This is a genomic window from Sphaerochaeta associata, assembly GCF_022869165.1.
In the GTDB taxonomy this organism is placed as follows: Bacteria; Spirochaetota; Spirochaetia; order Sphaerochaetales; family Sphaerochaetaceae; genus Sphaerochaeta; species Sphaerochaeta associata.
In genome coordinates, this window is sequence record NZ_CP094929.1 from 2,189,519 (window position 1) to 2,304,861 (window position 115,343).

Consider the following 115,343-nt stretch of genomic DNA (forward strand, 5'->3'; position numbering starts at 1 on the left):
GTAGGCCGTAACCTCCTCCTCATCCAATGCATCGGGCCGGCCCACCAGCATCTCCACAGCAAGCGTACCATCATCGACTGCTTCCTTGTCGACGAGCGTATAGAGCACAACGCTTGGATAGGTCGGCTCCTGATTCTCTGCCCAGATGCGTTGTTTCTTTGTTGTTTCACTGTGGGGTAACAATTTCCCATAAAGATTCCAGACCGTACCGCTGTAGATGATCTGTTCGGCTGTGTGTACTGTTTTGTCATCGAGCAACACGCCACTGGGCTTGCCATGGTCGAAAAGGATCGAGACCACCTCCCTTTCTGCAATCATCGTCGAGCCATGTTCCTCGATGACTTTTTCAAGAGCTCCTGTCAATTGCAGGGTTGAACCGGCGGGATAGTAACTACCCCCTGCATGATTGTCCACAAACATCACCGAGGCAAGAATCGCCGGACTCTCCTCTACCGTTGCATAGCAATAGGTCGAGGTGAGCTTGTCAAAGAAGTTGAAGATTGCCTCGTCGGTGAAGTACTTGGACAGCAGTGCCTTTGCACTCACATTCATGTAGGAGAGAAACCGAATATAGGAGAAGGGATGACGCAACAGAGACTTCAGGGCCACCTTCTTGTCCACTTCATCAGGGGTGGTGTACGAAGGATTTTCCACCATGACATGTTCATACATGCTCTGCATGTCCGCATAGAAACGCACCAGATTGTCCCGCTGGCCGGGAAACAGAGTGGCAACTTCATCTATGAACTGTGCAATAGAGGGATAGAAATTCACTTTTTTCCCATCATAATGAACACAATAGAGCAGATCATGCTGAATAATGGTGATGGGCTCCTCCAGACAATTGAAGAGGAACCGATGGGCATTGAACCCCTTCTCTCCCCAGCCGAAGAGCATGGAAGAGCCCTGATCAAAAATTGCGTCCCCACGCTTGAAAGCACCGCAGCTTCCACCCGGACAATAGGATTTATCGATGGTGGCAATAGTTAAACCACGTTTAGCCAATAAAGAGGCAGCACTCAACCCGCTCAAACCAGAACCAATGACAATGACATCGAAATGCATTCCACACCCCTTACTGGAAAGACTTATTCAACAAAACAGCATCACAGAAGGCTTTCAACCGTGCAGAATCGCTGCCGAACGTCGCCTCGTTCGGGTTGATGAACGAAATCTCACCACGTACATGGCCGTCATGCTTCATATTCTTGATGATGGAGAAGCACTTGGAAACATCGCCACCGCTGCAGTTGGCAATAAGGTACAGGTCCTTGTGCGCAAACTCGGCTTGCTTAAGATACGAATACATTGGAGCGCACACCCGGCCCGCCCAAATCGGCGTGGCCAATATCACCACCTCATACCTGCTCAAGTCGGGCAGAGGTTGCTTGAACGTATGAGGAAACCGTAAGACAGTGTTCCTGCCGGCTGTATAGTATTTTGCAAAACCCTTGGAAGGGTAATCCTTGGCAAGCTGCAACCTATATACATCGCAACCAAGCAGCTTTTGAGCCTGTTCTGCCAAAAAATGCGTATGACCATCGAGTGAATAGTAAATCAGAACGCGTTCCATAGAAGGCCTCCCGTCCTAGAGCAGAGTGTATCATGCAAATCTTGCTCCATCCATGAAAGAATGCCGGCCTTGCAACAAAAAAGTGAAGCGGGTATAAAGAGTGCATGCATACCCTTGTTCCCAATCTCATAGATTCCCATTTCCATCTTCGTTCCATGCAGCGAAAAGGCGTACAAATCGAAGCATTGCTTGAGGCGATGCAGCAGGCCTGCATGCAAGGTATCGAAATTGGATTGGATTGTGATGACTTGGCCGAACGAACGGCTTTGCTTGCACCCTACCCGTTCATCCACCTCAGTGCAGGCATCGGGCCCTGGGGGGCAAAAGAATCTCTGGATGAACAGCTAGCCGTATTGGAAGATCAACTTGCACAGAACCGGGTTGCAGCCATCGGGGAAATCGGACTGGACAACTACCACAAGTATGGAACGGTCGAGAACCAGGAGTACCTTCTGCAGAGGCAGATCGAGCTCGCCAAAACGATGGGAAAACCTGTAATTTTCCACAATCGGGAAGCGGATGACCAATTCATAGCACTGCTAAGGCGTACCGTCTTTGCAAGGCGGGGAATCTTTCACTGCTATCAAGGCGGTGAAGAGCTTGCCCGTCTTGCAATCGAGCAAGGATTTTTCCTCTCCTTTGCAGGCCCGTTGACATACAAGGCAAACAAGGCCATGCAGGACTTGTTCGTCTCGCTTCCGATCGAGCACCTTCTATTGGAGACCGACAGTCCCTACCTCAGCCCCAACCCTGTACGGGGGACTGTCAATACACCCCTTGCAATGCAACACATATACTCATTTGCAGCTCAGCTGAGAAACATCCCGCTCGAAGCCTTGATCGAGCAGATTAGAGCCAACTTCCATGCATTTCTCGAGCAGTGAGCAAGCGTTTATCAGCAAGGATATTCGTAGCCGCCGTCTCAGTCACCTGCTTGAAAGTCCGGACCAAGTCCTCGACTACTACTCCATACAGATGCGAAGGCGGAATTACGTGCTTGTACGAACCCTCCACCGTCCAAAGCAGCGAAGCTTGGCCAAGCAGGGGCAAAGCCCACTCCCCCATGCTTGGAACATAAAGGTGAATGACAGGATTGACCAAAAGGGCTTTGCGTATTCTCTGTGTGAATTGCCCATCGCTCTCCGATTCCCCTTTGGTCAGTACTAGGTCTGGAGGTACACCTCTGGGGCGGTACTGACTCTCATTGTCTCGAATATACAGAATCTCTGATTTTCTCTTGTCAACAATCTTCTGCCAAATGCCTTCATCGGCATGGGTTGCAATCATTCGGCCGAAAACAGGCGATGCAGATTTTCCCATACCCACCCAAACACCTTCATAGTCAACTGAGTCAAAGCCCTGCAAGGCTTGGGTGATCACAGGCGAGCATATCACATACCCGTTCTCCTCTCCCAAGATTGCTTGCAGCGTTTGTTCATCCACATCCGCTTTTACGCCAATGGTGCGAAGCCGGTACCCGTTTGCAAGCATCGACACAGATAGCCTGAGTCTTTGAGGCTCGTATACATTCTCCATGTACGTTGCATCGGTGAGAAACAAGAGCGAAGGAAGCAGCAGAACATATGCAAGAGGTGTTGCAGTGAGCAACAAGGCAAACAGATATGGCAACAGAACATGTGTTTTCATCGTCTAGAATGTAGCAGGCAGGTCTTGCACGGTCAATAAACCGCTGTATACAGGTTGACCAGTTTCCACAGATTGGATACATTTGTACCGAATCGTATTGAACAAGGAGCAACCTATGACATCCTATAAGGAACTCGGTCTGGTGAATACCAGAGACATGTTTGCTAAAGCAGTCAAGGGCGGTTATGCCATTCCTGCCTATAATTTCAACAATATGGAACAGCTTCAGGCTATCATCCAGGCTTGTGTCGCCACCAAGAGCCCCGTTATTCTTCAGGTCTCCAAGGGTGCCCGCGACTATGCCAACATCAATCTGCTGAGAAATATGGCTCGTGGAGCCGGTGAGTACGCCAAGGAACTCGGCTGTGAAATTCCCATCGTCCTGCACCTCGACCACGGCGACAGCTTTGAAACGTGCAAAGAGTGCATCGACAATGGATTCAGCTCCGTCATGATCGACGGCTCCCACTTCCCCTATGAAGAGAACGTTGCCCTGACCAAAAAGGTCGTTGAATACGCACACGCCCACGACGTAACGGTTGAAGGCGAACTTGGTGTCCTTGCCGGCATCGAGGATGAGGTCAGCAGCGCAGTAAGCCACTACACCAAGCCTGAGGAAGTCGTGGACTTCGTCTCCCGCACCGGTGTAGACTCCCTGGCCATTTCCATCGGGACCAGCCATGGAGCGAACAAGTTCGTCCCATCCCAGTGCACCCGCAACGTCGATGGCGTTCTCATTCCACCTCCGCTGCGCTTCGACATCCTCGAGGATATCGAAAAGCAGTTGCCCGGCTTCCCCATTGTCCTGCATGGATCCTCCTCTGTTCCCGTCGAGTATGTGAACATGATTCTTCAGTTCGGTGGCAAGCTCAAGGACAGCGTAGGCATTCCTGAGGAGCAGCTTCGCAAGGCTGCCAAGAGCGCGGTATGCAAAATCAACATCGACAGCGACGGCAGACTTGCCATGACGGCGGTCATCCGCAAGGTGCTTGCAGAGAAACCCGGCGAGTTCGACCCCCGCAAGTACCTCGGTCCAGCCCGCGAGGAGCTGAAAAAGATGTACATGCACAAGAACATCAACGTCCTGGGTTCCGCAAATCAAGCGTAACTGAGAGAAACTTGGCAAAGGCCGTCGGCAATGTCCCGCGGCCTTTTTTCATGAGCACGAGGGAAGATACTTTGACACGAGCCTTGTGCCTGTGATATATTGAGTTCCGTCGGCCATGTAGGCCGGGAAAAGCTCACACATAGTGGTTTTCACCGAAAACACAAGGAGATCGATTGGCTACGAAGGATTTGAGGATCAATAGACAGATCCGCGCAAGAGAAGTGTTCGTCATTGATGCAGATGGTAATCAGAAAGGCATCATGAGCGTGTATGACGCCGTCATGCTTGCAGAGAGTGCAGGATTGGATTTGGTGGAAGTTTCCCCCAATGCAAACCCTCCCGTTTGTAAGATTCTCGACTTCGGAAAATACCGGTATGAGCAGGAAAAAAGGCTCAGGGATGCCAAGAAGAACCAGAGTGTCATCAAAATGAAGGAAATCCGGATGCAGCCCAAGATCGAAAGACACGATCTTGAGACAAAGTCCAAATTCATCGGTGAATTCCTCGCTGAGGGGAACAAGGTCAAGGTAAGCATACGCTTCCGCGGCCGAGAGCTTGCCCACACCGAACTCGGTAAAGTGGTTTTGGACAAGATACTTGCCCAGCTTACTGAAAATGGGGTAGGCTTCAATCTTGATCGAGATGCCCTGATGGAAGGCAAGATGATGAGCATGATCGTCAGCCCTGCCAAAACCAGTCCTGTCTCAGCCAAGAAAGACAATTTGCAACAGTAGCCCGCATGGGATATTGAATATGCTGCTCCAAGGGGATCTTGTTCCTTGCGAGCGCAAGATGGAAGGTGCACAACAATGCCCAAGATGAAAACAAGAAGGTCCGCTGCAAAGCGGTTCCGCGTCACTGGAACTGGTAAGGTCCGCTATAAGAAGCAGGGTCTGCGCCACATTCTCACCAAGAAGAGCAGTAAGCGCAAGGGTAACCTTCGTGCTACTGGAATCCTCGAATATATGGAAGCAAAGAGAGCCAAATCCATGCTTCCGTACGCGTAAGGGGGTGGGCGATGCCAAGAGCAGTTGACGGAACGAAACGTAAGGACAGAAGAAAGAAGATTCTTGAACTGGCGAAAGGTTATTATGGCCGCAGAAGCACGAACAACCGCGTTGCAAAAGATGCAGTTGCCAAGGCCGGCCAGTACGCTTATCGCGGACGCAAAGAGCGCAAGCGGGATTTCCGCAAGCTCTGGATCGCAAGAATCAGCGCAGCTGTGCAGGCAGAGGGTCTCAACTACTCTCAGTTTATGCATGGCATGAAGCTCGCCAACATTGAGATCAACAGAAAGGCCCTCTCCAATATGGCTATTGAAGACCAGGCTACTTTCTCTGCTCTCGTTGCACAGGTAAAGGATACCTTGAGCAAATAAGTCAAGGTAACTCGTCTAGTCGTTTGAAGGAGGAACCATGTCAGTTGTTGATACCGTAAAAATGCTCGAACTGCGGACAAAGAAGGCTGCAGGATTGATCGCGATGCTCCGCAAGGAGAAAGCCGAACTTCAAGAAAAGTTTGATTTGGTACATGCACACAACGCTGAACTCGAAGAGTATGTTGAGAGTTTTACTTCCAGCAACAAGCTTATCGAGGAAAGCATTGCCAATGCCATGGAAAATCTTTCCGCCATCGAAGGGCTGGATGATGTCCCGCTTTTTGATGACGCAGCACTTGATTTGGAGGCCGCCGATGGATTCACCAGTGGAGACGCCTTTGCTAATGAGGAAGTCGACCTGGATGCTCTTTTGGAGGATTCTCCCTCTCTATAAGCTGAAACAATCAGTCTGGACACTGTCCGTAAACGGGGCCGCTTGGTCCCGTTTTCTTTTTCCGAACCCCCTTTCCCAAAGCTCCTTCTTATTGTACCATGTAGGTAGAGCAGTCACCTGCCTAGATATTTGACAAGTTTTCCTGCGGTGTGCGCCTGGAGCCATAGTCTCTTGGCTCAACATACACAAACGGGTAGCGGTATAGCTGATTTGCATTGATCCGACTCCTTCGGGGTTTAATGGAACAGAATTTTCAGCGTAACTAGTTTCCCCCTTGAACCAATGGTTCAAGAGCATTCTCCGGGTACGGCACCGCAGGTTTTATCTTGCATACAGGAATACTCATCCATGTCAGAAACACACGATGCCTTGAAGAACATTCTCTTCATCAAACTTCCCGCTTCCATGGAGCGGGATATCAACAATTTCCATCTCGACAGCACCATTGAAATCCCCGTGCAAAAGCCTGAAGGAAGCAACAAATTCGATCCCGCTAAGGACATCTCCATCGAATTGATCGTTGCAGGTATGCTCAAGGTGCTTGCATACCACAACGAACATGAACATGCCGCTTATTACCGTGATTTCGTACTTGCACTGCAGCCCGATGCTATTCAAGAGCTCACTATTGCCGCCATAGCCCAGGAACAGAAACACAACTTCCCCTTTGCAGAAGAGTTGTTTCTTACTGTATGCCATCTTGCCGAGCAAAGCGCGACGTACATCAACTTGGCAACCCTGTACAGCCGGAAGGCCGCCGAGGACACTGCAAAGGGTGCCCAGTACGACATGTATCAGCAAAAAGCCCTTGAAACGCTCAAAGAAGGGCTTTCTGTGGTTGGAGAGGATGCAGCACTCTTAAGTGAAATCGGCTTTTTCCATCTCTATCAAGGAAATGTTGAGATTGCAAAAGAGTATCTTGACCGATACCTCTCTCTTGCCGCCGAGGATGAGAAAAAGGCGCATGTGCAGAAAATTGTGGACGACATCGATTCCAAGCTCAATGACGACCAGACCTTGATGCGTTCCTATGATGCCATTCAAATGAACAAGGAAGACGAGGCCGTCGCCTTGCTGGACTCTTTCCTTGCAGATAATCCCAAGGTATGGAATGCATGGTTCCTCAAAGGCTGGGCGCTGAGGAGGATGGGCAACTACCGGGAGGCCGAGCAGGCTCTGCTGGCTGCACTTGCAAACAGCAAGGGGACAAGCGACATCTACAATGAGCTGGCCATCTGCAGTTTGGAGACCGGCAAGAGCGAATTAGCGAAGAATTACCTCAATACTGCGGTTGACCTGGATAATCAGAATATCACGCTCATTTCCAATCTTGCGTATCTTTACCTGAAGGACCGGATGTGGGACGAGGCTCGTGAATATCTGGAGACAGCCCGTTCCATCGATCCCAACGATCCGCTGATCATCCAGCTGATGAAGGACTATGAAAAGGCGAGCGGAGATACACTCTCCTCCCCCATTGTCCAAGAATTCGTTGATACCGAGGATGTAGTCAGACAGACCAAGAAAGAGAAACCCTTCTTCATCCAAGGAAAGGAAGAGACCGACGACCTGGAGACCGAGTATGATCTGGAGGATTCACTCTGATGACCATCATCAGTCATAGTGAAGAGGAGACACGTGCATTCGGATATCGCTTGGGCAAAGTGTGCAAACCGGGGACGGTCATCTCGCTCCGTGGTAGTCTAGGAGCGGGAAAAACAGTTCTTGCAAAAGGACTTGCACTCGCCTTGGGCATCAGCGAACCGATTGTGAGTCCGACCTTCACCTTGATTCAAGAGTACGAGGGAACACTACCGCTTCACCATATGGATCTGTATCGGATCGGCTCAACCGAAGAGTTTGAGATGATCGGCGGCGAGGAGCTTCTCTACAGCAATGGAGTCACCCTGATTGAATGGAGTGAAAAAATTGCCGATATGCTTCCCGATTCGACGCTTTATGTCGATATTGGTATTATGCCCAACCAAGAACGAACAATCACCCTGCAAGGGGCCGACGTATGAACATCCTCTCCTGCGACACCTCGACCGAGGTCATGCACCTGTGCCTGGCACGTTTTGAAGAGGGCCGCAAGAACTCGTATGAAGTGCGGGTTCTGACAAGTGCGAACAAGCACTCGGAGTTGTTGGTTCCTGCCATACTCGATTTGTGCAAACACAACGCCATCACATTGAAAGAGCTTGACCTCTTGGTGTGTACCAGCGGTCCGGGCTCCTTCACCGGGTTGAGGATCGCCATGAGCACCCTGAAGGGCATCAGTCTTGCTACAGGCATTCCCATGGTTACAATTCCTACCTTGGAAGCGTACCAAGGTTGCATCAGCTCATATCCCCATGCCATCCTTGCTGTCATTGATGCCAAGAAAAAGCGATTCTATACGGCTTTGTTCCAAAACGGAAAGCGCCTGACGCCTGATCTTGATCTTGAGATCAACCAGATTGAGGACCTGCTTGCAATGCATCCCGATGCACTCTTGACCGGCAGTGATGCCGCCTGCCTTGCATCCAAGCTCTCAAAACCTTATACGGTTGACGAGAGTGCACAGCTCAATCTTTCGTTCGTACTTTGCACGCTTGGCAAGAAGCGGTTCGAGGACTTTGGGGCGGAGGCTCTGGACTGTGGTCCGGCTTACGTACGAAAGAGCGATGCAGAAATCGCATTACAAGAAACAATCAAATCACTGGAGGAAACACATGATTGAACAAGATGTCCTGATCATCGGATCAGGGGTTGCAGGTATGTCTGCGGCCCAATATGCAGCACGTGCCGGTCGCTCAGTAACAATGCTCGAGTCAATCGCTCCCGGAGGACAGACCATGTACATAGACATGATTGAAAACTACCCGGGCTTTGACCAACCCATAAGTGGATACGAGATCGGGATGAAGTTTCATGCCCAGGCCGAAGCCTTCGGGGCAAAGCTTGTCTATGCAACAGTCACCAAATTGACCAAGGAAGGAGACAATTTCCTTACAGAGACCGCCGATGGGGAAACCTATAAAGCAAAGGCTGTCATATTCGCAACAGGGGCAAAACATCGCCACCTGGGAGTCGAGGGCGAGGAGAAGTACAACGGCAAGGGTGTCAGCTACTGCGGAACCTGTGACGGGCCTTTCTTCAAGGGCAAGAGAATTCTGGTGGTAGGCGGCGGCGATACCGCACTTACCGACGGCATTTTTCTCTCCAAGCTCAGCGAGCACATCACCATCGTCCATCGCAAGGATCGGTTCCGTGCCCAGGACAATCTGGTTGAACAGGTAAATAGAAACAAGAACATCGAGCTGGTCATGCAACACACCATCACAGAAATCAAGGGTGACGGCAACAAGGTCACCTCGGTGATCCTCAAGGACCTTGTAAAGAACGAGGAGTATGAACGGGAGTTTGATGCGGTGTTCATTTTCGTCGGCATGCTTCCCCAAACGGATTTGCTGGACAAAAACATCCTCGATGAAAGTGGATATGTCATCACCAACGAGCGGATGGAAACAAAGACTCCCGGCTTGTATGCAGCCGGTGATGTACGCACCACGGTGTTTCGTCAGTTGGTGACCGCCGCCAGCGATGGAGCCATTGCAGCCCACTGCGCCAACGAATACATTGATGAGCTTGAAGGCAGGGCATACCGCTAAATAGAGGGTTGACACTTATATATCACACAAATCTCCTTGACGATGGCTGGTCGTTAGTGTTCTAATTAGCCATGAATATTTGCATGGTTTCCAGTGAATCTGTACCTTTTTCCAAATCCGGAGGGCTTGCAGACGTTGTTGGTGCACTCTCGACAGCCCTCGCTTCGTTAGGTGAGGATGTGCGGGTTGTGCTTCCGCTGTATGGAAGCGTCGACGCTTCATCCTTTCTTGAGGTACCGGTCACCGGAGAACTTTCATTGCTTGATTCTGAAGAACAGGTTTCATTTTGCCAGACCAATCTCAATGGTGTTACCTATTACTTCTTGCGTCACCCGTTCTTCACCGAGCGCAAGGGCATCTACGGGGACACCTCTTTCACCCCGTATGTAGATAATCTCAGACGGTATACGCTGCTCAATAAAGGAGCCCTCTTCTTGTGCAAGGAGCTCGACTGGAAGGTGGACATCATGCACTGCCACGACTGGACGTGCGGCTTCCTCCCCTATCTGCTCAAGACCGAGAATGACAAGTTCTTCCGCGACACAAAGAGCTTGATGACCATTCATAATCTCGCCTACCAAGGTGAATTCTCACGTCTTGAACTGCTTTGTTGCGACGTGCTTCCTGACGACCGCATGTTCAGCGGCAACGCTTCAAGCAAGCGGACAAACATGCTCAAAACAGGTCTTGTCTTTGCCGACAAGCTCACCACGGTAAGCCCTACCTATGCAAGAGAGATACAAACCAAGGAGTACGGCTGCAACCTGGAAGGATTATTGTCCGAACGTGCCCACGATCTGACCGGTATCATCAACGGCATAGATTACGAGGAGTGGAACCCACAGACAGACCCTTTCATGAATCATCACTTCAGCGCAAATCAGCAGAAGGGAAAGGCGCTTACCAAGGCGGAACTTCAGGCGGAATTCGGTCTTGAGGTTGATGAGAGCATCCCTCTCTTCAGTATGATCAGCCGCCTGGCCGAGCAGAAAGGTTTTGTCGAGTTGCTTGAAGGATCTCCTTGTGCATTGGAAGAGATGCTGCAAACACATGCCATGCAGATGGTCATCGTGGGGACCGGCGATCATGCACTGGAAAAAAAGCTTGTCGAGATCGGCCAACGGCACGACAATCTCTCCGTCAATATTTTATTCAGCAACCGGGCAGCCCACCTGCTCGAAGCCGGCTCTGACTTTTTTCTCATGCCCAGCCGCTATGAGCCCTGCGGACTGAACCAGCTGTACAGCCTGCGCTATGGGACGCTTCCTGTAGCAAGAAGGACCGGCGGTTTGGCCGACAGCATCCTCGACCTGGATGAGAATCCAGAGGGAGGAACTGGAATCCTCTTTGACTCCATGACCGGGCGTGGTATACTTGAAGCGGTAGAGCGGGCACTTCAGTGGTGGAGCAAAGGAAAGAAAACCATGCAAGCAATCAGAACTCGATGTATGCATTGGGACAGTACCTGGGAACGGTCTGCCCGGTCATATCGTTCAATATATGAATCCAGCATAAGGGGGAAATAAGTATGCGCTCGAAAGAAAGGACTATCGCTATTGTATTAGGCGGAGGTAAAGGTACCCGACTGTATCCACTTACCATGGACCGCTCAAAGCCTGCCGTACCCTTCGCTGGTAAGTATCGTTTGGTGGACATTCCCATCTCCAACTGCATCAACAGCGGAATCAAGCAAATCTACATCCTGACCCAGTTCAACTCCGCTTCTTTGCACAATCACATCGCCAATACGTATATTTTCGACACGTTCAGCAACGGCTTCGTTGAAATCCTGGCTGCCGAGCAGACCAACCAAACCGATACCTGGTATCAGGGAACCGCCGATGCCGTTCGTAAGAACCTCAAGCATTTCCATGACCAGAATGCAGATTACTACATCATCCTCAGCGGCGACCAGCTCTATCGAATGGACCTCAAGGATATGCTCGACAGGCATGTCGCCAGTGGAGCCGAGCTTACCATTGCAGCCAAGCCGATAAGCCGTGAACAGGCTACAGGTCTTGGCATCATCGGTTGCGACAACGACGGGATCATCACCAAGTTCTATGAAAAGCCGGCACCCGATCTGGACATCAGTGAGTACAAGGTGTCCGATTCCTTCATGCAGGCTTCGCTTGGGAAGCCGGTCGATGCAAGCAATGAGTACCTTGCAAGCATGGGCATTTACATTTTCAATGCCAAGTCGATGGAAGAGGTGCTGAACAACGATAAAACCGATTTCGGCAAGGAGATCATTCCCGATGTCATCAAGCAACGCAAGGTAGCTTCCTACCTTTTTGACGGTTTCTGGGAGGACATCGGAACGATCAAGGCCTTCTATGAGACAAATCTGGATCTGGCTTCGATCAATCCCCAGTTCAACTTCTACAACGAGATGATGCCGATATATACCCACCGACGCCATCTGCCGGCCACCAAGGTGAACTTCTGCAATATTTCCAGTTCACTGACCAGTGAGGGATCGATCATCACCAATGCATATATCGTCAACTCCATCATCGGTGTTCGTACCATCATTGAGTCCGGAGCTTCGTTGGACGGGGTCTATTGCATGGGAGCATCCTACTATGAGACCGAGGCCGAAAAGGCAGCCAATGCCAAAAAGGGAATACCGAATATTGGCATCGGCCGGGGCACGATCATCCGCAAGGCCATCATCGATCAGAATGCCCGTATCGGGGATGGATGCAGAATCGGCATTGACGATATTCCGCGCCAGGAAGGGGATTTCGCGATGTACTCCATCCATGACGGCATTATTGTCATCAACAAGAATGCAGTCATTAAAAATGGAACCGTAATGTAGACTGCAAAGCATCAAAGACAGCGGAGGAATGTAGTTCTTCCGCTGTTTTTTTTTGTACTTCTACTGGCCATAATCCGCTACACGGGATATAATTATTTAAAAGGAGAAGAGAATGCTTACCAACCAAATCAAAGAAGAAATACTTCATGGACAAACCGTCCTTGGAATCGAGCTTGGATCCACCCGCATCAAGGCCGTTTTGATCAATTCTGAGAATCAACCGATAGCCCAAGGAGGCCATGATTGGGAGAATACCCTGCTTGATGGTGTATGGACTTATTCACTCGATGATGTTTGGAAGGGCATACAATCCTGTTTTGCATCCTTACAGGCCAATATCCAAAAAGACTACGCTGTGAAACTGACCCGAACCAAAGCAATGGGCATCAGCGCGATGATGCATGGGTACCTGCCGTTTGACGCCAAAGGAAACCAACTGACTGCATTCAGGACCTGGAGAAATACCATGACCAGCCAGGCAGCTGAACTGCTCAGCACGTTGTTCGATTACCCGGTCCCTGAGCGTTGGTCCATATCACATCTCTATCAGTCTGTCCTGAACAAGGAAGAGCATGTAAAGGACCTGGGTTTCCTGACTACATTGGCGGGGTATGTGCATTGGAAACTGACCGGACGTAAAGTACTTGGAGTCGGGGATGCCTCGGGTATGTTCCCCATCGACACCAAGACAGGAAACTACGATCAACGCATGGTCGAGGCTTTCGACGACCTGACCAAAGCCCACCACTTTCCTTGGCGGCTGGAAACAATTCTTCCTTCCATTCTTTCAGCCGGTGAGGATGCCGGCAAGCTTACCGATACGGGAGCCCTTCTACTCGACCCCAGTGGAACTTTTGAGGCAGGCATTCCGCTCTGTCCCCCGGAAGGTGATGCAGGAACCGGCATGGTTGCGACCAACAGCATAGCCAAGCGTACCGGCAACGTGTCGGCCGGTACCTCTGTTTTCGCGATGATCGTTTTGGAAAAGGAACTTTCCAAGAGCTACAACAAGTTCATCGATCTGGTTACCACTCCCGATGGTTCGCTTGTTGCGATGAGCCATGGAAACAACTGCACCGGCGAGTATGACAACTGGATGCGCTTGTTCAGTGAAGTCCTAACCACAGCCGGCTTCTCCCTCAGCAAAGGGGAACTGTACGACAGGCTGTTGTTCAAGGCGTTGGAAGGTGACAAGGAGTGTGGCGGACTGTTGCCGTACAACTACCTTTCAGGAGAGACCATGACCGATCTTAATGAAGGACGTCCCCTCTTTGTACGAGAGACAAAGCACACCTTCAACCTTGCCAACTTCATGCGTTCCCAACTTTTCACAGCCCTTGGAGTCCTGCGTATCGGCATGGACATCCTCTTCGAACAGGAGAAGGTGGCCATCGATTCCATCACCGGACACGGCGGTTTCTTCAAAACAGCGGAAGTCGGACAGAAAATGATGGCCAGCGCCCTTCACACCCCCATCTCCGTCCTGAAAACCGCTGGGGAGGGAGGAGCTTGGGGTATCGCCCTGCTGGCATCCTTTATGGTGGGGAAACAGAATAGAAGTCTTGCAGATTTTCTTGCCAGCGAAGCATTTGCGACAGCAGAAAAGTCTACGGTAGAAGCAAGCGAAGAGGATATCGAGGGATTCAATGTCTTCCTGGAACGCTACAAACATGGGCTTGCCGTTGAAAAGGCCGCTGTACAACATCTAAAGTAAGCTTTGACACTGAAAAAAAGGAGGTTCAAATGAACCTCCTTTTTAACGCCCCTTTATCTACCTTGTCACTGGAGCTTCCAGGCGAGATCTGCAAGAAAGAGCTGCTGCTTCATTGACGAGACCGTAGTCTGGTTGTTGATGTGCACGAACTCGATGCCCATGATCTCACACCAGTCCTCAAGCATCTCGGCGGTGGCATCGTAACTGAGAACAGCATGGTGGGCCCCACCGGCAAGCATCCACAAATGGCTTGCCTGATTCAAATCCGGTTGGGGTTTCCACATCACCCGGGCAACCGGGAGATTGGGCATGCGATAGATGGGTTTGACCACCTCGATCTCATTGACGATGAGACGCACACGACCACCCATATCAACCAAGGATGCAAGGATTGCACTACCCTGATGGCCCTCAAATACCAGTCTGGCAGGAGGTTCCTTCCCTCCGATTCCCAGCTCATGCACTTCAATTTTGGCCTTTTCCGTCGTGATGGAAGGACAGATTTCAAGCATGTGAGCACCCAAGCTGAGCTCATTCCCTTTCTCAAGATGATAGGTGTAATCCTCCATGAAAGTGGTGCCGCCGTCCATGCCTTCGGTCATTCGTTTGACCAGGCTGGTCATGGCTGAGACTTTCCAGTCCCCTTCTCCACCGTAGCCGTATCCTTCCGCCATCAGGTCCTGGCTGGCAAGACCGGGAAGCTGGCGCATCTGCTGCAGGTCTTCGAACGTATTGGTGTAGGCATAGGCTCCTTCACGCTGGAGGAACCTGCGCATGGCGACCTGCTCGCGTGCCTGATAGCGCACTGTCTCCAAGTCTTTGGTCGCAAATTCATAGCGGCTTTGATAGCCTTGCATCTGGGCATCCACTTCTGCCTCGGTAACGCTCTCCAGTTCCCTGATCAAATCGCCGACACCCCAGGTATTCACCTGCCAGCCCAGCTGCATCTGCACCCCGACCTTATCCCCTTCGGTGACTGCGACATTGCGCATATTATCCCCGAATCGAACCACCTTGAGTTTGCGGCTTTCAATGGCACCGACCGCAGATCGCATCCAAGAGCCCAGCTTTGCCAATACAGGCTCATCCTCCCAGAATCCGGTAATGATCTTACGCTTGGTATGCATCCTTGCAGCAATGAAAGCATGCTCGCGATCACCATGAGCCGATTGGTTGAGGTTCATGAAATCCATATCGATTTCGGTGTCGGGAATGGTGCGATTGAATTGGGTATGAAGGTGACAGTAGGGTTTCTGCAAAATTTCGAGCCCCCGGATCCACATCTTTGATGGTGAGAACGTATGCATCCAGGTTATCAGGCCGGCACATGCATCATTGTAGTTGGCCTCCTTGACACACTGCTCAATCTCCTCGGGAGTTTTCACGGTTGCCTTATACACGAGTTTGCAAGGAAGCAGACCGCTTGCATTCATGCGCTGAACCATTATCTGGGCATGGGCGGCCACTTGATCGAGTGTTTCCTTCCCATAGAGAAATTGAGAACCAACCACAAACCAAAATTCGTAATCTGCCAACGGCTGTCTTTGCATTATATCCTCCACCTGTATAGTGAACCTGTTGCTAATTGCTTGCGTTTACGTTAACGCAAGCATAATAATATATTCCATCCTGCAGACGTTTCTGTCAAGTATGGAGTTGAGATAATGCAACGCATCACTATAAGGCGGGTTTTAGCCGCATGGACAAAACTTCATTCTGTGGTATAATTGCGTTATCGATAAACAAAATGTATCTGGGCGACTAGAAAGGAAACTGGAAACGGATGACAATATCTGAAATTGCTAAGCTGGCCCATGTTTCGATTGGAACAGTGGATAGAGTCCTGCACAAGCGGGGTCGAGTCGCCCCCGAAACCATTAAAAAAATCATGAGCATCGTTGAGGATTATGGGTACCAGCCCAATACCTATGCACGCAATCTCAAGCTGAGCAAGGATTTTACCATCGGAGTCCTCCTTCCCCTGCTTCATTCCGAATTTGGCTATTGGAACCTTATCTATGAAGGAATCCTGAAAGCTGCAAAGGAGTTGCATCCCTTGGCTGTGCGAATCGATATGATGGAGTTTGACAGAATGACCGCCGGTTCACTGCTGGAGCGTGGAGAGGCCTTGCTGAAGCACAATATCGATGCTCTCCTCCTTGCTCCGGTAGTTCCTGCTGACGCCCAAAAACTCCTCAGTACAAAGAATATCCCGTTTTATGCTTTTATAGACTCCCCGCTTCCCGGTACAAGTCCGGTTTCCTGCGTCGTGCAGAACCCCTATCGGGGAGGATTCCTCGCAGGCAGAATGATGCATCTGCTCACGCAAAAGCGCGGGACCCTGCTGACCATACAGACTCACCGTGCGGCTTACAATTCAATCGAGCGTGCTCGCGGGTTTGCCGAGTACTTCGCCGATAAGCCGGAGTTCTCAGTATTGGAAATGGAAGCTCCCCATAATCAGGCAATGGACAAGGAACTTGACGCTTTTTATCGGAAACACGGTGACGTATGCGGCATTTTCGTTGTCAATGACGCCATCCACAGAATTGCCCAAAGCGTCTTGCTGCTGGGGCGAAAAAGCCAAACGACCATGGTGGGGTATGACTTGGTTGAACACAACCGAAGGGCGATGGTTGCAGGTTCGGTGGACTGTCTGATCAGCCAGAGGCCTGAGTACCAAGGCTATACCGCCATCTACCAGCTGTACCGGAAGGGGCTCCTCAACCAGGCACCCGAAGAGACCATCTGTGTTCCAATCGATATTATTCTGCCCGAGAACCTCATCGACGAAAATCTCTGGTGCCCCACTCTCTAGGTCCTGATGCCGCCGGCAATCAGGACTCCTTCCGTTTTTCCTCCCGCTTTACGATCTCCTCTCCGATTCTGGCAATTTTTTTCTTCAACGACTTTTTTCTGCTTGGCATCCAGCTCTTCCAGACTCTTTGACAAACGTGTTTGCACTTCTTTGAGCTCTTCCAGGAATTGAGCCTCATCTGCCTTATCAAACACAAGCTCCTCAACAGTCGTTGCTTCCTTGCTGGTTTGGTTGTTCTTTCCGACCTTAGGAAAATACTGCACTGCCGTATCGTACTCCCTCCGGTCCATTAAGGCCGGAGAGGCGATCTCGATCCCTTCTTCACAGAATACATCGAGGACACTCTTATGGAGTTCGCTGGTCTTGCTCAATCGCTCACCGCTCTCACTGAGCATGCCGTAGAGACGATAACGGATGGCATTGTCGAGGAATGCCTCGACAAACACAAAACTGTCAGTAAGCTTGCAACGATTAGCTGCTTCCAGCAGAGCCTTCTCCACCTCCTGATGAGAGACCATGTACCCGATCGACAAGGCGAGATTGATGAAGGTGCCATCCCTTCGAGTCACCTTCACCGCTTTTTGGGAGAGCAGCAGGTTGGGCAGGCTTACGACATCACGGCTTACCAATTGCACTTCCGTGTGAAAGATTCCCAAGTCGGTCACCCGACCCACCAAGGTATCGACCTCGATGAAATCACCGCCTCTGAATTCATGGGTTATTCGCAACATGAGACCGGCCATGGCGTTGCTGACCAAGGTTGTAGAGGAGAGAGCAATGACGGCACTCAACAAAATACCCAGCAACGAAAGGATCTGATTCTTCACTTCGTGTTCAAGCGGGAGCAATGCTATAGCTATGAACAAACCTGCGAGAACAACCAACAACACCAAAAACTGTCGTTGGTACGGCCATTGCCTCGAAGATGAATGGGCCTTCCTGAAGACCAAACGAATCAATACCACCAACACCCCGGTTGCAAGAATGACCGATACGGATTTAATAAAGGACATACAACCTCCTTGGGTTCTTTCTTATCATACTACGGATCCATCCAATCACAGAAGGTCTCCATAGCGTTGTGAAGACTTCCTTTAGCTGTATTTTTCAGAGAGATAAGGGATACTTATGACATATATACAAAACCCAATTACTACGCATTTACGTGCTTATTGCCACTGTTATTGAATCTTCTAGCAAAACTATTGACTTTTTATTGTTGATTTCATACTATCTCATGTCATAAGCTCACATTCCACTCTTTGGCATATGTTGGAATCTTGGAGCATCTTGAAACAATCCACACCGATACTCATTCTCCTACTACTTTGTTGTTCGGCGGTGTTCTCAGCCTCGCTCACCTATAACCGTGCCACCGGCAACCTCGATGGGTTTGCTGTAAACATCTCAGACAGCCCCAACATTCCAAGCGGCTACACCAATGCAACCGAAGTATGGGAAAAGACGGGATTCATCGGCAGACTACTCTATCAGGGAGAACCCTGTACCTTCACATTCAGCAATATCGGCCCTGTTGCTTCCTATACAACCAACAACCGTTTTTATTTCACTTTGAATACTAACGGCACACCCAATACCGAGGTATGGAGGGAATTTTTCCTGGTTACCCGCGCAAAAGGGATAACCCATGGGGGATCCCAGCACGATTTCTCTACAGTCAACTCGGTCATTGCCAACAATTCAGGTTCTTTCATCCTGAATGTCGGTGCAGGAACGGAGTTGGCATCGGTAGGAGAAGTGGGATATGACACCAATCGAAACAGCGGAGTCTATACCGGGACGAATGCATTCCGCTACAAATACCCATATTCGGCGATCTGGATCGACGTAACGCTCATCCGCACCACATCTGCAAGAAGCTCCACTACTCGCGGCTATTATGAAAGCCATATCCAGATCACCACAGGTGGAGGGTTGTCCCAAACACTGTATCTTGGGGGGATGTATAATCCACGCTCATCTCACACCGAACCGAATGCTTATGCATTCAGCATAGAGGAGCTCTATACCTCCGCATTCCCCTTTTCTGAGTTGGAAAATAGAAACTCAGTTGCTGCATCCATGGAGGTAGCAACCATCAAGTATGTTTCTCATGTTGATCAAGCAGAGATCAGCATTGCCAGCAATGCCGCCGGCACCGCTGCTGCCTTTTATTTCACTACTTCCGATGGATCATATTTCCCATTCAGAGTTGCCTATGATGCAGTCACCCCGAACCTATCACCAGTGGAGATAACTCCTGCGAGCAATACGTTCACGACCGTGTCGACGACAGTCGCCTCCCCGGTCGGGGGAAGTTATACGGCCAACAGATTGGAAGAGAAGATAAAACTTTTTGTGCCTGTCAATACGAATCCAGCCGAAGGACTGTATTCAAGTACCATTTACATCCTGGTGACGCAAATTGACTGAAGCGTCTTGACGATTTCACTATCACTCGGAGCGAATGAGTAACCATCCATTTCCCCAAGGCTTACCCAGCGGTACTCCGTATGAAATCGGAAAGGAAGCTCATCGAAGTCCTCAGCATAGACACGATACGCCTTCAGATGATACAGCGTCTCCTTGTTGGTGAAGTCGTGGCTGTGCACCAGTCGGCCGACTTTCACAGTAATGCCAAGCTCTTCGGCGAACTCACGCCTCAATGTTTCCTGTTCGGTCTCCCCGTAGCGGTTCTTCCCTCCGGGAAACTCCCAGAGTCCACCGATGGACCCTTTATCTTCTCGCTTGGCTATGAAATACCTATCACCTCTCATCAATATGCCTGCAGTGGTAATTCGCTCCTGCATAGATGCCTCCTACAGTAAAACCAATTGGGGCGCAATGAAGTGAATGATTGCAATACCCATCGTCAAGAAGCCCACATTTCGCTTGTTTCGTTCCATATAGAGCCCTGTTGCATCCAGTACCGTCTGTTGCTCCTCCTGCTTCACTCCAATGCCACGCAGCGCCTGATACAGAAACCAGAGGGTGAGGGAGAATACATTGAGCATGGGGACCAAGTCGCCGAGCAGCCAAGGTCCTGGATCCATCGGGAAAAACGCCAGTGCGAGCGTTATCAAGAGACCGGCGAGGATGAGAATCCTGCGCAGCGATGCATGGGTGCGAAAGGCGTATCGCAAGGAGAGCAACAGAGGAAACGTCAGACCGTAGGTGTCTGACAGCAGGAAAGCTGTGCCCAACAAGAGATACGCTATACAAAGCAGATATACCTGGATCAAACCTCGGCCTCCTGGACTGCCTTGCCAAGGAAGGCAAGCAGGGTTTCACTATCGTAATAGCCATAGGCCTGCTGTGCAAGACGACCAGCCTCCTGATGAATCAACGCTCCCTCCAAAGATGCAAGCCAACGATTCTGATATTTCGCCAGCAACGAGGCTACAATCCCACCGAGCACATCACCGCTTCCGGCAACCCCGAGTGAGGGATTGTTCCCTTCGATGACCACCATCCTTCCCGTTTCGTCTACGATATGAACCAGCGAGCTCTTCACTATAAGCGTAGCATGGAGTTCCGAGGCTGCCTTCTGCAGGGAAGCAAAGAAAGCATTCGGACTCTGTATATCCTGTTCCTTTCCGAAGAGTCCTTCCAGCAGGGCGCCAAGCTCTCCTACATGTGGAGTAAGGACAAGCGGCCCGTGCTCAGGCCTTTGTCCTCGGGCAAGCAGGGAGGCATAGGCCCGAATCCCGTCGGCGTCGAGCACCATGCCCTGTCCGGTCGCAAAGAGCTTGGACAACAAGGCTTCCCTACCCTTGCCCCACCCCGGGCCCACCAAGAGAGCACCATAGGAGGGGAGGCTCTGGCCTTCATAGATTTTCACCATGACCGAGGGAGATTCACAGGCAGCAAGGCTGTAGACATCAGGGTCGCAATAGAGGCTCACCAACCCGGCACGGGCTGCAAAGCAGGCCTTTGCTGAAAGTCTGGCCGCTCCTGTATAGGACACGCTGCCGCCGAAGATTCCTACATGGGCTCGGCTGTTCTTATACTCGTCGAGTGCGAGCTTCGAGAGGCTTGCCTTCCTGTCGCAAAGCAAGATATCACTTGGTACCTGTTCAAGCAGGAACGGCGGGAAGGAGGGGTTCACACAGACTACGGTTCCACATTTCGAGCGGGTTGCAGGATGGAACATGCAGCGCTTTTGAAGGCCCATGGTCACCGTAAGGTCGGCTTTGATCATAATCCCGTCTAAGGGAACATCATCACCAAGGCCGGAGGGAACATCAATGGAGAAAACCCTTGCCTTGCTCCGATTGACTGTCTCCACCAAGGATGCAGTGAGCCCTTGGAGCGGGCCTCTCAAGCCGGTGCCCATCAGGCCGTCGACAATCCAGGCGGCATTATGGAGCTCGCTGAAGAGCCGATCAAAATCAGTTTCCTCGGCCTCCAGGGAGGTAATCCCATACGCTTGGGCGATGCTGCGATGTCGTGTACAGGAATCAGAAATACGCGTACCCATGTAGATGAGAAGCTGGTTGGTGAACCCATCTCCAAACGCATATCGGCTTACCACCAATGCATCCCCCCCATTGTTGCCCGGGCCGCACAAGAACACCAGCCGATCAGTTTTGGACAGGCGGGGTTTCCATATCTGATAGGCTTGCAGACCTGCACTCTCCATGAGACAGAGAGAGGGAATCATCGCCACATGTTGGGCCTTCTCGTCCAGTTTGGTTATATCGGAGGCACGTGCAAGTGATTTCATGTTCATACTGTACATGAGGCGTACAAAGCGGTCAACATTTCCTATCTTGACACATTGGAGGCATCCCGTTAGGCTGAACGTGTCCTGGGGTGGCGTAACAGCCTGAGATTACACCCGTTAACCTGATCTGGATAATACCAGCGGAGGGAGACAGTCACTTCTCAATCACACCTATCCCCATGGCAGACTATTCAATATGGAGGTGCTTATGAACAAGCATCGGTACGTATGTGTTTTGGTTGCCATCCTTACACTCTCTTTCTCTGTATTTGCACAACCGGCCAAGGAATCGAAAGAGTTGGTTGTGTACGCCTACGACGCATTCTGCGGAGACTGGGGTCCCGGTCCTGCAATCGTCGAGGAGTTTGAGAAACAGCATGGCATCAAAGTAAACCTGGTAAGTGCGGGAGACGCCGTGGAGATGATGACCAAGGTCATCAGCGAAGCAGACAACCCTTGGGCGGATGTAGTGATCGGCATCACCGACGACATGGCTCAGAAGGTGTATGATGCGAATGTGCTTGAGCGGTACGAAAGTGCTGCACTCTCAGACATTCCAGCATTCCTTCACTTCGATCCCTCCTATCGGCTGCTGCCGTTCGACTACGGCAATTTTGCGTTCGTCGTCGATACCGAGCGAATGAAGGCAGAGGATGTTCCAACTTCACTTGCCTCCCTTGTCGATCCCAAATACAAGAACAAGGTGATCCTCATTGACCCACGTACTTCTTCAGTAGGTTTGGGTTTGTTGCTCTGGACCATCGAGGTGTTCGGAGAGAAAGAGTACCTGACTTGGTGGAAAGCAATGAAGGAGAATGCCCTGACGATCACCGACGGATGGTCCAGCGCCTACGGACTCTTTACCGAGGGAGAGGCCCCCTTGGTGCTCAGCTACTCCACCAGTCCTGTTTACCATGTGACCTATGAAGAGACCACCCGCTATCAGACAGTATTATTCTCCGAGGGCCATAGTACCACCATAGAAGGAGCAGGCATCCTCTCATCAAGCAAACAGAAGGGAATTGCACAGAAATTTGTAGACTATCTGCTTACCGAAGCTCAACTTACCATTGCCTTGGCCAATTCGATGTATCCGGTCAACAGCAAGACTGAGCTCCCCGCTGCTTTCGACTATGCCCCGAAACCGCAAAAGAGCCTCTCAATGGATACTAAAATGCTTGCAAAAAACCTCGATAGATGGCTTACTGAATGGACACAGGTAATGAGTAAATGAGAGAAGACAAGAATTTACAGTATAAGCGATTCTATCGCGTAATGCCGTTGCCCTCTGCAATGGTTTTGCTGCTGTTGTTCTTTGTCCCTCTTTTTTTCACCCTCTCCTCGGCGTTCTTCACCGAGCAAGGATTTTCGTTCTCGCGTATTGCAGGGGTCTTCACCGACCCCTATACGCAGAGAATCATGCTCTTCACACTGCTGCAGGCAACCCTTTCAACACTTGCATCACTACTTGTCGCCCTGCCCGGTGCCTATTTGATCGCCACCTACTCGTTCAGGGGGAAACGCCTCATTCTTGCACTCAGTGCCATTCCTTTTGTTATTCCTTCTATTTTGGTTGTCCTGGGCTTTGTCATTTTCTTTGGCAATAATGGGTTTCTCAACCGAATCCTGATGGCGCTTTTCGAGCTGGAGGAACCTCCGCTATCCATCCTCTACTCTTTTCCCGCCATCATTCTCGCCCATACCTTCTACAACTTTCCGATCATCATGAGCTTGGTCTCTTCCTATTGGGAACATATGGATGGCAATTGTGAGACGGCATCCTATACCTTGGGGGCCACCAAGGCGAAGACGTTCTTTTCCATAACCTTGCCGCGTCTGCTTCCTGCCATCATCAGCGCAGCCTCCTTGGTGTTTCTCTTCTGTTTCAACAGTTTTGCCATCATCCTCGTCCTCGGCGGCGGGCCGCAGTATACGACGATGGAGGTGGAAATCTATCGGCAGGCCCGCATGCTTGGGCAGAGCGGATCTGCAGCCGCACTATCACTCTTTTCCATCCTAGTCACCAGCATACTGCTGCTGTGGTACAACAGTACGCAGAAACGGCTTGCACGAAGCGAGACATACCGTAACAGCAATCGGCTGAATGAAAAAAAACCTGCAACCTTGTTTGGGAAATTGCTTGCTCTTTTGTATACAGTCGCTTCCTTCCTGTTCATTCTCGGACCCATCGCATCGGTGGTGGTCCGCTCGTTCATGGCCTCATCTTCACGTTCCAGCGCCGAAACCTTCAGCCTGAAATGGTATCGACAGCTACTTTCGCTTGAGAGGGCGACAGGACATATGAATTCGGCACTCCAAGCACTGTCCAACAGCCTGCTCATCGCTTTGCTTGTAGCCCTGTGCACTGTTCCCCTCGCCCTTACGCTTTCTGCAGCCATCCGCAGAAAGGAGAAGAAGGGATCGATGCTGGAACTCTTTGGCATGCTGCCGATGACGGTAAGCTCGGTGATCATTGGATTAGGCTACTATTTGATTAGTGCAAAAATCCGCGGAGGCCTGCTGACAAGCTACTCCTTGGTGGTCCTTGCCCACATGGTTATTGCCATACCCTTCGTGCTGAGAACCATCCTTCCTGAGTACCGCAAAATTCCTGATTCATATATCCACAGCTCTTTGACCTTGGGTGCCGGCCCGCTGAGAACCTTCCTGCTCATCGAACTGCCTCTGCTCAGGGGAGCAATGTTTACCGGAGCCATTTTTGCCTTTGCCCTGAGCATGGGCGAGTTCAACGCGACGCTGACCTTGGCGAACAGTTCCATTGTGACACTGCCTATCGTCATGTACCGCCTCATAGGCTCCTACAACTTCCAAGGAGCATGTGCCTTGGGAACCATTTTGATCGCCGTATGTGCAATTGTGTTCATCGCCAGTGAATTGGCGAAGGGAGGTAACCATGGCCGATAATGGACTTTCCTGTTCCCTGAAAGCTTCCTATCAGGATTTCAACCTGGATGTTTCCTTCTCCGTGAAAAGCGGGGAGCTGGCTTGTATCATCGGTCCGTCCGGATGCGGAAAGTCCACCACCCTGCAGTTGATCGCAGGGCTATTGCCGCTGAACACGGGACAGCTCGTACTCAACGGAAGGGATATAGCACACACAAGCGTGCATGAACGACAAATAGCGATGGTGTTCCAGGACTATGCACTTTTTCCCCATATGAGTGTGGAGCAGAATATCGCCTATCCGCTTAAGATTAGAAAAGTAGGCAGGGTAAAGCGCAAGGAGAAAATCACACGCTTGCTCTCCATGGTGGCACTGGAAGGCTATCAGAAACGCAAGAGCCAGGAGCTCAGCGGAGGCGAACGCCAACGGGTGGCTTTGGCAAGAGCTCTTGCATCCGAGCCTAAACTCTTACTCTTGGATGAACCCCTTTCGGCCTTGGATGCAAAGCTGAGAAAGCATTTGCGCGAAGAAATTCGCCGAATCCATGACGAGACTGGGATTACCACCCTGTATGTCACCCATGACCAGGAAGAAGCACTTTCCATTGCAGACCGTATTATCGTCATGCATGAGGGAAGAGTCATGCAGGAAGGAACGGGTGAGCAGATTTACAACGAACCGGCCAACATATTCGTAGCGACGTTCATGGGTGAAGGGAATACACTCCCCTACAGCATCATACCAAAGACGCTGGTGAACACCGGTGGAGTCACCCCCTTTGTCTTCAAACCAAAAGAGGGCAAACACACCATTTTCTTCCGTCCTGAGGAAGTATTGGTGCAAGACAACAAGAATCTGCCTCTTGCGGAGTACTTGGTGCATCTTCAGTTCAAGCAGGCAGAAGTGGTGAGCTGCGAGTTCCAAGGTGATCATTACCGACTTGTCTGCAACTGGGAAGGATATGCAATCATCAGCCACTGTTCACACAGGCCCCAGGCGAAAACTGTCACTTTGGGTGTAAGAATCAAGCATATTCGTGAGTATATTGACGGTGAATCAGTGAAAAAGACACTGCTTCCCTCGGTGGGGGAATAGCAACAACGCTGTTTTTTTGTATACTGGGTATATGAGAAGACGCTATGTTCTCCTGTTACTCCTCATTTCTGCTGTCTTCCCCTTGTCTGCTCGGACTACAGGGTACTATCACTCGGCAACCGCCACAGCTTCCGGTTACCTAGGATTCTCCCATTTCGAGGATGAAATTCCAGCCCGTACTTCATTCTCCGGCAGTGCAGCCCTTGGTGTATTTGGATATCAGAGCCAACGCTGGGGCGGTTCGCTGGAACTGTACTTCCAAGATGTCAGTCGTTCACTCCCCTACGGTCTGTACCGAAGCAGAGGGTTTACGTCCATCGGCATCGCTGCACGATCGTCCTACACAATGAACAACAAATTCTCCCTCTACGGCCAAGCGGGCACAGAGGTAAACTTCTACCATCAGATTGAAGAGGCCTTCGCCTCCTTCTCCCTGCAGCTGGGTGGACAACTATTATTGATGGAAAATCCCTCCTACCAACTATTCATGACGCTTCCACTGTCGCTGCATCTGAGAAAGGAAATTACAGCGTTGCAAGTAGGAATAGGACTGCGTTACCAACTCTTTCCCTACCATGAAGGAGGAACCTAATGAGAAAGCTCATCCTATTCATGCTCAGTTTAATACTCATACTCAGTTCCTGCGAACTATACATGGATGAACCTGAGATGGGGGATGTGTATGTAATTTCCATCGGGATTGATTATAAGAACAATTTGGACTCTAAAAACAATGTATATAAGACTGATGATTTGGATGGAACAATTCCAGATGCAAAAGAAATCTTTCACACTATCATGAAAATTTCAGAACGTGCAAAACAACCATGGAAGGGCTACCTGCTACTTCAAGAAGGTGCTGCCTATGATCCTGTAACCCTAGGCACGTATGAAGGGGAAGGAATAGGAAAAACAAATTATGCATCCAAAGCACACCTGCTCCAAACACTTGCAACCATCCAAAACCAAGCAACCCATAACGATCTGACCATCCTCACCTACAGTGGACATGGAGTCGACAAGACCGGAGAGATGGTCATGGCTCATACTGATGCTGATGGCTATGTACCCTCAATCGAAGCATTGTTGGTAACTCCAAATGAGTTACTTACTGCAATGGGAAAGATTGATGGACGCAAGCTCATCATCCTTGATAGTTGTGTGAGCGGTGTCTTTGTTCCGGAAAGTGAATCCAGCCTCAGCACCGTCCTGGTCAATGGTATAGATGATTGGTATGCAAAGTTTTGGGAAGGGTCTGGCTATAATCTTCCTGATTTGTATGTCCTGACGGCAAGTGCTCTTGCCGACTCGTATGAAGATCCAGACAGCACCGATCACTCACATGGCGTTTTCACTATCACCTTGCTTGAAGCCTTGGGCTGGAATCATCCACATGGTGTGGATATCAGTACAATTGAACCGGGGACTCCACCTGCCCTCCGCGGTTCAGTCATCACCGTTGATTCTCTATATACCTACATCAAAAAAAACCAAGACCTTCCGATTCGCTGGAATATCCTTAAACCATCGCAAGAATATCAACACCCCCTCGTCTCCGGCGGCGCCATGGACATGGTCCTGTTCAGGTTCTGAAGTAAAAGCAATACTCACTGACCTATATGCACATGAAACACCTTCTGATACTTCCCATCATCCTCCTTTTCCTTGGTTGTGAGCTTGTGTACCAACATCCAGAACCAGGGGCATTCACCCATGTAGCCATCGGACTGAACTACAGAGGAACCAACGCCAATGCGCTTGCAGGAACGATCAACGATGCAAGGGAACAGGAAGAGGCATTCACTTCCCTCTTTTCCGATCGGCATCCTTCCTCCTATCTGATGCTGCAGGAAGGCACCTCCGATGGTTCCTATGACGATGTCTCATCACCGTTGCTTCCGACGAAAGAGCGGGTAAGGAAAATAATCAGTTCGCTTGTCGCTGCTCAACAAGCCCAGGATATTCTCTTGATCACCTACAGCGGCCATGGCATGGAGGATGGTTCATGGGTATTGGCACCAGAGACAGCATCGGGCACCATCTTTCTTGATGCAAGCACCGTAGATCCTTTCCTGTTGCTGTCGGTAGACGAGTTGTTCGCCCTGCTTGCCCCTGCAGCAGGGACTACGCTGCTCATCATCGACAGTTGCTATGCAGGAAATTTCGTACAGCAGAGCGGATCATCGGTCTCTCTCATCGATCTGCGACCCATCTTCGCCGATGCCTACGAAACATATTTCAGCAAAGAAAAGTATAAGAACAGGACCTTTGTGATGGCGGCTACGACAGCCGACAACACAAGCAAGGAACCCATCGGGGGCAGCCACATTCACGGCTACTTCACCGAGGCACTGCTCGGTGCTCTTGGATGGGATGAAGAGACACAAAGCCTTGCACCTGACAAGTCATCATTGAGCATGGACAATTTGTATCGTTACATCATGGAGAATCAACGTATAAAACTTACAGGGACCTATCAGGCATTTTATCAGCACCCTACCATCAGCGGAGGACCTTTGGATTTGGTCCTCCGTCAGGAAGTGAACTGACCCTCGCGAATAGCAACAATCTCATCGCGGATGATGGCAGCCCGTTCAAACTCAAGATTCTTGGCAGCTTCGAGCATCTCCTTCTCCAAGGCCTTGATGTACTTCTTGCGGTCATTGGCATTGAGCAGGTTGTAACCGCCCTTGAGAATGGCAAGATCCTGCTTCTGGATCTCCTTCGTCTCCTCCCGTTCCCGCTCGATGATGTCCTGAACAGCCTTGACGATGGTTGTCGGAGTAATACCGTGCTCCTCATTGTAGGCTGACTGGATGGCCCGTCTTCGATTCGTCTCACCGATTGCCTCTTCCATCGCAGAACTCATGCGGTCGGCGTACATAATAACTCTTCCCTCGGAATTTCGGGCCGCCCGTCCGATGATTTGAATCAAGGATGTGGTCGATCGCAGGAATCCAATCTTGTCCGCATCGAGAATGGCGATCAGAGAAACCTCAGGCAGGTCCAATCCTTCCCTGAGTAGGTTGATGCCCACCAGGACGTCAAACACTCCGAGTCGGAGGTCCCTGAGGATCTCCACCCTTTCGATGGTATCGATTTCCGAATGCAAGTATCGGACTTTCAAGCCCAGGGAGGCGAAGTAATCGGTCAAATCCTCACTCATCTTCTTTGTCAGGGTTGTGACCAAAACACGCTGCTTCTTGACTATTACTTTACGGATCTCTCCATACAGATTCTCCATCTGCCCTTCGGTGGGACGAACATCAATCTCTGGGTCGAGCAACCCGGTGGGTCTGATAACCTGCTCGACGATTCTTTCACTCTGGGCAAGTTCACTCTTTCCGGGTGTCGCAGAGACATAGATGCGCTGCTGCACCACCTTTTCAAACTCGGCAGCCTTCAGGGGCCTGTTGTCCAGTGCGGAGGGCAGTCTGAAACCGTAGTTGACTAAATTGAGCTTTCGCGATCTGTCTCCCTCATACATAGCTCCGACCTGTGGAAGGGTGACATGCGACTCGTCGATGAAGGTGATAAAATCCGGGGGAAAGTAATCCAGCAGCACAGCAGGACGTTCTCCCGCCTTGCGGTCGGACAAGGGACGGGAGTAATTCTCGATACCCGAACAGTAGCCGATTTCCTCCAGCATCTCCAGATCATACTCAACCCTGGTCTTGATCCGTTCCGCTTCGAGAGGCTTTCCCATACTGTTGAAATACTCAACCTGGTCCTCCATCTCACTGCGAATACGCCCGATGGCCGCCCTGACCTGTTCGGGCGGCATGACAAACTGCTTTGCAGGGTAGAGGGTATAACTGTCCACCATCTCCTGCTTCTCCCCTGAAACGGGATCGAACCATTGGATGGAGGCTATCTCATCCCAATCCACACTGATTCTCACCGCATTCTCCAGATAGGATGGACATATTTCAATGATATCGCCTTTCACGCGGAAAGCACCTCGCTTAAGAATGGCATCGTTGCGCTCATACTGCATTCTCACCAGCTTCTCAAGTACATCACGATGTTCGAACTGGTCGCCTGTATTGAAGGTATGCACCATATCGCGAACGGAAACGGGGTTGGCCAGACCAAAAATACAGGAGACCGTCGCCACTACAATGACATCGCGACGCTCCATCAAGGAGAAGGAGGCCGAGAGCCTGAGCCGGTCGATCTCCTGGTTGATGTCGGCATCCTTCTCTATGTAGAGATCCTTGCCAGGAACATACGCTTCCGGCTGATAATAATCATAGGTTGAGACGAAGTACTCGACTGCATTCTCCGGAAAGAACGATTTGAACTCCCGATAGAGCTGGGCGGCCAAAGTCTTATTGTGGGAAAGCACCAACGTTGGACGCTGCACCTGTTCGATGATCTTGGCCATCGTATAGGTCTTGCCGCTTCCTGTGACACCCTTGAGGGTCTGAAAGAAGTCTCCCTGTTCCAGGCCTTTACTCAAAGCCTCGATGGCCTGAGCCTGGTCTCCTGAAGGATCGTATGAGGAAACCACCTTGAAGCGCTTGTTCTGATACGAGACATCACCATGAATATTGGTGACCGACTCCCCTCCCCACCGTTCATCTACTCTGACTTCTTCCATATTATCGTACCAATGCGCTTACATGCTGCGCTGTTCGTTCAATGAGTTCGACATGCATCTGTTTGGACTCACCCTTGCGATTCACCGTTACGCTCACCTTCTGGCCGCTTTTGAGCGGCAACAGGGCGAGGTAGAGGTCGTTCAGGTCTTCCACTACTTCACCGTTGACAGCGGTTATTATATCACCGCCCAGATATATCACACTTGAGCCGTATTGGACCATCTGATTTCCCCCTCTCAAGCCGGCCTTGTCGGCAAACCCTCCACTGACCACCTGGCTGACAAGAACACCCTTCTCAACCGAAAGCTTTGCGTATGCCACCAATTGGGGGGAAAGTTGGACAGCCGCCAAGTCGAGCCAGCCACGGCTTACCTTGCCCAGCTTGATTAAATCGGGAATGACGGCGATGGCCGTATCAATGGGAATTGCAAAGTTTAAACCTTGTGAGCTGCCGGTGGTTGAATAGATGGTGCTGTTGATCCCTATGACCTCACCCCGTCCATTGAGCAGCGGTCCGCCGCTGTTTCCCGGGTTTATCGAGGCGTCTGTCTGGATGGCATTCATGATGATCTTTCCATCACTGGTACGAACGGGTCTGTTCAATCCGCTGACCACCCCGACGGTCAACGTTCGGTCGTACCCGAAAGGATTGCCGATGGCAATGACCTTCTGCCCGATCTTGAGTTCCTCACTGGTACCCAAGGTGATGGGTTTGAGCACTACATCCTTCTCAACATTGATTTTAATAACTGCCAAGTCATCCTCGCTGTCGATACCGACCAGTTTGGCCGTGTAGCTGCGGTTGTTATACAGACCCACCTTCAAACTGGCAGCCTTCTCGACAACATGGGCATTGGTAAGGATGTATCCATCGGTAGAGAGGATGATTCCACTACCGGTGCCTTTCGCTGGAAGAACATCCATGAATGCATTGACCTGCGCCTCGGCGATCGTCGTGATATGGACCACACTCTTGTTTACATTCTCATAGACGCTGATGGTCTGCTTTTCGTCTGCGCTGTAGACCCATGAACGCTCATCGCCTTCGAAGATGAGAAGGCCTTCCTCGCCATGGAAGATATTTGCCACAGGAACTCCCGATAAAGAGAGAAGCCCTTCCACCCCCTGATTCTCCACAACCCCTTTCAGGACCTCAGCAAGGTCTTTCTTGCGCTTGTCCTCACTGATGGAGTTTGTCCATCGAATCAAGATGTAGGCAAAGACTATACTAGCCGTTCCAATAAGAATGGCCAGCAGTATTCTAATGACTCTCATGCGTGTAGTTCGGAGCATGTCCCTAGTGTACTTCCAAAGGGGGAGCTAGGCAACTACAGGCTGGACAGGAGCGTCTGAACTTCCTCTTTTGTCGGCGGGTCACACCCTCGGCGTGAGCAGTTTATTGCACTTGCAGCGCTCGCCCAACGCAAGGCATCCTTGATCAAGTGCTCATCCAGCTCACCAAGTGTTGGCAGAGCCCAATCCGAGCCGAAGCAATCGCGCTCATGCAAATACGAGAGCAGTGCACCGCTGAAAGTGTCGCCTGCCCCGACGGTATCGATGACTGGCAGATCGATGATCGGCATACTGACTTCTCCACCCTCGGCAGTGAACCATATGCTGCCTCCCCTGCCCAACGTCAAGATTATATGCGCACTGTATTCGGCGGCAAGTTTCCTGGCAAGTTTTTTGACATCCTGATGAGGATGGAGATAGGCAAGGTCCTCGTCGCTGAGCTTTATCAATGAGGCGAGGGAGAATGCCTCTTCCATGCGCTCAAGATATGCCTGTCGATCGTCGATCACCGCCGGTCGCACATTGGGGTCGAGGAATATGATGGGACGAGGTTCGTACTCCTTCAAGGCTGCCAGGATGGCATGACAACCCGGCTCAAGAGCCAGGACGAGAGAGCCGATATGAACCACCCTGAGGTCGGTGTGCTCTTGCATGACTGCAAGAAGTTCGTCCTTGTCCAAGGAGACCGGAGCCGAGTTTTTCCAATAAAAAGCGTAGGAGGCCTTCTTCTGTTCATCCAACGAAGCAAAGGCCAACAGAGAAGGTTGCTTTGCCGCACAGAGAGCGGGATCGAACATCACTCGGTTGTCAACCAGATGCTCCAAGATCCTCATGCCGAACATATCGTTGGAAAGCTTCCCGATGAAGCCGACGGGAGAACCTTGCAAGGAAGCTGCTGTAGCAGCATTGAGGCCGCACCCACCTACGTGCGAATCGAAACTGACCGTTGCAAGCTTCGACGGCTTGGAAATAAAATCTATCAAGGCTTCCCCGATGACACCTATCATACCATTCTCTCCTATAGGTAGCGTTTCTTCTCCTGCCCGATGACTCCGGCAAAGATTTGCACATACTGCTTGGCAGGGCTCATTGAAATCTTAGGCAGTAATACTTCCTCGATCTGGAAGAAGCCCACATCGCTGGACATTTGCACATCGATGAGAATCGGAGGCCCCTCACCCTTGCTGATGGTCACTTTCTCGATGGAGTTCGCCGAATACTTGTGAATGTCCCCGGTCTTCGGACTCGTGTTGATGCTCATCGGAATGCGGGCCCTCCCCTTTTCCATATCACAGCCGTCGGCGACCAGCAACAGTCCTGCTTCCAAGGAGTGGATTTTTCTATTCGCCATATGACCCAACACCCCTTCAGTCGCTATCGACATTATTGCAATGCGACGACTCAGTGAGGAGGGAAGTACGACTTGCAGCAGGCGGTCCATGATCGGCCTGGCAATGACCAGTCCTGTCAACTCGTGTTCGGACCTGCCGACGCTCATCCCCAAGTCATGAAGAAAGGCTGCAAGCAACAAAGCGCACAGGCTGTCCTCGTGGCTTCCTGCCTCTTCGATCTCCAATGACGTCTTGACTCCATCCTGTTTCAACAACGACAACATCTTCACGACATTCACCGCCACCTGGCGCATATGCACCGGGCCGTGGTCGTTGTAGTTCAGTCGCTTGATCGAGACACTGTTCGCGTAGTCCTGAATAGCCTCGATCTCCGGGTCGCTTATCAAGAGCTTCGCCAGCGCATGGCTGTCCGATCCCTCTGTAAGCAAGGATAGCAGGTGTCGTTCCAGATGATGCTCTTTTGGTGACTTCATACCATAAGACTACAACAACTTCCGAACAACGGAAAGAGTCAGTGGATAAAATGAGACAAACTGCCTATACTACAGCAATGAGACGAATCACAATGCGAGACTTTCGCTGGATGGGCAGACCCTTGGTCTGGGAAAAGGACTATCGAAGCGTGAAACTGGAAGTGCAAGCGCACATGGGATTGCCGTACGGGCCCCTGCTGTTGGCGGTAAGCGATGAATCATTCGACTTTGAGGCGACAGTGAACGTCCCCCAGAAGGGTGGGTTTGCCGGCCTGTGCGTTTATCATCTGGACTCGACGTATGCAGCAGTCGGCCTTAACCGTGAAGCGATGGAAATCCATACGACCATTGCAGGTTCTCACAACAGGAGCATCATCGCCCGAACTTTTGAATGTGAAGAGGTTACCTGGCTTCTGAGACGCAGCTTGTCTCATCTGGACATAGGGTATCGACGTGGTGAGGATGAAGCAGTCTGGGTCGGCAGCTTCCAGCTTCCGGGCCTCGAGAAATCCATCAGCTTCGGCCCTTACTTTGCCAACGAAACCGATCATCCCATGCCAGGCTGGATGCATTCAATACGGTACAGCAAAGAGAGCTGACCTCTACTGGTTCAAGTGATGCTCTTATGCTACTATGAGCTATCTCCAAACGAGCCCCTTTGGAAGGGCATAAGGAAGGATCTGTCATGGACGAACGTACTGAGGAGAAGACTCCCCTCAATTTTCTTGAGCGAATCATCGAGGACGACCTTGCAAACGGCAGGGTTCCCGACAACACCATAGTAACCCGGTTCCCACCTGAACCGAACGGGTATCTGCACATCGGTCACATCAAATCGATCTGCCTGAATTTCGGTCTTGCAGAAAAATACAAAGGCCGATGCCATCTCCGACTTGACGATACCAATCCCGAGAAGGAAGACATCGAGTACATCAGGTCCATCATGCGCGATATCCGCTGGCTGGGCTTCGATTGGGGCAAATACGAGTATCATGCCTCCGACTACTACCAGCAGCTCTATGAAATCGCCGTACGTTTGATCGAGGAGGGCAAAGCCTTTGTCGACAACTTGACGGCCGAGGAGATGAAGGAATATCGCGGGACGTTGACCGAAGGCGGCAAGAACAGCCCCTATCGCGATCGAAGCATCCAGGAGAATCTCAGGCTCTTTGAGGAGATGCGCCAGGGCAAGCACCCGGAAGGCTCGTTGGTCCTGAGGGCGAAGATCGACATGTCCAGCCCGAACATAAACATGCGGGACCCGGTGCTCTATCGGATAAAGTTCGCTTCCCACCCCCGTACAGGCGACACATGGTGCATCTATCCGATGTACGACTTCACCCACCCCATCAGTGATGCCATCGAGGGAATCACCCACTCGATCTGCACCCTTGAGTTCGAGGACCATCGACCTGCCTACGATTGGGCCACCTCGATCGACGGCATCGACCATACCCCTCATCAGTATGAGTTCGCACGTTTGAACATCAACTATCTGGTGATGAGCAAGCGGCGTCTGCTCAACTTGGTGAAGCTCGGCATTGTCGACGGGTGGGACGACCCACGCATGCCCACCATAAGCGGTATACGCAGACGAGGGTATTCTCCTGAATCAATGAAGGACTTTGTAAGCCGTATCGGAGTCGCCAAGGTGGAGGGCGTAGTCGACTACTCGCTGCTGGAATTCTGTGTCCGTGAGGACCTCAACAAGCGCTCAGAGCGGTTGATGGTTGTACTCGATCCCGTAAGGTTGGTCATTGACAACTATCCCGAGGGTAAGGTTGAGTATTTCGAGGCTGTAAACAATCCCGAAGACCCCGATAGCGCCACCCATCAGATTCCCTTTTCTCGTGAATTGTTCATCGAGAAGGAAGACTTCATGGAAGTTCCATCAAAAGGATACCACCGCTTGTTCATAGGAGGAGAAATCCGCCTCAAGTATGCCTACTACGTCACCGCGCACTCGGTGGTCAAGGACGAAGAGGGCAACATCGTCGAAGTACACTGCACCTACGATCCCGAATCCAGGGGAGGAACGACGCCCGATAACCGCAAGGTGAAAGGAACCAGCCACTGGGTCAGTGCCACCGAAGGCGTCACCATCGAGGCCCGCCTCTATGACAAGCTCTTCCAAACCGAATATCCAGGAGCGGCAACCGGAAACTATCTGGATGATCTAAACCCCGATTCCTTGAAAATTGTGACCAATGCAAAGGCTGAACCCGAGATTCTCAATGCCAAAGTCGGTGATTACCTGCAGTTCATCAGAAACGGATATTTCTGCAAGGACAACCACAGTGAAGGATTGGTTTTCAACCGAACCGTAACGTTGAAGGACTCCTGGGCCAAGCTCAAGCAAAAAATGGGAATGTAGGATACATGATACGGGGGACGGTGTTCGTCCCCCTGCCTGCAGGGAGAGACTATGGATTACTTCTTTGACCAGCACTTCCACGTCATGCATATATCCCATCCGAATCTCATCAGCTTTTTCTCATCGTTGGACACCGGCATTCCCGATCTCATCACCAGCGGAGCACTCTCTCCCAGTTATATTCTCACGACCAAGAATAGAAAAGGCCCGGTGCTGCTCAACCGTCTTACCAATACACTGACCACCTTCGAGCAGACCATCGGGCAGACGTTGGTGATGATGGAGGATGACTTGAGAGGGGTGTTTACCTCCCATGAGGAAGGAGCACCCAGACCCGAGCTGCCCTACATCAGGGAAGGGAAACTGCACATGAGGGGCCGCGCCTATGACAAAATGGCGATGTGTCCGCTTCTCATGGATTTCTCCAGCAACCAAATCCGTAAGGAGACGTTGTATTATCCCACACCCAAGGAACAGAAAATCCTCGATTATGTTCAGGATACGCTGCAAGGCTTTGAATATTATCGCAAGGAACGTCCCGACGGCCTCTTCGAGTTCTTTCCGTTTCTAGGAATCAACCCCCCGGTCCACTCCCTCTCCTTCATCAAGGAGTTGTTGGAAACATATCTTCCAATTGATCCCAAGGGGAAGAAAAACAGGCAGTTCTACGGTATCAAGTTCTACCCCCCTCTTGGGTATGACCCGTGGCCTTCCGATGAAAAAGAGCGCGAAAAAGTTCTGTACATCTATGAATTCTGCAATCAAAACGACATCCCCATCATGACGCACTGTGATGACCAAGGTTTTCGCGGAGTTCCTGCCAAGGAAGCATGGAAGTACACCGCTCCGTCGGCCTACAAGCCGGTGCTCGCCCGCTTTCCGATGCTTCGCATCGATTTTGCCCATTACGGATGGCAATATACACCACTGCAGAAAAATCCGCTTACGGTGATCTCAGGCCTGACCAGCAAAGTCCCCGATTCCACCTGGTTCTATGAGATTACCGAGCTGATGCTGCTCTACCCCAATATCTATGCCGATGTATCCTTCAGCGGCAGTAATCATGACTTCTATACGCTATTGGTCAACTACCTCAATTCATTGGATGAGGAACAGAGGAAGATTATTCTCAGCCGCTCGCTGTTCGGTACCGACTTCTCAGTGAATCTGATGAAGGTGGAAAGCTACACCTCCTACTACCGGATGTTTGAACAATCACCGCTTTCCGATGACCAAGTGCATGCAATGGTTTGTGAAAATCCACTCCGTTTCATGAATTTCGGGCGTTAAAAAGGCAGGCCTGAAGCCTGCCTCTGTAGCGCTACGATGCCTACGCTTAGTAATTCTTGGCAACAATCTCGAAATAGGCCTGAGGATGAGCGCAAACAGGGCACATGCCGGGAGCCTTCTTGCCGATTACAATGTGACCGCAGTTGGAGCACTTCCAAATCTGGTCGCCCTCACGGCTGAAGACCAAGGAACCTTCGACATTCTTCAGAAGGTCGAGATAGCGCTGCTCGTGGTGCTTCTCAATGGCTGCAACCATTTCAAAGAGGGTGGCAATCTTATTGAATCCTTCCTCACGGGCTTCTTTTGCGAAACCAGCATACATCTCGGTCCACTCGTAATGCTCACCGGCAGCAGCATCCTTGAGGTTGGTAGCGGTATCATGAATCTCCCCACCTTCCTGCAGAAGCTTGTACCAAATCTTGGCATGTTCCTTTTCGTTGAAAGCAGTCTCTTCAAACAGATTGGCGATCTGCACATATCCTTCTTTCTTGGCCTGGGAAGCATAATACGTGTACTTGTTACGAGCCATGGATTCCCCTGCAAATGCGGTGTTCAGATTGGCTTCCGTCTTTGATCCTTTCAATTCCATACCTTACTCCTTCACTGCCTCACAGCAGCATGCTTTTTTTGACAATCGGGACAAACCCCGTTGAACACTATCTCGTAAGATTCCAGGACATATCCAAAGGTTTCCACATTCTTGGCACAGAGGTTGATGTCATCGAACACCTCAATATCGCTGACCTGTTTGCAATCCGTGCATTGGATATGGTAATGATTGCCCAAGGTACGGTCGAAATGATCAGGTCCGCCGAGAACGCGGATGCGTTTTACCTTTCCTTCATCAACGAGCATATTTAGGTTTCGATATACTGTCGCGCGACTGATGGAAGGATGCTTCAGCACAATGTTCTCATAAATTTGCTCGGCATTGGGATGGTTTGTAGCAGTAGTAACCGCTTCCCACACCAAGCCTTTCTGTATTGTCTGTCGCTTTTCTTTCATGGAATTTCCTAAATGATATAGAATCTCAATAATCATGATAGTCCAAGCTAAACCCAGTGTCAACAAGATACCGGAAAATCAGGACTTCCAAAAGGAACCCCAGGAAATCCTGGGGCTCTGCGAAGCAGGACAGCATTACTTGTCCTTGTTCTTTCCTTCATCATCGAGCCAGAAGAATGAATCATTCTCATTCTCGCCCCGGGTCCTGGTTTCACGGAATTTGTCAAAACCGTACGGTTTGGGGGAAGATTTGCGTTCACGCTTCACCCTGCCTTCCGTGCCAGCCTCATCACGAGGGGCGGAGAATGCCGGACGGTCTTCGCGACTTCTGAACGAAGGACGCTCGCTTCTGTCACCGTAGGGTCTTCTCTCTCCATAGGAGGGGCGATCACCTGAGGGTCTTCTGTCGTCACGGTCACGGAACGAGGGCCGCTCGGGCCTGTCGCCGAACGGTCTTCTCTCACCGTAGGCGGGACGATCGCCTGAGGGCCTTCTGTCGTCACGATCACCAAACGGTCTTCTTTCGTCACGATCAGGGAATGAAGGTCGTTCTGGCCTGTCGCCGAACGGTCTTCTCTCACCGTAGGCGGGACGATCACCTGAGGGTCTTCTGTCGTCGCGGTCACGGAACGAGGGACGCTCGGGTCTGTCGCCGAACGGTCTTCTCTCACCGTAGGCGGGACGATCACCAGAGGGCCTTCTGTCGTCGCGGTCACGGAACGAGGGACGCTCGGGCCTGTCACCGAACGGTCTTCTCTCTCCGTAGGCGGGACGATCACCGGAGGGTCTTCTGTCGTCGCGGTCGCGGAACGAGGGACGCTCGGGTCTGTCTCCGAACGGTCTTCTCTCACCGTAGGCGGGACGATCGCCTGAGGGTCTTCTGTCGTCACGGTCACGGAACGAGGGACGCTCGGGCCTGTCGCCGTAGGGTCTTCTCTCACCGTAGGCGGGACGATCACCGGAGGGTCTTCTGTCGTCGCGGTCGCGGAACGAGGGACGCTCGGGCCTGTCGCCGTAGGGTCTTCTCTCTCCGTAGGCGGGACGATCGCCTGAGGGCCTTCTGTCGTCGCGGTCGCGGAACGAGGGACGCTCGGGCCTGTCGCCGTAGGGTCTTCTCTCACCGTAGGCGGGACGATCGCCTGAGGGTCTTCTGTCGTCGCGGTCGCGGAACGAGGGACGCTCGCTTCTGTCGCCGTACGGTCTTCTCTCACCGTAGGAGGGACGATCGCCTGAGGGCCTTCTGTCGTCGCGGTCGCGGAAAGAAGGACGACGATCATCGCGTGCTCCTCTCGGTTCATCGCTTCGTCTCTCATACTCTTTTCTAGGAGCACGATCAGCCTCCGGCTGTTCAGCTTCTTCGCTCTCTTCAAAAAGCGGAGCAATATCCTCATCATCCCAGCGAAGGGTCAAAAGGTCGTCCTCCACTTCATTGGCTTCAATTTCATCAGCAGCTTCTTCGATTTCCAGTTCAAGATCAGAGGACTCTTCTTCCTGTACGGTTTCTTCTGCACTCTCTGCTACGACTTCGTCTTCTTGTACACTCTCGGCTGCAATTGCTTCTTCTTGTGCAACCTCTGCTACAATCTTTTCTTCTTGCACATCAATGTTTTTTGATACTTCTTCTTTCTTCATAATTTCATCATCCACTTGTTCTTCACGCTGGTCTCTGCCAGCTTTTTTCTCAACGGTCCGCAGATCTGCTGCAGTAATCCGTACATCTTGTTGCTTCGTAAGCAACCACGTCCTCGCCGTTCCTAGACGGCGTGTAAACCCAGGGGCTGCAACCTGTGCTGTTATCTCTTGAACCTCAAATCCTCGAACTGCTTTCGTGTCCATCCTGAATGTTCCCAGATTTGTAGAGAACACCAGTATTCCTTCCCTCGCCAATAGTGCATTCAACACTTTCATCCAACGCTGATAATCTCTCTGGACATCAAAATCATACTCCATCTTCCTGCTGTTGGAAAAACTCGGTGGATCAAATATGATCAAGTCATATACTTTTCCACTCGACAGCGCCTCAACAACATACTGCCACGCATCGGCGGCAACACAAGGATACATTGCTGTACCATACCCATTGTCAGCAAGATTCTTTTCGGCCCATGCAGTATAGGTAGCGGACAAGTCCACCGACTCAACGCTGGCGGCCCCGCCCCTGGCTGCATACACCGAGAAGGATCCCGTATAAGAAAACAGGTTCAGCACCCTGCATCCCCGGCTCATCGACTCAACCATCATTCTCGTTTCCATGTGGTCAAGAAATAAACCGGTATCGATTCTCTTGGTCAAATCTACGGTAAAGAACAGTTCATTCTCCGTGACTTGTAAAACCAACGAAGTTTCGCCCTGCAAGCTGTGCTGTTCCTTGCCCACCCGTTTGGGTCGGCGATGGAAAATCACGCGGTCGGCCTGGATGTAAAGCATACGGGAGACGATATCGCAGCATATCCGCTCCTCCTCTTCCTCCAAGCCCTCTTCGCTGTAATCGGTGACCCTTGCATAGGGACCATAGAGATCCACAGTAACTGGGAACCTCTCAAGGTTTCGATCATATACTCTCATACAAGTAGTGCCGCTCTTAAGCATCATACGGCGCATTTTGAGAGCATTACTCTTCAAAATCTTGCTAAAATCCTTCTCTGTGTAATCCATGACATTCCTAGTAGCTCTTTCTGCAACGCAGTGTATATGCTAATATGGAAAAAAGCTAGACAAGCAAAGGATAAAAATAATGGAAGAAGATGCACAAGCCTTTATCGCAGAATTGGAAACGAGGCACGAAGCACCACTGACATGGAAAACCTATGCCACTTGGTATGGAAACAATCATGAGGTATTCAGAGAATTCGGGGTTTTCTTCTATAGATGCAAAAATGCTTTCTACTTTGAGGATTTTGAAAGAAATCCGACCTTATTCGGCATAAATCTAAAGCCAAAGAAAGCAAAGGGACCATTCATCAAGTTTGAAGGTTCCTTTCATCTTGATGAGGTGCAGGATACAAGGCCGATCCCAAAAACCCTGGCATTTAAAATAATCGAGGGAAGGCGTGATGTTACCTCAGTCAGGAATTCAAATCTCTTGGACAGAGTGTTCAGGCAAATGGTTGAGATGGTTACATTGAAAAACGGCACAGTTCACTTTTTTGAACTGATGGATCGAAAACAGTTTGTAAAAGAGTTGCAGCACGGCAACAAGGAGGAATAGGTGGGAGCGTTCAAGGCGTATGATATCAGGGGAATCTACAACAAGGATTTCAACAAGGATACCGTGTACAAGATCGGGTATTTTCTTCCAAAACTGCTTAAAAGCAAAGTAGTACTGGTGGGCAGGGATGTCCGTACCAGCAGTGAGGAAATTTTTGAGTACCTGTGCAAGGGAATTACCGATAGCGGCAGCGATGTATATGACATCGGATTGGCTACAACACCCATGGTATATTTTTCCACGGTCCATTTCGAAGTTGATGCTTCAGTACAAATTACAGCCAGCCACAATCCTGCCAAGTACAACGGTCTTAAGGTCAGCAGGACAAAGGCTGTTCCCGTAGGATCGGACAGCGGGCTGCAGGAGTTGGAACAGATGGTGCTTGGCGACCCCATTGTCGTCGCATCCAAAAAAGGAAACATCATTGCAAAAGATGCAAGAAGCCCCTATTTGGCCTTCCTCAAGCAGTTTGTTCCCGATACCTCCAACCTCAATCTTTCCATCGACTGCTCTCATGGCATGGCGAATCTATTGGTGAAGGACCTTCTTGGAGAACACCACCACTACTTGTACGATCATTTCGACGGCACGTTCCCCGCTCACGAGCCCAATCCACTTGAGGTGGAGAACTGCAAGGACCTTGAAGAGGCGGTTCTCAAGAACAAGAGTGATATCGGAGTGATTTACGATGGCGATGCAGACCGTGTCATGTTTCTCGATGAGAACGGTAGGTTCCTGCAACCCGATTATATCACCTCGGTGTTGGGGTATTACTACCTGGGCAAAGAGAAAGGCAATGTGCTGGTCGACATCAGGACAAGCCGCTCAACAACCGAGTATTTAACCAAGCTTGGAGCAAATGTGCACATCTGGAAAGTCGGGCATGCATTTGCCAAGACGAAACTCAGGGACTTGGGAGCAATATTCGGGGGCGAACTTGCAGGCCATTATTACTTCCGTGACTTTTATAATTGCGACAGTGGGTTCCTTGCCTCCCTCATCGTCCTGCAGGTTGTCGGTGAACTGAAGAAAAAGGGCATCAGCATCGGCGCTTTCATCGATTCGGTCATCGCCTATGCAAACAGCGGGGAGATTAACTTCAAGCTGGAAAGCAAGGATGCTGCCATGGCCGCCTTGTATGCACGGTTTGCTGAACAAGACAAGCCTGTCAAGGTAATGGATTTCGACGGATATCGCATCGAGTTCGACTCCTGGTGGTTCAACGTTCGGAAATCTAACACAGAACCTTATCTTCGCTTGGTCGTAGAAGCCAAGAGTGCTGAAGAGCTGGCACTACGAACCGGAGAACTCTCCGAAATCATCAAGAAGTTCAACTAAGGCAGGAGCAACCTATGAAAGTATTATTGTTCGGAGGTGCCGGATACATCGGTACGCATGTAGCTTTGGAGTTCATCGAACGCAACGATACCGTGGGAATATTTGACAACCTCTCATCCGGTTTGAAAAGCAACGTCCACCCGGAGGCTCTCTTTTATGAAGGTGATATTCGTGACAAGGCACGGGTACTCGAAGTGTTGTCACTCGGTTGGGATGTGGTGATACATCTGGCAGCATATAAAGCTGCAGGGGAATCGATGATCAAGCCGATTAAATACACGGAGAACAATATCACCGGTTCCCTCAATCTGATTACTGGTTGTATAAAGGCCGGGGTGAAGCATTTCATCCTCTCCTCTTCTGCAGCAGTCTATGGTGAACCTGCATACCTTCCGGTTGATGAAAACCATCCGAAGAACCCTACCAATTATTACGGGTATACCAAGCTGTGCATCGAAGAGAACCTGAAGTGGTATGCGCAGCTTAAGGATTTTGAGTATGTATCACTTCGTTACTTCAATGCCGCCGGGTATGACGAGAGAGGAAGAATGTTGGGTCTTGAGAACAATCCTGCCAATCTTATTCCTGTAGTCATGGAAGTCGCCATGGGTATTCGACCCAATCTTCTGGTATTCGGCAATGACTATGACACCGCCGATGGTACCGGAGTAAGGGATTATGTCCACGTCACAGATCTTGCAAAGGGACATGTATTGGCTGCAGATCATCTGCTTGCAGGAAAAGGCAACCTGATTGTGAATCTAGGATCGGAAGAGGGTCTGAGCGTTCAGCAAATCCTCGATACAGCCCGAAGCATCACCAAAAAGCCCATAGAAGCGCAGTATGTCGATCGGAGACCAGGAGATCCGGCAAAGCTGGTAGCTTCTTCCAAAATGGCCCAGAAGGTCCTTGGTTGGAATGCAGAGCATTCATCAGCAGATACCATCATAGAGACAACCTGGAAGGTCTACGAGGCCAATCAGAAGCGAATGAAGGCATAGGCCATCAGTTCCAATAGAGCGGCAGGATCCTGCCGCTTTTTCTATGCTCGTTATACCAATAAAAAAAGACAACCCGTTTGGATTGTCTTTTTTTCTTGCTCGCCCGGAGGGATTTGAACCCCCGACAGGGTGGTTAACAGCCACCTGCTCTACCGACTGAGCTACAGGCGAATATTGCTTCGAACGATTGGTACATTACCTCATACCATTTTTTATGTCAAGCAGTTTTCTCTACAATCAAGACAAAATCGGGCAAAGAAAGATCATACCGAATAGAAAGAACGGCTACCCGAAGATAGCCGTCCAATAAATCTTATTCGTGTGAATTACTTCACAGGGTAGTTCTTCTTCAGGAACTCGATGAACACATCGCTCAACAGTGAACCTTCGGAGAGAACCTTACCGAACATAGTGTATCCATCACCGCCGGCAGCCATGAAATCGTTGGTTGCAACCTTGTAGGTAGCATTACGATCGATGGCCTTGCCATTGAGCAGGACACGAAGGATGCGCTTGCCAGGAGCCGCGAAACGGTTGTAAACAACCTGCAGATCGGTCTGGGAGAAGGCACCATTCTGGTCGGGCAGCTTGCTGTAGCCATGCTCGAGAGCGGCATACACATCAGAACCCTTCACTTCAACAACAGTGATGATGTTGGTGAACGGCAGGACGTTGATGACATCACCCATCGTCACGTTTCCAGCCTTCAAGGAAGCGCGGATACCACCACCATTGGTAATGGTGAAGTCAGCACCACTCTCTGCAGTCATTGCCATGGTGATCAACTTGGAAAGGTTGGTCTGCTTGGTGCGAACATTTGCACGTTCACCATCCAAGTTCTCTGGCAGGGTTGCCACAAGGGTGTTGAGCTTCTGGCTCAGCTGAGCGGACATGTATCCGACATACTCATCGACCTGAGGATCGTTGGGAACATCAGTAATGCCGTATTGCTTGGCAAGAGCGGAATCCTTTGCGTTCAGGACGTCGGCAGCGGGAATCAACATCGGATAGGTGGCAGTCACCTTACCGTTCTTGACATGCAGCTGAACCAGTCCGAGATTCTTCATATAGTCGCCGGTCTGAACAACAAGAGTATCACCAATCTTCATACCTTCCTTGAGGGTGGTATGGCTGTGACCATCGATAAAGAGGTCGATACCCTTGATCTTGCTGACAATCTTGTCGGTGGTGAGACCGGATGCTCCATCAGGATCCATACCGATGTGACCGAGTACGATGACATAATCAACATACTGTTTTGCCATATCGATTGCCATCTGACCAATCTCGAAGATCTCTTCGTTGGCAAAGGTAATGCCTTGGACGTTCTTCGGGTGGGTCTTGGTGGCGGTATCAGGAGTGGTCAAACCAACAACTGCAATCTTGAAACCATTGAAATCATACACCTGGTACGGCTGGAACAGCAGGTAGCCATTCTCATCCAATACGTTGGCGGAAAGAACCTTGAGGTCGGTATACTCTTCGGCAAACCTTGCAGCTTCAATAAGGCGGTCGGCGCCATAATTGAAATCGTGGTTACCAGGAGCAACTGCATCGTAGCCGAGCATGTCAAGCAGGACTCCAACAGTCTCTCCTTCAAACATGTTCGCAAGGTTGGTTCCGTGGGTTACGTCACCGGCATCAAGAACGAGAATGTTGTCGGTGAGAGCGCGTCCCATCTTCAGCATTGTGGAAAGCTTGGAATAACCCATTCCGCCGTCAGCAGGAACGATGCGTGCATGCACGTCATTGGTGTGGACGATGAACAGATCAAACTCAGCAGTCCCTGCATCGTTCTTAACGATTTCGGTAACACCAAGCGGATACTCAACAGCTTTTGGAGCTGCAACAGTTACAGGAGCGGGTGCCGGAGCCGGAGCGGGTGCAGGTGCGGGAGCGGGAGCGGGTGCTACTACCGGTGCGGGGGCAGGCGCTGCCGCCTTGCGTACCGGGGTCGGCCCAATCTTCGCCACAATGGCCGGATCCTCGGGCACGGTCACCATCACCGTGTATCCCAGCGCTCTGGCAAACGGCTCGTAGGCCTTGGCTATCGCACTCTTGGCTGGCTCGAGAACGTCGGCTGCAGGTAGCAGCATCGGATAGACGGCCTTCACCTCGTCGTTGGACACGCTCAGCTGTACAGCGCCAACGCTCTTCAGCTGCTCGTCGGCCCTGACGATCAGGGTGCCGTTCACGGTCTTCGCCATCGCAGAGCCATTGCCGTCGACAATCAAGTCGATGCCGTCGATGTTCTGGGCCACCATCTCGCTGGTGATCGGGCCTTTATCGCCCAGATCGCTCAGGATTACCAGGTAGTCAACATATCCCTTGGCAAGGTCGACTGCATACTGGGCATTGTCCAGAATGATGTCGCTGGTGAAGCTCACACCCTGGATCGGCTTCGGGGCTACCAGGCCGGCAACGCCAACCTTGAATCCGTTGAAGTCGTAAATCTGGTAGGGCTGCGCAACCAGGTAACCGTTCGCGTCGAGGGCGTTCACGCTCAGCGGCAGGGCCTTCTTCGTTCCGGCGATGCCGGTAGCCAGCTGCACTGCCTGCGGGGTGTAGGCGTCGTAGCCAAGCTCGTCAACGACTTCGGCCGCCAGCATCGCTGCCTCGGCGGGAACCTCTCCAACATCGCCGCTGTTCAGAAGCAGCCAGTTGTCGGAAAGTGCACGTCCAGCCTTCAGGGCGGTCGAGAACTTCGCAAGTCCCAGTCCACCGTTCTCGGCGTAGATGTTGCCTGACAAATCATTGGTATGGACGATGAACAGGTCGAATACCTTCGCTCCGTCATCATTCTTTACAATTTCCTTCACTCCGTAGGGCAGCTCGATCTCAACAGGAGCAACAGCTACGGGTGCCGGTGCCGGGGCCGGTGCAGGAGCGGGTGCAGGAGCGGGTGCGGGTGCTACTACCGGTGCGGGGGCAGGCGCTGCCGCCTTGCGTACCGGGGTGGGCCCAATCTTCGCCACAATGGACGCATCCTCGGGCACGGTCACCATCAGCGTGTATCCCATCGCTCTGGCAATCGGCTCGTAGGCCTTGGCTATCGCACTCTTGGCTGGCTCGAGAACGTCGGCTGCGGGAAGCAGCATCGGATAGACGGCCTTCACCTCGTCGTTGGACACGCTCAGCTGTACAGCGCCAATGCTCTTCAGCTGCTCGTCTGCCCTGACGATCAGAGTGCCGTTCACGGTCTTCGCCATCGCAGAGCCATTGCCGTCAACAATCAAGTCGATGCCGTCAATGTTCTGGGCCACCATCTCGCTGGTGATCGGGCCTTTATCGCCCAGATCGCTCAGGATTACCAGGTAGTCAACATATCCCTTGGCAAGATCGACTGCATACTGGGCATTGTCCAGAATGATGTCGCTGGTGAAGCTCACGCCCTGGATCGGCTTCGGGGCAACCAGGCCGGCCACGCCAACCTTGAATCCGTTGAAGTCGTAAATCTGATAGGGCTGGGCAACCAGGTAACCGTTCGCGTCAAGTGCGTTCACGCTCAGCGGCAGGGCCTTCTTCGTTCCGGCGATGCCGGTAGCCAGCTGCACTGCCTGCGGGGTGTAGGCGTCGTAGCCAAGCTCGTCAACGACTTCGGCCGCCAGCATCGCTGCCTCGGCGGGAACATCACCAACACTGCCGCTGTTCAGAAGCAACCAGTTGTCGGTAATCGCACGCCCGGCCTTCAGGGCGGTCGAGAACTTCGCAAGTCCAAGCCCACCGTTTTCGGCATAGATGTTGCCGTTCAGGTCGTTCGTATGCACGATGAACAGATCGAATACCTTCGTTCCATCATCATTTTTTACAATTTCCTTCACTCCGTAAGGCAGCTCCATTTCGGCAGGAGCAGCAGCTACAGGGGCGGGGGCCGGAGCCGGAGCAGGAGCGGGGGCTACCGGTTCAGGAGCCGGTGCCGGTGCCGGGGCCGGGGCGGGCTCAGGAACGGGTGCTACAGGAGCGACTGGCTCGGGAGCAGGTTCTACGACAGGAGCCGGCGGTATTGGCTCAACCTTTGCGGTGCTCTTACAACCTACAAGGGAAAAAGCCAACAAAGCTACCAGCATTGCTGTCATAATTGTTCTTGAAAGACGTTTCACGTGTTTCCTCCTCATGACGTTCTCATGTGTCGTTGTATACGTACTCAACAACACTATAACACACACTGTTAGAATCGGATACATCAAAAATACGCGAAAAATGGTGATTTAGGCCTTTATTTACAGAAAAAAGAAGCCTGTGATTGGTATTTTCACAGGCTTATGGTTACAATTCGGGATTAAAAATCCTTACATCAAGTCTTTCGGCTTGCGAGCGGTATTCCCAGATTTCTCACAATAAGCCACGTGTCGCAGTTTTCCATTTTCGAAAACTGCTTTCATCTTGATCGGGCCGCCCCAGCGACTCATCATAACCTTTGCACCTTCACGGCGAGCGTTCTTTGATACGTTACCTGCCATATACCTATCCCTCCATACAATTTGCTCAATTCTTGGTTACTATAGCGATTCTCACCTGTCAAGTCAAATCCCTACCTTTCCATTTTATCTACTTGTTGCAACTTTGACAATCCAAACATAGAATGTTCATATGAAAAAAACTGTAAAGTTGCTCAGATATATATTTCTTATTCCGGTATACCTCTACAAAGGTTTGCTTTCACCATTCTTTGGAGGCAGCTGCCTCTACCACCCCACCTGCTCCACCTACATGGTAGATGCCGTACTCAAACACGGCATCATCAAAGGTTCGGTCATGGGCTTCGCCCGCATACTGCGGTGCAGCCGCTGGTACTACGGCGGTGATGATCAAGTCCCACAATTCTGGACTTGGAAAACAATCAAAGACGGCTTCATCCTTTTCAAGAAACATTGATCATCGTGAGAGCTCCTTGACGAATGGAATCAACACCGACAACGCATTCTCGTTGTAGCCACCTTCTGGTATTATGATATCTGCAAAAACTTTAGTAGGCTCAATAAAGTTGAAATGCCCCGGCCTCACCACCTCAAGATACTGATTGCATACACTCTCGATCGTTCTGCCGCGCTCGGCAATATCCCGTTTCAAACGCCGAATGAACCGAATATCGTCAGGGGTGTCCACATAGAGCTTCAAATCGAGCAAGTCCCGAACCTGCTTATCGTAGAGAACCATCAACCCCTCAATAATCACCAAGGGTTTGGGTTCTACATGTACGGACTCTTCCTTCCGGCGATGGTGGACGAAATCATACAAAGGCATCTCAATACTCCGACCCTCTTTCAACGCCCTCAGGTGCTCATAGAGAAGCTCGATGTCGAATGCATCGGGGTGGTCGAAATTGAATGCAGTGATATTCTCATTACTGATGAAAGAAGCCGACCGATAGTAATTGTCCTGGGGAATGAAAACGAAATCGGAACAAACCTCTCCGATTTTCCGTACAATAGTGGATTTTCCGGATCCGGAACCTCCGGTAATTCCAATGATCTTAACTTCCTTCATCATGTGCTCCCCTACGGCTGCGAATACTTCAGACCCGATTGTCATCTGCACCCAAAACTAAAGATGGTTGCATGCTTGAAACTACGTTCCTTGTTGAATATGCAGGACGGGAACTCAGGATGGTTCGGACTGTCTGGATAGTACTGGGTCTCAAAACACATGCCCGCATGCTTGGGATAGGCCACATTACCCTTCCCTATTTCCTTTGCTTTCAAAAAGTTGCCTGTATAAATCTGTACAGCGGGCATAGTTGTACTGATCTTCATCGTACGGCCGCTGATCGGCTCATGCACCGATGCAAACTCAACCATTTTTTCCGAATTGCGGGAGAGAATGAAACAATGATCGTACCCTCCGGCCTTCTCGATGTCCCGACCCACACTCTTTTTCTTGGTGAAATCGAAAACCGTTCCTTGAACATCGATAATATTTCCGGTTGGAATTGAAGCAGAGTCCACCTCGAGATACCGGTCACATGCAAGTTGCAATTCATGACCAAGAATGGTACCGCTGGCTGCACCCCCCAAATTGAAATAGGTATGATTTGTCAGATTGATGGGAGTCGGCCCCGAAGCCGTAGCTTCATACTCAACATGTAGACTGCCGTTGCTTGTAAGCACATAGGAAACGGTGCAATTGACTGCATGAGGGAAGCCTCCATCGCCCGAGGGACTGAAAAGGCTCAGGACCACACCCGGGTCACCGTTCAAATCGAACGTCTCGACATGCCAATTGCGCCAGCCCCAGTTGCTCCTGCCGCTGTGAAGACTGTTGTTTCCCTCATTTTTCTCAAGTACGCAGGTCTTGCCGTCCAGCACGAACTCGGCATTGGCGATTCTATTGGCAAATCTGCCCACAACCTGTCCAAAATACGTAGTTGAGGTAAGGTTGTCCAACGGATTATCGAAACCAAGAACGATGTCACGAATCTCGCCGTTGCGGTCGGGGGTTTTCAGCGTCTTAAGGTTGGCCCCGAGACTGAGAATCTCTGCAGTGATATCACCCTGGGAGAGTGTAATCAAATAAATGTCATCACCTTCAGCGGTAGTGGCAACCGAGCGTTTGGTCAACATAGGGTACTTCCTTGATCAGTTTCTTTTCAAAGAGTATACACCCCCTCTCATGGAGGGGGCAACAGAGAATGCGGCAGAGTGTACTGTTACTTCGAATCGTCTCCGCTTTTAAGAACCGCGAGAAATGCGCTCTGAGGAATCTCCACATTGCCGACCATTTTCATGCGCTTCTTTCCCTCTTTCTGTTTCTCAAGGAGCTTGCGCTTTCTGCTGATATCACCACCGTAACATTTGGCGGTAACGTCCTTGCGGAATGCCGTGATGGTCTCTCGGCTGACAATGGTACCCCCGATGGCCGCCTGGATTGCTATCTTATATTGCTGGCGGGGAATTTCACCCCTGAGCCTTTCACACACTTGTCTGCCACGGGTTTGGCTGCTCCCGCGGAAAACCAGCTGACTTAAGGCATCCACAGGTTCACCGTTCACCAGAATATCCAGACGGACCAAATCCGTGCGTTTATAACCGATGACCTGGTAGTCGAACGAAGCATAGCCGCGGCTGATCGACTTCAGGCGGTCATAGAACTCGAAGAGAACCTCGGCAAGAGGCATCTCATATATGAGCTCGACGCGTTTCTCATCCAGATAGTTCATACCGGTCTGCGTCCCGCGTTTCTCCATGCACAGATTGATGATCGGCCCTACATACTGAGTCGGGGTGATCACATTGGCCTGGATGTACGGCTCCTCCGCGTAATCCACCCGCATGGGATCCGGATACTCCAAAGGATTGTCGATATTGATGGTCTCACCGTTTTTAAGGTGAACAATATACTTGACCGAAGGGCTGGTGAATACAATGGATAAATCGAATTCACGCTCGATTCTCTCCTGAATCACCTCCAGATGCAGCATTCCCAAGAAACCGCAACGGAACCCGAATCCCAACGCAGCTGAGCTGTCCTTCTCATAGATGAGGGATGCGTCGTTGAGCTTCAGCCGCTCAATGGCGCTGACCAGCTCCTCATAGTCATTGGTGTCAACCGGATAGATGGAACTAAAGACCACCGGCTTGACATCCTTGAATCCTGGAAGCGGTTTCTTCGCCGGATGAGCGGTGGTGGTTATCGTATCACCGACTCGTACGTCACTGATGGTTTTCACTCCGGTGATGACATATCCTACATCACCGGCATGCAGCTCGCCTGTCTTGATGAGCTCCAATTGGAATACTCCGGCCTCCTCGACCTTATAGACGCCGCCTGAATGCATGAACTGAATTTCAGTTCCAACTTTCATGACTCCATCGAAGACTCGGCAGTGCACGATGACACCCCGGTACGCATCGTAATGTGAGTCGAAAATAAGAGCCTGCAATGGCAAGGCATCATTTCCCTCTGGGTGTTTGATCTGCTTGACAATGGCCTCAAACAACGTATCCACACCGAAACCGGTCTTGGCACTTACCTGGACCGCCAACGAACTGTCCAGCCCAAGATCGTGATCTATCTGATGAAGACATGCCTCGATGTCGGCGGAAGCAAGGTCCACCTTGTTGATTACCGGGATAATCGTCAAATCATGTTCCATAGCCATATACAAATTGGCCAGGGTCTGAGCCTCTACACCCTGTGAGGCGTCAATAAGAAGCAACGCACCTTCACAGGAACTGATCGCACGTGAGACCTCGTAGGAGAAGTCCACATGGCCCGGAGTATCAACCAGGTTCAGCGCATAGGTCTTCCCATCCTTGGCGGTATAAGGAATCGTCACCGCCTGGCTCTTGATGGTGATGCCCCTTTCCCGTTCTATGTCCATATTGTCAAGAATCTGAGCTTGGGCGGGGCCTCGGGCGCCATTGATGTGGGCCATCTCAATGAAACGATCGGCAAGGGTGGACTTGCCGTGATCGATATGTGCGATAATACAAAAATTTCGGGTCAGTCTGGAATCAGCACTCATACTCGTCCTTATTCGTTCGGTTGTTCAACAGGAGGTAGCTCGGTCTCCTCAGCAGCAGGGTATACAATCTGGTCGAAGCCCAAGAGTACGCGAATCTGGGCATCGTCCAATGTCTCCTTCTCCACCAATTCCTTGGTGAGAAGTTCAAGCTTGTCCCGGTTTGTCGACAGAAGATCCCTCGTCTCAGCCATCGCCCCGTCAAGAATAGCATGAATCTCCTGGTCTATCCGCTTTGCCGTCTCCTCGCTGTAATCCTTGTGCTGGGTAATCTCCCGCCCAAGGAACAAGGGTTCTGACTCATCGGCAAGATTGACAAATCCCAAACCACTCATGCCCCACTCTGTGACCATGCGGCGGGCCAGATCGGTCGCCTGCTTGATATCGTTGCTGGTTCCCGTGGTGGTTTCACCGTAAACCAGCTCTTCAGCGACATAGCCGCCCATGCATACCTTTATCCAATCGCTGAGCATGGACTTGGTCTTGGTATAGGGATCACGTTCGGGAAGGCTTACCGTCAACCCGAGAGCTCTGCCGTGGGGGATGATGGTAACCTTGTGCAAGGGATCCAGGTGGGTCAGATAATAATGCAGGAGGGCATGACCGGCTTCATGGTACGCAGTAGCAAGCTTCTCCTTCTCATTCATCGCACGACTCTTGCGTGCAACACCAAGCAGGATCTTATCCCTGGCCTCTTCCATATCATCCATACTGACGGTGGATTTATTCTTGCGCGCAGCAAACAAGGCCGCCTCATTGACCAAGTTGGCCAAGTCGGCACCACTGGTGCCTGCACTTCCACGGGCGAGCCGCTTCAAATCCACATCTTTCTCCAACTTGATCTTTCGACAGTGGATCTTCAAAATCTCTTCACGTTCCTTGATATCGGGAAGGTCCACTACAACCTGTCTGTCGAAACGTCCGGGTCTGAGCAGTGCAGGATCCAGTACATCAGGACGGTTGGTCGCCGCCATGACAATAACGCCGACTGTGGTGGAAAAGCCGTCCATCTCGACGAGAATCTGGTTGAGCGTCTGTTCACGTTCATCGTTTCCACCGCCAAGCCCACCGCCGCGGGTGCGCCCGACAGCATCCAACTCATCGATAAACAAAATACAGGGAGCGTGCTTGCGGGCCTGCTCGAATAAATCTCGGACACGCGCCGCACCCATACCGACAAACATTTCGACAAAGTCGGAACCACTGGTATGAAAGAAAGATACTCCGCTCTCTCCAGCCACGGCTTTCGCAAGCAGCGTCTTACCGGTTCCCGGAGGTCCCACCAACAAAACACCACGGGGTATTTTTGCCCCGACTTTGGTGAAGCGGTCGGGATGCTTGAGGAAGGCGACAACCTCTTCCAATTCGTATTTTGCCTCAACCTGGCCTGCAACATCCTTGAAAGTGGTCTTGGTATCGGTATCCATGTACTCCTTGGCCCTGCTCTTGCCCAAGGTGGACATCATCTTCCCGTTCAACCCGCTGGATTGGCGGTACAACATAATGGTAAAACCGATGAAGATTATCCAAGGCAGGAGTTGCAGAATAATTTGCAGAAAGGAAATCTCTTGTACACTGCCGGTGACCGAAACACCTTTCGTCTTCAAGGAAGGAAGCAGACTTTCATCAAAATACGGAATCCTCGTCTGTGCTGAAATTCCATTCTTCAAGACGAAGCGGATCAAGGACTGCTCCTTGATCTCAACCTGCATAACTTGGTTTGCATCCACATACCCGATAAATGTCGTATAGGGAACCACCTGGTCCTTGACACCGGCGGCTGAATCAAAAAACATATACGCAAACATAATCGCCAAGGTGATGAACACAATCAAGGCGAAACGGTTTTTTGGGTTGTTTGAAGGCCTGAACGACGGTTTCTTGTTATCCTTGCCCGGACCTTGCCAATATTGGTTGGGGTCTTGGTTGTCAGACTTTTTTTCCGAATCGCTATCTTGGCTGTCTTTTCTCAATTTCACTGCAATTGTTCCTTTTATTACTACTATATATATTTGTCAATCTTCGGGCAAGTGGAGCTTTGAACCGCTTGGCAAGCCGGTCGCGGCCTCCTAAAAACCGTGCAAAAACGGCTACAAGGCCGGAGCGGTCGGCAAGCACCACAACCAAAGGATACAGATGTTTGGGTATCTTATACGAAGAGAGCAGTTTCGTCACCTTGACCGTTCCTCCCTCCAAACAAATTTCATCGGAAAGCTGAACAGACCGGAGCACTGGCGTGTCAAGTTGGGTGGCATCGAGGGCAAGCAGATCAGGATCAAATGAGCCTAGTTCATAGGGAATGCTCCTGAAAAATACGTCGTTCCCTAGATCCATGATCTGTGTTGCCCCCGGATTTGCCAACTGACGGCAAAAATGCCAACAGCCTTGGTCCACTTTGTGGCAAGTGCATAAATCCTCATCCAGCTTGCAGTGATACGATCCCGATTGCAAAACCCAATTCCCGCCATCCCCGCTCTCCTCCAACGCCTTTCGCAGACGCTGGATGAAGGATCCCTTGATGCGTTCACCAGTTTCAAAGTGTGCGATAATGCGAAAAAGCACAAGTTCCCGGATAGCGGGGGCGAGGAGGATGAACCAGGAACGAGAGAATTCGGCGCAATCGGGCATAAATGACACAGCCTTAAGAGCGTGCTCGGTCAGAGAATCCAATAACCGACCAACCTCGCCGAAACGTCTGCTCATCAGTGCAATGGCATCGTAAGCTCCGCCGAACACTGAAAGGATAGGCGGCGTGATAGTATGTCGGATGGTATTTCTCAGGTATGCATCCTCGTTGTTGGTCGAATCTTCAGACCAAATCATCGCATGCTGCCCGACATAGTCGGCAAGCTCTGCATGAGAACACGCAAGGACAGGTCTGATGAGGGTAAGCTTGCGGCCTTCGACTGTCCGGACTTGCCGCACTCCCTCCAAGGCCGTTATGCTTGCGCCTTGGAAAAGCCTCATCAATGTTGTCTCCAATTGGTCGTCTGCGTTGTGGGCGGTGGCGAGATGGGTACACCCCGCTCGTGCACATTCATCATACAATGCCTCGTAGCGTAGATGTCTTGCAGCCTCTTCCAGTCCTCCTCGTCTCCTGGCCGCCGCCATTGCAACCGAGCCTTCGCCAAGATCAAGGATACGCAGACCAATGCCCAGCTTCAGGCAATTCTCTCCATTCAGAGCCATTTCAGCCTTAAGCTCCTCGGCCGGGCGCAGATGATGCTGCACATACATCACGTGCAAGTGATCTGGGGTGTACAACTGCCTCAAGGCAAGAAGCAGTGCAAGAGAATCACTGCCCCCGGAGAATGCGACTCCGATCCGTGCTTGATCATCGATGTGGTACTCAGCGAGAAATGCAACAACCTTATTCAGCACCTCTGCGTCGATTGTAGGCAACCATCACCTCCTGCAGCATCTTCCCTTCCACCAATTCGACCAAGGCTTGCGAAGCCAGGCGAATCCCATCCAGAATCCTCTCATCATCCATATTGCCCAGTACATGATCAACCACCGACACACCTTCTTTCGGACGGCCGATACCTACATAGATGCGGATGAATTCTCCGCTTCCCAGGTGTTCGATCAAGCTCTTGAGCCCATTGTGACCGGCAGAAGAGCCTCCTTTACGTATGCGAATCATTCCAGGGGGTAGATCCAACTGGTCACAGATTACAATGATATCCGATGCCTCAATGCCGGGAAAGTGTTTGAGAACCTTTGCGCTTGCATTCATATACGTCAGGGGCTGGACCAACAGCACTTCTTCACCCACCTTGGCTTGACGATAGAGACGAAAACAGCGTTTTTTCAGAGTAACCTGAAAAAACGCTGCACATGTACTCACTACATCAAAGCCGACATTGTGTCGGGAGTGCTCATACTTGGTCCCGGGGTTTCCCAGTCCAAGAATCAACTTCATTTCTTTGCCTTGGCATCCTTGGTGGGTTCGGCGGGAGCAACGGCTTCAACCACTTCTTCAACGACAGCTGCAGTTTCAGCCTTTACACCCTTGACGGAGGCAACGGTCTTGGACAGGTCGTCGAGCACCTTGACACCGGCGGGAATCACCACATCCTTGAGATGGAGGCTCTGGTTGATTTTCATGGCTGACACATCGGCTTCGAGAGCGGCGGGAAGGTCCTTGGGCAGACATTCAATTTCAACTTCATGCATGACCTGGTCAAGAACACCACCTTCCTTGGTTCCCACGGGGTTGCCCTTGAGAATGAGGGAGACAAGCGTACGAAGAGCCTGGCCGCGGGTGACTTCAAAGAAGTCCACGTGCTTGATTTCGCCGATCATCAGATTTTCCTGATAATCCTTCATCAGACACTCATACTGCTTCTTGCCGACCGTAATCTTAAGCAGTGCGGTTTCAGAGAAATGGCGCATCTTGTTTGTGAATTCACGGGAATCCAGGATAATGTGCACCGGAGCATTCTTTCCATAGATTACAGCAGGGATACGCTTTGCTCGAAGCAAACGACGGGCACCGGCACTACCGAAATCTTCGGTTCTCAGTTCCGCCTTCAAACTCTTGTTATCAGACATACAAACTCCTTGTACTCTCATTGGCGCATGCATCGATGCCCAATTACCATAGCATTTTGGATATTTAGAATACCACTAGGAAGCGAGTATAGAGTGTTTTGCCGTAGTAAGGCAAGCCCTCCGCAAAAAAACAGGGGCAATCCATAGAAAGGATTGCCCTACTGGGAAGGAGGGATTCGAACCCCCGATGCCGGCACCAAAAACCAGAGCCTTAACCGCTTGGCGACTTCCCAACAACGGATACGACAGTATACGAAAACAATGGGTTTGTCCAGCGGTTTATTGCAGCTCTTCCTCGCCTGCAGCTTCTCCGGTGTCGGAGGCATACGCCTCCATGATGATTTTTTGGAGGTGGTCGCGGAAATCACTGCTTATCGGATGCGCGACATCCTTGAATTCACCATTGGCCAACTGCCTGCTCGGCATTGCTATGAAATCACCATCACGGCCCTCGATGACCTTGATATTGTGCACTACAAATTGGCTATCGAACGTAACGGTCACATAAGCCTTAAGTTTTCCTGTCTGATTGACTTTCCGTACACGTACTTCTGCAATATCCACAAAAACCTCCAAACAACTCCAACCAACTTCATCAAACTTTAACTCATCAAATGTGTAATCCAACACCTGACACGAGGGCCGAAAGCGGCGACAACGTCTGCATGCACATCATGGACTTGGGAAGCATCCTCACTGACGAAAAACCAACAGGCTCCACTACCGCTCATGCCGAAAAACCCTTCATATTCTTTGGCTACTGTTTCCAGAGCCGTATAAAATGCACCATTGCTCGAGCACGACTGAAAATCATTATACAATAAACCCCTCCACTTATGGGAAGGTTTTTCATATATTTGCAACAATTCCTGTATACCCGGCATGTACACATTTTCCTGATTCAATCTCATTTCATCAAGCATCCGATAGGCTGATGACGTCGATACGTCAAAAAAAGTCGGCATAACCAACAAAGCAGGCATCGGCCGGCTGTCCAAAGGAGCAACGTTTTCCCCCTTCCCTGTTACAAGAGCGGCACTATAGCCGTAAAGGAAGAAGGGGACATCGCTGCCGACCTGCAAAGCAACCGAATGCAACACTTGTGCTGGCAGGGCATGCTTGGAGTCGATCGCCTGCAACATAGCCAACAAGCTGGCTGCATCGCTCGAACCTCCTCCAAGTCCTGCTTTCACAGGAATCTGTTTGTCACACTTGATTTCCAAATGCAGGGTACTGCCTCCAGCTTCATGCCAAAGGCGGGCTGCTTTCGTCAAGGTATTATCTTTAGGACTGCAGTACGCTTCCAACCCCTGCACCTGCACATCAAAAGTCTCGCTCTCCTTCCATCGAAGCGTGATGGTATCGCTCAAGCCCACCAAAGCGAACAAGGACTGGATGGGATGATACCCATCCGGATAAGGAAGTCCGACGGCCAGATGCAGATTTATTTTGGCATGGGCAGGGCGCGAACACACGGTATCCATGGCTAACAGAGTATCAAAGCGGAACATGGTTGTCTAGTAAGATTTTTGCATATGTAGTTTCTTAGAGCAGATTATTATCAATAATACCACTCTAAAAGTGACTAAAGTGATGGAAATCCAATACAAATCACAGATTGCTTCAAGTCCAGGCACCTATTGAGCAAAGCTGCTCTGCAACCTTCTCCTTCCACCCTTGATTAGCCTGGGGACTGGCCGGACTTGGATGCAATATAGAGGAGATGACGGTATCGGCTCTCGACCCGGCAACATTGACGAATTTTTGCATCGCATATTTGCCTACTCCGATCAGATGGGTCGGCTCAAGCAGTTCGATCACATCAAGCAGATAACGGTCGCAAATTGTCTCAAGGGCGAGCCGTTCACCCCGCGCCAACATATCTGGGGTGATGTTTTTTGCAGAAGGTTTCCTGTCCATAAAGACCAGCGGACAATAATTGGTGACCGCCATCTCCGACGAGAAAGCTTCGGCGGTGCCGTAATGCTCGGCAAGCAATCCCCAAAGCCGTCTTCCGCTGACTTCGCTTCGTGGCGATGCCAACCCCAGCACCGGTCGGGCAGGATGTTCAACCAAGGGTTTTGCAATTTCGGCTTCGAGCTTGAGAAAATGTTTTACTGCTTCTATCTCCCCAAAAGGAACCCCGGTCTGGGTCATCCCGAAAGGTCCTGGGTTCATCCCCAAAAGGAGAATCCTGACCGGACGGCTGAGGTAGTTGCGAATATACAGTTCATGCATCGGCCAGGCATAGGACAAGGGATTATAAATATAGCAATCACAACTGAAACGAAGTGTTTCCACCTGCTGTGCAAAGACTTTCGTGCGTTCAATGACCTTTTCTTGCAGCGTAAGCATACATTCCCCCTAGGCAGACAGTAAGCGTGTACCGTATGATGATACCCCAACATGGCACAAATGAATGAGAAACTCAAGGGAATCATTTTTGACAAGGACGGTACACTCTTCGACTATGCCCAAGTATGGGAGGATGTGCTGAAGGAAGGCATCAACAGTGCTTTTGTGTCGATGGGAAAGGCGGAGCATCAGAAGGCCAAAAAGGCGATGCTTCACCTCATGGGTATAGACGAGCACGGGGACTGCCATCCAAAAGGACTTGTATTCACCCACCGCCCGATACAGATTTTGCGCAGATTCCTCTTATACTGCATCCGTTACAGAGTGAACGCAATCAAGGCAATACGGGCCTACCACCAAAGTGTACAGAACAGCGAGGTTCTGCTCAGCGAAAAGCTGGGAAAAATGGATTTTTCGCTTCAACAAACACTGTTTTCAACCCTGAAGGAGCGAGGCTACTCCATTGGAATCATCACCAATGACAACGCATCCTCCACCTCACTCTTTCTCTCCTTGATGGGATTGAGCGATCATATCGATTTCGTCTCCTGTCGGGACAGCAATTATAAGAAGAAACCGCACCCCCAGGCATTTTTGGAGTTCTGCAGACAGCAGGACATCATGCCCGGCCAGGTTGCGATGGTCGGTGACACCATCACCGATATGTTGTTCGCCAAGCGGTCGGAAGCCGGTTACACCATCGCCTTGCTCAGCGGAAGCAATGACAATAAGAGCCTTAGGCCTCTTGCCGATGTCGTATACCCCGATATCTCAGCGCTCCTTGCGGACAAACGGCTCTTTCCTGCTCCCTAGTATTTTTTAACTATTAGTTCAACCATAATTCAGTTAAGGAGTTACTCGTTTCTTGACAAATCGGGTGTATTCTGTGAAAATCGAATCACTGACGCCTGTTTCAGGTGTATAGTATGTTTGTATCATACACACTAACGCGGAGTACCCCCTAACATGAAACACTCTTGGGATGATTTGGATCAATATCGCGGGGTGCTGTTCCAAGGACAGTGGCCGACCATTATAGATTTATTGCTTATCACTGAACAAAAATTCGGGACGAGAAACAGCTTTACCGTCTTCCGTCCCGACAGGGTCACCCTTACCTATACGGAGCTTCTCAATCATGTGAAGAGGGTCGGCTCCTACCTCATGGAACAGGGAATCAAGAAAGGGGACCGTATCGTCATCAATGGAAAGAACAGTCCATCATGGGCCATAGCGTATCTGGCAACCTTGTACGCCGGAGCTGTGGTGGTACCACTGGACAATCAGCTGCACACCGACAGGGTTGAAAACCTCAGCAGTTTTGTAGATGCCTCGTTCTTTTTCGGCGACAAACCTGTCATTGTATCTCTCGACACCCAGAAAGCTTGGTTTAAAAATCTAAAAGGCTTGGCTACACTTGGCTCGGGCAGCGACCATCATCCCAGTATTGATGCACTTGCGCCTGTTTCTCTTGCTGAACGAATCCCCTCTTTGGAACACGACCTTGCTGCAATACTTTTTACCAGCGGGACCACCGGAAATGAGAAAGGGGCCATGCTCACCCATGCAAACATCGTAAGTGACCTCTATCAAGCCTGCGACGGCACATTCCTGAGTCTGGATGAGACCGATGTCCTGTATGCATTGCTTCCCCTGCACCACTCCTATTGCTGTACTGCAGTACTCCTTGAGTCCATCAAGCATGGTGCCGAGTGTGTTTTCGGTCAGGACATCGCTGTCAGCAGAATGATCAACGACCTCACACAGGGTAAAGTCACCATATTCATGGGAATTCCCCTGCTGTACAACAAACTGCTCTCCGGTCTGCTCAAGCAGGTGAAAAAAAAGGGCTTCTTCGTGAATGCATTGATCCACACCATGATGACAATCAACGGCTTCACCAAGAAGTACCTGCACTGGAATCTCTTTCGCAAGGCATTCAATAAATTACTGCTCGAAAAAATCGGCCTTGACCGCAACAATTTCCTTATCTGCGGGGCAGGTCCCCTCAGTCCGAAAGTGTTCAAGCAATACCAACAACTGGGCCTTGACTTCATCCAGGGGTACGGGCTGACCGAAACCAGCCCGATTCTCACCCTCAACCCCATAAGCCACTTTAAGATTGATTCTGTCGGGATGGTTTTTCCGATGGTGGACATGATCATCGCCGAAGCTGATTCGAATGGAGTGGGAGAAATCCGGGTGAAAGGACCAAACGTCACCCAAGGGTATTACAAGGATGCGGAGCATACAGCCGAGCTTTTTGACGAGCAAGGATATTTGAAGACAGGAGACCTGGGATACTTGGATAAGGAGAACTACCTCTACCTCAAGGGAAGGGCGAAAAACATCATAGTCACCGAAGGCGGCAAGAATGTCTATCCGGAAGAAATCGAGGATCTCTTCCAGCTCTACACGCAGGTGGATCAGATCCTTGTGCGCGGGTATCAGGAGAACAAGGATGTACCTGCCGAGATGATCGAGGCTGTTGTCTATCCCAATGCAGACTACTACAAGGACCATGGTGTTTCCATCCAGGAAGATCTGGACCGGGTCATCAAGGAAGTGAACCAGCAACTGTCCGGATACAAGAAAATCACCCGTCTGACAATTTTAGACAAACCGATGGATATGACCAGTACAAAAAAGATCAAACGCAACAAGGTGACGGCTTAGGGCGTTCATGCTACAATACCGCCTATGAAACTACTCCTATCCAATGCCTTGATTGTTCCAATGACGGCTCAAGGCCTTTATTTTCGTGGTGATATCGGTATTGACGGCAGGCATATTGCCTTTACAGGAACGAACGATCCTTCGTTTGTTCCCGATCGAATCATCGACGCTTCTTCCTCTATTGCAATGCCGGCATTGGTCAACGCCCATACTCACTTGAGCATGGGCTTGATGCGCAACTACAAGGACGATATGCCCACCCTTCAGGCTTGGTTGGCTGAAATATTCCCCATCGAAAACAAGCTTACCGAGAGGGACGTGCTGCTTGCCTCCCGTCTGGGCCTGGTCGAGCTGATCCAAAGCGGTGTTACCACCTTCGCCGACATGTACTTCCATCCCCAGTCCACTGCGGAAGCTGTGTTGGAAGCCGGTATTCGTGCAAGCATCAGTGTGACGCTGTTCGGCGGTCTTGAAGAGAACAAGCAACGTGTCTACGATCGTGAGAAACTTCTGAGACCGTATATTGATCGAAGTGAAGGGCGCATCCAGATCGACTGCGCACCCCATGCCATTTACACCTGTCCCAAGGAGACGTACCAATTCGCCCACAGTTGGACGAAGGACCATCAGGCGATACTGCACACCCACCTCAGCGAAACACAGCTGGAGGTCCAGGATTGCATACGGGAGACAGGAAAAACCCCCTTGGAGTATCTCTTGGATATCGGAGCCTTGCAGGATGTGAAGAGTTTGCTGGCCCATTGTGTACACCTGACTGATTCCGAAGCGGATGCATTGCATGACCTGGACTCCAGCCTGGTACATAACCCGAGCAGCAACTGCAAGCTCTCCAGCGGTATAGCGCCCATCAGCTCCTATATCCAGAAAGGAGTCACGGTAGCCCTTGGGACCGACGGGGCAAGCAGCAACAACAATCTCAATATGGTCGAGGAGATGCACATCGCCAGCCTGTTGGGCAAGGTGCATGCCACGACGCACCAAAAGCTGCATCCGTACGATGTGCTGCGCATGGCGACTGCCGACGGTGCCAAAGCCTTGGGCTTGCAGCAGAAAATCGGAATGCTGAAGGCGGGCATGGAAGCTGACATTCTTCTTGTGGATATTCATAAAAGCCATTTGACTCCACTGAACGACCCATTCAGCGCCTTGGTCTATGCAACCCAGGCCTCCGATGTGGACACCCTCATCTGTCAGGGCAGAGTTCTCATGGAAGGCCGCAGGCTGATGACTTTGGATCAGGATCAAATCATCAAGGATGTTCAGAAGAGCTGGGCGGATGTTCAGCAACGATAGGAGAGAATCACATGGATGAGTCGTTTGTCGCCCTGCAGTTCAAAGAAGAGAAACTGGTTCTGTTGGATCAAAGAATCTTGCCCACCCACGTGGAGTATGTACAGTGTGCAACCTTTGAGGAGGTAGAGTTCGCAATTCGCGATATGATCGTTCGAGGAGCTCCGGCCATCGGCGCTGCAGCAGCATACGGCGTGTACCTTGCCTTGAAACAGTGTTCCGGGGAAACGGATTTCTATCAGGCATGCACCTTTCTTGGTCAGGCGAGACCGACGGCGGTGAACCTGATGTGGGCGATAGAACGCATGCTCTCCGTATATGAACAATGTAAGATTGGAGGTCGTCCGCATGCCTTGCGAAGGCTTCTGTCCGAGGCGCATGCCATCCGCGAAGAGGACATCCGGACAAACAAAACCATCAGCAGGATTGGAAATAGAATCGTACCCGATAGGGCTACAATTCTCACCCACTGCAATACAGGAGCCCTTGCAACCGCTGGATGGGGAACAGCCTTGGGGGTGATCAAGCAGGCTTTCTATGACAACAAGCAAATCTTTGTCTATGCCGATGAGACGCGGCCCCGCTTTCAGGGAGCCAGGCTTACCGCATGGGAGCTGATGGAGGCAAAGATTCCCTCCAAACTCATTGTCGACAGCGCTGCAGCCACGCTCATCCGGGATGGGAAGATCGACTTGGTCATCCTTGGAGGCGACCGGGTCGCCGCAAACGGGGATGTCGCAAACAAGTTGGGAACCTTTGCACTTTCAGTAATCTGCAAGGCGTACGGCATACCCTTTTACAGCGTAGTACCGGTTTCCACCATCGATTTCGCCATACCTGACGGATCAGCCATCCTCATCGAGGAGCGGGAAGCAACCGAAGTCACCCATGTCCAGGGAGTGCAGGTTGCTCCTACGGGCACGCAGGTCTACAACCCGGCTTTTGATGTCACGCCACACCAGAACATCACCGGCATCATCACCGAACGGGGAATCATCTATCCTCCGTTCAAGGAAAACATTGAACGACTTCGACGTGGAGAGTCTCTCTGATATCCTGAAGCAGTTTTTTAGAAAAAAATCATTGTCCGGAGAATTGGTGAAATGGGCAATAGAAGGGCCCTTGGTTGAGCACTCCCTCAGCTGAGGGTATTTGTCCCTATGCATCTACGCATCCCGCAAAATTATTCATGAATTTTTCGTATTTCCGAAAGCCTTTACCAACTTTGACAAATTCATTAGTATCGTATGCAGTTTCATGTATATTTATACATACCTATGAGGAGTGATACCCAGCATGCACGACGCGACCCAAAAGATTCTTGATCATGTGATCAAGCTCGATCCACATCAAAAGGAATTCATCCAAGCGGTGACATCGTTCCTTTCCTCCATCGACACCTTGGTGGACGACCTCCCTCAGGTTGTATATCACAAAGTACTCGATCGTATTGTTGAGCCCGAGCGGGTTATCATGTTCAGAGTACCCTGGATTGACGATGACGGACAGCTGCAGATCAACCGCGGTTATAGGGTGCAGATGAACAGCGCCATCGGTCCTTACAAGGGGGGGCTTCGCTTTCACCCGTCTGTAAACCTCTCGATTCTCAAATTCCTGGCATTCGAGCAAACCTTCAAGAACAGCCTCACCGGCCTATCCATGGGCGGCGGCAAGGGAGGAAGCGACTTCAATCCCAAGGGAAAAAGCGACAATGAGGTGATGCGTTTCTGCCAGAGTTTCATGACCGAGCTTGCACGCCATATCGGTGAGGATACCGATATTCCCGCCGGTGACATCGGTGTCGGCGGCCGGGAGATCGGGTATATGTACGGCCAATACAGGCGAATGACCAATCGCTCTGTGGGTATTCTTACAGGGAAAGGGCCTTCCTACGGGGGCTCGTTCATCCGTCCCGAGGCAACCGGCTACGGCCTGGTATATCTCACTGCGGCAATCCTTGAATCCAAGGGCATGAGCTTGGAGGGCAAGAGTTGTCTGGTGAGCGGAAGCGGCAACGTAGCACAGTTCACCATCGAGAAACTGCTGCAGATGAAAGCCAAGGTACTCACCCTCAGTGACTCCTCCGGAGTCCTGATCGACCCGAGCGGCATCGATGAGAAGAAACTGGCCTACATCAAAACGCTCAAGAATGTGCGTCGTGGAAGAATCGCCGAATATGCAACACAATACAAGGAAGCAACCTACATTCCTCACAATGGAAGTCAGGAAAGCAACCCGTTGTGGAACGTCAAGGCTGATTATGCATTCCCCTGTGCCACACAGAATGAGATCAACGCTCAGGATGCACAAAACCTTGTGGTAAATGGGATCAAGCTTGTCGGCGAAGGGGCGAACATGCCCACCACCCTGGAAGCGGATGCAATCTTCAAGGACAGCGGCATTCTTCATGCCCCGGGCAAAGCAGCCAACGCCGGCGGCGTAGCGGTTTCCGGCCTTGAGATGGCCCAGAACAGCCAGAAGCTCCAGTGGACTCCCGGCCAAGTCGATCAGCAGCTGCAGCAAATCATGAAGAACATCTTTGCCTCCATCAGCAGTGCCGCTGAAAAATACAGCACCAAGGACAACTATGTCGATGGTGCGAATATTGCAGGATTTTTGAAAGTCAGTGAAGCCATGATCGCCCAAGGTTATGTATAAGGCCTACATTACTGCCAAGCAAGCAGGTCTTCGGACCTGCTTTTTTTGTACTCAGAGCAATACATCATCCAGCGATGGGGAAAATCAACTGTACGGCAATGCTTTTTTCGAGTAGAATGGGAGACAAGGAGAATACCGATGAAAGAACAAGAATTTTACGTTTGCAAACATTGTGGAAACATTGTTGCCAAGGTGATCGACCGTGGGCCGAAAATCTCTTGCTGTGGAGAAGAGATGATTGTTCTAAAGGCAAATACAGTTGATGCTGCCAAGGAAAAGCACGTTCCTGTCGTAAAGATTGAAGGCAACAAGCTTGAGGTGAACGTGGGCTCGGTGGACCATCCGATGACAAAAGAACACCACATCGCCTTCATCTATGTCCAGACCGAGAAGGGCGGAATGCGCAAGAGTCTTCCTGTTGATGGAAAGCCCCATGCAACCTTTGCTCTCGACGACGACAAAGCCATTGCTGTGTACGAGTACTGCAACCTTCACGGGCTGTGGAAGGTAGAGCTCTAAGAACTCACCAGAGCCTGTACCAACGAGGCTTCCAAAGCCAACAGTGTTTGATCACCAATATTCCTCGCTTTGCGGGGAATATCTATTTTTTGGTAAAGCAATGGTTTTTTCGGATCGCCAAGACAACAAACAGCATCCCCGAGAAGAATAGCCTCCTTGGGGTCATGGGTCACAAACAACGTTGTTCTCGGGCTCTCCTCCCAAAGGCCGATGAAGGCCTTGAGCAGATTCACCTTGAGCTTGATATCGAGGCTCTGGAACGGCTCATCGAGCAGCATCAGCTTTGCAGGATGGGCGAACGAGCGGGCGATGGCCACCCGTTGTCGCATACCCCCCGACAGCTGGGCTGGATAGAGGCAGGCACTATCCGACAAGCCCACCATCTCAAGATAGTGCAGTACTACACGCTCCCGCTCGACTCTACTGGACACGAATGATCGCAAGGCAAGCTCGACGTTGGTGAATACAGTGCTGTGGGGAAGCAAGCGCGGTTCCTGGAAGAGATAGCTTATGCTACCCTCCTCCTCTGCTTCCTTGATCACACTCCCTCCGTCAGGTTTTACCAAACCGGCTGCAATCTGCAGCAGTGTGGTCTTTCCCTCACCCGATGGGCCCACCACCGAAAGAATGGAGCGAGTCTCGATTTCCAAATCAAATCCATCAAAAATGCAATTTGCCCCGTATGCCTTGCTTATGGATTGGAATCGCATAGCGCACTCCTCGCATCAACATGCTTCTTGAGCTTTCCCAGCGACCATACCAGTCCATCGAAGAGTAAATCAAATACGGCAGTCAGCAGAATTGCCATCAACGTCCACGAGAGCACTTGGTCGGTCTCCAGCTGTACCTGGGAAAGCTGCATCCTGGCCCCCACTCCATAACGGGGAACAGTAAGAACTTCAGCTGCGATGACCACCTTCCAAACCATTGACAGCGATGCACGCGACCCGATGATAAAGAAGGGGAGAAGAGAAGGAAGGGTGTAGTGCACAAGCTTGTCCCAGCCTCGTATGTCGTAGAGCCGGCACATTTCATCCAGGCTTTTGTCCATTTGTTTCACCCCCCCCTCAATTTGCACATACATGACAGGAAAACCCATCAGGAAAGCAGAGAAGAGGGGTACGGTTCCGCTGGTGAACCAGATGAAGGCCAAAAGGATGATGCTCATCACCGGAATGGCCTTGAGCACGGTGACAAACGGCCTGAGTGCAAGGGAAAACAGAGGGAATTTTCCTCCAAGCAGACCGACCACCGTTGCACTGGCAACGATGATCGCAAAACTCTGCAAAGCCCTGAGGATGGTGGCAAACACATTTGCTGAAAAAGGCTTCCATCGCACCAAATCGTTCAGGGCTGAGAACACAGGACCGAGTCCGGGAAGCAGAATCTGACTGTCCAGCAACACCGAGGCAAGCTGCCAAAACAAGAGCAGCAGAGCCGATGAGAGGAAGAGAATCAGACTACGCTTGACCGAACGCATCAGTACATCCTTTACAGATACAGATCTTCTGAAGGAATGGTACCACCAATGGAAGCGGGACTGAAGCCGTGCAGGAAAGAAAAATATGCCTGCACTTCAGCCTTCGCTTCCTGACTTGGAATAAAGACCAGGTTGCAGGAAGGAATTGCAGGGGTTGCCATGGCACTCGCCATGATCCCGGCAGCCTCTATGGCCTGACCTGCGGCGATTGGATCTGCATTGACCCAAGCAACCGAATCCTCATATGCCTTCAGTACCGTCGCCAAAGCAAGCGGATGGTTCTTAGCGAAAGCCTCTGAGACGACAAGCACGCTCATCGGGTAATTGAGGACGCCCGAAAGCTGGTGGTAGAGGGATTGTACGTCCACGACTGCACGAGATTTGGGACTGCGGTTGAGAATCATGGAGACAAACGGCTGGGGCAGTACGGCCAGTGAGACCTTGCCGGCAATGACCAGCTGGGCGAGCTGGGCGGGGGCTGCAACCGAATAGTCGAGTATCACATCCTTGCCTACTTCAAGACCTGCCTGTTTAAGCAGAAGCTGGCTCATCTGGTCGGGGGTTGAACCCGCACCAGGGACATGGACAGTTTTCCCCAGCAGATCCTCAACCGATGATGCTGAACCATCGCTGGAAAGCACGCTGAGCATACCGTTTCCAATGACAGCGGCGAGTTTTACCTTTACACCCTTGTTATACAGATTTGCAGCCACATTGGTCGGAAGGCTGGCAAAATCCAGTTCTCCATTGGCCAGCCGGGCGATAACCTCGTTCGGGGAGGGGAACACACTCATGTTGATGGTAACAGTATCACTGATTTTACCTTCATTTTGGGTCAACGCAACCGAAGAGAAGCCGGTGGGACCGGCCATAACGCCGAATTGAACATCCAATGCGGAAGCAACCGGGGCCTCGGAAACCGCTTGGGCTCCCAGTGTGAAAGTGACGGTCAAAACAATTAAAAGAACATTCAGCAAACGTTTCATATACTATCTCCCTATGAAGAAAGGGGGTTTCCCCCCTCTCAATTGTCGATCTACGCTATGATGATGCGGAAGTACCGCTTCTTGCCGGCCCTGAGAATCATTTCCCCAAAACCATCCAAATACGTTTCGTCTATCAAAGTCTTGGGATCATCAATCCTTGTTTCGCCAACCCACGCACCACCGCCTGCAACAAGTCTTCGCGCATCACTGTTGGTGGCGGCAAGGTCGGTACGGCTGAAAAGGTCGAGCACCGGGATGCCGCTTTCAAGTTCGGAAGCTGCGATGGTGATCGAGGGCATGCCGTCTCTTCCTTCCTGCCCAAGGTTTGCGCCCTTGAACATAGCCTTGGCGGCAATCCGCGCCTTTTCGGCTTCCTCAACACCATGAATGATCCTGGTCTGCTCGTAGGCAAGCCGCTCCTTGGCGTCGTTGATGTTCACCCCGTCCTTCTCATACTGTGCAATCTCTTCCAATGGAAGGAAGGTGAACAGTTTGAGGAACTTGATGACATCATCGTCGTTGACATTGCGCCAGTACTGGTAGAAGTCGTAGGGGCTGAAGAGCTCGGGATCGAGGAATACCGCACCCTTCTCACTCTTGCCCATCTTGTGCCCGTCGCTGCGTGTAATCAGGTTGAAGGTAAGGCCGTAGCACTCCGCACCATTCATCCTGCGGATCAACTCGATGCCGCTGACGATGTTTCCCCACTGGTCGTCACCGCCGATCTGCAACCTGCATCCATGTTCCTGGTTCAGGATATAGAAGTCATAGGACTGAAGCAGCTGATAGTTGAACTCAATGAAGGAGAGACCACGCTCGAGTCGTTGCTTGTAGGATTCGAAGGTAAGCATGCGGTTGACCGAGAAATGCCGGCCTATCTCTCGAAGGAACGTGATGTAGTTCAGGTCGGTAAGCCAATCGGCATTATTGAGCATGATCGCCTTGCCCATCCCATCAGTCGGATGTTCGGAGAAGTCGACCACCGTGCCCAGCTGGGCCTTGATGGACTTGCAGTTCTCCTGCACCTGCTCGGGGGTGAGCATCTTGCGCATTTCGGTCTTGCCCGAGGGATCGCCGATCATCGCAGTCCCACCGCCAACAAGGGCGATGGGGTTGTGACCGGCCTTCTGCAGATGGTGCATGGCAAAGAACGGCACCATGTGGCCGATGTGCAGGCTCCTGCCCGTCGGGTCGGCACCTACATAGAAGGTTACCTTCTCCTTGTCCATCAAATCAGAAAGTGCATCGAAATCCGTACATGCCTTGATAAACCCTCGGTCGACCAAGGTCTGAAGTGCTGTATTCATCTTACCGCTCCACCCGCTTGTACTCCTTGGTTGCCTGCTTGATGGTGGCTACCAGGTCCGAAATGGCGACTCGTACTTGCTCCATGCTGTCGCGAAGGCGCAAGGTTACCGTCTGATCCTCAAGGGTTTGGTAATCCACGGTTACGCAGTACGGGGTTCCGATCTCGTCCATGCGACGATAGCGTCTGCCGATGGCACCACTGACATCGTAGAAGGTGGAAAAATCATCACGGAGCTCGCGTTCCAGCTTGGAAGCAAACTCGGCGATGCCATCCTTCTTGACCAGGGGCAGCACAGCCACGGTGACCGGAGCAAGGTGGGGATGGAAGTGAAGAACCGTGCGAACATCGCCGCCTTCCAGCTCTTCTTCGTCGTAGGCATCACTGAGGGCCATCAACACGTTGCGGGTAAGACCTGCTGAAGTCTCCACCACGTAGGGAATGTACCGCTCGTTGGACTCGGGATCGAGGTAGGTCATCTCCTTGCCGCTGAACGTCTGGTGCTGGGTGAGGTCGTAGTCGGTGCGACTGTGAACCCCTTCAAGCTCCTGCCATCCCATCGGGAAGAGGAACTGGATGTCGTAGGCATCCTTGGCGTAGAAGGCAAGTTCATCCGGACCATGCTGATGCCATCTAAGACTGCTCGGCTTGATGCCCATCTTGTGGTAGAACGCCATTCTCTGTTCTCTCCAGTAGCTGAACCAGTGCTCGTCGCTGCCGGGCTTGCAGAACCACTGCATCTCCATCTGCTCGAACTCGCAGGAACGGAAAATGAAGTTCTTGGTGGTGATCTCATTGCGGAAGGACTTGCCGACCTGGGCGATGCCGAAGGGAATCTTGACCCGGCTGGAGGAGACTACGTTCTTGAAATCCACATAGATGCCCTGGGCGGTCTCCGGGCGGAGGTATATGGTCGAGCTTGCATCGGCATTGGCCCCGATATGGGTGGCGAACATCAAGTTGAAGTTCCTCGGCTCGGTGAAGCTGTCCTTCGTCCCACAGGTCGGGCATGCACCCTTGAGGTCGATCTGGTCGGCACGGAAGCGGCTCTTGCACTGCTTGCAGTCAACCATCGGGTCACTGAAGTTCGAGACGTGACCGCTGGCCTCCCAAACCCGGGGATGCATAAGAATGGAAGCATCCAAACCTACGATGTCGTCATGGATCTGGGTCATCTCCTTCCACCAGAAATCGCGGATGTTGTTCTTCAACTGTACACCCAGTGGACCGTAGTCATACGCGCCGTTCAAGCCGCCGTAGATTTCGCTCGACTGGAAAATGAATCCACGTCGTTTGCACAAAGAGACAATCTTGTCCATCGTTACTTCTGCCATTTATCGTACCTCTCTCTTCAGTAAAGCCAATGCGTTTTCAATGCGTGCACATGTCACTTCCTGCCCAAGCAGGCCAATGGAATCAAACAAGGGAAGACTGACGGTGCTCCCGGTCAGTGCCACCCGCAGGGGCATGAACACCCCGTTGACCTTCAAGCCCATCTCACCGGCCAAATCGGTAAGCTTCTGTTCGGTAGTCGCATGGCTCTCTCCCGCCTCAAAACCCTGTTTGAGGATCTCAAAGGCACGATCGAGAGCCGATACAGCAACAGCGAGCTCTACACCCTTGGCGGCAAACAGATTCACATCCTCGTAGGTCGGCTCCTCAAAGAGGAACCGCGTCAAATCCACCACATCACCAAGAACCTTGAGCCGCTCCTTCACCACCTTGGTGAGATTGAGCAGCATGGATTCTTGATCACTGGACAGAGGAGCAGAAACAAAGCCTGCCTTTGTCATATAGGGAAGCAACAGAGCCAACAGCTCTTCGTCGCTCTTTTGTCGGATATACTGACCGTTGAACCAGTCCAGCTTCTTATAGTCGAAGACACCTGGAGCCTTGTTGATCTTTTCCAGGCTGAATACCTGTTCCAAATCTTGCTTGCTGAAGAACTCCCGCTGTCCGTCATAGGACCAACCGACCATGCTCACATAGTTCATCAACGCTTCAGGCAGGTAGCCTTTTTCCTTGAAGTCCCGAACCGAGGTTGAACCGTGGCGTTTTGAAAGTTTCTGGCCATCCTTGCCCATCACCATCGGCAGGTGACAGTACATTGGAGGCTCCCATCCGAATGCTTCGTAGAGCAGGATGTGAAGTGGGCCTGAGGGAATCCACTCCTGTGCGCGCATGATATGGGTGATGCCCATCAGATGATCGTCAATGACGTTCGCAAGATGGTAGGTGGGAAAACCGTCGCTCTTAAGCAGGATGGGATCAGGACTGACATCGCGGTTGCGCCGGGTGATGTCGCCCATCAGCACATCATGGAAGGTGGTCTTGCCGTCGGTGGGAACCTTGAGTCGGATTACCGGCTTGATTCCCTGCATTTCATATTCAGCTCGTTCAGCCTCGCTCAGGTTGCGGCAATGCCGGTCATACCCCTGCACTTCGCTCTTCTCTTCCTGCTGCTTGAGGCGGACCGCTTCCAAACGCTCGGGGGTGCAATAGCAATAATATGCTTTACCGTCACGCACAAGCTGCTCGGCATAGCTGCGATACAAATCAAATCGCTCACTCTGGATATACGGGCCGCAGGGGCCTCCCACGATGGGCCCTTCATCCCAAGCAATACCCAGCCAGGCAAGGGTGTCGTACAAATCCTGCAAGGATTCATCGCTGTACCGCTCACGGTCGGTATCCTCGACTCGCAGTATGAATTTGCCTGAGTTAGCTCGGGCAAAGAAATAGTTGAACAAAGCTGTCCTCACTCCACCGATATGCTGAAGCCCGGTCGGAGATGGGGCGTAGCGGACTCTCACTTCCATCAGGATACACTCCTCTCAATGGTACTGTTGTACCGTAAAACAGAGATTATAGCAACACGGAGAAGTGCCAACAAGGCGCCGATTCATACACCTGTCCAAGCAGGGAAAGAAAAATGAGCCCTTGACTTGACCACCCTTCCCTATTTCGATACCGTACACTCAATTGACTTGAGGAGGACCATCCTGATACCCGACGCTTTCCCAGCCTTCCTTGCAAGTGGGAACACCCACCTTGTGAAACTTTTCAAACTTCCGGTAGGACTTTTTACCACTTTCTATACATCACGACTTTTTAGTGTTATGAGCATTTTCGACCAGTTCCCCATTGAACTGCTTCTCTTGCTTTTCTCCCTTTTCACCCTGCTCTTCGCTTATACCATTCAGCGCCCCTCAACGCACCTGCTGAGAACCCAGCATGCATTGTTGGTCGAGGATATCCTGCAACACGACCAGTTCCTCAAGCTCAAGGAGTACCGGCATCACACCAACCATATCTACGACCATGCCCGGCGTGTTTCCTACCTCTCGTTTCGCATCAGCAAGGCATTGGGGATGGATTATCAGGCAGCAGCCCGAGGCGGCTTGCTTCACGACTTCTTCCTCTACGACTGGCGTGAGAGAAAACAAAACGACGAAAAGCGTTCGAGCCATGGAAAGGAACACCCTTTCATCGCTTTGGAGAACGCAAAGACCTATTTTTCCGTCAATTCATTGGAAGAGGATATCATCACCAAGCACATGTTCCCGAAGACCCTGGCCCTGCCCAGGTATAAGGAGAGCGTGGTGGTAAGCATCTCGGACAAGATTTCAGCAATCTACGAGTACGTAGTACGCGCCTAGCGCTTGCCTTCCATCCAGGCAACCACAGCGGCCATCGCCTCATTCTGCGCATCCATATTCTTGTCGTAGGGCATCAGGTGCCCGGCCTCAGGGATATGCAGATGCTTGTTCACACCCTTGCTCTTGCTTGTCGCCAAGACTGAAGCTTCTTGAGGAATGGTTGGATCCTTCCCTCCGCTGATTGAAAGCGTATCTGCCGCCAAATGGTCGATGCAGGCCACTGCCTGTCTCCTTACCCGCTCCAGCTCCCAAATTCCTTTGGGATACTGATACGACCAGTATTGAGAGCCAAGGAATGCATCGTCGTCTGCATCACCTTCATGATGGAAATGGTAGTCAGGGTCTGCCTGCCATGCCACTTTCCTGCGTTTGACAAAATGTCTGAGAACCCTGACCTGTGTGACCTGCAGCGAGGGAATAACCAAGGCCGGGGCAAGCAGGGCAAGGGCGTCTGCATCAAAGGCATCGGCAATAATGGCGGCGATTGCGCCTCCCATGGAGTGCCCCACCAACGAAACGTGGTCGTACCGCTGAGCCAGATAGGCGAAAGCATCATAGGCTGTGCCTATCCAATCCTCGGCCTTACTTGCCAAGAAATCCTTGGCGCTGGTCCCATGCCCTGGATAGCGGGGACAATACACATCAAAGCCGGCAGCGAACAAATCAATACCCGGGCGAATAAGTTCACCGGGATAACCGGTGAAACCATGGCACAACAAGACTGCTTTTCTTACCGACCGGGCATGAACCATCGCCCACGGCCGTGCGCATTTCCTCACTGGCGCCTTATCCTGATAGTGATGCTCATTGAAGTCGGGAACTTTATAGGTTATCTGCATGGAAACTCCTACCAACTCTGCTTCAGCAGATTCAAAAGGTCGATGCGGCTCCTCACCTGGGTTTTCCCGTAGATATTAGCCACATGGTTGTTCACCGTGTTTGCGCTGATGCCAAGCTGGCTTGCGATCTCCTTGTTGGTCAAGCCTTGGCTTATCAAGCGGATGACTGCAAACTCGCGCTCAGTGATATGGTACTCCTCCAAGTCCTCTAAAACAAGCTCTTTGTTCTTGACCACCGTCGACCTTCCCAAACGCACAAATTCCATGAATAAGAACGTCATGATGGTAATTGAGAGCGCCAGAAAGTAGATTCCGAACAACAACGGCTTGAGTGAGGGAAAGAGCAAGGCAAGCAGGATGGCGGGTACCATCGCTGCACTGACGATGATGATTGAAATCGCTGAAGTCCGGGCGGTCTTGTTTGCAATGGAGTTGATGTTCTTCAATGTCACCGAGAGACAGAAGGCAATGACGAAGACAAACAGCATGAGCATCAACTGGTCTATGATGAGCTTCTGCCAAAGTTCACGGCTTATGCCAAGCACCAAGTAAACCAGTGCGAGCACGTAGAACAACCCCTTGTACGGCTGTCTCCAAGGGTGAGCAATAACCCAGGTGGTAAAATAAGGGATGAATACAATAAGGAAGGTGAGATCGGCGATGACGATGAAGGCTATGCTGTAGGTGATGACATCAAAGACCAAACCCGAGAGATAGATACGTGAAAGGAGCTGCAGGGCCATCAGCATCATGCATCCCAACAGGGATGCATGACAGATGATGAAATAGGTCGCCCACCTCTGCTTGTTTGCCAGGCGGTAGACGATGGCAAGGGCCAAGGTCATGCACCCGAGGGCGAAGGCAAGCATGTATACGAGCAGCAGGATTCCACTCACCGCCTGCTACCCGTTCTTCTTGTTCAGACCAAGTTGCTTCTGATTGTGAGTCAGGTCCGCCAATCCGCAGATCTCGGTGATGTCATTGAGCATTGCAACGATATTGGTTGGCGCCAAGCCCAGCTTTCCTGCAACCAACGAGTTGTAGGAGCTGGCATTGACGGCAGCCTTCGACTTGGCTGAGTAGAGCCTCAAATGCAGGTTCATACCCTCCCCAAGCAGATAGGAAGCACTGTTGGAGAACGAAGGGAATTGCTTGGCCAGTGCACTCTCAATCATTTTGGGATCCTGTACAAAGCCCTTGGGGGCCTGCAGGTGCAACAGGTACCAAAGCGGCAGGGAAGGATTGTTCCAGGCAAGCCTGACTTTCTTTTTCTCTGCAAGTACAAGCAGCTTGGAGACATCTTCCGAAGAAACCTTGAGATCGGCAAAACCGAATACCACCCATACACTGCTGTAGTTGCCGCTGTTGCGCATCTTGGCTGCAGTAGTGATCAAGCTGGAGAGGTCCTTGCAGTCCTGCTCCCAAATAACCGTCATATTGGAATAGCGGCAGTCCTTGCGCATCTGGGAGAAATACAAGGCCTCCGCTTCGGTTGCCGTCACCAAGAGAATGGTTTGGCGGGGCTGTTGGGAAATTCGTTTGCGTGCCATTGTTACTCCTCCTTATCCTTGTTCGCATCGATGAAACAGAACTCCGAAAGAATCGGAAGGGCACCGAACGCTCCATTCATATATTGACTCTGCGTCTTGTCCTTGCTGCGTGAGTACTTGAAGTTGGCCAAGCTGAAATAGACGGTGGCGCTTTCACTGTTCTTTTCGGCAAAGTACACGCCGTCGCGTCTGAGCAGGCCCGGACGAAGCAACGAGGGGTTGCAGTCGACCACCAGCATCTGCGAGTTGCACTCATTATTGCTGGCCTCAAAGATCTCTACGATGTGGCACAATACGTTGGGGTGCAGGAGCATGCCGAAGTCATCGATGATCAAGGTCCTGGGCTTGGTGAAACTTTCAAAGAATGCCACACCCATCAAACACAGTCTTCTGAGGCTCAGGCTCTCCAAGTTGAAGAACGAGGCGTAGTGCTGGGTGACATTGGTATGGATGAAAATGAGGCGGTCGTCCTTGACACGAATGTCGCGGATGTCGGTGATATCGACACTCCACAGGAAGTTGATCAGCTGCTGCACCCAATCAGGATGCTCGGTAAGCTGGGTGATCAGATACTTCTCGCTGATGTTCGAAACACCCATGGGAAGCAGATGCAGACTCTCATTGAACCAGGTGTACAGCGGTCCTGTCGTATCACTGCCCTTGACTGCTGAAGCTGCAAGGTAGGAGTGCTTCTCATCAACCTTGCCCACCAGACGCTTCTTCTCACCGCGATAGGCTTTGCCCCATCGATATGTATACGTCAGCTTGACATCATCAAGCAGAAGGGCCCCTTCATCAAGCTTGCGCTCAAACATCAATTTCTTCGATCGTTTGATCAAGTGAAAGAGAGATTCCTCGAATATCTTTTCACGGTCGGCGACCAGGGTATACTGTGCGATTACCATCTCGCCGCTCTGCTCATCCTTTCCAAGCAGGATGCGGATGATGATGGTTGCAGGCTGCCCTTTCTCCTCAGAGTACGCAAATGAAGTACCGCTGAGAATCTGCAGGGGGTTCTCCGTCTCCTCTGCCGCGCACACAATACCCTTCAGCGCTTCCAAGGCACGTACAAACGAGCTTTTGCCCGCTCCATTGGGCCCTACAATGGCCGCAGTCTTGATAAGTCTCAACTTCTCGGTCACCGGTACAACCTTCGATTCGGGAAAACGGTTGTCCTTGACAGCCTCAAACGAAATCGTCTGAGCCGACTTTACGGACTTGAAGTTCGCTATCGTCATATCCAGCAGCATGCGCTACCTCCTCACTCACCTGTCTCAGGTGGAATTACAAAAGTGTTTCCATCTTCCCATACACCTGCGGCCATGCATTGAGGCATTGGACCAGGCGGAGGGGAAGCGTTTCATCTCCATGATTGTCCGTCGCTATGAGGTCAATCAAGTCTCGTTTCAGATACCCAAGGGAGTCGCCATTCTCCACTGCTTCCACGTTTGTTTGCAAGAGGCAGCCCAATTTCAGCAGCTCGCCGAGCAACGCACTCTGCGGTTCAAGCCACCGATAGCGTTCCACATGGGCAAGGATGGGCGTCAGCTTTTGCAGGATGAGAGTCTCTATGCGCTCAAGCAATCTCGCGGGGGGAAGGGAGAGCCCGAACTCAAGCAGAGCGTACTTTTGGGCGATAGGCACACAGACAAGCCGGGCCTGGTCTCCCACGTAGAGTTCACTACCCAAATAGGTGGTAATACCCTCCTTTGCAGCCTCTCCCTGCGCCCAGGCAAACGTCTGACGCAAATCTGCGATATTGGTGGTCACAAACGGGTTGTAGATATGGGGAGTGAAGGCGATGGTCGTAATCCCGTTCTCCAAATACAGATGGAGCATACGGGAAAAAGATTCTTTGGAAACATAGCCATCATCGATCAAGGGAAGCAGATGGCAGTGAAGATCGCAAAGGCCCATAGGAAACTCCTCTGGATGATTATATCCGGAATCACAAAAATGTGAAAGAAAAAAAGGAGCTCACTTGCGATTTAGGCCATCAAAACTCAATCATCGCTTCGGCTTTTCGGTCTGCAAGCTGTAAATGATGCTTCACTTCCTGTATTTCACTCACCATATCAGCAATATCGATAAGGGCCTTGGGTGCATTGCGGCCGCTGATCACCAAATGGGGAAAGCCTTCCTTGGAGCGGTGGTCTGCAATCCAAGTGCACACCTCATCGGCATCAAGGTACCCAAGCGTGAGGGTGTAGGTGAATTCATCCAAGACTATCAGATCGAAGGCGGATGCGGATATCCACCGCTTGACCTGCTCCCAGCCACGTTTGGCAAGCTCGGCATTGAGCTTGTCATTCTCCCCTACCCAGGTAAAACCGGCACCGAAGTGTTTCCAGGTGACGCCAAGCTGTATCGCACTCTTGTATTCACCGCTGTCAAGCGTATCGGGATCCTGCTTGATGAACTGAACCACGGCGCACCGGGCCCCATGTCCGAGGGCACGAAACAGCTGTCCCATCGAGGCGCAACTCTTTCCTTTTCCATCACCTGTGTACACCAACACCATTGCCTTGCCCATCAGCTACTCCATCACCACATACTGCATCATCATCACACCCTGACCGTCGAGGGTACTTTCCCCGCTGATCTGCCGCTGGGCCTTCTCGCTCTGGCTCTTTGCTTCCTGCATGCTGAGAAGTGCCGTATAGGCCTGTCTGGACCCTGAACGGTTGTATACATCGTTCATCAGGTCGACTGCTTCCGTAAATCTGCCCATCGCCTCAAGCAGCAAGGCAGCGTTATATCCGCTGGCAATATGACCATTGCCTTCATACAGCGAGAGGAACTGCCTATATGCCGCCTCATACGAACCACGCTCGGCCAGTGTATAGGCACCCTTTGCTGCTTCAAGCTTGGGCTTGTTGCTCATAAGGGTGAGCCGCTTGGTCTGCCAGGAAGGAGCCAGCTGCTTGGAGATGGTCGATGAGAAGGAGCGGATGATCTTCTCGAACAAGGGCTTGAAGGAAGGGGCATACCCGCTTGAATACCTTCTCTCGTCACGATAGCCTCCGGGAGCTCCAGCATCATAGGTCCGTATCCCGATTTTCGTCTCCTGATCCTCTTTTCCGGTAAAGGAACGGGAGAACAGAATAGAGCCGCTGCCCAGGTCGAAAATCGTATAGGTCAGTGTCAACGTGGCTTTCTGTACCAGGAAGTACTCCCTTGAGGTTACTTTCTCATAGCTCTTGATATTCACAATAGCATCATTTGGGTTAGGGTCGACATCCTCCGTCACAAAGGTCTTCACATCCCTTCCCACCACCTGCTCCTCTACATCCATATAGGAGATGGAACTCGAAAGCAGGGCCTGCATCCCCTTCGACTTGAGCATTGCTGAAGTATTCTCCCCTACTTTGGAGAGGGTCATATATGCATCGGTGACTTCAGGGGTAAGGACGGTGAAATATCCGGTGCCTTGTACGGAATCCAGAATCATGCGCGAGGCCGTCGAGGCGACGGAGGAGGCCAGATTTGTGTCATACCCGCTGGAAAGGGTGAAATCTGTTTCACTGAGGCCCTGTATCCAAGGGCTGAGCGGACGGCCGTATGGAAACTTGTAGGCATTTGTCGAAGCGACGGCGATGTTTCTCGATGCACTGAGGTCAACCTCACCGGGAACCAAATGCCTTACCGTAATGGAAGTGGCGCAGGAGGTGAAGAAAATCACCATCGAGGCAACAATCAGAACCTTGCTCAGAACTCTCATATGTACTCCTCTTTGCTTCGGGTATAGGAGGCCGCAACTTCGAGCGCCCGGACCATCCCGCTTGCGTCAGCCAGACCTTTTCCGGCAATATCGAAGGCCGTCCCATGGTCGACGCTGGTACGTAGAAAAGGAAGGTCCCAGGTGATGGAGATGGTCCGGTTGAAATCATAGGTTTTGGCAGCAATGTGGCCTTGGTCGTGATAGAGGGAAATCACCGCCCGATACTTACCCATCCGCGTCTGATAGAACACCGAGTCGGCACCAATCGGCCCGACCACATCGATGCCTTGCCTGCGGGCCTCGATGACAGCCGGTTCCACACTCACCATCTCCTCATCCCCGAACAGGCCGTGCTCGCCGCTATGGGGATTCAAGCCCGCTACGGCGAGGCTGAGGCTCCGATCGAAGGCCGGACTGCTTTTTGTAATCCTGTCACAGGTAGCTATGGTTTCGAGCAGGCTCTCCTTGGTGACCGCATCACACGCTTGGCGCAGCGAGAGATGACGCGTATGAAAGAAAATTTTCAGTCCCATGGTATCGAACATCGTAATCGCTTTCTTTGTATGGGTGAGCTCGGAAAGGATTTCGGTGTATCCGATATGCTCGATACCGGCAGCCCTCAGCGCTTCCTTGTGCAGAGGAGGCGTTACAACAGCATGTGCATAGCCTTGCTGCACCAAAAGCACGGCGGTCTCGGCCGATGCATACGCCGCTCTGCCGCACATGGCGCTGATCCGTCCATAGGCAAAGTGATTCATGTCGACAATGCTTTGGGTATAGAGAATCTTCCGGCTTCCCCCCTCCATCGCCTGCTCAAGACGGGTTTGGTCGCTGACAACTGAATCGAATTCGGCTTTTAAGCCCAAATCTGTTGCGAGTCTGGAAATAACAGGGACATCGGCAATAACGATGACGCCCACTTCATCAGGCAGTTGTGCGGCCTTCAGCGCTTTCAATACTATCTCAGGGCCAATGCCCGCCGGATCTCCGCAGGGGACGGCCAAATATCGCTTTGCTTGCATCATGGCCCATGATACCAGTGTGCACGAGTGCTGTCCATAACCACAGAACCAATTGACAACCGTACTACCTTCTCTTATGTTGTAATCAGTGGGATTGCAATACGATTTCAAGGAGTACCGGCATGGCGAAATATCGTGAAGAAGATGATGAGCTCGATGATGAGGAAGATCGTTATTTCAGTAGGTTGGAGGACGAGGAAGACGCCTATCTGGCTGATTTGTACGATGCTCCGGAAGTGATAGATTTCGGAGATGAAGACGATGAGATGCTCGATGACGAGGAAGATGAGGATGAACTTCTCGACGATGGCTTCATGGTCGAGGGGGATGAGTCTTTCGAGGACGAATTCTTTGAGGAAGAAGATGAATTCGACGACTTGGAAGACGAGGACATCCTCTGATTCCCCCATCAACACAAGCAAGCCTCCCCCCCCCCGGGGAGGTTTTTCTATAATAAGGAAGACCCCATGTACGATAGTGAACTCTTTGCCAAAGCCAGACTCTTCATATACCGCAACGCCAGGGCTTTGGACCTCGCCCGTTGGCGCTTCCATTTCGAAGGTGCTGACAAGTCTGAAGTACTCGCCGCTCTTTCTGCCTATCAGAACAAGGATGGCGGCTTCGGCTGGGGTTTGGAAGCCGATGCATGGAACCCGAACTCAAGTCCCATACAAACCTGCACGGCAACCGAGATTCTTGACGAAACAGCCTTTTCAGACACACAGCATCCAATCATCCAAGGCATCCTCGCATATTTGGAAAGCGGCTCCTCCTTTGACGGGTCATTCTGGTATAAGGCAATACCAAGCACCAACGACCATCCCCATGCTCCTTGGTGGGCGTGCACCGACAACTCCACCGGCAATGGAGACTACAATCCAACAGCCGCCCTAGCCGGGTTCCTATTCCGACATGCAAAGGGAAATGCACAGAGGGAACTACTGGCAATCCGCATTGTCAAAGAAGCATACGACCAATTGCTGGGCGGCGGCAGGGAGAACGGCTTTCACACTATCATCTGTTATCTCAGGATGCATGACTATCTCAGCCAGATTCCTCGAAAGTCCCCCATCGATCTGCAGGAACTCGCATCAACACTCGTAGTTGCTGTGGACTCTCTTGTTGAGCAGGACAGCGATGCATGGATCAACTCATACAGCTGCAAGCCTTCGCACTTTCATCGGGCAAGTCAGCGACTGTTCACTCCCCTGTTGCAGGACCTCGGACACAAAGAGTGCACCCAGATCAAACAAACTCAGTGCGCGGACGGATCGTGGGCCCCTACCTGGGCTTGGGCCGACTATCCCGAACAGTGGGCCGTTGCAAAGCTGTGGTGGAAGTCAGATTTAATCATACGAAATCTTCTCTTTCTCAGAAGCATGCACGCCCTGTAGCCGCACTGTTTGATAGAAAATACGTACATCTCATGGCTTTTAAAGAAAGTTCATGTTTCTACGAATAGATACTTGCACTCCCAATTGTTTCTCTGTATAGTAACATATACACCTAAGGAGAAAGACCATGAATCGAAGAATAGTGTTGCTTGTTGCCCTCTGCATGATTGCCGTCTCGCCCCTGTTTTCCCAACCAACCGCCGAAGCCTCAAAGGGATATGAAATCGGCATTTCCAAAATGGTGAGTCATCCCGCACTCGACTCCATCGAGCAGGGAATAATGGACTATCTCAACGGTACCGGCATGCAGTTCAATTTCGATCTGCAGAACTGCAACGCAGAAATTGCAACAGCCATCGCGATTGCTCAGAAGTTTAAAAGCGACAACAAGGATTTGGTTGTCGGCATCGCCACCCCCCCGGCCCAGGCCCTTGCACAGGTCATAACCGACAAGCCGGTCGTCTTCGGGGCGATAACCGACCCCTTGGCAGCCGGGCTGGTAGTCAATTACGACAAAACCGAGGATACCAATATTGCAGGTATTTCGGACCTCAATCCGCTGAAGCTTCAGCTTGAGACCTATTTTCGGATTGTCAAGCCGAAGACACTGGGGATGATCTACACCAGCAGCGAAGCCAACGGAGTTGCACAGATGGAGCTTGCAAAGAGCATATGCGCCGAAAACAACGTCACCTTCGTTGCTGCAGCGGTCAGTAACTCCAGCGAAGTCAAGATGGCCGCCCAATCGATAGTCGGACGTGTGGACGCCATGTATGTGGCCATCGACAACACCGTAGTCAGTGCCATCCCCTCGGTAAGCGAAGTCTGCATGAAGGCTGGAATCCCTCTGTTCAACACTGATACGACCAGCAGCGACGGTATCGACTTTCTCATGAGCTGGGGCTTCAATTACTATACCGTCGGAGTGGAAACCGGAAAGGTGGTTGAACGAATCCTCAAGGGAGAGAAACCCAGGGATATCGGAGCTGTATTCTTTGACGATCCCGCTCAGTTCGAGCTCTGGTTCAATCTCGACACTGCAAAGAAACTGAATATCAGCATCCCTCAGGACCTGCTTGATGGAGCGAAGGTGTTGGTCCAAAACGGAAAAAAGACTATACGCGAGTAACGTTCATACTCCTTGTTTGGAGCCTGCCTTTCGGGGCAGGCTCCTTTCATTGTAGTCGATATATTCAATTATTCGAATCAAATTATAACCATATGCATAATCCATGAATTAATATTCAGTTATTTGCATAACATGATTTACAAATGCGAAAAATAAGGCTATAGTTTTGCAAACGAAAAGGATTACCTGTTTTGGAGGAAATCAGATGAACATCACACGCCGCTCCCTGTTCACCCTTGCCCTAGTTCTTCTTCTGACTTTCAGCGTCTTTGCTGCAGGACAGACTGAAGCCAAAGCCAGCGCTACGTACAAGATTGGAGTCTCAAAACTCCTCGCCCATCCCGCCCTCGACGCAGCCGAGAAAGGTTTGATGGATCACCTTGCCACCACGGGCCTGTCGGTCTCCTATGACCTGCAGAATGCAAATGGCGACATCTCCACCGCTTCCTCGATCGCCCAGAAGTTCAAGAGCGACAAGGTCAATGTTGCTGTCGGTATCGCAACCCCCTCGGCCCAGGCCCTTGCCCAGGTGTTCCCCGTCTCCTCCGGCATTCCTGTAGTATTCAGTGCCGTCACCGATGCCGATGAGGCAGGTCTGGTGGCTGCCAACATTGCCGGTGTCTCGGACAAGAACCCTGTCGACGAACAGATCAAGCTTTTGATCGACATCACCGGCGCAAAGCGCATCGGTAACATCTATGCTTCAGGCGAAGCCAACGGCGTTGTGCTTATGGAGATGGCAAAAGCCGCCTGCCAGAAGTACGGCGTTGAGTTTGTTGCAAGCGCCATCAGCAACTCCAGTGAAGTTAAAATGGCCGCCCAATCCATCATCGACCGCGTCGACGCCATCTACATTGCCACCGACAATGCAGTCATCAGCGCCCTCGCTTCGATCGACGATGTCACCACCAAGGCAAACAAGGTCCTTTTCAGTGCCGACCCAAGCGGTGTGGAAGGATTGAATGCCATGATTGCATGGGGCTTCGACTATTACAGCATCGGTGTTGAGACCGGCAAGGTAATTGAAAGAGTACTCAAAGGCGAGCAGGCCGGTTCGGTTGGAACCGTATACATCACCGATCCGACCAAGTTTGAGCTGTGGTTCAATCTTGATACCGCCAAGAAGCTTGGTTATACTATTCCGCAGTCACTGCAGGATGGTGCTGCTGTGCTCATCAAGGACGGAAAGAAAATCAGCCAGTAATACGGGCTGGACAATCAATCGCCGGACTTGCAGAGTTCCGGCGATTTTTTCTGTGTAAGGGGTTTTACATGATTGAAGGAATTTTCGTGGATGGCTTGGTCTTTTCGATCATGGTCATCGGTATTCTTATTTCCTATCGGATTCTCGACTTTGCCGACCTGACCTGCGACGGCTCGGTAGCCACCGGTGCTGCAGTCGCCACCATGAGCATCGTGGCCGGTTTTCCCATTTTCGTCGCACTGCTGCTTGCTTTCCTTGCCGGTGTAATCGCCGGTATGATAACTGCTGCAATCCATAACAAGCTGAAAATTCCCGGCCTGCTTGCCGGTATTCTCACCATGACCATGCTGTACTCCATCAATCTCAGAGTACTGGGCAATAAGGCGAACGTTCCGCTTCTCAGGGTGAAAACCATGTACTCCCAGCTCCCGGAGATTTTCAGTTTCATCCCTTCCGAATGGGCGGCGCTCCTTGGAACCCTGCTCGTCGTACTCTTCGTGAAACTGTTGATTGATATATTCTTTCGCACCGACCTCGGCGTCTCCATGGGAGCCATGGGTGGAAACGAGCAGATGGTCATCAGTCAGGGAATCAACCCCGATATCCTGAAGTTGATGGGCATCGGCCTTTCCAATGGACTGATTGCCCTTTCGGGCGGACTTCTTGCCCAGTATCAGGGGTTTGCCGATGCAAACCTCGGCCAAGGGATGGTGGTCCAGGGCCTTGCCGCCATCATGATCGGCGAGTTCCTCTTCTCCTCGAACCGCATCTCGCTGCTCACCCTTCGAGCAGTCTTGGGAGCAATCATCTACAAGGCCCTGATGTTCTTCGGCCGCAAGTATGGATATTTGGTGAATATAACCCCCAACGACTTCAAGTTGCTTACCGGCATCCTCGTGATCGCCAGCCTCTTCATCGCCCAGACAAGGAGTGCAGCTTCTTCGGCGGGTGCAAAGAAGAAAGCAATCGCCAGGTCCCAGGCCAGGCACGATTCGAAGGAGGATTCCACCAATGCTTGATTTAAGCAACATCACCAAAGTATTCTACCCCGGGACAGTCAACGAGAAGATGGCCCTGGATAATATCAATCTCCATGTAAACAAAGGAGATGTCATCTGTGTCGTAGGTTCCAACGGCTCGGGAAAGTCCACACTTTTCAACCTGATCAGCGGCACATACCCGGTCACGAACGGAAAAATCATATTCGACGGTACCGATGTAACCGCCAGTCCGGAATATAAACGGGCGATGACCATCGGCCGCATCTTCCAGGACCCTACCAAGGGAACTGCTGCAAACATGTCCATAGAGGACAATATGATTACCGCTGAGACCAAGGGAATGAAAGGCTTGAGAATCAGCCTGAACAACGAGAAGCGTGAACAATTCGCATCGCTTTTGAAATTGATCGGGCTGCAGGACAGGCTCAAGGACAATGTAGGACTTCTCAGCGGCGGACAGCGTCAAGCGCTCACCCTGCTCATGATTGTGATGAGCAGGCCCAAAATGCTGCTGCTCGACGAGCATACTGCAGCTTTGGACCCTCGAAACGCCCAGATTGTCATGGACCTCACCGAACGCTTCATCGCTGAGTACAAGCTTACCGCCCTGATGGTAACACACAACATGCAGTTCGCCATCAATTTCGGTAACCGCCTGATCATGATGGACGAAGGAACAATCATTCTCGATGTCAGCGGCGAAGAGAAATCCAAGCTTACGGTTGAGGAACTTGTCAGGCTTTTCAAGAACCTCAGAAACAAGACCTATGCAAACGACGAAGCATTGCTGACAAAGGAATAGAAAATCCAAAGGTGCTTGCCTCCTTTCGGTATTCAGCCTAAGATAGGGCGAGGACCAGTTCGTGGGAACAATTAAGCCAATTCAAGCGGCGTTGGAGCCAATGTTCACCCGCCGCTTTTTGTATACCTTGATCATCCCTTTGGTGATCGAGCAATTCCTTGCCGTCTCCATAGGCATGGCCGACACTGTCATGGTCGCCTCGGCTGGTGAGGCGGCCGTAGGTGCCATCAGCCTCGTCGATTCCATCACGTTTTTGATAATTACCTTGTTCGCCGCGTTTGCCACCGGGGGAGCCGTCGTCTCCAGCCAGTACCTCGGTAGAAAGGATTATGCTTCGGCAAATAGTGCCGCCAAGCAGTTGTTGGTTCTCTCTGTAGTGGTGTCCACAATTCTCATGGTGCTTTGCATTCCGTTTCGACGTCTCATCATCAGGTTTATCTTCGGTTCGATTGAAGAGCAGGTTCTTCTCAACGGATCCACCTATTTCCTCTATATTCTTGCCTCTCTCCCCTTTTTGGCAACCTACAACGCCTGTGCCGCGCTTTTCAGGTCGATGGGCAACAGCAAGGTGAACCTGTGGGTGAGCATCATCATGAATCTTATCAATGTGATAGGAAATGCATACTTCATCTTTGCTCTGCATCTCGGAGTGACCGGTGCTGGACTGGCCACCCTTCTGAGCAGGATCATAGGATCGGCCATCATCCTTGCGCTCATCGCCAATCCCATGAATGTCATCTCAATCCGCAACTATCGGAAGCTGGAGTGGCGCCCGGAGATGATCAGGCGTATTCTGCGCATCGGCATTCCCAATGGAATCGAAGGCTCTGTATTCCAAATCGGAAAGCTCTTGGTCCAAGGCTTCATCGCCGTCTTCGGAACTGCATCGATTGCGGCAAACGCCATCTCAGGCTCCGTTACCTCCTTCATCAACATCCCCGGGGGCGCAATCGGGCTCGCCTCGATAACCGTCATCGGACAGGCCATCGGGGCGAAGAGACCCGACCAAGCCGTCTATTACGGAAAACGACTACTTTTAATCACCTATCTCTCCATGGCGGCCCTTGCCATCCCGGGCTACTTTCTCACTCCCCATATTGTTCAAATTTTTAATCTTTCTGCAGAAGCCACCGAGCTTGCAAGCAATGTAATCCGTACCGCCATGATCTTCAGCGCCCTTCTGTGGCCGACAGCCTTCTCGCTTCCAAATTTTCTCAGGGCGGCAGGTGATGCAAAATATACCATGCTGGTCTCCATGTTCAGCATGTGGGCCTTCCGGGTGGCTATGAGCTATCTGCTGGCTATAACCCTGAACTGGGGAATCTATGGAGTATGGGCCGGCATGTACATCGATTGGCTGACCCGCAGCATGTTTTTCATCGTACGCTTCATCCGCGGCAAGTGGAAGACAAAACGTGTCATTTAGGCAATTCTGTTTAATTTATGTAAAATTTGGATAATCACCCTTTACAAATCCAGAAAGTAGTCTATCATAATACTTGAACGTGCTCGGGCACTACGCAGAACATTTGGTATTTCCACCCCTAGTTATTGCATCCGTCCTACGTATACCCCTTTACCTCTATGGTCAATTACTGGAGTAATCCAGAAAAAAAGGAGTCGTATATGAAAAAGAGTTTGTGTGTACTCTTGATGGTGTTGCTCACAGTAGCAACTCTCTTCGGAGCAGGTACGAAAGAAGATGCCTCTGTAATCAAGATCGGCGTTTCCATGCCCACCCAGAGCCTGCAGCGCTGGAATCAGGATGGAGCGAACATGAAGAGCCAGCTCGAAGCAGCCGGATACAAAGTTGACTTGCAGTATGCAGGCGACAATGACATTCCGACCCAGGTCGCACAGCTGGAGAACATGATCACCACCGGATGCAAGGTGTTGGTCATTGCATCCATCGATGGATCGGCGTTGAGTGAAGTCCTGAAGCAGGCCAAGGCAAAAAACATTGCCGTCATCGCGTATGACCGCCTGATCATGAACACCGATGCAGTAACCTACTATGCCACCTTCGACAACTTCAAGGTTGGAACCATCCAGGGAACCTACATCCGGGATGCCCTGAAACTTGACAGCACCCCAGGCCCTTATTACATCGAGCTGTTCACCGGTTCTCCCGACGACAACAACATCAATTTCTTCTTTGGTGGTGCCATGTCGATTCTCGAGCCGTACATCAAGAGCGGCAAGTTGATCGTTCGCTCCGGCCAGACCACCAAGGCCCAGGTTGCAACCCTCAACTGGTCAACCGAAGAAGCCCAGAAGAGAATGGAAAACCTTATCACCGCCAACAACTACGGCCCGAAGGGCAACCGTCTCGATGCAGTCTACTCTTCCAATGACTCCATTGCAAACGGCCTGACCAACGCACTCGTTGCTGCCGGTTACACCAAGGACAACTTCCCGATCATCACCGGTCAGGACTGCGACAAGCCTTCTGTAAAGAACATGTTGATGGGTCTGCAGAGCATGTCCATTTTCAAGGACACCCGCACCTTGGCAAGCAAGGTCGTCGAAATGGTCAACTCCATCGTCAAGGGCGAGAAAGTTGACATCAACGACACCGAGACCTACAACAACGGCGTGAAGGTTGTTCCTTCCTACCTTTGCGATCCCGTCTTCGCTACCGTTGACAATTACAAGGCTCTGTTGATCGACAGCGGCTACTACACTGAAGCTGACTTGAAGATCTGATTCTCCTTTTGATCCTTTGCGGGCAACTTCGGTTGCCCGCATCCTTTGGAGGTCCGTTTTGGAAACCCTACTACTGGAAATGAAACACATCACCAAGACCTTCCCCGGGGTCAGGGCTCTCAACGATGTGAACCTTCAAGTTCGTCCGGGAGAAATCCATGCCATAGTTGGAGAGAACGGGGCAGGCAAATCCACCCTGATGAATATACTCAGTGGAGTCTATCCTGCTTCCACCTTCGATGGCGATATTCTTGTGCATGGAAAGAGTTGCCAGTTCCACTCCATCAAGGAGAGCGAGGAGCAGGGGATTGTCATCATCCACCAGGAGTTGGCGCTTGTACCCTATCTCACCATTGCCGAAAATATGTTTTTGGGTAATGAACAAGGCAGGATCTTTTCCATCGACTGGGACAAAACCTACAGCCGAGCCGACGAGCTGCTCGCACTCGTTGGTCTTGAGGAGTCCAGCAAGACTTCCATCAAGGACATCGGTGTCGGCAAGCAACAGCTTGTAGAAATCGCCAAGGCGTTGGCAAAGAATGTCAAGGTCTTGATTTTGGACGAGCCGACAGCCTCTCTGAACGATACGGAAGCCAAAAAGCTGCTTGACCTGCTGCTGCAGTTCAAAGCAAGGGGGATGACCAGCATCCTCATTTCGCACAAGCTCAACGAGGTCTCCTATATCGCCGATCGTATAACTGTCATTCGTGATGGTGAAGTCATCACGACCATGGACAAGACCGTTGAAAGCTTCGATGAGAACAAGATCATCAAAGCCATGGTCGGGCGGAATATCAGCGACCGATTTCCCAAACGTAATGCCAAAATCGGTCAGGTAAGTCTTGAAGTGGAACATTGGACCGCTTTTCACCCTTTGTATGAGGGGAAAAAGGTCTGTGAGGATATCAATCTCAAACTTCACAAGGGTGAAGTTGTCGGCATCAGCGGGCTTATGGGTGCAGGTCGTACAGAGTTTGCGATGAGCCTCTTCGGCAAGAGCTACGGACGCAACATCACTGGAACGCTCAGGATCAACGGCAAGGAAGTCCAGCTGAACTCCATCAAGAACGCAATCCAGAACAAGCTGGCATATGTCACCGAGGATCGCAAAGGCAATGGTTTGATTCTCTCCAAGTCCATCATGCAGAACACCACGCTCGCTAAACTGGATGCCATCAGCAAGTATCAGGTCATCGACCCTGATTTGGAACTGAAGGTGTCCAAGGAAGTGAACGAAAAATTGCATACCAAATGCTCGTCGGTGCTTGAGGAGGTGAACAACCTTTCGGGAGGAAACCAGCAGAAGGTATTGTTGAGCAAATGGATTTTCGCCGAACCCGATATACTGCTGCTCGATGAACCGACGAGAGGCATCGATGTCGGTGCCAAATATGAGATTTACTGCATCATCAACCAGCTCGCCGAGGAGGGAAAGTCAATCCTCTTCATCTCAAGCGAAATGCCTGAGATACTGGGAATCTGCGATCGCATCTACGTCCTCAGTGAAGGCAGGATAGTCGGCGAGATGCTTGGGTCCGAAGCAAGCCAAGAAAAAATCATGAAATGCATTGTACAGAATCAGAAAGGAGACCAACTGCCATGAGACACAGCCTAGGCATCAAGGATACCGTGAAGAAGAACTCCATGCTCATCGTTCTTCTGGCCACCATGGTTCTCTTCCAAGTGCTCATCAGCAGCAGCGGAAGGGGATCACTGTTTGCACCCTCCAATATTTCCAATCTCATCAGCCAAAACTCGTATGTCGTCATTTTGGCAAGCGGTATGTTGCTGTGCATCCTTACCGGTGGAAACATCGACCTCTCCGTGGGTTCGGTCGTCGCCTTGGTAGGAGCCTTGGCAGGAACCCTGGTGGTCAACCTGCATTGGAACATCTATCTGTCGATAGTGATTTGTCTTTTAACAGGGCTTGCCATCGGCGCATGGCAGGGCTTCTGGATCGCCTATGTCCGCATCCCTCCTTTCATCACCACCCTTGCGGGGATGCTGTTGTGGCGCGGAGTGGCCTTGCTGATTCTCAACGGCCTGACCATTTCCCCCTTCCCTGCTGAATACACAAGGTATTTCAACAGCTTCCTCCCCAACACCGAAGATGCTGCGACAATTTTCTCCTTTACGGTCATCGTCGGAGTCGTCATCTGTTTGATCTATGGATTCTGGGCTCTTTTTGACCGATACACCAAGAAAAAGAAGGGATACGCAACCGAACCTCTGGCCATCACGTTGGTCAAGGTCGTCTTGCTTTCGGTAGCTGTTCTGGTAGTATTTTCCCTGCTTGGAAGGCATAAGGGAGTACCTGTTGTATTGATCCTGCTTGCCGTCATTGTATTGGGCTACAGCTACTTCACCGCCCGAACGGTACCGGGCAGGCACCTGTATGCGATGGGCGGCAATGAGAAGGCTGCAAAACTCTCCGGTGTCGATACCAACAGGGTGCTTTTCTTTGCATACGCCAATATGGGATTTCTCTCGGCGGTTGCAGCCTTGGTGGGTGTGGCACGCTTCAACTCGGCCGCCCCGACTGCAGGCACCAACTACGAGATGGATGCCATCGGATCCTGCTTCATCGGCGGTGCAAGTGCCTACGGTGGAACCGGTACCATCGGAGGGGCGATCATCGGAGCCATTTTCATGGGTGTCCTGAACAACGGAATGTCCATCCTCGGCATCGATGCCAACTGGCAAAAGGCTGTGAAAGGTATTGTAGTACTTGCGGCGGTAGTCTTTGATGTTCTCAGCAAAAAACGGGCGAAATCGAGCTAGACACTGTTGCCAAGTTGTATTAAGTAGCTTACTCTCAGCTAAAAAGGACAACCATGGCTGTTACGATTAGAGATATTGCAAAGAAGGCAGGGGTATCCAGGGGAACGGTGGACCGGGTACTCCACAATAGAAAGGGTGTCAATGAGGAGGTTGCCTCCCGGATTCGGGCTATAGCCAACGAGCTTGGGTTCATTCCCAATCTTGCAGGCAAAGCCTTGGCGACCCGCAAGCAACCTCTGAGGATCGGCTGTCTGCTTCCCAGCATAGGCAACCCGTTCTTTGCAGATGTCATTGCAGGCTTCAGGCAGGCTGAACGGGAACTCTCCGATTTCGGTGTCTCTGTCGATATAATGGAGGTGAAGTCGTTCGATCGATCGGTGCATCTCGATGCTATCGAGACGCTGCAGAGCAAACGCTACGATGGGTTGTGCGTCACCACCATAAACGTTGAGCCTGTCATTGCAGCAATCGATAAGATCACCGAAGCCGGCACTACCGTGGTTACCGTCAATACCGATATCAGCGATACGCATCGCCTCTGTTATGTGGGACCGGATTATTATCTGGGGGGCACTACGGCAAGCGGGCTGCTCAGCCTGGTTTGCAAGCAGCAGGAGCAGAAAATCCTCATCGTCACCGGTTCGTTCAACATCAAGGGACACCAAGAGCGCATCAGGGGTTTTCTCGAAGGCCTATCCACCCGCCGGATGGAGCATACCATCGTAGATATCATCGAAAGCCTTGATGACAACGAAAAGGCATACGAGCGGACGATTTCCTGCCTGAGAAGGAACCCTCAGATCAACTGTCTCTATTTAACCGCTGCAGGTGTGCAGGGCGCATGTAAAGCTGTACAGGAATTAGGAAAGACTGGCATCATCCGCATACTCTGCTTTGATGATATTCCCAGCACAAAGGCCTTGATCAAGGAAGGGGTGATCACTTTCACCATTTGTCAGGAACCTCAACGACAGGGCTACGATGCAATTCAAAAGCTGTTTTTTCATCTGATGAACCAGCAGGAGCCTGTCGTTGATACCATTACCAGAACAATCATCAAGATTCGGGAGAATCTCGACGATTGACCTTAGATTTCTCGTTTCTGCCAGAGTTTTTCCAGCGAATAGAATTCTCTCAGCTCGGAGCTCATCAGATGGATGACGATATCCGAACAGTCTATGAGTTCCCAGCCGTCGCCGGCTGGATTCTTGTGCCGGTTGGCAACCTCAAGACCGAGATTATTCAGTTCGGACCAGATTTCGTGGGCGACTCCCTTGAGGTGTCCTACGCTCGAGACGGTGGCGATGATGAAACAATCAGCCCAGGAACACTCCGCTGATACATCAAGGATGCTGACATCCTTACACTTATGATCCTCAAGAAATTGGCCGATTGCCTGTGCATTAGCCGCTACCAAGTCATTCATTCTCATTTACTCCTTACGCTGGAAGCGCCGTATTTCCTCGACATAACGCCTCAGATACGCTTTCATGTGCTCCCAGTCGGTATTCTGCGATAAAGCAAGACTCGTTCTCATATCAAAGACAGTTGCTTGCTTCACTGTCTCAAGCACTCCAAACGGATCGGTTTGACCAGTAATGGAAGCAAGTGTATCGGCCAGGAGGGTTTTTCTCAAGTAGGGTGCGCCATCAGTCAACGCTTCAAGACAGAGCTGTGCATCGACCTGAGCCTCCTCTACACCCTTTGCAGACACGGCCAGCGTCACCGCCAGACCGCCGAAAGCCGCCAACTCACCGCCCTTGATCCGTGTCGCCGATGAAGATGCCAATCCCACAAGATTGACAGCTGCCATGGCAGGGTCGAGTTGTGCAAACGCTGCATATCCATCCACCACCGTCTGCGGAAGCAACAACACCGCCAGATGATCGTTCTCAATCCAACTTGCCCAAGCAGAATCACCATCGCTCAAAACATATTCAGCCTCTACGGCAGCGGGGGTGCAGCCATACAAGAACATACTGAAAAGCAAGAGAGCAAGTACCGGATATCTCAAAACGTTCCTCCGCTGCAGAGAAACCGGTAGAGTTCCTCCCCGCTAGCGCTTATCTGCTTGGCCTTGGCAACCAGATAGGCCCGTTCCTGTTCCAAAATGGCCAGACAGAGCTTCTCCGCTGTAGGATGCTCGAGAAGGCGCTGCCTGTCCTGCTCGCACAGGTGCGTTCTGTTCGGTTCCAGATAATCGGAAATATAGACTAAAAGACCCATGGTTCCCATGTGGATGCTTCCCAGGGTGTGGTACCGCACGGCAGTGCACACCTGATCCGAAAAACCACGACCGGCAAGCAGCGATGCCGCCACCGGTGCATGCAGCAGCGTCGGGCACTCACGCTCCTCGCTCATGAGATCAAGGTTGTTCGCCAAAGCGTAGTCAACCAACTGCTCCCTGCCCCACTCACGTGCCATGTCATGCATGAGCGCAGCAGCATACAACTCTGTTGCATCCAGATGGAGGGAGTATCGTTCGTTGAGCCTCAAGCAGGATTGCGCTACCGCCAGACTGTGGCGGTAGCGCTTTTCGCTCAGGCTCTCTTTCAGTTCGAACTCAAGAGCGGTACAGTCGATGCTCTTGTACATAACGGGCAACCTCCCCGGGCATCAAGCGAGCAATGTCATCACCGAGCTCGTCGCTCTCCCCCAACTCCCTGCATCGATTTCTAATCCTCGTAGAACTGTCTTCCAGCAGAGAATTCTCAAGATAGACAATATCAGCACAAAGATCATCCAACCGCACTACGCTGCCTTCGCGCCTGATGACTACAAAGGTAACAAGCTCCTTGAGTTGCTCATAGGCATGCCATCGATGAAGCGAGGAAACCAAATCGTCTCCCATCACCACAGCAAGCCTGCCTTTAATGGAGTAGTGCAAATAAAGATATTTGACTGTGTCATAGGTATAGGAAATCCCGCCGCGCTTCAATTCACAATCCTCGGCAATAAGCTCGAGCGGGGGATCGTCAGGATACATGGATGCATATGCATCAAAACCCATGCGCAGCATATTCATGCGATGTACGGCATCAGCCGGGTTGGCATCCTGCTTGAAGTTGTTGCGGGCAACAGGTACGAAAATGAACCTTCGATAGGAAGTGGATGCAACAACCGTATGCACCAGATGCAGATGTCCCAAATGCACGGGATCGAAACTTCCGCCTACCATTGCAGTCGGTTCTGCCGCCAAAACAAGCCTCCTACTGGCTTTCGTTCTCCGAAGGATAGTATGCATCAAGATCGACTGTGCTGGAAAAGCCCCCTTGGGCACTTTCATGCAATGCCTTGCTTGCTGCATCCTCATTGCTTGTAACCATGCGGATGAAAGCCTGTCTCACATCTTCAACGCCCATATCAAGGTAGACGCACAGTCCGATGACTTCCTTGTCAGCGTACTTGCGCTTCAATTCCTCAAGCCGCAGTGCAGTTCCCGGTTCATCGGTCTTCGTTCCGATGATCACCTGCTGCTTGTTCAACAGCTCGGGCTCATAGGCCTCAAGTTCCTTGCATAGTATATCATAGGCATCAAGATACCGGTCATCTGAAAGATCGATGAGGAAGGCAAGACCTGCAGTCCGGCTGATATGCCTGAGGAACTTGATCCCCATGCCTGCTCCCTCGCTGGCCCCTTCTATGAGGCCGGGAATATCGGCAAGCACGATGTCATGCTCACCGTAGCGCATCATACCCAACTGCGGAATCTTGGTGGTGAAGGGATAACCCGCCACCTTGGTCCGTGCATTGGTCAGCATGTTCAGCAGACTGGACTTTCCTGCATTAGGAAAACCGACAAAACCTATATCGGCGATTACCAGAAGTTCGACGCCGATACGCATCTCCTCACCCTTTTCACCGGGTTGGGCGAAGCGGGGGGCCTGTCGCGTTGCCGTGCGGAAGTGGTAGTTGCCCTGCCCGCCGCGGCCTCCCTTGAGGAAAACCCAGCGGTCCAGACCGGTAAGGTCCTTGATAACCTCTCCGGTTTCGGCATTCTTGATGACCGTTCCAGGAGGAACGGGAATCTCGATGTCGACTCCGTCACGACCATAGCAACGTTCTCCCGTACCATTTTTCCCATTCTCTGCCCGATAGGTACGGACAAGTTTCAGATGGGCGAGCGTTCTTAAATTCTGTTTGACGACAAATACTACATCCCCGCCACGGCCGCCGTCGCCACCATCCGGGCCTCCCTTGGGAATATACTTTTCCCGTCGGAAGGAAACACAACCATTGCCCCCGTTTCCGGAGGCAACATCAAGATACGTCTCATCTGAAAATCCAAACATGCGTTCGTTATCTTCGGCTTTCGCCTATCGTTTACTCGGTAACAATGCTGATATACTTGCGGTTGTTTCGGCTGTGGAACAAAACAGTGCCTTCAGCCTTTGCAAACAGCGTATAATCGGAACCGAGACCAACATTCTGACCAGGGTGGAACTTTGTTCCATGCTGGCGAACAAGAACTTCACCTGCCTTGACCAACTGGCCACCAAAGCGCTTCACACCCAGACGCTGGGAATTCGAATCGCGACCATTGCGGGAACTACCGCCACCTTTCTTATGTGCCATCTTGAGTCCTCCTTATGCAATGATCTTGTCGATCGTGATCAGGGAGTACCGCTGGCGGTGACCCTGGGTCCTTTTATAGCCCTTGCGGCGCTTCTTTTTGAACACTCTGATCTTGTCACCCTTGAGGTCGCCTACCAGGGTCGCCTTGACCACTGCATCAGCTACATACGGGGTGCCAAACTTTGCATTGCTCTCATCCACAACGGCGAGAACGGTGGCGTACTCAAGGGAAGAACCAGCTTCACAGCTGCTGATATAATCAACCTGGACGGTTTCCCCTTCGACGGCCTTGTACTGCTTTCCGAGAATCTCTACAAGTGCGTACATGTCGATATTCATCCTTAGATTTAGTTTGTGCCTGTCTCTTATACCACACTTTTAAAACAAGGTTCAACAGCTTTTCCCAATTAAATGATTGAAAAACAAAGAAAAAGCTCTTGAAAACTTACCGACCGATAGGTTAGTATCGGCTATGCATGCAACATCAACCAAACAAAATCTCATCCTTTCGCTGCTCAAACTAGGCTCACAGCGGGGCTTGGAAGCCATATCGCTTTCAACTCTCGCAAAGGAAAACAACATCAGCAAAGCAGCAATTTTCCACCACTTCGCAAGCAGGGAGGCCATGATCGAGGAACTGTTCGACTATTGCAACACCCTCGCCTATCAGCAGATGGCTACCATCAGCCTCACAGGCAAGCCCAGCGAGGTGCTCAGACGTGCGATGGACCACTGGCACGACCTGTATGCCAATGCACCGATGCGTCATTTCTACCGCATCATCCAAACCGAGGCACTGACGCACCAGGCGGCGAAAGCAATACAAACGACCTTGGACGAGATGCTTCGAGGCCAAAGTGGAATCCTATTGGAAAGTCTGAGTGAATCATCCCGACTCATCATCGAAGATCTCGACCTGGCCGTCCTCACGTTCAGCTCAGTCGTCCAGCAATTTCTCAGACGGGTGCTGCTGGACGAGACAGAGGACGTGGAGTGGGAGGAGGAGCGTTTCATCCAAAGCTTCTGCGCACTCTACCAAGGAACATGAATCACATCGAGGCGAGGAAGGGAATGCCTACCAAGCCGAATGCGTTTTTCAGTACCTGCAGGACCATGGTGGCAAGCTCGATGCGGCTGCGCACCAACACAGGGCTGGCGGCCTTAAGCACCGGATTGTCGTGATACCAACGGGAGAACAACTTGGACAAATCGTACAGGTAGGTGCACAACAGTGAAGGATCGTAGCTTGAGCCGGCCTTCTGCACAACCTCCGGATAGAGGGCGATCTGCTTGATGATCTCGCGCTCATCGCTGAGGGTGAGCAGACTGCTGTCAAAGCCCAGCTTCTGGATTTCTGCATACTCGAGTTCATACTTGCGTAACATGCTTGAGATACGAGCCCCCATGTACTGCAGATACGGACCGGTGTTTCCGTTGAAGGAAATGGATTCGGCAGGATTGAAAATCATATCCTTGGTGGGGGTAACCTGCAGCAGATAGTAGTTAAGTGCTCCCAAGGCGATGCTTTGGCTGGTTTTATCAACATCATCGACCAAGGCCTCTCGTTCCTTGGCCTCGATTTCCTTACGGGCAAGAGATGTCAGGGTATCGACCAACTCGTCGGCATCGACGACCGTCCCCTCCCTGCTCTTCATTTTTCCATCCGGCAGATTGACCATGCCGTAGGAGAGATGGTGCAGGTCACTCGCCCACTCATACCCCAGTTTTTCAAGGACGTAGAAGAGAACGCGGAAGTGATACTGCTGCTCACTGGCCACCACGTAGATGAGCGAATCAAACGGCCAGTCCTTGTGCCGCATGATTGCAGTCCCCACATCCTGGGTCATATAGAGGCTGGTGCCGTCCTTGCGAAGCAGGACCTTCTTGTCCAGCTTGATGGGTTCGAGATCGACCCATACCGAGCCGTCCTCCTCGCGGTAGAAAACACCTTGCTCAAGACCTTTGAGAATCTCATCCTTACCGTACTTGTAGGTTTCGGACTCATAGTAGTAGGCATCGAAGCTGATGCCCATCTTCTCATAGCTCTCCTGAAGGCCGTCCAACGTCCAGCCGTTCATCAACTTCCACAGTTCAATGACCTGTTCATCACCGGCCTCCCACTGTCTGAGCATCTCTTGGGCCTGGTCCTCTGCGCTTGGATCATCCTTGGCCCACTTGGCAAACATCACATAATACTTGCCGACCAGGTGGTCGCCCTTGATACCGCTGGATTGGGGTGTCTCGCCATTGCCGAACTTCTGGTAGGCGAGCATCGATTTGCAGATATGAACCCCACGGTTGTTTATCAGGTTGACCTTGCGCACCGTCGCCCCGTTGGCCTTCAGGACGGCCGCCACACTCTCACCGAGGCTGTCGTTGCGCATATGACCCAGATGCAACGGCTTGTTGGTGTTCGGACAACTGAATTCGATGGTCACACGCTTGTCAGCCATGCTCTCATTCGTCCCATAGAGATGCTTTTGCTCGGCTATACTATGGGAAAGGGATGTGGCCAATGCAGACATATCAATACGCACATTCAGATATGGACCGGCAACCAGCAGATCACCCAACGGACGGTCTGCAAGCTTCTCAATGCGGCCCTTGAGCTCGGTGGCAAGCATCGGCGGTGCTGTTCTCAGCATTTTTGCATACGTAAAAAGGGGAAACGCCAAATCCCCCAGCTCAGGCTTGGGCGGTGTCTGAACCGCTAGGGGAGGCATCTGCACATCCTGTCCGAGTACTTCTTTTGCATAGAGAGCCAACTGCTCCTCGATGAGCGTCTTCCAAATCTCACGTACGGCATTAAGCATCTGTTCGTTCCTTTATCTGTAGATACCGACTATACACCAAAAAAAACTCAGACTTCAAGTCGAATGCTGATCTCCGCCGAACTGAGCACACTTTGCCGCCCCTGATCATCCTGCACAACCAGATGGGCTTCATCGTCGATGCTCACCGCTGTTGCAGAAAAAGTCTGCCGGTCTTGATGGACCGTCACCTTCCGCCCCAAGAGAAGCGAGCGCTCACGATACACCGACAAGAAAGATCGGTCGGGCAGCTTGGATACCAATGCATGCAGGTTCTCGACCAATGAGGCAACCAAAAGATTGGCATCGAAGGAGGCTGGAACCGAGGACGGGCCATCGAACAGGGAAGTAGCCGTGCCCTGCAATTCCAGAGGAAAGGCCGCCTGTGGTATGCAGAAGTTGATACCGATGCCCACTACGACGGCACTGAGCCTTCCGCTCTCAACTCCCAGCACCCCCTCGGTAAGGATGCCGCAGACTTTTCTTCCCTCAAGGTAGAGGTCGTTGACCCACTTGATCTGGCAGCGCATGCCGCCGACTTGTTCAATGGCCTCCAGCGCAGCCACACTGGCTGCACTGGTGATGAGCTGGGCGGATTCAAGATTGAAAGCCATCGGCAGCAGGACACTAAGGTACAGCCCACCCTTGGGGCTGAAGAACGAACGGCCGAGCCGCCCCCTGCCCCCGCTCTGATAGGTGGCGACAACAAGAGCCGGCTTCTCAGGGTGCTCGGAAGCCAGTACCTTTGCATAGCGGTTGGTTGAGTCAAGCGAATCGAAGAGATGCACTTCAAAAGACGGGAGTAAGCCGGCCAGCCTCTCCTTCTGCAAATCGGTGGTGGCGGTCAACAGCCGGTAACCCCTGCGAGAAATTCCTTCGATGACATGACCTTGGTCCCGCAGGCTTTCGATGGCCTTCCACACTGCGCTTCTGGTAATGTGCAGGGTGTTTGCAACCTCTTGGCCTGAGAGATATCGATTACGGTTTTGCTCCAAAAGGTGCAGTACTGTTTGCTCACTTGTCATGGGCATGATGGTAGGCAAGCTGGGTTTAATTGTCAACCCTTAGCTTGTTTACAATATAAAAAGCTCTATGGTACATTCAGGCCATGCATTATAAACGACTGTTGTTGACTTCGCTTTTCAGCGCCCTGATCATCATCGGAGCATACCTGCGGTTCCCGCTTCCTCCGGTTCCCATCACCCTGCAAACACTTTTTGTGCTGCTTGCGGGCTTTCTTGGTGGAACAAGGATGGCCCTCTCAAGTACTGCCATCTATCTTTTACTGGGAGCTGTTGGACTCCCGGTTTTCTCCAGCGGCGGAGGCCTTGGCAATCTGATAGGACCCACCGGAGGCTTCTTGATCGCATTGCTGCCTGCAGCCTGCATTGCAGGCATTGCGGGAAATTTCTCTGCGAAGGCTGAAAAGCCAAGAACCTATCTTGCCTTGTGCCTGGGTTTCGGCCTTATCGCCACCCTGGTGATCTACCTTGTCGGCGTTCCATTCCTCAAGTACAATCGCTCGCTTTCGTGGGGTATTGCCATTCAGGCGGGTATGCTTCCCTTCCTGATCGGCGACGTCATAAAGCTGCTGGTGGCTTCCCAGCTGGCCCGGAGTTTTCAGCCAAGAATATCGCAGTTGCTGGGCTGAGCTCTTGCATAAAGACCTACAAGACACGTATGGTATGGTCATGAAACAGTGCACTGAACAGCAATTCGACGCTTCAATCTATATTCCCTCATTCATGGGAACCTTCGATAGAGTGGCCGGGAATGCCAACTTCCACGGCCTCAAACCCCTGCCGCAAATGCTCGCCATCGGTGATATTTCCAACGAGCTGCTTGAGCTCATGTTCCCCGGCCGCTGCGGCCGTGACCAAGCCGATATGAGTCTTCAAGAAATACTGACCATGCAGATGAACAAAGTCTGCTCCCTGCTCAAGGGTCAGCTTATGCTTGCCTATCGGTATGACAACCCCTCCATGGAGGAGTGTGAAGTGCTGGACAAGGCCGACTCGACGATACGGAACCTGTGCGAAGTGCTTCCCGGGCTGCGGATAAGCCTGAAAATGGATGCACGGGCGGCTTTCGAAGGGGACCCTGCGGCAAGGAACCTCAGGGAGGTGGTTCTCTCCTACCCTTGCATCAAGACACTGACCATTCACAGGGTGGCTCATGAATTATTCAGGATGGAGGTTCCACTCCTTCCCAGGATGATGAACGAGTATGCCCACAAGGAGACCGGTATCGACATCCACCCCGGGGCAGTGATCGGCAACTCCTTTTTCATCGACCACGGTACGGGTACCGTCATCGGAGAAACAACGGTTATTGGAAACAATGTAAAGCTCTACCAAGGAGTGACCCTGGGGGCATTGAGTTTCCCCAAGGATGCCTGCGGCGCCCTGATCAGGGGAACCAAGCGCCATCCCACCATCGAGGACAATGTCACCATCTACTCCAACGCAACCATTTTGGGTGACATCACCATCGGTCGGAATGCGGTAATAGGTTCCAACGTCTGGATAAAGGAATCGGTCCCTGAAGATACCATGGTCGTCATCCAGGAGCCGGAGATTACCTTCAGGGATTTGAAAATGCGCAAGTCCTAAGGCCTGGCCTTGTCGCTGAGCAGTGTATAGCGGAGGTGGTCCTCCCACCTCCCGTTCAAAAACAAGTACCCTCTGCACACTCCTTCGGGAGAAAAACCCAACTTTGTCACCAGAGCCCTGCTAGCCTCATTCGCACCCATGATGTTTGCCTCGAGACGATGCAGTTTCAATGCATCAAAAGCATAGGAGACTGCCGATGCAACCGCTTCTGCTCCATATCCCTGCCGCCAGAGGTCATGGTCGATGCTGTAGCCGATCTTCGCTGAAAGACTCACACCCCAGACGATGTGATTGAGGTATACGGTACCCACGACATGCTTCTCATCCCGTTTGGAAAAGAAGAGAAGGGGAAGCATTCTTCTCTGCTCATACAGATACGCTTGTCTTCTGCAGACATCCTCCAGCGAGGCAAGGGTATAGTAGCTGCTTTGATGCGTTACGGAGTACGGCTTGAATGCGAGGCGGTTGCGACTCTCATAGGCAAGCAGAGGCTTTGCAAATTCCACCGCACTCACATAGGCTCTCAGTCGTTTCGTTTCAAAGAGTGGCTGCATCCGGGATGAACTCCATCCGTTTCTCCCTCCCAAGCACCTGACCGAAGGTTCCTTTGATCAACATGCCCTCCCTGGCGAAAGCGGGAGAGGAAAGCACTTTTACATCCAAATAATTGCCGCTGAGCCCATACCAATGTCCGCCCTTACGGTTCTGCAGTATCACCTCTGCACCACCGCCTACCTGCCTGAGGCGATATGCGTGGTGAAGTTGCTCGCTCAGATTTCTCAACTCGAGCGCCCGCTCGTCACGCACCGATTCGGCGACCCGGTCCCTGGCCTTGTACAACGGTGTATCGGGTCGGGGTGAAAACGGGAACACGTGCAGAAAAGAGAACTGCTGGTCGATGATGAACCGTCGGGTTTCAGCGAAATCCTCATCACGCTCTGAAGGCAGCCCGGTGATGATATCGGCTGCCAGAAATGGATCGTTCTTCACCCTGCGAAGCCGGTCGAGGATGGCTGACAGTTCGGAAACGGTGTAATGGCGGTCGACCTTCTTCAACAGCCGGTCGCTTCCCGTCTGCACGGGAATATGAAAATGCGGCTGCATGCGCTTGTCGGTGAGCACATCGAGCAATCGATCATCGATATGGTCCGGTTCCATTGAGGAGAGACGGATGCGCACCGAGTCTGAAAGCTTTGCCAACAACTTCTCCAAAAGACCGCCAAGTCCATCACCCTGATGATCGTACATGGTCAGGTTCACCCCGGTAAGCATGATTTCCTGGAAACCGGCCTGCTCGAGTGCAAGAGCGCGCTCGGTGACCTGGTCGGCTTGCAGGCTTACCGCTTTTCCTCGGGCGATATGAACACGACAATAGGCACAGCTGTTGTCGCACCCGTCCTGGACCTTTAGATATGCACGGCTGTGATAGGAGAATGAAGCGGCATCGTAGTCAAATACACTTGCCTTTCCATCACTGAACGACAGACACCCTGCCTTGATGTCCATACCACCTACGATACCCGCTTTCAGATGCTTTGCAAGCTTGAGCAGGTGCGCTTTCTTCTCCAAAGGAACGACAATGACATTGTCGCTCAGCTCTGTAAGCTCTTTTTCATTGACCTGGGCATAGCAGCCGGTGGCAAGAGTCGGTGCCTGTGCGGCAAACTTGCGGATCATCCTACGCGCCTTCTGCTCCGCCTTGCTGGTCACGGTGCAGGTATTGACGACATACAGGTCGGCAGTATTCTGCTCCTCCACGATGGTGAACCCTTCCTGCGCAAAGCTGTCGGCTATCGCCTCGCTCTCACACTGATTGAGTCTGCACCCCAATGTATATACACATACGTTCAACGTCCTTCCTCCTGCTTCTTGAGGGCATCCATGACAGTATCAAGGGCCCCCTTGAGTCCCATGCGCATCTGCCTGGCATAGGGATTGTACCGCTGCAAATCATAAAACAACTGCAACGGGTCATTGCAGGTCTGCTGCATCACGGTTAAAAGAGTCTTATACCCTGTGGTTGCAAGCTCGGTGTCACCCAGAGAAAGCTCGGAAAGCGTCCGACCGATGAAGTGGGTGATACCCTGCGACCACGCAGCCTCGCGGTCGTGTTGGTCGCAGCTCATCTGGAGAACCTGGAGATTCCATCGCTTGAACTCCTCGACCCAAAATTGCAAGGTCGAATCTTCACAACGAACTGCGCTGATGACCAAGGGAAGCCCCTGGACCCCGTTCTTGCCTGAATCGGGACCGAACATGGGGTGGGTTGCAATGCATTGCACCTGTTTGGGAAGCTTCTCGCGCATCTGCTTGGCCGGATAGAGCTTGACCGAGCAGGTATCCATCACCACGGTGGTATCGGCGATTCTGGAGCTGGTACGATCGAGGACTTCGCTGAAAGAGCTGATGGAGACACAGAAAAACAACACCGAACACGCGAGAACCTCGTCCTCACTGCCCAGCCGCACCCCTTCGGGGGCGGTTTTTGCGCTTCGTCCATAGCCGACAACCGAGAATCCATGTTTGGCTAATTCCTTTGCCCAGAAGGAACCGAAACGACCCATTCCATACACGCCGACACTCATCTTAGCTTCCATGGCCGGCATTGTACTCAGAAATCACTCATCCTAGCAAGGAGTCGGCTCCGCCTTTGATGCAAGCAAAAACAGGGCTGCAACGCCTAAGCTCAAGGCCAGGAGAAGGAACGAGGCCGAAAGTGAAGCAATGTTGATGACAAGACCCATCAGAAGAGGCATTCCAATCCTCCCGATGGTGGACCCCATGGACCGGATATTGGCCAGTTGCAACAGGTCGGAAGGCCAACAGGTAATCTCGAGCACCTGGCTTACCGGGTTCACTCCCCCCATGCCCAGACCCATCAGGGCCAGGCTCAGGTAGGCCCAGCCCAGGTTCGGGGCGAGAAAAAATCCCGACAAACCGAGCATGCCCACCAAACAAAGAGCCAGGAGAATACGATGAGGAGAGAACCCCTTCTTCAGCAGGGGGATGGCAGCCAAACGTGAAAGCGTACTGCCCGAGTGGAGGGTGATGATGGCCAGGCCGACCTCCTTCGCACCTGCACCATGCAACTGCGTTACTGCCAGCAAGGGGTAGACTACATTGCAATACTCCACTGCGTTGGCAAGGATGAGAAAGAGCAGGTACTTCACAAAGGCTCTGTGTTTCAACAGGGAGAACGAATCGGAAAGCTTTTGGTTCTTCCTTTGCTCCCACCCCTCGATCCCATCAGGCTTCACCAGGATGAACAATGCACCCATGACCAGATACACCAGGGACATCTGCAGATATCCGTGGTACCACGTATGCTGTTTGAGAAATGCGATGTAATACCCGCTGAAGATGCTTGCAATGCTGAAGGTCAGATGCATCAGGGGTATATTGGTTTTCATGTGCACACGGTCCACATTGATCAGGACCATGATATTGCTGGTTCCGTACAAGTAGCCGCCCAATGCATTGAGCAGGAAAAACAGGCCGAATATGAGGGCGCTGCGACTGAGGCCCATTCCCAGCAAGGTAGCCGAGGAGGCAAGAATTCCAATAATCAAGAGAGAGTATGCATTCAGCTTTCTTGCGAGCAAGGGAAGGGTCAGGAAAGAGACGAAGGAACCGACCTGACTGAGGCTCATCAACAGCCCCATTTGGGCCAGCGAAATTGAACATGCAATCTGGATCTCCTCACCCAAGCCGCCGAACAAGCTGCCGGTAAAAGCCAAGGCGACAACCATGACAAAGAGGAGAATACGGGTACCCATGAGCGGACAATAGCACAAGCAGGCAAGGAAATACAGAGCCTTTGCGTACTTTTCTAAGCCATCTGAACGTGGTAGACTACAACAAAGCAACTAAAATTTTCCTGTCAAGGAGCAGAACCATGACGTTTGCAGAAAAAATGAAGGCCCAGGCAGCAAGGGCCAACAAGCATCTTGTCCTCGCAGAAGGAACCGAGCTGAGAACCATTCAGGCGGCACGCAAGATAGTCGATGAAAAACTAGCCAAAGAAGTAATTCTTGTAGGAAATGTCGAGGCTGTCGCCAAAGCGGCTGCTTCCGTCTCCACCTGCCTTGAGGGCATCACCATTATCGATCCGGTAACCAGTGAAGACCGTAAGGCCTTCGCCTTGGAGTATTACGAGCTGCGCAAGCACAAGGGAATGACCGAAGAGGAAGCCTTCGAGGGAATCGTCGATCCGCTTCGCTGGGGGGCTATGATGGTCCGCCTGGGCAAGGCCGATGCAATGGTTGCAGGGGCTGAGAATACCACCGGCAACGTCCTTCTTGCCGCCTTCAACATCATCAAGACCAAGCCCGGCATCAAATATGCCTCCTCCTGCTTCGTCATGGCCACCGACAAGACCCAGTATGGTGTAAACGGCTCCTTCATTTTCGCCGACTGCGCCACCATCCCCAATCCAACGGCCGAACAGCTTGCCGAGATTGCTGAAGCATCGGCACTCTCCTGCAGGACGTTCCTCAATGCCGAACCAAAGGTGGCCATGCTCTCCTACTCTACCAAGGGATCGGCCAAGGGGGAGCTCGTGGACAAGGTCGTCACCGCAACCCGCCTCTTGAAAGAGAAGCTTCCCACCCTGGCCGTCGACGGGGAGCTGCAGCTTGATGCAGCAATCGTCGGCAGCGTTGCCAAGAGCAAGGCCCCGGGCTCGGAAGTTGCAGGCAGTGCCAACACCCTTGTCTTCCCCGACCTGCAGGCCGGAAACATTGGATACAAGCTGGTGCAGAGACTCGCCGGAGCAGAAGCCTACGGCCCTATTCTCCAAGGCTTCGCTAAACCGATCAGCGACCTCAGCCGCGGCTGCTCGGTCGAGGATATCGTGGTAACCAGCGCCATCACCCTCGCCCAGGCTGCAGCCAATTAACCTTTCCTGTGAAGGGCGGGAAGACAAAACTTCCCGCTCTTGCTCCAATTTCTGCTTTCAGCTACGATAGACGCGCCTCACAAGGAGAGGCTTTGTATGAGGCGTGCATCCAATCCACTCAATCTTCTTGACCGCTCAAGACCCCCCGGCATCATCATCTGGTCCCTCGCCTGGCCTACCATCCTCGAGCAGGTGCTCCAGGTAACCGTCACCTACGTCGATTCAGCCATGGTCGGCTCCTTGGGAGCACATGCAACAGCAGCCATCGCCGTCCCCACCTCCACCATTTGGCTGGTCAACGGCTGGATGAATGCATTCGCCATCGGCTTTTCCGTGTTGATGGCCCGTAATTTGGGAGCCGGCAACCTCCAGCGTGCCAGGCAGGTCACCAAACAGGCTCTCTTCACCTCAGTTTTCTTCGGGCTGACACTCACCCTGCTGTTCGTACTCGTCGCCCGCCATCTTCCCGCCTGGATCGGAGCCGAGGACGATGTCCAACTGCTTGCCGCTCAGTACTACCATTATATCGCCTTGGGCTACCTCCCCAATTTGGTGATGATTCTCATAAGTACGCTGCTGAGGTGCAGCGGAGACTCGAAGAAAGCGCTCTACCTGAATGGCTTGAACAATATCCTGAACATCTGCTTCAATCTTTTCTTCATCTTCAAGACAATTCCCATCGGGCCGTTCCAAGTGCAAGGCCTCGGCTTGGGTGTCAAGGGAGCGGCCATGGCGACATCCATTTCGGTCACCATAACCGCAATCCTTCTGCTCATGATTCTTCTGGCTACAGACAACCCGATACGCATCCGCCTCAGGGGCCCCTTCTCCTATGAGAAATCCATCCAGAAGAGCGCCCTCAGGTTGGGAATTCCTGTTGCCCTGGAACGATCTACACTCTCGTTCGGCCAGATTGTGTTTACCAAAATGGTAGGGACCCTGGGAACAACCGCACTGGCCGCCCACTTCCTGGCCAATACCGCCGAGTCCATCACCTACCTGCCCCCATCGGGCTTTGCCACCGCGGCCACCACGCTGGTGGCCCAATCGCTGGGCGGCAACGATAAGACGCTGGCAAAGAAGTTTGCCAACCTGTGCACCTTGTGGGGGACGCTGTTGATGAGTTTCATGGGCCTGATGCTCTATCTGTTCGCCCCGAATTTGATGCGCTTTTTCACTTCCGATATGGCGGTGATTGCACTGGGTACCACCGTGTTGCGCATTGAAGCCTTTGCAGAGCCTGCATTCGGGCTTTCCATGCTAGCGTTCGGTGTTTTCAGAGGAGCCGGCGATACGAGACGACCTTTCTTCATTTCGATTGCAGGGATGTGGCTGCTCAGGCTGCCTTTGGCGTATGTATTGCTGAAAACAACATCTCTTGGATTGCTGGGTGTCTGGATTGCAATGGCAAGCGACCTTACCCTGAGAGGGATCATCTGCTTGGTCCAGTACCGCCGGTTTACCTGGCTTGACAGCTGGAAAGAGACTCACTGAGAGCAATAAAATCATCCCATACAAGCGCTTCAGCCCTTGCAGACGGATCAACATGGGAAGCGTCGAGCAACGACTCAACCCCGCCCTTGCCCACCATCGCCCCGATTTTTCCTGAGAGCAGATTGTTCTTTACCGTCTTGCGTCGTTGGGCGAACAGCTCGCGGATGACCAGCAGGAAAGTCTTTCGAAGATGATCGGGCACCAGACTCTGTTCACGGAGGGTGAACAGGACCGTGCTGCTGGTCACCTTCGGGGGTGGATAGAAAGCCCCGCTGTTGATGCTGAAGGCCGGTTTCACCTCATAATCCATTTGGGCGAGCATGGAGAAGGACGACCAATCCTTGGACTGTGGATGTGCACACAACCGATCCACCACCTCTTTTTGGAGGGTGAACACCATCACAGGCGGGCGGTAATCGCTTTCCAATACTTTTGCGATGACCACCGAGCCCACATTGTAGGGAAGGTTGCCGCAGAGCCGGTCGGGACTCCCCTCCTTGGCCAGCTGGGCGGGAAGCGTCTTGAGCGCGTCGCCGGCGATGAGGCGAAAGGTTGGTTCATCGGCAAATGCCTGCTCGCCGAGTATGCGGCAAAATCCATGATCGATCTCAAAAGCAGTAACATTCGCCCCTTGTTCAAGAAGCAGGCTGGTGATCGCTCCGATGCCCGGGCCTATCTCCCACACCGTTTGGGACTGCTGTACATCCAGAAGGGCCACAATCTTCTCCCTCACCGAGCGGGAGATCAGGAAGTTCTGACCAAATTTCTTGGTCATCGACAGCTCCTCCTGCTTCAGCAGAGCAGTAATTGCAATCGGGGAGTCGTATGCGAATGTCCAGCTCATAGTGTGATCTCCTTCGTCTTTGTACAGCCATCGTAGCATAGCCAATAGAGACAAGACAGGTCAACAACACCGATATGTACACCGTATATCCTTTGGGTCCCACTTGAAAAGCATACCCTTGGTTCTTGGCGAGAATGGTGTATAGGATGGTTTGAACCCAATAGAGGCCGATGCTGAAAAAGGAACCGAAAACCAGGCTTAAAAAACTGAAAGCCATGGCTATGTGTATCAAAGGAGTCAGCACCGGGGAGAAGAGCAGACCACTGAGGTTGCAGGTGCCCTCTAGCAGCAGGGAGACCGGAGCCGTACCCGCTACAATCACAGCAGTATTCTGCAGGATGAAGGCAGGAAGCATCGAACAGAGCAACAGCATTGCGTAGGCGGCCCAGCTGTACAGGCAGGCTTGGCTGGAAAGCGAATACGGAAAGAACAGCAGCTGAAGCAGAAAGGTCATCTGAAAGGCGAAGCTTCGTGAGACGGGCAGGAGTGAACAGAGGTGCATGCCCAGAGCCCTGACCAAGGACGGCTTGGGTCCGACAAGCAGAACATAGAGAATGGAGGGAACGGAGCCAAGCCACCTCCCCCATATGCGCCCAAGCAGATGAGAACAGAGTCTTATGCTGAGAGAAAGAAAGAAGTGCAGGTGCATGCCCGATAATGCCAAGAGATGAGCGCATCCGCATGCAAGGCTCAGATCCTTGAGGGGGAAACCCGAGCTCCCTGTCTGACCGAGCAGGAGCATTGCAGCGAGACTACGGGTTGTCTCATCTGCAATGACTTGCTGCAGTCTGAGTTGCAGCACCCTAAGGCAGTTCAGGCGCAAGCGTGCAAGCAAAGGAAGGTGAAGCACCTGCACGGTGTCTGCAAGAAACAAGCCGGACTGTTCGTCCAGGCGACCTACAAGGAGCAAGGTGGTGGCAGAGGCCATCACCTCGTCCACTTCGATCAAGGCCGTTACTGTTCCTTTGCATGTTGTACGATACCCGTCCTTTGATCGGCAGGCGGTGAGGGCAATACGCGCAAGCTGTTTGCTTGAACGGGTCAAAAGAGAGTCTTCCACCAACCTTCCTTCTATCTGCATGATGTGCTGGAAGGGCATTCCATAGCTTGCCTGGTTGACTCCCGACGCCCAACCCAGTAGAGCATACAAACAGAAAAGCCAGGCGGCGAGTAAAGCCAGGCTCCACCTTGCATGCCTGCTACGCTGCATGAGTACAAGAGTCACCGAGCCACCCAGGATGCCTGCAAGCAGTGGGTAGGCAAGAAGAATCGGGGCAAAACTTGCCATATAGAGGCCAATGGTACAGAACAGCAAAAGTACGGCATGAAAGGCTTGCATGCCTGTACAGGCCGGTTACTTACCCGGTTGCTTCATCCAAGGCGACCAGCAGGGAGAGCAAAGGCAGATCGATTCGTTTTTGCATATGCTGGTGATACAGTCTAGCAGCAAGACGGCTGTCCGCCCTCTTCTGCTTTCTCAAGCGTACGAGAGTATGAGCTGTCTGCAACAAGGCCTTGTCACTCATGCGCACTTGCAGAAACAACAATGCGGCTATGTCGGAAAGTTCATCAAGTGTTCCTTCGAACACGAAGGGAAGCGGACTCTCTTCCGAGACCAAGCACAGCGAGTTGCACAGCGCCAAGGCGTCCACTTTGGAAGCTTCATCAAGATATTCTTCCAAGACAAAGAGTTGCTGTTCGATAACTTCCTTCCGTTCGGATGCACGGACCTTCAACTCATAGCGTCTGCGCTGGGCCACCGAGGATCGAGTGTCGCGCTTTGCCAGGGCACTCCAGCCCAACAAGGTCAGGCCAACGCTGATGGCTATCTCATCGATGAGAGGCAGTGGATCGCGAATGGCAAGAGAGAGTACAAAATAAGAAGCGGTGAATATGAGGGCGCAGATGAGAAGACGAGGCACATACTGCTTATTCTGGATCCAGCGATCGACACAGAAGTCAATCGCCGAATACAGGGCGTACGTCGCCTCATCCTTCTGAGACTTTGTCAACATTCCGCTGCTTTTCAGCACCACCTCCTCATCTTCCTTCCAATCATCCATCCGATCAACATCCAGATACGGAGAGAGACAAAGACTGTTCTTCTGATGCCGGGAAAGTACATAACAGGTAATCAACTGAGGGCCGCCTTATAGGTTTGGATGCGCGAGGCGAGCTTGCGCTCATTGGCCTCACACTTCCCCCCTTCCATCGTGAAAAAGAGGTAGTATTTAATTTTGGGCTCCGTCCCGCTGGGGCGGACGACCAATTTGTCACCGCAAGAGAACCGGATTATCAGGACATCCGAAGGCGGGAAGGCCGTTTGCTTCCCATCAAGTAAATCCTGGATGCCCTCGATGGTGGAACCGGCAAGCTCATCACCGGGAGAAAGCTTGCGAAGATTGGCCATGATGGCTGCCATTTTTTCCTTTCCGCTGGCGCCTTCATAGTCCTTGGAGAAAACAGCTTCGGTGCTATAGCCCCACTTTGCATAAATCTGAGTGAGGCGCTGCTCCAACGTCAAACCTTGTGTGGCCCAATAGCACATCAATTCAACACTGGCAAGGGCGCTGCTTACAGCATCCTTGTCCCTGACTTGGGGAAGTGTCAGAAAGCCATAACTCTCTTCGCAACCGAAGAGAAAATACTCAGCTTCTCCTTTCGGTCCTTCCAAATCGGCGATCTGCTCGGCAATGTACTTGAATCCGGTAAGTACATCCTTGCATCGTCCGCCTTGACTCTCCACAATACGGGCTACCAGATCGGTGGTGACCAGGCTCTTGACCACCAAGGGTTTCTTGGTCAAGTGCTTATGACTGTCAGCCTCGACCAGATAGTCGACCAGCAGGGTTGCGATTTGGTTGCCGGTCAACAGTTGGTACTCCGTCTTCTTTGCGTCAAGTGGTATGGCGATGCCCAGTCGATCCGCGTCTGGATCGGTACCCAACACGATATCAGCCTTCTCTTTTTTTGCGAGTGCAATCGCCATCTCCATCGCTTTTGGGTGCTCCGGGTTGGGAAGCGGTACCGTGGGGAAATTCCCATCCGGTTCCTGTTGCTCGGGAACTACAATGCAGTGGATCCCCACCTTCTTCAGCAAGTGCTGGACCGGCACGTTGCCGGAACCGTGCAACGGGGTGTAGACCACTCTTACCGGGCTGTCCTGTACCAAGGAAGGTCGTCTCAGGCTCAACAGCGCTGTGTGGTAGTAGGCTTCATCAACTTTCTCGGGAACAGGGACCAAAAGACCCTTCGAACGGGCGACCTGTTCGCTCACTTCCTTGATGTCCTCGGCCTTGACGGCATTCGCCCTCTCGGCAATGCTGTAATCGTGTGGAGGCGTGACCTGCCCCCCATCGCGCCAATAGACCTTGTAACCGTTGTATTGGGAGGGATTGTGACTGGCAGTGATGACAATGCCGGCAGTCGTCTGCAGGTATCGCACCGCAAAACTGAGCATCGGAACCGGGTGCAGATCGGGATAGAGATAGACGGAAATCCCGTTGGCGGCGAGTACCAAGGCCGCCTCATTGGCAAAAAGATCGCTGTAGCGGCGGCTGTCATAGGCGATGACCACCGAAGGGTTCTTGGAGGCGTGGTTCAAATAGTCGCTCAAACCTTGGGTGACCTTGCGGACCATGAAGCTGTTCATCCGATTGGTTCCACCGCCGATGATGCCACGCATACCAGCTGTGCCGAAAGCGAGACTGGTATAGAAGCGATCATAGAGGGACTCCCATTTTCCTTGGGACAGTTCAGCCTCGACTTCGCTGGAGAACGCCTGCTGCCGTTCAGCTTTCAGATATGCCTCAGCTTTGTTTCTCAGATCCTTCTCGTTGTATGCCATAGATTGCATCCTCCAATTCGTGTATCGTATCGACAACCACAGCGTCTTGTAGAGCCAGCAGTTCTTCCTTGGGCCGAAACCCCCACGAAACAAGCACATGAGGACAGTCGGCATTGCGGGCAGTCTGCCAATCAACTTCACTGTCTCCGACATACAGCACCTCATGGGGGTGAAGACCAACTTTCCTGCAAAAGTAATCTATTCCCGAGCGATCGGGTTTCCTGGGAAATCCATCCTGCATTCCCCGCACCCACGAAAACGGGAAATCGGGAAACAAGGTGGATACTATGCGTTTGGTAAGCCCGTCTTCCTTATTGGAAAAAATGCCGATGAGAAAGCCCTGCCTATGCAAGTGCCCGAGCAACTCGACAACACCCTCATAGGGATGACTATACACTGCAAAGTGCTCTCGATAATAGTGAAGCATATCTTGATACAGCTGGTCGAACCGCTGCTCATCCACCCGGTGATCGTACCAAGCCAGGACTCCCTTCAATGCATTGGAAAGCCCCCTGCCCACCACGTGTTGGGTAAGGGTGGCTGAAGGAGGACTGAGATCTTCACCAGCTAGGGCATGAGCCAGCGAGCGGCGAATGTCCTCAATGGTATCGACCAGCGTCCCGTCCAAATCGAAGAGAATAGCCTTGACAACCGGTTCCTGCATAGGGTCATTATCCGGTATGCAGAGGGAGCAAGTCAACAAACGTTTTGACAAAACAAGGTGCTTCGGCTACTGTGTAGCCATGCAAATCATTACAATCAAGGATGGTAAGGAGAAACAGCTCCTTCGCCATCATCCCTGGGTTTTTTCTGGAGCTCTCCATACTCCAACCTCAGCACTGGAAACCGGTCTGGGCAGGGTTCAAACCCAAGACGGAGCGTTTATCGCCTACGGCTGGTACGATCAGGACAGCCATATCCCCCTTCGACTCCTCAGTTGGAATGAATCAAGGATTCCCGACGACTCGTGGTGGGCGCAGGCCATCACCGAAAGCGTACGCAGGAGAAGTTCCTTTTTTCAGGACAAAGGCGGCGGCACCACCACCTTCCGCATCATATTCTCGGAAGCCGACATGCTTCCGGGCGTAGTGGTTGATGTGTATGGAACCATGCTGAGAATCATCATCAGCGCCCGTGTCGCCTGGGACCATAAGGAGATAATCGTTTCCACCCTGGACAGCCTTCTCAAACCCTCTTTAATGCTGCTGACCACCGACAGTGCCTTCTGTGGTGCGGAAAAGCTCAGTGAAATCACGCTCTATTATCAGGACGGGCAATACTTCAATCCTGCTAAACGAATCGATCCCATCCGCTTCCGTGAAGACGGTTTGTATTATGAGGTGATACCCGGCAAGGGTCAGAAGAGCGGATTCTACTGCGACCAGCGGGAGAACCGCAAGGCGATTGAAGCCTATGCCAAGGATGCCGTGGTGCTCGATGGGTGTTCCTATACGGGAGCCTTCAGCCTTCATGCACTGCGCGCCGGGGCGAAGAGCGTCGATTTGTTCGACTCCAGCGACCCCGCACTTCGTCAAGCCTTGGTCCATGTACACATCAATCAGGATCTGAAGACCATACCCGAGGGCAGCCGCGCAAGGGTCACTACAACCGTTTGCGACATCTTCGAGCAGATGCGTGTCATTGAGAGCAACCACTATGACCTGATGATTCTCGACCCCCCGAAGCTTGCTCAGACGAAGGCACAGGCCGAGGGAGCACAAAAGGCCTACAAGGATTTGAACCGGCTTGCCATGCAGAAGATCAAGAACGGAGGCATCATCGCCACCTTCAGCTGCAGCGCATCCATCAGCGCCGAGCAACTTCGCATGATCCTTGCCTGGAGTGCAAAAGATGCCAACGTTGAAATTCAGATACTGAAGAGCCTGGGCCAGGCGGAGGATCATCCGATCCGTCTCTCGTTTCCGGAATCGGAATACTTGTGCGGATATATTTTGAGGGTGCTGCGCTAACTGGCCAACGGATTGGGAGTATCGTCGGGATTGGAATCATCCAAATCAAGCATGCCTGCCAGGAATTGCAGCTGGTCGAGCATGCTTGCCACCTTCTCTGGAAGGAATCCCACCTCCCCTTTCTGATCATCCAGGGACCGCAAGGCGTAGGAGTAATCCTGCATGACCGGCACATCGCTTTCAAAAACGATATGCTCGGGCATGGTTTTCTCTTCGTTGTACTTGCAGCGCCTGAATACGGCAGAACCATTCTTGTCCTGATAGGCACAGGCACCGAAGAGCCGGCAGATCAAAGGCCGTGCAGCATAGACCGAACAGTGGAACGGGGAGTCGAACCGATACAACGGGCAAGGACCCTTCTGATTGCCGATGCTCTGCTGCACTTTCTCAATCAAAGCTTCATC

Annotated in this window: 112 protein-coding genes, 2 tRNA genes and 1 riboswitch (2 of these 115 running past the window's edge); of the genes, 52 read left to right on the plus strand and 62 right to left on the minus strand. The window is 51.7% G+C overall.

The window, feature by feature from the left end:
* A protein-coding gene (locus tag MUG09_RS10130) for a phytoene desaturase family protein (protein WP_244771308.1) crosses the window boundary here: on the minus strand, positions 1-1,065 show its 5' portion. Its footprint begins 756 nt before the window's first position; the window shows 1,065 of its 1,821 coding nt (coding positions 1-1,065); the start codon lies at positions 1,063-1,065; its stop codon lies beyond the left edge, outside the window.
* 10 nt (positions 1,066-1,075) lie between these two features.
* Positions 1,076-1,573: a flavodoxin family protein gene (locus MUG09_RS10135; RefSeq protein WP_244771309.1), complete on the minus strand. Its 498-nt coding sequence runs from the start codon at positions 1,571-1,573 to the stop codon at positions 1,076-1,078.
* Between the two features lie 104 nt (positions 1,574-1,677).
* Here MUG09_RS10135 and MUG09_RS10140 point away from each other — a divergent pair, with 104 nt between their 5' ends.
* Positions 1,678-2,457 carry a TatD family hydrolase gene (locus MUG09_RS10140; protein WP_244771310.1) on the plus strand — a complete coding sequence of 260 codons (780 nt, stop codon included), beginning with the start codon at positions 1,678-1,680 and terminating at the stop codon, positions 2,455-2,457.
* Here the strand turns inward: MUG09_RS10140 and MUG09_RS10145 are convergent.
* Entirely contained in the window at positions 2,423-3,220 is a 798-nt protein-coding gene (locus MUG09_RS10145; protein WP_244771311.1) for a hypothetical protein, read from the minus strand. The two genes, MUG09_RS10140 and MUG09_RS10145, sit on opposite strands and share 35 nt — an antisense overlap.
* Positions 3,221-3,335: 115 nt before the next feature.
* Here MUG09_RS10145 and MUG09_RS10150 point away from each other — a divergent pair, with 115 nt between their 5' ends.
* From MUG09_RS10150 to MUG09_RS10205, 12 genes are all read left to right on the plus strand, one after another.
* Positions 3,336-4,328 (plus strand): class II fructose-bisphosphate aldolase, encoded by a 993-nt coding sequence (locus MUG09_RS10150; RefSeq protein WP_244771312.1) that lies wholly within the window; start codon positions 3,336-3,338, stop codon positions 4,326-4,328.
* A gap of 173 nt (positions 4,329-4,501) precedes the next feature.
* Positions 4,502-5,062, plus strand: coding sequence for a translation initiation factor IF-3 (infC, locus tag MUG09_RS10155; protein WP_244771313.1), 561 nt, complete (start codon positions 4,502-4,504; stop codon positions 5,060-5,062).
* Between the two features lie 75 nt (positions 5,063-5,137).
* Positions 5,138-5,335, plus strand: a complete 198-nt coding sequence (gene rpmI / locus MUG09_RS10160; RefSeq protein ID WP_244771314.1) for a 50S ribosomal protein L35 — start codon at positions 5,138-5,140, stop codon at positions 5,333-5,335.
* 11 nt (positions 5,336-5,346) lie between these two features.
* Positions 5,347-5,706 carry a 50S ribosomal protein L20 gene (gene rplT, locus MUG09_RS10165; RefSeq protein WP_244771315.1) on the plus strand — a complete coding sequence of 120 codons (360 nt, stop codon included), beginning with the start codon at positions 5,347-5,349 and terminating at the stop codon, positions 5,704-5,706.
* Positions 5,707-5,743: 37 nt separating this feature from the next.
* Complete coding sequence (locus tag MUG09_RS10170) at positions 5,744-6,100, plus strand: hypothetical protein (RefSeq protein ID WP_244771316.1); 357 nt, start codon at positions 5,744-5,746, stop codon at positions 6,098-6,100.
* Between the two features lie 348 nt (positions 6,101-6,448).
* Complete coding sequence (locus MUG09_RS10175) at positions 6,449-7,705, plus strand: tetratricopeptide repeat protein (RefSeq protein WP_244771317.1); 1,257 nt, start codon at positions 6,449-6,451, stop codon at positions 7,703-7,705.
* Positions 7,705-8,124, plus strand: coding sequence for a tRNA (adenosine(37)-N6)-threonylcarbamoyltransferase complex ATPase subunit type 1 TsaE (tsaE, locus tag MUG09_RS10180; protein WP_244771318.1), 420 nt, complete (start codon positions 7,705-7,707; stop codon positions 8,122-8,124). Before MUG09_RS10175 ends, tsaE begins: the two co-directional genes overlap by 1 nt.
* Entirely contained in the window at positions 8,121-8,822 is a 702-nt protein-coding gene (gene tsaB / locus MUG09_RS10185) for a tRNA (adenosine(37)-N6)-threonylcarbamoyltransferase complex dimerization subunit type 1 TsaB (protein ID WP_244771319.1), read from the plus strand. The genes tsaE and tsaB overlap by 4 nt, the downstream gene beginning before the upstream one ends.
* Positions 8,815-9,753, plus strand: coding sequence for a thioredoxin-disulfide reductase (gene trxB / locus MUG09_RS10190; RefSeq protein WP_244771320.1), 939 nt, complete (start codon positions 8,815-8,817; stop codon positions 9,751-9,753). Before tsaB ends, trxB begins: the two co-directional genes overlap by 8 nt.
* Before the next feature lie 71 nt (positions 9,754-9,824).
* Positions 9,825-11,279 carry a glycogen synthase gene (locus MUG09_RS10195; RefSeq protein WP_244771321.1) on the plus strand — a complete coding sequence of 485 codons (1,455 nt, stop codon included), beginning with the start codon at positions 9,825-9,827 and terminating at the stop codon, positions 11,277-11,279.
* A gap of 2 nt (positions 11,280-11,281) precedes the next feature.
* A complete protein-coding gene (locus MUG09_RS10200) occupies positions 11,282-12,577 on the plus strand; it encodes a glucose-1-phosphate adenylyltransferase (RefSeq protein ID WP_244771322.1) in 1,296 nt (431 codons plus the stop codon).
* A 112-nt stretch (positions 12,578-12,689) separates the two neighbouring features.
* On the plus strand, positions 12,690-14,291 hold the full coding sequence (locus MUG09_RS10205) for a xylulokinase (RefSeq protein WP_244771323.1): 1,602 nt from the start codon (positions 12,690-12,692) through the stop codon (positions 14,289-14,291).
* 65 nt (positions 14,292-14,356) lie between these two features.
* On the opposite strand, the gene araA is transcribed toward MUG09_RS10205, so the two are convergent.
* Positions 14,357-15,841: an L-arabinose isomerase gene (araA, locus tag MUG09_RS10210; RefSeq protein WP_244771324.1), complete on the minus strand. Its 1,485-nt coding sequence runs from the start codon at positions 15,839-15,841 to the stop codon at positions 14,357-14,359.
* A 233-nt stretch (positions 15,842-16,074) separates the two neighbouring features.
* On the opposite strand from araA, the gene MUG09_RS10215 reads away from it, so the two are divergent.
* Positions 16,075-17,109, plus strand: coding sequence for a LacI family DNA-binding transcriptional regulator (locus MUG09_RS10215; RefSeq protein WP_244771325.1), 1,035 nt, complete (start codon positions 16,075-16,077; stop codon positions 17,107-17,109).
* On the opposite strand, the gene MUG09_RS10220 is transcribed toward MUG09_RS10215, so the two are convergent.
* Positions 17,106-18,122, minus strand: a complete 1,017-nt coding sequence (locus MUG09_RS10220; RefSeq protein WP_244771326.1) for a mechanosensitive ion channel family protein — start codon at positions 18,120-18,122, stop codon at positions 17,106-17,108. The genes MUG09_RS10215 and MUG09_RS10220 overlap by 4 nt on opposite strands.
* A 277-nt stretch (positions 18,123-18,399) precedes the next feature.
* On the opposite strand from MUG09_RS10220, the gene MUG09_RS10225 reads away from it, so the two are divergent.
* A complete protein-coding gene (locus MUG09_RS10225; RefSeq protein WP_244771327.1) occupies positions 18,400-19,542 on the plus strand; it encodes a hypothetical protein in 1,143 nt (380 codons plus the stop codon).
* Here the strand turns inward: MUG09_RS10225 and MUG09_RS10230 are convergent.
* The 3 genes from MUG09_RS10230 to MUG09_RS10240 are packed head-to-tail and all read right to left on the minus strand — an operon-like array spanning position 19,515 to position 21,835.
* Positions 19,515-19,919, minus strand: coding sequence for a (deoxy)nucleoside triphosphate pyrophosphohydrolase (locus tag MUG09_RS10230; protein ID WP_244771328.1), 405 nt, complete (start codon positions 19,917-19,919; stop codon positions 19,515-19,517). The two genes, MUG09_RS10225 and MUG09_RS10230, sit on opposite strands and share 28 nt — an antisense overlap.
* 9 nt (positions 19,920-19,928) lie before the next feature.
* Positions 19,929-20,351 carry a hypothetical protein gene (locus MUG09_RS10235; RefSeq protein WP_244771329.1) on the minus strand — a complete coding sequence of 141 codons (423 nt, stop codon included), beginning with the start codon at positions 20,349-20,351 and terminating at the stop codon, positions 19,929-19,931.
* Positions 20,348-21,835, minus strand: a complete 1,488-nt coding sequence (locus tag MUG09_RS10240) for an NAD(P)H-hydrate epimerase (RefSeq protein ID WP_244771330.1) — start codon at positions 21,833-21,835, stop codon at positions 20,348-20,350. Before MUG09_RS10240 ends, MUG09_RS10235 begins: the two co-directional genes overlap by 4 nt.
* Before the next feature lie 75 nt (positions 21,836-21,910).
* Positions 21,911-22,000, plus strand: a riboswitch (TPP riboswitch).
* Between the two features lie 43 nt (positions 22,001-22,043).
* Here MUG09_RS10240 and MUG09_RS10245 point away from each other — a divergent pair.
* From MUG09_RS10245 to MUG09_RS10270, 6 genes are all read left to right on the plus strand, one after another.
* Positions 22,044-23,069 (plus strand): thiamine ABC transporter substrate-binding protein, encoded by a 1,026-nt coding sequence (locus MUG09_RS10245; RefSeq protein WP_244771331.1) that lies wholly within the window; start codon positions 22,044-22,046, stop codon positions 23,067-23,069.
* On the plus strand, positions 23,066-24,760 hold the full coding sequence (locus MUG09_RS10250) for an ABC transporter permease (protein WP_244771332.1): 1,695 nt from the start codon (positions 23,066-23,068) through the stop codon (positions 24,758-24,760). The genes MUG09_RS10245 and MUG09_RS10250 overlap by 4 nt, the downstream gene beginning before the upstream one ends.
* The gene (locus MUG09_RS10255; RefSeq protein ID WP_244771333.1) at positions 24,750-25,835 is read left to right on the plus strand and encodes an ABC transporter ATP-binding protein; all 1,086 of its coding nucleotides are present in this window, start codon (positions 24,750-24,752) and stop codon (positions 25,833-25,835) included. Before MUG09_RS10250 ends, MUG09_RS10255 begins: the two co-directional genes overlap by 11 nt.
* Positions 25,836-25,866: 31 nt before the next feature.
* Positions 25,867-26,427, plus strand: coding sequence for a hypothetical protein (locus MUG09_RS10260; RefSeq protein ID WP_244771334.1), 561 nt, complete (start codon positions 25,867-25,869; stop codon positions 26,425-26,427).
* Between the two features lie 77 nt (positions 26,428-26,504).
* Positions 26,505-27,428, plus strand: a complete 924-nt coding sequence (locus MUG09_RS10265; protein ID WP_244771335.1) for a caspase family protein — start codon at positions 26,505-26,507, stop codon at positions 27,426-27,428.
* A gap of 26 nt (positions 27,429-27,454) precedes the next feature.
* Positions 27,455-28,384 (plus strand): caspase family protein, encoded by a 930-nt coding sequence (locus MUG09_RS10270; protein ID WP_244771336.1) that lies wholly within the window; start codon positions 27,455-27,457, stop codon positions 28,382-28,384.
* On the opposite strand, the gene uvrB is transcribed toward MUG09_RS10270, so the two are convergent.
* Genes uvrB through MUG09_RS10290 form a run of 4 tightly spaced genes read right to left on the minus strand, consistent with a single transcriptional unit; the run spans position 28,369 to position 33,557 of the window.
* Positions 28,369-30,438: an excinuclease ABC subunit UvrB gene (gene uvrB / locus MUG09_RS10275; protein WP_244771337.1), complete on the minus strand. Its 2,070-nt coding sequence runs from the start codon at positions 30,436-30,438 to the stop codon at positions 28,369-28,371. The two genes, MUG09_RS10270 and uvrB, sit on opposite strands and share 16 nt — an antisense overlap.
* Before the next feature lies 1 nt (position 30,439).
* A complete protein-coding gene (locus tag MUG09_RS10280; RefSeq protein ID WP_244771338.1) occupies positions 30,440-31,732 on the minus strand; it encodes a S1C family serine protease in 1,293 nt (430 codons plus the stop codon).
* Between the two features lie 35 nt (positions 31,733-31,767).
* A complete protein-coding gene (locus MUG09_RS10285) occupies positions 31,768-32,739 on the minus strand; it encodes a carbohydrate kinase family protein (protein ID WP_244771339.1) in 972 nt (323 codons plus the stop codon).
* Between the two features lie 11 nt (positions 32,740-32,750).
* Positions 32,751-33,557 (minus strand): phosphohydrolase, encoded by an 807-nt coding sequence (locus MUG09_RS10290; protein ID WP_244771340.1) that lies wholly within the window; start codon positions 33,555-33,557, stop codon positions 32,751-32,753.
* A gap of 77 nt (positions 33,558-33,634) precedes the next feature.
* Between MUG09_RS10290 and MUG09_RS10295 the strand changes: the two genes are divergently transcribed.
* The 3 genes from MUG09_RS10295 to MUG09_RS10305 all read left to right on the plus strand — a co-directional run bounded on the left by MUG09_RS10295 (position 33,635) and on the right by MUG09_RS10305 (position 37,221).
* Complete coding sequence (locus tag MUG09_RS10295; RefSeq protein ID WP_244771341.1) at positions 33,635-34,156, plus strand: hypothetical protein; 522 nt, start codon at positions 33,635-33,637, stop codon at positions 34,154-34,156.
* 86 nt (positions 34,157-34,242) lie between these two features.
* A complete protein-coding gene (locus tag MUG09_RS10300; protein ID WP_244771342.1) occupies positions 34,243-35,931 on the plus strand; it encodes a glutamine--tRNA ligase/YqeY domain fusion protein in 1,689 nt (562 codons plus the stop codon).
* A 51-nt stretch (positions 35,932-35,982) separates the two neighbouring features.
* Positions 35,983-37,221 carry an amidohydrolase family protein gene (locus MUG09_RS10305; protein WP_244771343.1) on the plus strand — a complete coding sequence of 413 codons (1,239 nt, stop codon included), beginning with the start codon at positions 35,983-35,985 and terminating at the stop codon, positions 37,219-37,221.
* Positions 37,222-37,267: 46 nt separating this feature from the next.
* Here the strand turns inward: MUG09_RS10305 and rbr are convergent, their stop codons facing one another.
* The 3 genes from rbr to MUG09_RS10320 all read right to left on the minus strand — a co-directional run bounded on the left by rbr (position 37,268) and on the right by MUG09_RS10320 (position 40,791).
* Positions 37,268-37,810, minus strand: a complete 543-nt coding sequence (gene rbr / locus MUG09_RS10310) for a rubrerythrin (protein ID WP_244771344.1) — start codon at positions 37,808-37,810, stop codon at positions 37,268-37,270.
* Between the two features lie 11 nt (positions 37,811-37,821).
* Positions 37,822-38,226 (minus strand): Fur family transcriptional regulator, encoded by a 405-nt coding sequence (locus MUG09_RS10315; protein ID WP_244771345.1) that lies wholly within the window; start codon positions 38,224-38,226, stop codon positions 37,822-37,824.
* Between the two features lie 135 nt (positions 38,227-38,361).
* On the minus strand, positions 38,362-40,791 hold the full coding sequence (locus MUG09_RS10320; RefSeq protein WP_244771346.1) for a class I SAM-dependent methyltransferase: 2,430 nt from the start codon (positions 40,789-40,791) through the stop codon (positions 38,362-38,364).
* Between the two features lie 169 nt (positions 40,792-40,960).
* On the opposite strand from MUG09_RS10320, the gene MUG09_RS10325 reads away from it, so the two are divergent.
* The 3 genes from MUG09_RS10325 to galE are packed head-to-tail and all read left to right on the plus strand — an operon-like array spanning position 40,961 to position 43,773.
* Positions 40,961-41,434, plus strand: a complete 474-nt coding sequence (locus MUG09_RS10325) for a hypothetical protein (protein WP_244771347.1) — start codon at positions 40,961-40,963, stop codon at positions 41,432-41,434.
* Positions 41,435-42,772: a phosphomannomutase/phosphoglucomutase gene (locus MUG09_RS10330; protein ID WP_244771348.1), complete on the plus strand. Its 1,338-nt coding sequence runs from the start codon at positions 41,435-41,437 to the stop codon at positions 42,770-42,772.
* 14 nt (positions 42,773-42,786) lie between these two features.
* Positions 42,787-43,773: a UDP-glucose 4-epimerase GalE gene (gene galE / locus MUG09_RS10335; RefSeq protein WP_244771349.1), complete on the plus strand. Its 987-nt coding sequence runs from the start codon at positions 42,787-42,789 to the stop codon at positions 43,771-43,773.
* 98 nt (positions 43,774-43,871) lie between these two features.
* On the opposite strand, the gene MUG09_RS10340 is transcribed toward galE, so the two are convergent.
* The 3 genes from MUG09_RS10340 to MUG09_RS10350 all read right to left on the minus strand — a co-directional run bounded on the left by MUG09_RS10340 (position 43,872) and on the right by MUG09_RS10350 (position 48,233).
* Positions 43,872-43,944 (minus strand) — tRNA-Asn (locus MUG09_RS10340).
* 155 nt (positions 43,945-44,099) lie between these two features.
* Positions 44,100-47,873, minus strand: coding sequence for a 5'-nucleotidase C-terminal domain-containing protein (locus tag MUG09_RS10345; RefSeq protein ID WP_244771350.1), 3,774 nt, complete (start codon positions 47,871-47,873; stop codon positions 44,100-44,102).
* A gap of 189 nt (positions 47,874-48,062) precedes the next feature.
* On the minus strand, positions 48,063-48,233 hold the full coding sequence (locus MUG09_RS10350) for a hypothetical protein (RefSeq protein WP_244771351.1): 171 nt from the start codon (positions 48,231-48,233) through the stop codon (positions 48,063-48,065).
* Between the two features lie 130 nt (positions 48,234-48,363).
* Here MUG09_RS10350 and yidD point away from each other — a divergent pair, with 130 nt between their 5' ends.
* The gene (yidD, locus tag MUG09_RS10355; RefSeq protein ID WP_244771352.1) at positions 48,364-48,648 is read left to right on the plus strand and encodes a membrane protein insertion efficiency factor YidD; all 285 of its coding nucleotides are present in this window, start codon (positions 48,364-48,366) and stop codon (positions 48,646-48,648) included.
* Here the strand turns inward: yidD and udk are convergent, their stop codons facing one another.
* The 11 genes from udk to MUG09_RS10410 form a co-directional block, all read right to left on the minus strand.
* The gene (udk, locus tag MUG09_RS10360; RefSeq protein WP_244775371.1) at positions 48,649-49,260 is read right to left on the minus strand and encodes a uridine kinase; all 612 of its coding nucleotides are present in this window, start codon (positions 49,258-49,260) and stop codon (positions 48,649-48,651) included. It lies immediately after the preceding gene.
* Between the two features lie 41 nt (positions 49,261-49,301).
* Entirely contained in the window at positions 49,302-50,333 is a 1,032-nt protein-coding gene (locus MUG09_RS10365) for an aldose epimerase family protein (protein WP_244771353.1), read from the minus strand.
* Positions 50,334-50,419: 86 nt separating this feature from the next.
* A complete protein-coding gene (gene lepA, locus MUG09_RS10370) occupies positions 50,420-52,237 on the minus strand; it encodes a translation elongation factor 4 (RefSeq protein ID WP_244771354.1) in 1,818 nt (605 codons plus the stop codon).
* 8 nt (positions 52,238-52,245) lie between these two features.
* Positions 52,246-54,213 (minus strand): ATP-dependent zinc metalloprotease FtsH, encoded by a 1,968-nt coding sequence (gene ftsH, locus MUG09_RS10375; RefSeq protein ID WP_280529363.1) that lies wholly within the window; start codon positions 54,211-54,213, stop codon positions 52,246-52,248.
* Positions 54,185-55,636 (minus strand): tRNA lysidine(34) synthetase TilS, encoded by a 1,452-nt coding sequence (tilS, locus tag MUG09_RS10380; protein ID WP_244771355.1) that lies wholly within the window; start codon positions 55,634-55,636, stop codon positions 54,185-54,187. Before tilS ends, ftsH begins: the two co-directional genes overlap by 29 nt.
* Positions 55,605-56,159 carry an aminoacyl-tRNA hydrolase gene (pth, locus tag MUG09_RS10385; RefSeq protein ID WP_244771356.1) on the minus strand — a complete coding sequence of 185 codons (555 nt, stop codon included), beginning with the start codon at positions 56,157-56,159 and terminating at the stop codon, positions 55,605-55,607. The genes tilS and pth overlap by 32 nt, the downstream gene beginning before the upstream one ends.
* Positions 56,156-56,791 carry a 50S ribosomal protein L25 gene (locus MUG09_RS10390; RefSeq protein ID WP_244771357.1) on the minus strand — a complete coding sequence of 212 codons (636 nt, stop codon included), beginning with the start codon at positions 56,789-56,791 and terminating at the stop codon, positions 56,156-56,158. Before MUG09_RS10390 ends, pth begins: the two co-directional genes overlap by 4 nt.
* A gap of 161 nt (positions 56,792-56,952) precedes the next feature.
* A tRNA-Gln gene (locus MUG09_RS10395) sits at positions 56,953-57,024 on the minus strand.
* A 46-nt stretch (positions 57,025-57,070) separates the two neighbouring features.
* The gene (spoVG, locus tag MUG09_RS10400; RefSeq protein ID WP_244771358.1) at positions 57,071-57,355 is read right to left on the minus strand and encodes a septation regulator SpoVG; all 285 of its coding nucleotides are present in this window, start codon (positions 57,353-57,355) and stop codon (positions 57,071-57,073) included.
* A gap of 38 nt (positions 57,356-57,393) precedes the next feature.
* Positions 57,394-58,275, minus strand: a complete 882-nt coding sequence (gene ispE, locus MUG09_RS10405; protein WP_244771359.1) for a 4-(cytidine 5'-diphospho)-2-C-methyl-D-erythritol kinase — start codon at positions 58,273-58,275, stop codon at positions 57,394-57,396.
* 139 nt (positions 58,276-58,414) lie between these two features.
* The gene (locus tag MUG09_RS10410; protein WP_244771360.1) at positions 58,415-59,146 is read right to left on the minus strand and encodes a uracil-DNA glycosylase family protein; all 732 of its coding nucleotides are present in this window, start codon (positions 59,144-59,146) and stop codon (positions 58,415-58,417) included.
* A gap of 51 nt (positions 59,147-59,197) precedes the next feature.
* Here MUG09_RS10410 and MUG09_RS10415 point away from each other — a divergent pair, with 51 nt between their 5' ends.
* The 6 genes from MUG09_RS10415 (at position 59,198) to MUG09_RS10440 (ending at position 66,310) form a co-directional block, all read left to right on the plus strand.
* Positions 59,198-59,959, plus strand: a complete 762-nt coding sequence (locus tag MUG09_RS10415) for an HAD family hydrolase (RefSeq protein ID WP_244771361.1) — start codon at positions 59,198-59,200, stop codon at positions 59,957-59,959.
* A 153-nt stretch (positions 59,960-60,112) separates the two neighbouring features.
* Positions 60,113-61,822, plus strand: a complete 1,710-nt coding sequence (locus MUG09_RS10420; protein WP_244771362.1) for an AMP-dependent synthetase/ligase — start codon at positions 60,113-60,115, stop codon at positions 61,820-61,822.
* Between the two features lie 24 nt (positions 61,823-61,846).
* On the plus strand, positions 61,847-63,136 hold the full coding sequence (locus MUG09_RS10425) for an amidohydrolase (protein WP_244771363.1): 1,290 nt from the start codon (positions 61,847-61,849) through the stop codon (positions 63,134-63,136).
* Between the two features lie 11 nt (positions 63,137-63,147).
* The gene (gene mtnA / locus MUG09_RS10430) at positions 63,148-64,185 is read left to right on the plus strand and encodes an S-methyl-5-thioribose-1-phosphate isomerase (RefSeq protein ID WP_244771364.1); all 1,038 of its coding nucleotides are present in this window, start codon (positions 63,148-63,150) and stop codon (positions 64,183-64,185) included.
* Between the two features lie 244 nt (positions 64,186-64,429).
* The gene (gene gdhA, locus MUG09_RS10435) at positions 64,430-65,791 is read left to right on the plus strand and encodes an NADP-specific glutamate dehydrogenase (RefSeq protein ID WP_244771365.1); all 1,362 of its coding nucleotides are present in this window, start codon (positions 64,430-64,432) and stop codon (positions 65,789-65,791) included.
* A 138-nt stretch (positions 65,792-65,929) separates the two neighbouring features.
* A complete protein-coding gene (locus MUG09_RS10440; protein WP_244771366.1) occupies positions 65,930-66,310 on the plus strand; it encodes a desulfoferrodoxin family protein in 381 nt (126 codons plus the stop codon).
* Here MUG09_RS10440 and MUG09_RS10445 read toward each other — a convergent pair.
* The 6 genes from MUG09_RS10445 to gltX are packed head-to-tail and all read right to left on the minus strand — an operon-like array spanning position 66,307 to position 72,901.
* Positions 66,307-67,020 (minus strand): ABC transporter ATP-binding protein, encoded by a 714-nt coding sequence (locus MUG09_RS10445; RefSeq protein ID WP_244771367.1) that lies wholly within the window; start codon positions 67,018-67,020, stop codon positions 66,307-66,309. The genes MUG09_RS10440 and MUG09_RS10445 overlap by 4 nt on opposite strands.
* Positions 67,002-67,790, minus strand: coding sequence for an ABC transporter permease (locus MUG09_RS10450; RefSeq protein WP_244771368.1), 789 nt, complete (start codon positions 67,788-67,790; stop codon positions 67,002-67,004). The genes MUG09_RS10445 and MUG09_RS10450 overlap by 19 nt, the downstream gene beginning before the upstream one ends.
* Before the next feature lie 11 nt (positions 67,791-67,801).
* Positions 67,802-68,776: an ABC transporter substrate-binding protein gene (locus MUG09_RS10455; RefSeq protein WP_244771369.1), complete on the minus strand. Its 975-nt coding sequence runs from the start codon at positions 68,774-68,776 to the stop codon at positions 67,802-67,804.
* A gap of 50 nt (positions 68,777-68,826) precedes the next feature.
* Entirely contained in the window at positions 68,827-70,083 is a 1,257-nt protein-coding gene (tyrS, locus tag MUG09_RS10460) for a tyrosine--tRNA ligase (protein WP_244771370.1), read from the minus strand.
* Between the two features lies 1 nt (position 70,084).
* Positions 70,085-71,416: a glycine--tRNA ligase gene (locus tag MUG09_RS10465; protein WP_244771371.1), complete on the minus strand. Its 1,332-nt coding sequence runs from the start codon at positions 71,414-71,416 to the stop codon at positions 70,085-70,087.
* Positions 71,417-72,901: a glutamate--tRNA ligase gene (gene gltX, locus MUG09_RS10470; RefSeq protein WP_244771372.1), complete on the minus strand. Its 1,485-nt coding sequence runs from the start codon at positions 72,899-72,901 to the stop codon at positions 71,417-71,419. It lies immediately after the preceding gene.
* 168 nt (positions 72,902-73,069) lie between these two features.
* Between gltX and MUG09_RS10475 the strand changes: the two genes are divergently transcribed.
* Complete coding sequence (locus MUG09_RS10475; RefSeq protein WP_244771373.1) at positions 73,070-73,741, plus strand: HD domain-containing protein; 672 nt, start codon at positions 73,070-73,072, stop codon at positions 73,739-73,741.
* Here the strand turns inward: MUG09_RS10475 and MUG09_RS10480 are convergent.
* From MUG09_RS10480 to pdxA, 8 genes are all read right to left on the minus strand, one after another.
* Entirely contained in the window at positions 73,738-74,580 is an 843-nt protein-coding gene (locus MUG09_RS10480; RefSeq protein ID WP_244771374.1) for an alpha/beta hydrolase, read from the minus strand. The two genes, MUG09_RS10475 and MUG09_RS10480, sit on opposite strands and share 4 nt — an antisense overlap.
* A gap of 8 nt (positions 74,581-74,588) precedes the next feature.
* Positions 74,589-75,476, minus strand: a complete 888-nt coding sequence (locus MUG09_RS10485) for a helix-turn-helix transcriptional regulator (RefSeq protein ID WP_244771375.1) — start codon at positions 75,474-75,476, stop codon at positions 74,589-74,591.
* A gap of 6 nt (positions 75,477-75,482) precedes the next feature.
* Entirely contained in the window at positions 75,483-76,130 is a 648-nt protein-coding gene (locus MUG09_RS10490; protein WP_244771376.1) for an RloB family protein, read from the minus strand.
* Positions 76,131-76,132: 2 nt separating this feature from the next.
* Positions 76,133-77,380: an AAA family ATPase gene (locus tag MUG09_RS10495; protein WP_244771377.1), complete on the minus strand. Its 1,248-nt coding sequence runs from the start codon at positions 77,378-77,380 to the stop codon at positions 76,133-76,135.
* Between the two features lie 34 nt (positions 77,381-77,414).
* Positions 77,415-78,047 carry a CpsB/CapC family capsule biosynthesis tyrosine phosphatase gene (locus MUG09_RS10500; protein ID WP_244771378.1) on the minus strand — a complete coding sequence of 211 codons (633 nt, stop codon included), beginning with the start codon at positions 78,045-78,047 and terminating at the stop codon, positions 77,415-77,417.
* Positions 78,048-78,126: 79 nt separating this feature from the next.
* On the minus strand, positions 78,127-78,663 hold the full coding sequence (locus MUG09_RS10505) for a cob(I)yrinic acid a,c-diamide adenosyltransferase (RefSeq protein ID WP_244771379.1): 537 nt from the start codon (positions 78,661-78,663) through the stop codon (positions 78,127-78,129).
* A gap of 3 nt (positions 78,664-78,666) precedes the next feature.
* Entirely contained in the window at positions 78,667-79,851 is a 1,185-nt protein-coding gene (locus MUG09_RS10510) for a tetratricopeptide repeat protein (RefSeq protein ID WP_244771380.1), read from the minus strand.
* The gene (gene pdxA, locus MUG09_RS10515) at positions 79,848-80,876 is read right to left on the minus strand and encodes a 4-hydroxythreonine-4-phosphate dehydrogenase PdxA (protein ID WP_244771381.1); all 1,029 of its coding nucleotides are present in this window, start codon (positions 80,874-80,876) and stop codon (positions 79,848-79,850) included. The genes MUG09_RS10510 and pdxA overlap by 4 nt, the downstream gene beginning before the upstream one ends.
* Positions 80,877-80,995: 119 nt before the next feature.
* Between pdxA and MUG09_RS10520 the strand changes: the two genes are divergently transcribed.
* The 11 genes from MUG09_RS10520 (at position 80,996) to MUG09_RS10570 (ending at position 92,975) form a co-directional block, all read left to right on the plus strand.
* Positions 80,996-81,274, plus strand: coding sequence for a hypothetical protein (locus MUG09_RS10520; protein ID WP_244771382.1), 279 nt, complete (start codon positions 80,996-80,998; stop codon positions 81,272-81,274).
* Between the two features lie 66 nt (positions 81,275-81,340).
* Entirely contained in the window at positions 81,341-82,267 is a 927-nt protein-coding gene (locus MUG09_RS10525; RefSeq protein ID WP_244771383.1) for a hypothetical protein, read from the plus strand.
* A 127-nt stretch (positions 82,268-82,394) separates the two neighbouring features.
* Positions 82,395-83,396, plus strand: coding sequence for an ABC transporter substrate-binding protein (locus MUG09_RS10530; protein ID WP_244771384.1), 1,002 nt, complete (start codon positions 82,395-82,397; stop codon positions 83,394-83,396).
* Positions 83,397-83,601: 205 nt separating this feature from the next.
* Positions 83,602-84,600 carry an ABC transporter substrate-binding protein gene (locus MUG09_RS10535; protein WP_244771385.1) on the plus strand — a complete coding sequence of 333 codons (999 nt, stop codon included), beginning with the start codon at positions 83,602-83,604 and terminating at the stop codon, positions 84,598-84,600.
* Between the two features lie 68 nt (positions 84,601-84,668).
* Entirely contained in the window at positions 84,669-85,619 is a 951-nt protein-coding gene (locus tag MUG09_RS10540) for an ABC transporter permease (RefSeq protein ID WP_244771386.1), read from the plus strand.
* A complete protein-coding gene (locus MUG09_RS10545) occupies positions 85,612-86,403 on the plus strand; it encodes an ABC transporter ATP-binding protein (protein WP_244771387.1) in 792 nt (263 codons plus the stop codon). The genes MUG09_RS10540 and MUG09_RS10545 overlap by 8 nt, the downstream gene beginning before the upstream one ends.
* 61 nt (positions 86,404-86,464) lie before the next feature.
* Entirely contained in the window at positions 86,465-87,829 is a 1,365-nt protein-coding gene (locus MUG09_RS10550; protein WP_244771388.1) for an MATE family efflux transporter, read from the plus strand.
* A 200-nt stretch (positions 87,830-88,029) separates the two neighbouring features.
* On the plus strand, positions 88,030-89,109 hold the full coding sequence (gene chvE, locus MUG09_RS10555; protein ID WP_244771389.1) for a multiple monosaccharide ABC transporter substrate-binding protein: 1,080 nt from the start codon (positions 88,030-88,032) through the stop codon (positions 89,107-89,109).
* Positions 89,110-89,167: 58 nt separating this feature from the next.
* Entirely contained in the window at positions 89,168-90,712 is a 1,545-nt protein-coding gene (locus tag MUG09_RS10560) for a sugar ABC transporter ATP-binding protein (RefSeq protein ID WP_244771390.1), read from the plus strand.
* Positions 90,709-91,890, plus strand: coding sequence for a multiple monosaccharide ABC transporter permease (gene mmsB / locus MUG09_RS10565; RefSeq protein WP_244771391.1), 1,182 nt, complete (start codon positions 90,709-90,711; stop codon positions 91,888-91,890). The genes MUG09_RS10560 and mmsB overlap by 4 nt, the downstream gene beginning before the upstream one ends.
* Positions 91,891-91,943: 53 nt before the next feature.
* Positions 91,944-92,975, plus strand: a complete 1,032-nt coding sequence (locus tag MUG09_RS10570) for a LacI family DNA-binding transcriptional regulator (protein WP_244771392.1) — start codon at positions 91,944-91,946, stop codon at positions 92,973-92,975.
* 2 nt (positions 92,976-92,977) lie between these two features.
* On the opposite strand, the gene rsfS is transcribed toward MUG09_RS10570, so the two are convergent.
* The 7 genes from rsfS to rplU are packed head-to-tail and all read right to left on the minus strand — an operon-like array spanning position 92,978 to position 96,792.
* Positions 92,978-93,316: a ribosome silencing factor gene (gene rsfS / locus MUG09_RS10575; protein ID WP_244771393.1), complete on the minus strand. Its 339-nt coding sequence runs from the start codon at positions 93,314-93,316 to the stop codon at positions 92,978-92,980.
* Positions 93,317-93,322: 6 nt separating this feature from the next.
* On the minus strand, positions 93,323-93,904 hold the full coding sequence (locus MUG09_RS10580) for a hypothetical protein (RefSeq protein WP_244771394.1): 582 nt from the start codon (positions 93,902-93,904) through the stop codon (positions 93,323-93,325).
* Positions 93,901-94,485 (minus strand): bis(5'-nucleosyl)-tetraphosphatase (symmetrical) YqeK, encoded by a 585-nt coding sequence (yqeK, locus tag MUG09_RS10585; RefSeq protein WP_244771395.1) that lies wholly within the window; start codon positions 94,483-94,485, stop codon positions 93,901-93,903. Before yqeK ends, MUG09_RS10580 begins: the two co-directional genes overlap by 4 nt.
* Positions 94,454-95,089: a nicotinate (nicotinamide) nucleotide adenylyltransferase gene (nadD, locus tag MUG09_RS10590; RefSeq protein ID WP_244771396.1), complete on the minus strand. Its 636-nt coding sequence runs from the start codon at positions 95,087-95,089 to the stop codon at positions 94,454-94,456. The genes yqeK and nadD overlap by 32 nt, the downstream gene beginning before the upstream one ends.
* Positions 95,090-95,099: 10 nt before the next feature.
* A complete protein-coding gene (gene obgE / locus MUG09_RS10595) occupies positions 95,100-96,182 on the minus strand; it encodes a GTPase ObgE (RefSeq protein WP_244771397.1) in 1,083 nt (360 codons plus the stop codon).
* A gap of 31 nt (positions 96,183-96,213) precedes the next feature.
* Positions 96,214-96,465 carry a 50S ribosomal protein L27 gene (gene rpmA / locus MUG09_RS10600; protein WP_244771398.1) on the minus strand — a complete coding sequence of 84 codons (252 nt, stop codon included), beginning with the start codon at positions 96,463-96,465 and terminating at the stop codon, positions 96,214-96,216.
* A gap of 12 nt (positions 96,466-96,477) precedes the next feature.
* The gene (gene rplU / locus MUG09_RS10605; protein WP_244771399.1) at positions 96,478-96,792 is read right to left on the minus strand and encodes a 50S ribosomal protein L21; all 315 of its coding nucleotides are present in this window, start codon (positions 96,790-96,792) and stop codon (positions 96,478-96,480) included.
* Between the two features lie 145 nt (positions 96,793-96,937).
* On the opposite strand from rplU, the gene MUG09_RS10610 reads away from it, so the two are divergent.
* On the plus strand, positions 96,938-97,513 hold the full coding sequence (locus tag MUG09_RS10610) for a TetR/AcrR family transcriptional regulator (RefSeq protein WP_244771400.1): 576 nt from the start codon (positions 96,938-96,940) through the stop codon (positions 97,511-97,513).
* A 1-nt stretch (position 97,514) separates the two neighbouring features.
* On the opposite strand, the gene argS is transcribed toward MUG09_RS10610, so the two are convergent.
* Both argS and MUG09_RS10620 read right to left on the minus strand, forming a co-directional pair.
* Positions 97,515-99,278 (minus strand): arginine--tRNA ligase, encoded by a 1,764-nt coding sequence (argS, locus tag MUG09_RS10615; protein ID WP_244771401.1) that lies wholly within the window; start codon positions 99,276-99,278, stop codon positions 97,515-97,517.
* A 47-nt stretch (positions 99,279-99,325) separates the two neighbouring features.
* Positions 99,326-100,300 carry a biotin--[acetyl-CoA-carboxylase] ligase gene (locus MUG09_RS10620; RefSeq protein WP_244771402.1) on the minus strand — a complete coding sequence of 325 codons (975 nt, stop codon included), beginning with the start codon at positions 100,298-100,300 and terminating at the stop codon, positions 99,326-99,328.
* Positions 100,301-100,383: 83 nt separating this feature from the next.
* On the opposite strand from MUG09_RS10620, the gene MUG09_RS10625 reads away from it, so the two are divergent.
* Complete coding sequence (locus MUG09_RS10625; RefSeq protein WP_244771403.1) at positions 100,384-100,926, plus strand: biotin transporter BioY; 543 nt, start codon at positions 100,384-100,386, stop codon at positions 100,924-100,926.
* Between the two features lie 40 nt (positions 100,927-100,966).
* Positions 100,967-101,887 (plus strand): serine O-acetyltransferase EpsC, encoded by a 921-nt coding sequence (epsC, locus tag MUG09_RS10630; protein ID WP_244771404.1) that lies wholly within the window; start codon positions 100,967-100,969, stop codon positions 101,885-101,887.
* Here the strand turns inward: epsC and MUG09_RS10635 are convergent.
* The 4 genes from MUG09_RS10635 to MUG09_RS10650 are packed head-to-tail and all read right to left on the minus strand — an operon-like array spanning position 101,884 to position 105,663.
* Entirely contained in the window at positions 101,884-102,441 is a 558-nt protein-coding gene (locus MUG09_RS10635) for a GNAT family N-acetyltransferase (protein ID WP_244771405.1), read from the minus strand. The two genes, epsC and MUG09_RS10635, sit on opposite strands and share 4 nt — an antisense overlap.
* Positions 102,425-103,738, minus strand: coding sequence for a tRNA (N(6)-L-threonylcarbamoyladenosine(37)-C(2))-methylthiotransferase MtaB (mtaB, locus tag MUG09_RS10640; RefSeq protein WP_244771406.1), 1,314 nt, complete (start codon positions 103,736-103,738; stop codon positions 102,425-102,427). Before mtaB ends, MUG09_RS10635 begins: the two co-directional genes overlap by 17 nt.
* Positions 103,735-104,484: a prephenate dehydrogenase/arogenate dehydrogenase family protein gene (locus tag MUG09_RS10645; RefSeq protein ID WP_244771407.1), complete on the minus strand. Its 750-nt coding sequence runs from the start codon at positions 104,482-104,484 to the stop codon at positions 103,735-103,737. Before MUG09_RS10645 ends, mtaB begins: the two co-directional genes overlap by 4 nt.
* Before the next feature lie 30 nt (positions 104,485-104,514).
* The gene (locus MUG09_RS10650; protein WP_244771408.1) at positions 104,515-105,663 is read right to left on the minus strand and encodes an MFS transporter; all 1,149 of its coding nucleotides are present in this window, start codon (positions 105,661-105,663) and stop codon (positions 104,515-104,517) included.
* 119 nt (positions 105,664-105,782) lie between these two features.
* Here MUG09_RS10650 and pta point away from each other — a divergent pair, with 119 nt between their 5' ends.
* Positions 105,783-106,784, plus strand: coding sequence for a phosphate acetyltransferase (pta, locus tag MUG09_RS10655; protein WP_244771409.1), 1,002 nt, complete (start codon positions 105,783-105,785; stop codon positions 106,782-106,784).
* A 96-nt stretch (positions 106,785-106,880) separates the two neighbouring features.
* Positions 106,881-108,278, plus strand: a complete 1,398-nt coding sequence (locus tag MUG09_RS10660; RefSeq protein WP_244771410.1) for an MATE family efflux transporter — start codon at positions 106,881-106,883, stop codon at positions 108,276-108,278.
* On the opposite strand, the gene rsmA is transcribed toward MUG09_RS10660, so the two are convergent.
* The 5 genes from rsmA to MUG09_RS10685 all read right to left on the minus strand — a co-directional run bounded on the left by rsmA (position 108,244) and on the right by MUG09_RS10685 (position 113,633).
* Positions 108,244-109,011, minus strand: a complete 768-nt coding sequence (rsmA, locus tag MUG09_RS10665; RefSeq protein WP_244775374.1) for a 16S rRNA (adenine(1518)-N(6)/adenine(1519)-N(6))-dimethyltransferase RsmA — start codon at positions 109,009-109,011, stop codon at positions 108,244-108,246. The genes MUG09_RS10660 and rsmA overlap by 35 nt on opposite strands.
* Positions 108,914-110,410 carry a ComEC/Rec2 family competence protein gene (locus MUG09_RS10670; RefSeq protein WP_244771411.1) on the minus strand — a complete coding sequence of 499 codons (1,497 nt, stop codon included), beginning with the start codon at positions 110,408-110,410 and terminating at the stop codon, positions 108,914-108,916. Before MUG09_RS10670 ends, rsmA begins: the two co-directional genes overlap by 98 nt.
* Before the next feature lie 70 nt (positions 110,411-110,480).
* Positions 110,481-111,260, minus strand: coding sequence for a hypothetical protein (locus tag MUG09_RS10675; RefSeq protein ID WP_244771412.1), 780 nt, complete (start codon positions 111,258-111,260; stop codon positions 110,481-110,483).
* Positions 111,257-112,969: a phospho-sugar mutase gene (locus MUG09_RS10680; protein WP_244771413.1), complete on the minus strand. Its 1,713-nt coding sequence runs from the start codon at positions 112,967-112,969 to the stop codon at positions 111,257-111,259. The genes MUG09_RS10675 and MUG09_RS10680 overlap by 4 nt, the downstream gene beginning before the upstream one ends.
* Complete coding sequence (locus MUG09_RS10685; RefSeq protein WP_244771414.1) at positions 112,932-113,633, minus strand: HAD family hydrolase; 702 nt, start codon at positions 113,631-113,633, stop codon at positions 112,932-112,934. The genes MUG09_RS10680 and MUG09_RS10685 overlap by 38 nt, the downstream gene beginning before the upstream one ends.
* Positions 113,634-113,712: 79 nt before the next feature.
* Here MUG09_RS10685 and MUG09_RS10690 point away from each other — a divergent pair, with 79 nt between their 5' ends.
* Positions 113,713-114,939 (plus strand): class I SAM-dependent rRNA methyltransferase, encoded by a 1,227-nt coding sequence (locus MUG09_RS10690; RefSeq protein WP_244771415.1) that lies wholly within the window; start codon positions 113,713-113,715, stop codon positions 114,937-114,939.
* Here MUG09_RS10690 and MUG09_RS10695 read toward each other — a convergent pair.
* Positions 114,936-115,343 carry the 3' portion of a YkgJ family cysteine cluster protein gene (locus MUG09_RS10695; RefSeq protein ID WP_244771416.1) on the minus strand. Its footprint extends 231 nt past the window's final position, so only the last 408 of its 639 coding nucleotides appear in the window; the start codon falls outside the window, past its right edge; its stop codon occupies positions 114,936-114,938. The two genes, MUG09_RS10690 and MUG09_RS10695, sit on opposite strands and share 4 nt — an antisense overlap.

Excerpts from the sequence above, each read along its gene's own strand:
- MUG09_RS10135 (WP_244771309.1), bottom strand. The coding sequence starts at position 1,573 with ATGGAACGCGTTCTGATTTACTATTCACTCGATGGTCATACGCATTTT.
- MUG09_RS10140 (WP_244771310.1), top strand. The coding sequence starts at position 1,678 with ATGCATACCCTTGTTCCCAATCTCATAGATTCCCATTTCCATCTTCGT.
- MUG09_RS10145 (WP_244771311.1), bottom strand. The coding sequence starts at position 3,220 with ATGAAAACACATGTTCTGTTGCCATATCTGTTTGCCTTGTTGCTCACT.
- MUG09_RS10150 (WP_244771312.1), top strand. The coding sequence starts at position 3,336 with ATGACATCCTATAAGGAACTCGGTCTGGTGAATACCAGAGACATGTTT.
- rpmI (WP_244771314.1), top strand. The coding sequence starts at position 5,138 with ATGCCCAAGATGAAAACAAGAAGGTCCGCTGCAAAGCGGTTCCGCGTC.
- rplT (WP_244771315.1), top strand. The coding sequence starts at position 5,347 with ATGCCAAGAGCAGTTGACGGAACGAAACGTAAGGACAGAAGAAAGAAG.
- MUG09_RS10170 (WP_244771316.1), top strand. The coding sequence starts at position 5,744 with ATGTCAGTTGTTGATACCGTAAAAATGCTCGAACTGCGGACAAAGAAG.
- MUG09_RS10175 (WP_244771317.1), top strand. The coding sequence starts at position 6,449 with ATGTCAGAAACACACGATGCCTTGAAGAACATTCTCTTCATCAAACTT.
- tsaE (WP_244771318.1), top strand. The coding sequence starts at position 7,705 with ATGACCATCATCAGTCATAGTGAAGAGGAGACACGTGCATTCGGATAT.
- tsaB (WP_244771319.1), top strand. The coding sequence starts at position 8,121 with ATGAACATCCTCTCCTGCGACACCTCGACCGAGGTCATGCACCTGTGC.
- trxB (WP_244771320.1), top strand. The coding sequence starts at position 8,815 with ATGATTGAACAAGATGTCCTGATCATCGGATCAGGGGTTGCAGGTATG.
- MUG09_RS10195 (WP_244771321.1), top strand. The coding sequence starts at position 9,825 with ATGAATATTTGCATGGTTTCCAGTGAATCTGTACCTTTTTCCAAATCC.
- MUG09_RS10200 (WP_244771322.1), top strand. The coding sequence starts at position 11,282 with ATGCGCTCGAAAGAAAGGACTATCGCTATTGTATTAGGCGGAGGTAAA.
- MUG09_RS10205 (WP_244771323.1), top strand. The coding sequence starts at position 12,690 with ATGCTTACCAACCAAATCAAAGAAGAAATACTTCATGGACAAACCGTC.
- araA (WP_244771324.1), bottom strand. The coding sequence starts at position 15,841 with ATGCAAAGACAGCCGTTGGCAGATTACGAATTTTGGTTTGTGGTTGGT.
- MUG09_RS10215 (WP_244771325.1), top strand. The coding sequence starts at position 16,075 with ATGACAATATCTGAAATTGCTAAGCTGGCCCATGTTTCGATTGGAACA.
- MUG09_RS10220 (WP_244771326.1), bottom strand. The coding sequence starts at position 18,122 with ATGTCCTTTATTAAATCCGTATCGGTCATTCTTGCAACCGGGGTGTTG.
- MUG09_RS10230 (WP_244771328.1), bottom strand. The coding sequence starts at position 19,919 with ATGCAGGAGCGAATTACCACTGCAGGCATATTGATGAGAGGTGATAGG.
- MUG09_RS10240 (WP_244771330.1), bottom strand. The coding sequence starts at position 21,835 with ATGAAATCACTTGCACGTGCCTCCGATATAACCAAACTGGACGAGAAG.
- MUG09_RS10245 (WP_244771331.1), top strand. The coding sequence starts at position 22,044 with ATGAACAAGCATCGGTACGTATGTGTTTTGGTTGCCATCCTTACACTC.
- MUG09_RS10250 (WP_244771332.1), top strand. The coding sequence starts at position 23,066 with ATGAGAGAAGACAAGAATTTACAGTATAAGCGATTCTATCGCGTAATG.
- MUG09_RS10255 (WP_244771333.1), top strand. The coding sequence starts at position 24,750 with ATGGCCGATAATGGACTTTCCTGTTCCCTGAAAGCTTCCTATCAGGAT.
- MUG09_RS10260 (WP_244771334.1), top strand. The coding sequence starts at position 25,867 with ATGAGAAGACGCTATGTTCTCCTGTTACTCCTCATTTCTGCTGTCTTC.
- MUG09_RS10265 (WP_244771335.1), top strand. The coding sequence starts at position 26,505 with ATGGGGGATGTGTATGTAATTTCCATCGGGATTGATTATAAGAACAAT.
- MUG09_RS10270 (WP_244771336.1), top strand. The coding sequence starts at position 27,455 with ATGCACATGAAACACCTTCTGATACTTCCCATCATCCTCCTTTTCCTT.
- uvrB (WP_244771337.1), bottom strand. The coding sequence starts at position 30,438 with ATGGAAGAAGTCAGAGTAGATGAACGGTGGGGAGGGGAGTCGGTCACC.
- MUG09_RS10280 (WP_244771338.1), bottom strand. The coding sequence starts at position 31,732 with ATGCTCCGAACTACACGCATGAGAGTCATTAGAATACTGCTGGCCATT.
- MUG09_RS10285 (WP_244771339.1), bottom strand. The coding sequence starts at position 32,739 with ATGATAGGTGTCATCGGGGAAGCCTTGATAGATTTTATTTCCAAGCCG.
- MUG09_RS10290 (WP_244771340.1), bottom strand. The coding sequence starts at position 33,557 with ATGAAGTCACCAAAAGAGCATCATCTGGAACGACACCTGCTATCCTTG.
- MUG09_RS10295 (WP_244771341.1), top strand. The coding sequence starts at position 33,635 with ATGAGACGAATCACAATGCGAGACTTTCGCTGGATGGGCAGACCCTTG.
- MUG09_RS10300 (WP_244771342.1), top strand. The coding sequence starts at position 34,243 with ATGGACGAACGTACTGAGGAGAAGACTCCCCTCAATTTTCTTGAGCGA.
- MUG09_RS10305 (WP_244771343.1), top strand. The coding sequence starts at position 35,983 with ATGGATTACTTCTTTGACCAGCACTTCCACGTCATGCATATATCCCAT.
- rbr (WP_244771344.1), bottom strand. The coding sequence starts at position 37,810 with ATGGAATTGAAAGGATCAAAGACGGAAGCCAATCTGAACACCGCATTT.
- MUG09_RS10315 (WP_244771345.1), bottom strand. The coding sequence starts at position 38,226 with ATGAAAGAAAAGCGACAGACAATACAGAAAGGCTTGGTGTGGGAAGCG.
- MUG09_RS10320 (WP_244771346.1), bottom strand. The coding sequence starts at position 40,791 with ATGAGAGTATATGATCGAAACCTTGAGAGGTTCCCAGTTACTGTGGAT.
- MUG09_RS10325 (WP_244771347.1), top strand. The coding sequence starts at position 40,961 with ATGGAAGAAGATGCACAAGCCTTTATCGCAGAATTGGAAACGAGGCAC.
- galE (WP_244771349.1), top strand. The coding sequence starts at position 42,787 with ATGAAAGTATTATTGTTCGGAGGTGCCGGATACATCGGTACGCATGTA.
- MUG09_RS10350 (WP_244771351.1), bottom strand. The coding sequence starts at position 48,233 with ATGGCAGGTAACGTATCAAAGAACGCTCGCCGTGAAGGTGCAAAGGTT.
- yidD (WP_244771352.1), top strand. The coding sequence starts at position 48,364 with ATGAAAAAAACTGTAAAGTTGCTCAGATATATATTTCTTATTCCGGTA.
- udk (WP_244775371.1), bottom strand. The coding sequence starts at position 49,260 with ATGAAGGAAGTTAAGATCATTGGAATTACCGGAGGTTCCGGATCCGGA.
- MUG09_RS10365 (WP_244771353.1), bottom strand. The coding sequence starts at position 50,333 with ATGTTGACCAAACGCTCGGTTGCCACTACCGCTGAAGGTGATGACATT.
- lepA (WP_244771354.1), bottom strand. The coding sequence starts at position 52,237 with ATGAGTGCTGATTCCAGACTGACCCGAAATTTTTGTATTATCGCACAT.
- pth (WP_244771356.1), bottom strand. The coding sequence starts at position 56,159 with ATGAAGTTGATTCTTGGACTGGGAAACCCCGGGACCAAGTATGAGCAC.
- MUG09_RS10390 (WP_244771357.1), bottom strand. The coding sequence starts at position 56,791 with ATGTCTGATAACAAGAGTTTGAAGGCGGAACTGAGAACCGAAGATTTC.
- ispE (WP_244771359.1), bottom strand. The coding sequence starts at position 58,275 with ATGGATACCGTGTGTTCGCGCCCTGCCCATGCCAAAATAAATCTGCAT.
- MUG09_RS10410 (WP_244771360.1), bottom strand. The coding sequence starts at position 59,146 with ATGCTTACGCTGCAAGAAAAGGTCATTGAACGCACGAAAGTCTTTGCA.
- MUG09_RS10415 (WP_244771361.1), top strand. The coding sequence starts at position 59,198 with ATGGCACAAATGAATGAGAAACTCAAGGGAATCATTTTTGACAAGGAC.
- MUG09_RS10420 (WP_244771362.1), top strand. The coding sequence starts at position 60,113 with ATGAAACACTCTTGGGATGATTTGGATCAATATCGCGGGGTGCTGTTC.
- MUG09_RS10425 (WP_244771363.1), top strand. The coding sequence starts at position 61,847 with ATGAAACTACTCCTATCCAATGCCTTGATTGTTCCAATGACGGCTCAA.
- mtnA (WP_244771364.1), top strand. The coding sequence starts at position 63,148 with ATGGATGAGTCGTTTGTCGCCCTGCAGTTCAAAGAAGAGAAACTGGTT.
- gdhA (WP_244771365.1), top strand. The coding sequence starts at position 64,430 with ATGCACGACGCGACCCAAAAGATTCTTGATCATGTGATCAAGCTCGAT.
- MUG09_RS10440 (WP_244771366.1), top strand. The coding sequence starts at position 65,930 with ATGAAAGAACAAGAATTTTACGTTTGCAAACATTGTGGAAACATTGTT.
- MUG09_RS10445 (WP_244771367.1), bottom strand. The coding sequence starts at position 67,020 with ATGCGATTCCAATCCATAAGCAAGGCATACGGGGCAAATTGCATTTTT.
- MUG09_RS10450 (WP_244771368.1), bottom strand. The coding sequence starts at position 67,790 with ATGCGTTCGGTCAAGCGTAGTCTGATTCTCTTCCTCTCATCGGCTCTG.
- MUG09_RS10455 (WP_244771369.1), bottom strand. The coding sequence starts at position 68,776 with ATGAAACGTTTGCTGAATGTTCTTTTAATTGTTTTGACCGTCACTTTC.
- tyrS (WP_244771370.1), bottom strand. The coding sequence starts at position 70,083 with ATGAATACAGCACTTCAGACCTTGGTCGACCGAGGGTTTATCAAGGCA.
- MUG09_RS10465 (WP_244771371.1), bottom strand. The coding sequence starts at position 71,416 with ATGGCAGAAGTAACGATGGACAAGATTGTCTCTTTGTGCAAACGACGT.
- gltX (WP_244771372.1), bottom strand. The coding sequence starts at position 72,901 with ATGGAAGTGAGAGTCCGCTACGCCCCATCTCCGACCGGGCTTCAGCAT.
- MUG09_RS10480 (WP_244771374.1), bottom strand. The coding sequence starts at position 74,580 with ATGCAGATAACCTATAAAGTTCCCGACTTCAATGAGCATCACTATCAG.
- MUG09_RS10490 (WP_244771376.1), bottom strand. The coding sequence starts at position 76,130 with ATGGCACGCAAACGAATTTCCCAACAGCCCCGCCAAACCATTCTCTTG.
- MUG09_RS10495 (WP_244771377.1), bottom strand. The coding sequence starts at position 77,380 with ATGCTGCTGGATATGACGATAGCGAACTTCAAGTCCGTAAAGTCGGCT.
- MUG09_RS10500 (WP_244771378.1), bottom strand. The coding sequence starts at position 78,047 with ATGGGCCTTTGCGATCTTCACTGCCATCTGCTTCCCTTGATCGATGAT.
- MUG09_RS10505 (WP_244771379.1), bottom strand. The coding sequence starts at position 78,663 with ATGGGCAAGGCAATGGTGTTGGTGTACACAGGTGATGGAAAAGGAAAG.
- MUG09_RS10510 (WP_244771380.1), bottom strand. The coding sequence starts at position 79,851 with ATGAGAGTTCTGAGCAAGGTTCTGATTGTTGCCTCGATGGTGATTTTC.
- pdxA (WP_244771381.1), bottom strand. The coding sequence starts at position 80,876 with ATGATGCAAGCAAAGCGATATTTGGCCGTCCCCTGCGGAGATCCGGCG.
- MUG09_RS10520 (WP_244771382.1), top strand. The coding sequence starts at position 80,996 with ATGGCGAAATATCGTGAAGAAGATGATGAGCTCGATGATGAGGAAGAT.
- MUG09_RS10525 (WP_244771383.1), top strand. The coding sequence starts at position 81,341 with ATGTACGATAGTGAACTCTTTGCCAAAGCCAGACTCTTCATATACCGC.
- MUG09_RS10530 (WP_244771384.1), top strand. The coding sequence starts at position 82,395 with ATGAATCGAAGAATAGTGTTGCTTGTTGCCCTCTGCATGATTGCCGTC.
- MUG09_RS10535 (WP_244771385.1), top strand. The coding sequence starts at position 83,602 with ATGAACATCACACGCCGCTCCCTGTTCACCCTTGCCCTAGTTCTTCTT.
- MUG09_RS10540 (WP_244771386.1), top strand. The coding sequence starts at position 84,669 with ATGATTGAAGGAATTTTCGTGGATGGCTTGGTCTTTTCGATCATGGTC.
- MUG09_RS10545 (WP_244771387.1), top strand. The coding sequence starts at position 85,612 with ATGCTTGATTTAAGCAACATCACCAAAGTATTCTACCCCGGGACAGTC.
- chvE (WP_244771389.1), top strand. The coding sequence starts at position 88,030 with ATGAAAAAGAGTTTGTGTGTACTCTTGATGGTGTTGCTCACAGTAGCA.
- mmsB (WP_244771391.1), top strand. The coding sequence starts at position 90,709 with ATGAGACACAGCCTAGGCATCAAGGATACCGTGAAGAAGAACTCCATG.
- MUG09_RS10570 (WP_244771392.1), top strand. The coding sequence starts at position 91,944 with ATGGCTGTTACGATTAGAGATATTGCAAAGAAGGCAGGGGTATCCAGG.
- rsfS (WP_244771393.1), bottom strand. The coding sequence starts at position 93,316 with ATGAATGACTTGGTAGCGGCTAATGCACAGGCAATCGGCCAATTTCTT.
- yqeK (WP_244771395.1), bottom strand. The coding sequence starts at position 94,485 with ATGTACAAGAGCATCGACTGTACCGCTCTTGAGTTCGAACTGAAAGAG.
- obgE (WP_244771397.1), bottom strand. The coding sequence starts at position 96,182 with ATGTTTGGATTTTCAGATGAGACGTATCTTGATGTTGCCTCCGGAAAC.
- rpmA (WP_244771398.1), bottom strand. The coding sequence starts at position 96,465 with ATGGCACATAAGAAAGGTGGCGGTAGTTCCCGCAATGGTCGCGATTCG.
- rplU (WP_244771399.1), bottom strand. The coding sequence starts at position 96,792 with ATGTACGCACTTGTAGAGATTCTCGGAAAGCAGTACAAGGCCGTCGAA.
- MUG09_RS10610 (WP_244771400.1), top strand. The coding sequence starts at position 96,938 with ATGCATGCAACATCAACCAAACAAAATCTCATCCTTTCGCTGCTCAAA.
- argS (WP_244771401.1), bottom strand. The coding sequence starts at position 99,278 with ATGCTTAATGCCGTACGTGAGATTTGGAAGACGCTCATCGAGGAGCAG.
- MUG09_RS10620 (WP_244771402.1), bottom strand. The coding sequence starts at position 100,300 with ATGACAAGTGAGCAAACAGTACTGCACCTTTTGGAGCAAAACCGTAAT.
- MUG09_RS10625 (WP_244771403.1), top strand. The coding sequence starts at position 100,384 with ATGCATTATAAACGACTGTTGTTGACTTCGCTTTTCAGCGCCCTGATC.
- epsC (WP_244771404.1), top strand. The coding sequence starts at position 100,967 with ATGAAACAGTGCACTGAACAGCAATTCGACGCTTCAATCTATATTCCC.
- MUG09_RS10635 (WP_244771405.1), bottom strand. The coding sequence starts at position 102,441 with ATGCAGCCACTCTTTGAAACGAAACGACTGAGAGCCTATGTGAGTGCG.
- MUG09_RS10645 (WP_244771407.1), bottom strand. The coding sequence starts at position 104,484 with ATGGAAGCTAAGATGAGTGTCGGCGTGTATGGAATGGGTCGTTTCGGT.
- MUG09_RS10650 (WP_244771408.1), bottom strand. The coding sequence starts at position 105,663 with ATGGGTACCCGTATTCTCCTCTTTGTCATGGTTGTCGCCTTGGCTTTT.
- pta (WP_244771409.1), top strand. The coding sequence starts at position 105,783 with ATGACGTTTGCAGAAAAAATGAAGGCCCAGGCAGCAAGGGCCAACAAG.
- MUG09_RS10660 (WP_244771410.1), top strand. The coding sequence starts at position 106,881 with ATGAGGCGTGCATCCAATCCACTCAATCTTCTTGACCGCTCAAGACCC.
- MUG09_RS10670 (WP_244771411.1), bottom strand. The coding sequence starts at position 110,410 with ATGGCAAGTTTTGCCCCGATTCTTCTTGCCTACCCACTGCTTGCAGGC.
- MUG09_RS10680 (WP_244771413.1), bottom strand. The coding sequence starts at position 112,969 with ATGGCATACAACGAGAAGGATCTGAGAAACAAAGCTGAGGCATATCTG.
- MUG09_RS10685 (WP_244771414.1), bottom strand. The coding sequence starts at position 113,633 with ATGCAGGAACCGGTTGTCAAGGCTATTCTCTTCGATTTGGACGGGACG.
- MUG09_RS10690 (WP_244771415.1), top strand. The coding sequence starts at position 113,713 with ATGCAAATCATTACAATCAAGGATGGTAAGGAGAAACAGCTCCTTCGC.